Origin of the sequence: Micromonospora rifamycinica (genome assembly GCF_900090265.1) — a bacterium.
Classification (GTDB): domain Bacteria; phylum Actinomycetota; class Actinomycetes; order Mycobacteriales; family Micromonosporaceae; genus Micromonospora; species Micromonospora rifamycinica.
Window position 1 is genome coordinate 2,765,093 of record NZ_LT607752.1, and the last position, 115,099, is coordinate 2,880,191.

General features: G+C 73.0%; 107 protein-coding genes, 3 tRNA genes and 2 pseudogenes (1 of these 112 only partly in view). 47 read left to right on the plus strand and 65 right to left on the minus strand.

Annotation, left to right across the window (positions count from 1 at the left end; genetic code table 11):
* From GA0070623_RS11120 to GA0070623_RS11155, 8 genes are all read right to left on the minus strand, one after another.
* On the minus strand, window positions 1-58 hold the 5' end (the start) of the coding sequence (locus tag GA0070623_RS11120) for a DivIVA domain-containing protein (protein ID WP_067314440.1). 1,172 nt of this gene lie to the left of the window's left edge; the window shows 58 of its 1,230 coding nt (coding positions 1-58); the start codon lies at window positions 56-58; its stop codon lies off the left edge, out of view.
* A 22-nt stretch (window positions 59-80) separates the two neighbouring features.
* The gene (rlmN, locus tag GA0070623_RS11125; RefSeq protein WP_067314443.1) at window positions 81-1,232 is read right to left on the minus strand and encodes a 23S rRNA (adenine(2503)-C(2))-methyltransferase RlmN; all 1,152 of its coding nucleotides are present in this window, start codon (window positions 1,230-1,232) and stop codon (window positions 81-83) included.
* A 104-nt stretch (window positions 1,233-1,336) separates the two neighbouring features.
* Window positions 1,337-2,734, minus strand: coding sequence for a phosphatidate cytidylyltransferase (locus GA0070623_RS11130; RefSeq protein ID WP_084261578.1), 1,398 nt, complete (start codon window positions 2,732-2,734; stop codon window positions 1,337-1,339).
* Between the two features lie 326 nt (window positions 2,735-3,060).
* Complete coding sequence (frr, locus tag GA0070623_RS11135) at window positions 3,061-3,618, minus strand: ribosome recycling factor (protein ID WP_067314448.1); 558 nt, start codon at window positions 3,616-3,618, stop codon at window positions 3,061-3,063.
* 86 nt (window positions 3,619-3,704) lie between these two features.
* Window positions 3,705-4,472 carry a UMP kinase gene (gene pyrH, locus GA0070623_RS11140; RefSeq protein WP_067314453.1) on the minus strand — a complete coding sequence of 256 codons (768 nt, stop codon included), beginning with the start codon at window positions 4,470-4,472 and terminating at the stop codon, window positions 3,705-3,707.
* A 167-nt stretch (window positions 4,473-4,639) separates the two neighbouring features.
* Window positions 4,640-5,467 carry a translation elongation factor Ts gene (tsf, locus tag GA0070623_RS11145; protein ID WP_067314455.1) on the minus strand — a complete coding sequence of 276 codons (828 nt, stop codon included), beginning with the start codon at window positions 5,465-5,467 and terminating at the stop codon, window positions 4,640-4,642.
* A gap of 130 nt (window positions 5,468-5,597) precedes the next feature.
* Window positions 5,598-6,479: a 30S ribosomal protein S2 gene (gene rpsB / locus GA0070623_RS11150; RefSeq protein WP_067314457.1), complete on the minus strand. Its 882-nt coding sequence runs from the start codon at window positions 6,477-6,479 to the stop codon at window positions 5,598-5,600.
* A 521-nt stretch (window positions 6,480-7,000) separates the two neighbouring features.
* Window positions 7,001-8,161 (minus strand): hypothetical protein, encoded by a 1,161-nt coding sequence (locus tag GA0070623_RS11155; protein WP_407937976.1) that lies wholly within the window; start codon window positions 8,159-8,161, stop codon window positions 7,001-7,003.
* A 234-nt stretch (window positions 8,162-8,395) separates the two neighbouring features.
* Between GA0070623_RS11155 and GA0070623_RS11160 the strand changes: the two genes are divergently transcribed.
* The 7 genes from GA0070623_RS11160 (at window position 8,396) to GA0070623_RS11190 (ending at window position 15,635) form a co-directional block, all read left to right on the plus strand.
* The gene (locus GA0070623_RS11160; RefSeq protein ID WP_067307371.1) at window positions 8,396-8,755 is read left to right on the plus strand and encodes a YraN family protein; all 360 of its coding nucleotides are present in this window, start codon (window positions 8,396-8,398) and stop codon (window positions 8,753-8,755) included.
* A complete protein-coding gene (locus GA0070623_RS11165) occupies window positions 8,755-8,937 on the plus strand; it encodes a hypothetical protein (RefSeq protein ID WP_067307368.1) in 183 nt (60 codons plus the stop codon). Before GA0070623_RS11160 ends, GA0070623_RS11165 begins: the two co-directional genes overlap by 1 nt.
* A complete protein-coding gene (locus GA0070623_RS11170; protein WP_067307365.1) occupies window positions 8,934-10,454 on the plus strand; it encodes a YifB family Mg chelatase-like AAA ATPase in 1,521 nt (506 codons plus the stop codon). Before GA0070623_RS11165 ends, GA0070623_RS11170 begins: the two co-directional genes overlap by 4 nt.
* Entirely contained in the window at window positions 10,451-11,635 is a 1,185-nt protein-coding gene (locus GA0070623_RS11175; protein ID WP_231932748.1) for a DNA-processing protein DprA, read from the plus strand. The genes GA0070623_RS11170 and GA0070623_RS11175 overlap by 4 nt, the downstream gene beginning before the upstream one ends.
* Window positions 11,636-11,688: 53 nt before the next feature.
* Window positions 11,689-13,020 carry a serine hydrolase domain-containing protein gene (locus tag GA0070623_RS11180; protein WP_231932749.1) on the plus strand — a complete coding sequence of 444 codons (1,332 nt, stop codon included), beginning with the start codon at window positions 11,689-11,691 and terminating at the stop codon, window positions 13,018-13,020.
* 202 nt (window positions 13,021-13,222) lie between these two features.
* Window positions 13,223-14,224 carry a tyrosine recombinase XerC gene (locus GA0070623_RS11185; protein ID WP_067307357.1) on the plus strand — a complete coding sequence of 334 codons (1,002 nt, stop codon included), beginning with the start codon at window positions 13,223-13,225 and terminating at the stop codon, window positions 14,222-14,224.
* A gap of 229 nt (window positions 14,225-14,453) precedes the next feature.
* A complete protein-coding gene (locus GA0070623_RS11190) occupies window positions 14,454-15,635 on the plus strand; it encodes an aminotransferase class V-fold PLP-dependent enzyme (RefSeq protein WP_067307354.1) in 1,182 nt (393 codons plus the stop codon).
* A gap of 114 nt (window positions 15,636-15,749) precedes the next feature.
* Here the strand turns inward: GA0070623_RS11190 and GA0070623_RS11195 are convergent.
* Window positions 15,750-16,346 (minus strand): annotated as a pseudogene (locus tag GA0070623_RS11195) (murein hydrolase activator EnvC family protein); the annotation flags it as partial.
* 375 nt (window positions 16,347-16,721) lie between these two features.
* Here GA0070623_RS11195 and GA0070623_RS11200 point away from each other — a divergent pair.
* A complete protein-coding gene (locus tag GA0070623_RS11200) occupies window positions 16,722-17,828 on the plus strand; it encodes a sulfite oxidase (RefSeq protein WP_084261275.1) in 1,107 nt (368 codons plus the stop codon).
* A gap of 54 nt (window positions 17,829-17,882) precedes the next feature.
* Here GA0070623_RS11200 and GA0070623_RS11205 read toward each other — a convergent pair whose 3' ends face one another.
* From GA0070623_RS11205 to ftsY, 20 genes and pseudogenes are all read right to left on the minus strand, one after another.
* Window positions 17,883-18,206 (minus strand): DUF2469 domain-containing protein, encoded by a 324-nt coding sequence (locus tag GA0070623_RS11205; protein ID WP_011905215.1) that lies wholly within the window; start codon window positions 18,204-18,206, stop codon window positions 17,883-17,885.
* A complete protein-coding gene (locus GA0070623_RS11210; protein ID WP_067307344.1) occupies window positions 18,203-19,015 on the minus strand; it encodes a ribonuclease HII in 813 nt (270 codons plus the stop codon). Before GA0070623_RS11210 ends, GA0070623_RS11205 begins: the two co-directional genes overlap by 4 nt.
* Window positions 19,009-19,491, minus strand: coding sequence for an NUDIX hydrolase (locus GA0070623_RS11215; protein ID WP_067307341.1), 483 nt, complete (start codon window positions 19,489-19,491; stop codon window positions 19,009-19,011). Before GA0070623_RS11215 ends, GA0070623_RS11210 begins: the two co-directional genes overlap by 7 nt.
* Before the next feature lie 58 nt (window positions 19,492-19,549).
* Window positions 19,550-20,185, minus strand: coding sequence for a signal peptidase I (gene lepB / locus GA0070623_RS11220; protein WP_067307338.1), 636 nt, complete (start codon window positions 20,183-20,185; stop codon window positions 19,550-19,552).
* Between the two features lie 119 nt (window positions 20,186-20,304).
* Window positions 20,305-21,168 (minus strand): annotated as a pseudogene (gene lepB / locus GA0070623_RS11225) (signal peptidase I); the annotation flags it as partial.
* 192 nt (window positions 21,169-21,360) lie between these two features.
* Entirely contained in the window at window positions 21,361-21,717 is a 357-nt protein-coding gene (rplS, locus tag GA0070623_RS11230) for a 50S ribosomal protein L19 (RefSeq protein ID WP_030335223.1), read from the minus strand.
* 144 nt (window positions 21,718-21,861) lie between these two features.
* A complete protein-coding gene (gene trmD, locus GA0070623_RS11235; RefSeq protein ID WP_067307335.1) occupies window positions 21,862-22,650 on the minus strand; it encodes a tRNA (guanosine(37)-N1)-methyltransferase TrmD in 789 nt (262 codons plus the stop codon).
* A 16-nt stretch (window positions 22,651-22,666) separates the two neighbouring features.
* A complete protein-coding gene (gene rimM / locus GA0070623_RS11240) occupies window positions 22,667-23,248 on the minus strand; it encodes a ribosome maturation factor RimM (RefSeq protein ID WP_172898509.1) in 582 nt (193 codons plus the stop codon).
* A gap of 2 nt (window positions 23,249-23,250) precedes the next feature.
* The gene (locus GA0070623_RS11245) at window positions 23,251-23,511 is read right to left on the minus strand and encodes an RNA-binding protein (protein ID WP_172862164.1); all 261 of its coding nucleotides are present in this window, start codon (window positions 23,509-23,511) and stop codon (window positions 23,251-23,253) included.
* Entirely contained in the window at window positions 23,486-23,956 is a 471-nt protein-coding gene (rpsP, locus tag GA0070623_RS11250; protein ID WP_067307329.1) for a 30S ribosomal protein S16, read from the minus strand. The genes GA0070623_RS11245 and rpsP overlap by 26 nt, the downstream gene beginning before the upstream one ends.
* Window positions 23,957-24,197: 241 nt before the next feature.
* On the minus strand, window positions 24,198-24,845 hold the full coding sequence (locus tag GA0070623_RS11255) for a DUF402 domain-containing protein (protein WP_067307386.1): 648 nt from the start codon (window positions 24,843-24,845) through the stop codon (window positions 24,198-24,200).
* A 305-nt stretch (window positions 24,846-25,150) separates the two neighbouring features.
* Entirely contained in the window at window positions 25,151-26,557 is a 1,407-nt protein-coding gene (proS, locus tag GA0070623_RS11260) for a proline--tRNA ligase (RefSeq protein WP_067307326.1), read from the minus strand.
* Window positions 26,558-26,813: 256 nt separating this feature from the next.
* Complete coding sequence (locus tag GA0070623_RS11265; RefSeq protein WP_067307323.1) at window positions 26,814-27,893, minus strand: amidohydrolase family protein; 1,080 nt, start codon at window positions 27,891-27,893, stop codon at window positions 26,814-26,816.
* Window positions 27,894-27,911: 18 nt separating this feature from the next.
* Window positions 27,912-28,493, minus strand: coding sequence for a Uma2 family endonuclease (locus GA0070623_RS11270; protein ID WP_067307320.1), 582 nt, complete (start codon window positions 28,491-28,493; stop codon window positions 27,912-27,914).
* Window positions 28,494-28,561: 68 nt separating this feature from the next.
* Window positions 28,562-30,112, minus strand: coding sequence for a signal recognition particle protein (ffh, locus tag GA0070623_RS11275; protein ID WP_067307317.1), 1,551 nt, complete (start codon window positions 30,110-30,112; stop codon window positions 28,562-28,564).
* Window positions 30,113-30,613: 501 nt separating this feature from the next.
* Window positions 30,614-32,938 (minus strand): [protein-PII] uridylyltransferase, encoded by a 2,325-nt coding sequence (locus GA0070623_RS11280; RefSeq protein WP_067307314.1) that lies wholly within the window; start codon window positions 32,936-32,938, stop codon window positions 30,614-30,616.
* A 14-nt stretch (window positions 32,939-32,952) separates the two neighbouring features.
* Window positions 32,953-33,291, minus strand: coding sequence for a P-II family nitrogen regulator (locus GA0070623_RS11285; protein WP_067307311.1), 339 nt, complete (start codon window positions 33,289-33,291; stop codon window positions 32,953-32,955).
* Between the two features lie 25 nt (window positions 33,292-33,316).
* The gene (locus GA0070623_RS11290) at window positions 33,317-34,729 is read right to left on the minus strand and encodes an ammonium transporter (protein WP_067307307.1); all 1,413 of its coding nucleotides are present in this window, start codon (window positions 34,727-34,729) and stop codon (window positions 33,317-33,319) included.
* Between the two features lie 284 nt (window positions 34,730-35,013).
* Window positions 35,014-35,877 (minus strand): phosphotransferase, encoded by an 864-nt coding sequence (locus GA0070623_RS11295; RefSeq protein ID WP_172898393.1) that lies wholly within the window; start codon window positions 35,875-35,877, stop codon window positions 35,014-35,016.
* A gap of 7 nt (window positions 35,878-35,884) precedes the next feature.
* Window positions 35,885-37,066, minus strand: a complete 1,182-nt coding sequence (gene ftsY, locus GA0070623_RS11300; protein WP_067307301.1) for a signal recognition particle-docking protein FtsY — start codon at window positions 37,064-37,066, stop codon at window positions 35,885-35,887.
* Between the two features lie 147 nt (window positions 37,067-37,213).
* Here ftsY and GA0070623_RS11305 point away from each other — a divergent pair, with 147 nt between their 5' ends.
* From GA0070623_RS11305 to GA0070623_RS11325, 5 genes are all read left to right on the plus strand, one after another.
* Window positions 37,214-38,926, plus strand: a complete 1,713-nt coding sequence (locus GA0070623_RS11305) for a DUF7800 domain-containing protein (protein ID WP_067307298.1) — start codon at window positions 37,214-37,216, stop codon at window positions 38,924-38,926.
* Window positions 38,927-38,950: 24 nt separating this feature from the next.
* On the plus strand, window positions 38,951-39,388 hold the full coding sequence (locus GA0070623_RS11310) for a MarR family winged helix-turn-helix transcriptional regulator (protein ID WP_231932750.1): 438 nt from the start codon (window positions 38,951-38,953) through the stop codon (window positions 39,386-39,388).
* Window positions 39,389-39,558: 170 nt separating this feature from the next.
* A complete protein-coding gene (locus GA0070623_RS11315; protein ID WP_067307294.1) occupies window positions 39,559-41,178 on the plus strand; it encodes an MDR family MFS transporter in 1,620 nt (539 codons plus the stop codon).
* Window positions 41,175-41,666, plus strand: coding sequence for a universal stress protein (locus tag GA0070623_RS11320; protein ID WP_231932751.1), 492 nt, complete (start codon window positions 41,175-41,177; stop codon window positions 41,664-41,666). The genes GA0070623_RS11315 and GA0070623_RS11320 overlap by 4 nt, the downstream gene beginning before the upstream one ends.
* A 155-nt stretch (window positions 41,667-41,821) precedes the next feature.
* Entirely contained in the window at window positions 41,822-42,343 is a 522-nt protein-coding gene (locus tag GA0070623_RS11325; RefSeq protein WP_067307378.1) for a DinB family protein, read from the plus strand.
* A gap of 52 nt (window positions 42,344-42,395) precedes the next feature.
* Here GA0070623_RS11325 and GA0070623_RS11330 read toward each other — a convergent pair whose 3' ends face one another.
* The 3 genes from GA0070623_RS11330 to GA0070623_RS11340 all read right to left on the minus strand — a co-directional run bounded on the left by GA0070623_RS11330 (window position 42,396) and on the right by GA0070623_RS11340 (window position 47,107).
* Window positions 42,396-43,013 (minus strand): HAD family hydrolase, encoded by a 618-nt coding sequence (locus GA0070623_RS11330; protein WP_067307291.1) that lies wholly within the window; start codon window positions 43,011-43,013, stop codon window positions 42,396-42,398.
* Complete coding sequence (gene smc, locus GA0070623_RS11335) at window positions 43,013-46,621, minus strand: chromosome segregation protein SMC (RefSeq protein WP_089004007.1); 3,609 nt, start codon at window positions 46,619-46,621, stop codon at window positions 43,013-43,015. Before smc ends, GA0070623_RS11330 begins: the two co-directional genes overlap by 1 nt.
* Before the next feature lie 291 nt (window positions 46,622-46,912).
* Window positions 46,913-47,107: a hypothetical protein gene (locus GA0070623_RS11340; protein ID WP_067305353.1), complete on the minus strand. Its 195-nt coding sequence runs from the start codon at window positions 47,105-47,107 to the stop codon at window positions 46,913-46,915.
* Between the two features lie 374 nt (window positions 47,108-47,481).
* Between GA0070623_RS11340 and GA0070623_RS30965 the strand changes: the two genes are divergently transcribed.
* Both GA0070623_RS30965 and GA0070623_RS11350 read left to right on the plus strand, forming a co-directional pair.
* Window positions 47,482-49,179, plus strand: a complete 1,698-nt coding sequence (locus GA0070623_RS30965; RefSeq protein WP_067305355.1) for a CAP domain-containing protein — start codon at window positions 47,482-47,484, stop codon at window positions 49,177-49,179.
* Between the two features lie 111 nt (window positions 49,180-49,290).
* Complete coding sequence (locus tag GA0070623_RS11350; RefSeq protein WP_067305441.1) at window positions 49,291-50,208, plus strand: endo alpha-1,4 polygalactosaminidase; 918 nt, start codon at window positions 49,291-49,293, stop codon at window positions 50,206-50,208.
* A gap of 122 nt (window positions 50,209-50,330) precedes the next feature.
* On the opposite strand, the gene GA0070623_RS11355 is transcribed toward GA0070623_RS11350, so the two are convergent.
* The 9 genes from GA0070623_RS11355 to rsmD form a co-directional block, all read right to left on the minus strand.
* On the minus strand, window positions 50,331-52,547 hold the full coding sequence (locus GA0070623_RS11355; protein WP_067305358.1) for an MMPL family transporter: 2,217 nt from the start codon (window positions 52,545-52,547) through the stop codon (window positions 50,331-50,333).
* 219 nt (window positions 52,548-52,766) lie between these two features.
* Window positions 52,767-53,624 carry a bifunctional DNA-formamidopyrimidine glycosylase/DNA-(apurinic or apyrimidinic site) lyase gene (gene mutM, locus GA0070623_RS11360; RefSeq protein ID WP_067305444.1) on the minus strand — a complete coding sequence of 286 codons (858 nt, stop codon included), beginning with the start codon at window positions 53,622-53,624 and terminating at the stop codon, window positions 52,767-52,769.
* Window positions 53,617-54,495, minus strand: coding sequence for a ribonuclease III (rnc, locus tag GA0070623_RS11365; RefSeq protein WP_067305362.1), 879 nt, complete (start codon window positions 54,493-54,495; stop codon window positions 53,617-53,619). The genes mutM and rnc overlap by 8 nt, the downstream gene beginning before the upstream one ends.
* Window positions 54,496-54,604: 109 nt before the next feature.
* Window positions 54,605-55,645, minus strand: coding sequence for a phosphate acyltransferase PlsX (locus GA0070623_RS11370; protein WP_231932824.1), 1,041 nt, complete (start codon window positions 55,643-55,645; stop codon window positions 54,605-54,607).
* Window positions 55,646-55,780: 135 nt separating this feature from the next.
* A complete protein-coding gene (rpmF, locus tag GA0070623_RS11375; RefSeq protein ID WP_067305365.1) occupies window positions 55,781-55,954 on the minus strand; it encodes a 50S ribosomal protein L32 in 174 nt (57 codons plus the stop codon).
* 5 nt (window positions 55,955-55,959) lie between these two features.
* A complete protein-coding gene (locus GA0070623_RS11380) occupies window positions 55,960-56,523 on the minus strand; it encodes a YceD family protein (RefSeq protein ID WP_067305368.1) in 564 nt (187 codons plus the stop codon).
* A 110-nt stretch (window positions 56,524-56,633) separates the two neighbouring features.
* Window positions 56,634-57,131, minus strand: coding sequence for an SPFH domain-containing protein (locus tag GA0070623_RS11385; RefSeq protein WP_067305370.1), 498 nt, complete (start codon window positions 57,129-57,131; stop codon window positions 56,634-56,636).
* A gap of 154 nt (window positions 57,132-57,285) precedes the next feature.
* Window positions 57,286-57,771, minus strand: coding sequence for a pantetheine-phosphate adenylyltransferase (coaD, locus tag GA0070623_RS11390; RefSeq protein WP_089004008.1), 486 nt, complete (start codon window positions 57,769-57,771; stop codon window positions 57,286-57,288).
* Complete coding sequence (rsmD, locus tag GA0070623_RS11395) at window positions 57,768-58,331, minus strand: 16S rRNA (guanine(966)-N(2))-methyltransferase RsmD (protein ID WP_067305376.1); 564 nt, start codon at window positions 58,329-58,331, stop codon at window positions 57,768-57,770. The genes coaD and rsmD overlap by 4 nt, the downstream gene beginning before the upstream one ends.
* Window positions 58,332-58,638: 307 nt before the next feature.
* On the opposite strand from rsmD, the gene GA0070623_RS11400 reads away from it, so the two are divergent.
* The 4 genes from GA0070623_RS11400 to GA0070623_RS11415 all read left to right on the plus strand — a co-directional run bounded on the left by GA0070623_RS11400 (window position 58,639) and on the right by GA0070623_RS11415 (window position 62,419).
* Window positions 58,639-59,910, plus strand: coding sequence for a hypothetical protein (locus GA0070623_RS11400; protein ID WP_067305379.1), 1,272 nt, complete (start codon window positions 58,639-58,641; stop codon window positions 59,908-59,910).
* 101 nt (window positions 59,911-60,011) lie between these two features.
* Window positions 60,012-60,860, plus strand: coding sequence for an ABC transporter ATP-binding protein (locus tag GA0070623_RS11405; protein WP_067305383.1), 849 nt, complete (start codon window positions 60,012-60,014; stop codon window positions 60,858-60,860).
* Window positions 60,857-61,618, plus strand: coding sequence for an ABC transporter permease (locus GA0070623_RS11410; RefSeq protein ID WP_067305386.1), 762 nt, complete (start codon window positions 60,857-60,859; stop codon window positions 61,616-61,618). Before GA0070623_RS11405 ends, GA0070623_RS11410 begins: the two co-directional genes overlap by 4 nt.
* A gap of 30 nt (window positions 61,619-61,648) precedes the next feature.
* The gene (locus GA0070623_RS11415; protein WP_067305389.1) at window positions 61,649-62,419 is read left to right on the plus strand and encodes a MerR family transcriptional regulator; all 771 of its coding nucleotides are present in this window, start codon (window positions 61,649-61,651) and stop codon (window positions 62,417-62,419) included.
* A 93-nt stretch (window positions 62,420-62,512) separates the two neighbouring features.
* Here GA0070623_RS11415 and recG read toward each other — a convergent pair whose 3' ends face one another.
* On the minus strand, window positions 62,513-64,717 hold the full coding sequence (recG, locus tag GA0070623_RS11420; protein ID WP_067305393.1) for an ATP-dependent DNA helicase RecG: 2,205 nt from the start codon (window positions 64,715-64,717) through the stop codon (window positions 62,513-62,515).
* Window positions 64,714-66,399, minus strand: a complete 1,686-nt coding sequence (locus GA0070623_RS11425; RefSeq protein ID WP_067305396.1) for a DAK2 domain-containing protein — start codon at window positions 66,397-66,399, stop codon at window positions 64,714-64,716. Before GA0070623_RS11425 ends, recG begins: the two co-directional genes overlap by 4 nt.
* Before the next feature lie 165 nt (window positions 66,400-66,564).
* Between GA0070623_RS11425 and rpmB the strand changes: the two genes are divergently transcribed.
* Window positions 66,565-66,756: a 50S ribosomal protein L28 gene (rpmB, locus tag GA0070623_RS11430; protein ID WP_011905179.1), complete on the plus strand. Its 192-nt coding sequence runs from the start codon at window positions 66,565-66,567 to the stop codon at window positions 66,754-66,756.
* 90 nt (window positions 66,757-66,846) lie between these two features.
* Here the strand turns inward: rpmB and GA0070623_RS11435 are convergent, their stop codons facing one another.
* Window positions 66,847-67,308 (minus strand): GNAT family N-acetyltransferase, encoded by a 462-nt coding sequence (locus GA0070623_RS11435; protein WP_067305399.1) that lies wholly within the window; start codon window positions 67,306-67,308, stop codon window positions 66,847-66,849.
* A 23-nt stretch (window positions 67,309-67,331) separates the two neighbouring features.
* Window positions 67,332-68,270 carry a thiamine-phosphate kinase gene (locus tag GA0070623_RS11440; protein WP_067305401.1) on the minus strand — a complete coding sequence of 313 codons (939 nt, stop codon included), beginning with the start codon at window positions 68,268-68,270 and terminating at the stop codon, window positions 67,332-67,334.
* A gap of 121 nt (window positions 68,271-68,391) precedes the next feature.
* Between GA0070623_RS11440 and GA0070623_RS11445 the strand changes: the two genes are divergently transcribed.
* The 13 genes from GA0070623_RS11445 to GA0070623_RS11500 all read left to right on the plus strand — a co-directional run bounded on the left by GA0070623_RS11445 (window position 68,392) and on the right by GA0070623_RS11500 (window position 82,663).
* A complete protein-coding gene (locus GA0070623_RS11445; RefSeq protein WP_067305404.1) occupies window positions 68,392-68,625 on the plus strand; it encodes an Lrp/AsnC ligand binding domain-containing protein in 234 nt (77 codons plus the stop codon).
* Window positions 68,626-69,363, plus strand: a complete 738-nt coding sequence (locus GA0070623_RS11450; protein WP_407937977.1) for a DUF3515 family protein — start codon at window positions 68,626-68,628, stop codon at window positions 69,361-69,363.
* A gap of 128 nt (window positions 69,364-69,491) precedes the next feature.
* Entirely contained in the window at window positions 69,492-70,685 is a 1,194-nt protein-coding gene (locus GA0070623_RS11455; RefSeq protein WP_089004009.1) for an MFS transporter, read from the plus strand.
* A 159-nt stretch (window positions 70,686-70,844) separates the two neighbouring features.
* Window positions 70,845-71,330, plus strand: coding sequence for a hypothetical protein (locus tag GA0070623_RS29915; protein WP_157517494.1), 486 nt, complete (start codon window positions 70,845-70,847; stop codon window positions 71,328-71,330).
* Window positions 71,331-71,719: 389 nt separating this feature from the next.
* On the plus strand, window positions 71,720-73,852 hold the full coding sequence (locus tag GA0070623_RS11460; protein WP_067305411.1) for an Agd3-related carbohydrate-binding protein: 2,133 nt from the start codon (window positions 71,720-71,722) through the stop codon (window positions 73,850-73,852).
* A gap of 41 nt (window positions 73,853-73,893) precedes the next feature.
* On the plus strand, window positions 73,894-75,810 hold the full coding sequence (pelF, locus tag GA0070623_RS11465) for a GT4 family glycosyltransferase PelF (RefSeq protein WP_197700067.1): 1,917 nt from the start codon (window positions 73,894-73,896) through the stop codon (window positions 75,808-75,810).
* The gene (locus tag GA0070623_RS11470; RefSeq protein WP_067305414.1) at window positions 75,810-77,336 is read left to right on the plus strand and encodes a hypothetical protein; all 1,527 of its coding nucleotides are present in this window, start codon (window positions 75,810-75,812) and stop codon (window positions 77,334-77,336) included. The genes pelF and GA0070623_RS11470 overlap by 1 nt, the downstream gene beginning before the upstream one ends.
* A gap of 37 nt (window positions 77,337-77,373) precedes the next feature.
* Window positions 77,374-78,201, plus strand: a complete 828-nt coding sequence (locus tag GA0070623_RS11475) for a nucleotidyltransferase family protein (RefSeq protein ID WP_231932825.1) — start codon at window positions 77,374-77,376, stop codon at window positions 78,199-78,201.
* Entirely contained in the window at window positions 78,198-79,094 is an 897-nt protein-coding gene (locus tag GA0070623_RS11480) for an NAD-dependent epimerase/dehydratase family protein (protein ID WP_067305418.1), read from the plus strand. Before GA0070623_RS11475 ends, GA0070623_RS11480 begins: the two co-directional genes overlap by 4 nt.
* 55 nt (window positions 79,095-79,149) lie before the next feature.
* On the plus strand, window positions 79,150-80,520 hold the full coding sequence (locus GA0070623_RS11485; RefSeq protein WP_231932752.1) for a nucleotide sugar dehydrogenase: 1,371 nt from the start codon (window positions 79,150-79,152) through the stop codon (window positions 80,518-80,520).
* Window positions 80,517-81,482, plus strand: coding sequence for an NAD-dependent epimerase/dehydratase family protein (locus GA0070623_RS11490; protein WP_067305421.1), 966 nt, complete (start codon window positions 80,517-80,519; stop codon window positions 81,480-81,482). Before GA0070623_RS11485 ends, GA0070623_RS11490 begins: the two co-directional genes overlap by 4 nt.
* Window positions 81,473-82,174: a hypothetical protein gene (locus GA0070623_RS11495; RefSeq protein WP_231932753.1), complete on the plus strand. Its 702-nt coding sequence runs from the start codon at window positions 81,473-81,475 to the stop codon at window positions 82,172-82,174. The genes GA0070623_RS11490 and GA0070623_RS11495 overlap by 10 nt, the downstream gene beginning before the upstream one ends.
* Before the next feature lie 183 nt (window positions 82,175-82,357).
* Window positions 82,358-82,663, plus strand: coding sequence for a helix-turn-helix domain-containing protein (locus tag GA0070623_RS11500; protein WP_067305424.1), 306 nt, complete (start codon window positions 82,358-82,360; stop codon window positions 82,661-82,663).
* A 43-nt stretch (window positions 82,664-82,706) separates the two neighbouring features.
* Here the strand turns inward: GA0070623_RS11500 and GA0070623_RS11505 are convergent, their stop codons facing one another.
* The gene (locus GA0070623_RS11505; RefSeq protein WP_067305427.1) at window positions 82,707-83,294 is read right to left on the minus strand and encodes a TetR/AcrR family transcriptional regulator; all 588 of its coding nucleotides are present in this window, start codon (window positions 83,292-83,294) and stop codon (window positions 82,707-82,709) included.
* Window positions 83,295-83,430: 136 nt separating this feature from the next.
* Between GA0070623_RS11505 and GA0070623_RS11510 the strand changes: the two genes are divergently transcribed.
* Window positions 83,431-84,450, plus strand: a complete 1,020-nt coding sequence (locus GA0070623_RS11510) for an aldo/keto reductase (protein WP_067305430.1) — start codon at window positions 83,431-83,433, stop codon at window positions 84,448-84,450.
* A 50-nt stretch (window positions 84,451-84,500) separates the two neighbouring features.
* Here GA0070623_RS11510 and GA0070623_RS11515 read toward each other — a convergent pair whose 3' ends face one another.
* Window positions 84,501-85,403, minus strand: coding sequence for an oxidoreductase (locus tag GA0070623_RS11515; protein WP_067305434.1), 903 nt, complete (start codon window positions 85,401-85,403; stop codon window positions 84,501-84,503).
* Window positions 85,404-85,461: 58 nt separating this feature from the next.
* Here GA0070623_RS11515 and GA0070623_RS11520 point away from each other — a divergent pair, with 58 nt between their 5' ends.
* Both GA0070623_RS11520 and GA0070623_RS11525 read left to right on the plus strand, forming a co-directional pair.
* Window positions 85,462-86,055 carry a TetR/AcrR family transcriptional regulator gene (locus tag GA0070623_RS11520; protein ID WP_067305438.1) on the plus strand — a complete coding sequence of 198 codons (594 nt, stop codon included), beginning with the start codon at window positions 85,462-85,464 and terminating at the stop codon, window positions 86,053-86,055.
* A gap of 248 nt (window positions 86,056-86,303) precedes the next feature.
* A complete protein-coding gene (locus GA0070623_RS11525) occupies window positions 86,304-90,008 on the plus strand; it encodes a tetratricopeptide repeat protein (protein WP_089004010.1) in 3,705 nt (1,234 codons plus the stop codon).
* A 184-nt stretch (window positions 90,009-90,192) separates the two neighbouring features.
* On the opposite strand, the gene GA0070623_RS11530 is transcribed toward GA0070623_RS11525, so the two are convergent.
* From GA0070623_RS11530 to GA0070623_RS11540, 3 genes are read right to left on the minus strand one after another with little or no spacing between them, the layout of a single operon-like run.
* Entirely contained in the window at window positions 90,193-90,384 is a 192-nt protein-coding gene (locus GA0070623_RS11530) for a DUF397 domain-containing protein (protein WP_084261448.1), read from the minus strand.
* Window positions 90,377-90,571, minus strand: coding sequence for a DUF397 domain-containing protein (locus GA0070623_RS11535; RefSeq protein ID WP_067311671.1), 195 nt, complete (start codon window positions 90,569-90,571; stop codon window positions 90,377-90,379). Before GA0070623_RS11535 ends, GA0070623_RS11530 begins: the two co-directional genes overlap by 8 nt.
* On the minus strand, window positions 90,564-91,439 hold the full coding sequence (locus GA0070623_RS11540) for a helix-turn-helix domain-containing protein (RefSeq protein ID WP_067311614.1): 876 nt from the start codon (window positions 91,437-91,439) through the stop codon (window positions 90,564-90,566). Before GA0070623_RS11540 ends, GA0070623_RS11535 begins: the two co-directional genes overlap by 8 nt.
* A gap of 446 nt (window positions 91,440-91,885) precedes the next feature.
* Here GA0070623_RS11540 and GA0070623_RS11545 point away from each other — a divergent pair, with 446 nt between their 5' ends.
* The gene (locus GA0070623_RS11545) at window positions 91,886-92,164 is read left to right on the plus strand and encodes a hypothetical protein (protein WP_067311617.1); all 279 of its coding nucleotides are present in this window, start codon (window positions 91,886-91,888) and stop codon (window positions 92,162-92,164) included.
* On the plus strand, window positions 92,161-92,448 hold the full coding sequence (locus GA0070623_RS11550) for a hypothetical protein (protein ID WP_067311619.1): 288 nt from the start codon (window positions 92,161-92,163) through the stop codon (window positions 92,446-92,448). Before GA0070623_RS11545 ends, GA0070623_RS11550 begins: the two co-directional genes overlap by 4 nt.
* A 77-nt stretch (window positions 92,449-92,525) precedes the next feature.
* On the opposite strand, the gene GA0070623_RS11555 is transcribed toward GA0070623_RS11550, so the two are convergent.
* From GA0070623_RS11555 to GA0070623_RS11565, 3 genes are all read right to left on the minus strand, one after another.
* Window positions 92,526-93,503, minus strand: a complete 978-nt coding sequence (locus tag GA0070623_RS11555) for a trypsin-like serine peptidase (RefSeq protein WP_231932755.1) — start codon at window positions 93,501-93,503, stop codon at window positions 92,526-92,528.
* A gap of 344 nt (window positions 93,504-93,847) precedes the next feature.
* Window positions 93,848-94,948 (minus strand): D-alanine--D-alanine ligase family protein, encoded by a 1,101-nt coding sequence (locus GA0070623_RS11560; protein WP_067311624.1) that lies wholly within the window; start codon window positions 94,946-94,948, stop codon window positions 93,848-93,850.
* 150 nt (window positions 94,949-95,098) lie between these two features.
* Window positions 95,099-95,332, minus strand: coding sequence for a hypothetical protein (locus GA0070623_RS11565; RefSeq protein ID WP_172898511.1), 234 nt, complete (start codon window positions 95,330-95,332; stop codon window positions 95,099-95,101).
* A 256-nt stretch (window positions 95,333-95,588) separates the two neighbouring features.
* Here GA0070623_RS11565 and GA0070623_RS11570 point away from each other — a divergent pair, with 256 nt between their 5' ends.
* Complete coding sequence (locus tag GA0070623_RS11570) at window positions 95,589-96,434, plus strand: helix-turn-helix domain-containing protein (protein ID WP_067311632.1); 846 nt, start codon at window positions 95,589-95,591, stop codon at window positions 96,432-96,434.
* 7 nt (window positions 96,435-96,441) lie between these two features.
* Window positions 96,442-96,642, plus strand: a complete 201-nt coding sequence (locus GA0070623_RS11575) for a DUF397 domain-containing protein (protein WP_067311634.1) — start codon at window positions 96,442-96,444, stop codon at window positions 96,640-96,642.
* Window positions 96,643-96,720: 78 nt separating this feature from the next.
* Here the strand turns inward: GA0070623_RS11575 and GA0070623_RS11580 are convergent, their stop codons facing one another.
* The 5 genes from GA0070623_RS11580 to GA0070623_RS11600 form a co-directional block, all read right to left on the minus strand.
* The gene (locus GA0070623_RS11580; protein ID WP_067311636.1) at window positions 96,721-97,749 is read right to left on the minus strand and encodes an ROK family protein; all 1,029 of its coding nucleotides are present in this window, start codon (window positions 97,747-97,749) and stop codon (window positions 96,721-96,723) included.
* A gap of 94 nt (window positions 97,750-97,843) precedes the next feature.
* Window positions 97,844-98,632, minus strand: a complete 789-nt coding sequence (locus tag GA0070623_RS11585; protein WP_067311638.1) for a putative protein N(5)-glutamine methyltransferase — start codon at window positions 98,630-98,632, stop codon at window positions 97,844-97,846.
* A 163-nt stretch (window positions 98,633-98,795) separates the two neighbouring features.
* The gene (locus GA0070623_RS11590; protein ID WP_067311641.1) at window positions 98,796-99,947 is read right to left on the minus strand and encodes a cystathionine gamma-lyase; all 1,152 of its coding nucleotides are present in this window, start codon (window positions 99,945-99,947) and stop codon (window positions 98,796-98,798) included.
* Window positions 99,944-100,951, minus strand: coding sequence for an NAD(P)H-dependent glycerol-3-phosphate dehydrogenase (locus GA0070623_RS11595; protein ID WP_067311644.1), 1,008 nt, complete (start codon window positions 100,949-100,951; stop codon window positions 99,944-99,946). Before GA0070623_RS11595 ends, GA0070623_RS11590 begins: the two co-directional genes overlap by 4 nt.
* A gap of 105 nt (window positions 100,952-101,056) precedes the next feature.
* On the minus strand, window positions 101,057-101,782 hold the full coding sequence (locus GA0070623_RS11600) for a lysophospholipid acyltransferase family protein (RefSeq protein ID WP_067311646.1): 726 nt from the start codon (window positions 101,780-101,782) through the stop codon (window positions 101,057-101,059).
* A gap of 128 nt (window positions 101,783-101,910) precedes the next feature.
* Here GA0070623_RS11600 and cofC point away from each other — a divergent pair, with 128 nt between their 5' ends.
* The 4 genes from cofC to GA0070623_RS11620 all read left to right on the plus strand — a co-directional run bounded on the left by cofC (window position 101,911) and on the right by GA0070623_RS11620 (window position 106,177).
* Window positions 101,911-102,585, plus strand: a complete 675-nt coding sequence (gene cofC / locus GA0070623_RS11605; RefSeq protein WP_089004011.1) for a 2-phospho-L-lactate guanylyltransferase — start codon at window positions 101,911-101,913, stop codon at window positions 102,583-102,585.
* Between the two features lie 22 nt (window positions 102,586-102,607).
* Entirely contained in the window at window positions 102,608-102,805 is a 198-nt protein-coding gene (locus GA0070623_RS11610) for a cold-shock protein (RefSeq protein ID WP_067311649.1), read from the plus strand.
* Window positions 102,806-103,030: 225 nt separating this feature from the next.
* Window positions 103,031-105,190 carry an RNA degradosome polyphosphate kinase gene (locus GA0070623_RS11615; RefSeq protein ID WP_331715221.1) on the plus strand — a complete coding sequence of 720 codons (2,160 nt, stop codon included), beginning with the start codon at window positions 103,031-103,033 and terminating at the stop codon, window positions 105,188-105,190.
* Window positions 105,191-105,292: 102 nt separating this feature from the next.
* Complete coding sequence (locus GA0070623_RS11620) at window positions 105,293-106,177, plus strand: NUDIX hydrolase (protein WP_067311655.1); 885 nt, start codon at window positions 105,293-105,295, stop codon at window positions 106,175-106,177.
* A 58-nt stretch (window positions 106,178-106,235) separates the two neighbouring features.
* Here the strand turns inward: GA0070623_RS11620 and GA0070623_RS11625 are convergent, their stop codons facing one another.
* From GA0070623_RS11625 to leuC, 3 genes are all read right to left on the minus strand, one after another.
* Entirely contained in the window at window positions 106,236-106,988 is a 753-nt protein-coding gene (locus tag GA0070623_RS11625; RefSeq protein ID WP_067311658.1) for an HU family DNA-binding protein, read from the minus strand.
* Between the two features lie 172 nt (window positions 106,989-107,160).
* Window positions 107,161-107,748, minus strand: a complete 588-nt coding sequence (gene leuD, locus GA0070623_RS11630) for a 3-isopropylmalate dehydratase small subunit (protein ID WP_067311662.1) — start codon at window positions 107,746-107,748, stop codon at window positions 107,161-107,163.
* A gap of 15 nt (window positions 107,749-107,763) precedes the next feature.
* Window positions 107,764-109,206: a 3-isopropylmalate dehydratase large subunit gene (gene leuC / locus GA0070623_RS11635; protein ID WP_067311665.1), complete on the minus strand. Its 1,443-nt coding sequence runs from the start codon at window positions 109,204-109,206 to the stop codon at window positions 107,764-107,766.
* 49 nt (window positions 109,207-109,255) lie between these two features.
* Between leuC and GA0070623_RS11640 the strand changes: the two genes are divergently transcribed.
* Window positions 109,256-109,942 carry an IclR family transcriptional regulator gene (locus tag GA0070623_RS11640; RefSeq protein WP_067311668.1) on the plus strand — a complete coding sequence of 229 codons (687 nt, stop codon included), beginning with the start codon at window positions 109,256-109,258 and terminating at the stop codon, window positions 109,940-109,942.
* Between the two features lie 612 nt (window positions 109,943-110,554).
* Here the strand turns inward: GA0070623_RS11640 and GA0070623_RS11645 are convergent.
* The 4 genes from GA0070623_RS11645 to GA0070623_RS11660 form a co-directional block, all read right to left on the minus strand.
* Window positions 110,555-110,630: transfer RNA gene (locus GA0070623_RS11645), tRNA-Glu, on the minus strand.
* A 521-nt stretch (window positions 110,631-111,151) separates the two neighbouring features.
* A tRNA-Glu gene (locus tag GA0070623_RS11650) sits at window positions 111,152-111,224 on the minus strand.
* Between the two features lie 139 nt (window positions 111,225-111,363).
* Window positions 111,364-111,435, minus strand: a tRNA-Gln gene (locus tag GA0070623_RS11655).
* Window positions 111,436-111,541: 106 nt separating this feature from the next.
* The gene (locus GA0070623_RS11660; protein WP_084261425.1) at window positions 111,542-112,345 is read right to left on the minus strand and encodes a fumarylacetoacetate hydrolase family protein; all 804 of its coding nucleotides are present in this window, start codon (window positions 112,343-112,345) and stop codon (window positions 111,542-111,544) included.
* Between the two features lie 155 nt (window positions 112,346-112,500).
* Between GA0070623_RS11660 and GA0070623_RS11665 the strand changes: the two genes are divergently transcribed.
* Window positions 112,501-114,000: a hypothetical protein gene (locus GA0070623_RS11665; RefSeq protein ID WP_067311034.1), complete on the plus strand. Its 1,500-nt coding sequence runs from the start codon at window positions 112,501-112,503 to the stop codon at window positions 113,998-114,000.
* A 63-nt stretch (window positions 114,001-114,063) separates the two neighbouring features.
* Window positions 114,064-114,948, plus strand: a complete 885-nt coding sequence (locus GA0070623_RS11670) for a 3-methyladenine DNA glycosylase (RefSeq protein WP_067311048.1) — start codon at window positions 114,064-114,066, stop codon at window positions 114,946-114,948.
* Window positions 114,949-115,099: the final 151 nt, after the last annotated feature.

Here is a 115,099-nt window from a genome sequence, read left to right on the forward strand (position 1 = left end):
CGACCTTGTAGCCCCGGCGGAGCGCCTTACGCCGGAAACGCTGACCCTGACTCGCCACTATGTCTCCTGGTCTCGTACCGCTACGCCCGGTCGCGCCCGCGCGGCGCTTCGATGTCACTGTCCACCGCGGCAGCCAACTGACCGCACGCACCGTCGATCTCGCGACCCCGGGTGTCACGCACCGTGGTGGAGACGCCGGACTCCCGCAATCGTCTGACGAACTCCCGCTCCACCGGCTTGGCGCTGGCGTCCCAGCGGCTACCCGGCGTCGGATTGAGCGGGATGAGGTTGACGTGCGCCGACCTCCCGGCCAGCAGGCGTCCGAGCAGGTCGGCCCGCCACGGCTGATCGTTCACGTCTTTGATCATCGCGTACTCGATCGACACCCGGCGCCCCGTCGTCGCCGCGTAGTCCCACGCTGCGTCCAGCACCTCGGCTACCTTCCAGCGCTGGTTGACCGGCACGAGTTCGTCGCGCAGCTCATCATCGGGCGCGTGCAGCGACAACGCAAGGGTCACCGACAGGTCTTCGCTGGCCAGTCGGCGGATGGCCGGCACCAGACCCACCGTGGAGACGGTGACGTGACGCTGCGACAACCCCAGGCCCTCGGGGGCCGGCGCGACCAGGCGGCGGATCGCCGCGACGACCCGGGAGTAGTTGGCCAACGGCTCGCCCATGCCCATGAACACGACGTGCGACAGTCGGGGCGGCGACCCGGCCACCACCCCCGAGGCGGCGACCCCGGCGAGGTAGACCGCCTGGTCGACGATCTCGGCGGTGGAGAGGTTACGGGTCAGCCCGGCCTGGCCGGTGGCGCAGAACGGGCAGGCCATACCGCAGCCCGCCTGACTGGAGATACAGACGGTGACCCGGTCCGGGTAACCCATCAGCACGCTCTCCACCAGCGAACCGTCGTGCAACCGCCAGAGCGCCTTGCGGGTGGCGCCGTCGTCGCAGGCCAGCTCGCGTACCGGAGTGAGCAGCCGGGGCAGCAGCGCACCCGCCAGCCGGTCCCGGGTGGCGGCCGGCAGGTCGGTCATCCCGGCCGGATCCCGGACCAACCGGCCGAAGTAGTGGTGGGAAACCTGCTTGGCCCGGAAGGCCGGCTCGCCCAGCTCGGTGACGAGCGCCTGCCGACCCGGCAGATCCAGGTCGGCGAGGTGCCGGGGCGGCATCGCCGGGCGGCGACCGGGGGCGTCAGGGTCAACGGGGATCACAGGTAGGCTCGTCATGGCTGGTCCAGTCTGTCACGCCGCCCGCCGAACCTGCCCGTCCGGAGGTGCCGAATCGGCTCACACCAGGGAAGACACCCGGGTGGCACGGCGTGGGCCATCCGTCAGCCCACCACCGGCACGAGGACCGCCAACAGCAGGTAGGCGGTGGGTACGGCGAACAGGATCGAGTCCAGCCGGTCCATCAGACCGCCGTGGCCGGGCAGCAGGCTGCTCATGTCCTTCACCCCGAGATCCCGCTTGATCATCGACTCGGCGAGGTCGCCCAGCACCGCCGCGCCGGAGACCGCCACCCCGAACAGCGCGCCCCACCAGGGGGCCACGTCAAAGAGCAGCCAGATCAGCAGGGCGCTGCCCAGGGCCGCGGCGGCGACCGAGCCGGCGAACCCCTCCCAGGACTTCTTCGGGCTGATCCGGGGGGCCATCGGGTGCTTGCCGAACGTCACCCCGGCGGCGTACCCACCGGTGTCGGAGAGCACCACGCCGACCACGGTGACCAGCACGCGTAGGTGACCGTCGCCCGGGGCCGCCGCGAGCATCGCCGCGAAACCGCCCAGGAACGGCACGTAGACCGCGATCAGGGTGGCCGCGGTGAGGTCCCGCTGGAAACCGGCCGGGCCGTCACCCAGCCGCCAGACCATCGTGCCCAGCACGGTGACCAGCAGACCCAGGCTGAGCGCGTCCGGCCCGGCGAACCAGGCCAACCCGATGGTGAGGACGCCCCCGGCGAGCAGCGGCACCAGCGGCGGATGGGCGCCACTGCGCCGGACCGCGCGGGCCATCTCCCAGATGCCCACCCCGATCGCGCCGGCCAGCACGGCCAGGAACCCGGGGAGGAAGAAGAAGAGCGGCACCAGGACCAACGCCCCGAGCCCGAGCCCGACCCCGATGGCGGCCGGGAGGTTACGCCCGGCCCGGCCGGTCGACGGCAGTTGGGTCGCCGGCCGGTCGGGGCCGGCCCGTCGGCGGCCGGGCGTGCGCCGGCCGGGTGCCGGCGGTGCCGCCGGGTCGACGTCGGCGGCCCCGGGGACCATCCGGTCCTCGTCCCGCACCGGGGCGAGCTGCGCGGTCGGCGCGTCGTCGTCGCGCACCGGAGCGAGGTGCCCGGCCGTAGCCTCGTCGTCGCGGACCGCAGTGCGGTGCCCGGTCGGCGCGTCGTCGGCGCGTACCGGGGTCAGCTGCGCGGTCGGCGCGTCGTCGTCGCGTACCGGGGGCGGCGAGTGCGGGGCGGCCCGGCCGGACAGCGGCGGGGCCAGGCCCGCGAGCCGATCACCGCCGAGCCGGTCACCGGCCGGTACGTCGTACGGCCCGCCGTTCGGCTCGTCGTGCCGGCGCACGGGCGGGCGGGGCGGGGCCTGCGGTGCGGCGGACATCTCGGGGCCGGCCGGCCGGGGGGACCACGGCTCGACCTCCCCGCGTTCCGGCCAGGGCAGTGCTGGTGGACGGTCGGGCCGGTCCCAGCCGCGGGGCTCGGCGCTGCCGTAGGGGTCGGGGTGGGACATCACGCACCGGACGACGGTACGAGTTCCACCACATGACGCAAGACCACAACCATCCCCTACCCGCGTGACTACTCCGGTACCCGCGTGACTACTCCGGTTGACCGACCCGACGGCCGGTCGATCCCCGCCGTTCACCGGGCGGTGGCCGGGAATCGTGCCGAGCCTACTGCACCGGCCCTCCGGGCACGGCGTACGTCGGCCGTGCCGGCCACGCCGGCTGCCCCGGCCCGTCGGCTGCGGTGCCGTCCGGGCCCCCGGCCGACCGGCGACGGCAACGGCGTCGCGCCGCCCGGGGGCGGCGGCACGCCGGTGCCGTGGCAGCCGGGTCAGACCTCGAGCAGCTCCGACTCCTTGTGCTTGAGCAGCTCGTCCACGGTGGCGACGTAACGCTGGGTCAGGTCGTCCAGTTCCTTCTCGGCGCGACGGCCGTCGTCCTCACCGACCTCGCCGTCCTTGACCAGCCGGTCCAGCTCTTCCTTGCCCTTGCGGCGGATGTTGCGGACCGCCACCTTGGCCTCTTCGCCCTTGTTCCGGGCCACCTTGATCATCTCGCGGCGACGCTCCTCGGTCATCTGCGGGAGCAGGATGCGGAGCTGGTTGCCCTCGTTGTTCGGGTTCACCCCGAGGTCGGAGTCGCGGATCGCCCGCTCCATGGCGTTGATCTGCGAGTTGTCGTACGGCTTGATGATGACCATGCGCGGCTCGGGCACCCCGATGGAAGCCATCTGGGGCAGCGGGGTGGGCGTGCCGTAGTAGTCGATGATGACCTTGGAGAACATGGTGGCGTTGGCGCGGCCGGTACGGATCGCGCCAAACTCCTCCTTGGCGTGCTCGACCGCACGCTCCATCTTTTCCTCGGCCTCGAGGAGGGTGTCGTCGATCACCGGTCTCCTCGCCTCCTTCTGTTGCTCGTCGTGGCTGAAGCTGCTGCTCTGGTACGGAGGACCGCAGTGGTGGCCGGCGGAAACGGTCAGGCGGTGATCAGCGTACCGATCTTGTCGCCGCCGACGGCACGGATGATCGTGTCCTCGCCCTGCGCGCCGAAGACCAGCATCGGCAACCCGTTCTCCATGCACAGGCTGAACGCCGCCGCATCGGCCACCCGCAGATTGCGTTGCAGCACCTCGGAGAAGGTGATCGACTCGAACTTGCTGGCGGCCGGGTCGATCCGCGGATCGGCGGTGTAGACGCCGTCCACGCCGTTCTTGCTCATCAGCACCACGTCGGCGCGGATCTCCAGTGCCCGCTGGGCGGCCACCGTGTCGGTGGAGAAGTACGGCATCCCGGCACCCGCGCCGAAGATGACCACGCGTCCCTTCTCCAGGTGCCGGATCGCCCGCAGCGGAATGTACGGCTCGGCGACCTGGGCCATCGTGATCGCGCTCTGCACCCGCGTCTCGATGCCCTCCTTCTCCAGGAAGTCCTGCAGCGCCAGGCAGTTCATCACGGTGCCCAGCATGCCCATGTAGTCGGCGCGGGCCCGGTCCATGCCACGCTTCTGCAACTCCGCGCCGCGGAAGAAGTTGCCGCCGCCGACCACCACGGAGACCTGCACGCCGCGACGTACCACGGTGGCGATCTGCCGGGCGATGGCCTGCACGACGTCCGGGTCGACACCGATCGCCCCACCGCCGAAGACCTCGCCGGAGAGCTTCAGCACCACCCGACGGGCCCGGCCGGGCGGCGGTGCCGTCGGGTCGTCCGCCTCCAGGCTCCGGTCGTTCACAACCTGCGTCATCCGCCCCGCCCCTCCCGCGTGCACGTCGACCGCGCCGCGTCACCGCGTACCTGCCCGTTGCCGACCCTATGTGACGAGGAGGCCGCGGTGCCTGTCGCGTACACCGGCGGCCTCCTCGTCGACGTTGCGTGCCGCCCGGCGCGGGTCACGCGCCGGGCGGTGGCGGCTCAGGCCTGGCCGACCTCGAACCGGACGAAGCGGGTCACCTCGATGCCGGCCTCGGCCAGCGCCTGCTTGACGGTCTTCTTGTTGTCGGAGACCGACGCCTGCTCGATCAGGACGTAGTCCTTGAAGAAGGCGTTCACCCGGCCCTCGACGATCTTCGGCAGCGCCGCCTCGGGCTTGTTCTCCTCGCGGGCGGTCTGCTCGGCGATCCGCCGCTCGGACTCGACGACCTCGGCCGGCACCTCGTCGCGGGTGACGTACTTCGGCCGCATCGCGGCGATCTGCATGGCGGTGCCCCGGGCGTCGGCGTCGGCGGCCTCGTCGGACTTGCCGGTGTACTCCACCAGCACGCCGACGGCCGGCGGCAGGTCCTGGCTCTTGCGGTGCAGGTAGACCGCGACGGTGCCGTCGAGCTTGGCGAACCGGTTGAGCACCAGCTTCTCGCCGATCTTGGCGGACTGCTCCTGGACCACGTCGGCGACGGTCTTGCCGTCCAGCTCGGTGGCGAGCAGCTCCTCGGCGGTGCCGACGCCGCTGCGCTCACCGTGCTCGACGAGCTGCTGGGCCAGCGCGATGAACGCGTCGGTCTTGGCCACGAAGTCGGTCTCGCAGTTGAGTTCCAGCAGCGCCTTGCCGGAGTGCGCGACGAGGCCGTTGGCGGCGGTCCGGCCGGCCCGCTTGCCGACGTCCTTGGCGCCCTTGACGCGCAGGATCTCGACGGCCTTGTCGAAGTCGCCCTCAGCCTCGGTGAGCGCCTTCTTGCAGTCCATCATGCCGGCGCCGGTGAGGTCGCGGAGCTTCTTGACGTCCGCGGCGGTGAAGTTGGACATGACTCTCTCTTCGGTGTTGAGACTGCGGTGGGTGGTCTGAGGTGCCGGACCCCCGGCCCGGGGCCGGAGCTGCCCGGCAGTGACCGCCGCATCCCGCCGCCCGAACCGGCGGCGGGATGCGGCGGCGCGGTCACTCGGCGGCGGCGGTGGCCGGCTGCTCGGTGGTGGTGGCGGCGGGCTGCTCGGCGGCGGCGGCCGGCGTCTCGGCGGCAGCCGGCTCCTCGGCCTTCTTCGGCTCGAGCAGCTCGCGCTCCCACTCGGTCAGCGGCTCGTCGGTGCCGACCTGGCCCTCCGGCTTCTCGTCGCCACCACGACGCCGGCCGGACCGGGCGATCAGACCGTCGGCCACGGCGGCGGCCACGACCTTGGTCAGCAGCTCGGCGGAGCGGATCGCGTCGTCGTTGCCCGGGATCGGGAAGTCGACCTCGTCGGGGTCGCAGTTGGTGTCCAGCACCGCGATCACCGGGATGCCCAGCTTGCGGGCCTCGTCGACGGCGATGTGCTCCTTCTTGGTGTCGACGATCCAGACCGCGGCCGGGAGCTTCTGCATGTCCCGCAGACCACCGAGGGTCTTGGTGAGCTTGGTCTTCTCGCGGAACAGCTGAAGGGTCTCCTTCTTGGTGTAGCCGGCGGCGGTGCCGGTCAGGTCACCCAGCGCCTCCAGCTCCTTCATCCGCTGCAGCCGCTTGTACACCGTCTGGAAGTTGGTCAGCATGCCACCGAGCCAGCGGTGGTTGACGTACGGCTGACCGACCCGGGTGGCCTGCTCGGAGATGGCCTCCTGAGCCTGCTTCTTGGTGCCGACGAACAGGATGCTGCCGCCCTCGGCCACCGTGTTGCGCACGAAGTCGTACGCCTTCTCGATGTAGTCGAGGGTCTGGCGCAGGTCGATGATGTAGATGCCGTTGCGCTCGGTCATGATGAAGCGCTTCATCTTCGGGTTCCAGCGCCGGGTCTGGTGCCCGAAGTGGACACCGCTCTCCAGCAGCTGACGCATGGTCACGACGGCCATGGTGGGGTACTCCTCAAGATCCCTGGTTGTCACGCCCGGCCGGTGGCCGGGCGTCCTGGCGCCTGGTCGCCGGCCATGGTGGGCCCGAAGGAGATCGGGACCAGGGAGGCCGTCGCCCCACGACGAAACGTGGAGAAGGCACGCGAGGTCGACCGCGCAAGGCGGTCGCCAAGAGAACAGTGTACGCCTCCGCCCCTCCACCCCACCTCGGGGTACACGCCCGCATCCCGCCCCTCCGGTCGACACCGCGCTCTCCCCGTCGGCACGGACGCTCGCTCCCCCGTCGGCGCGGGTGCTCGCTCCCGGGTCCGCGTTCCCCGCCCGGGCAGGTGCCCGCCCGGGCAGGTGCCCGCCCGGGCAGGTGCCCGCCCGGGCAGGTGCCCGCCCGGGCAGGTGCCCGCCCGGGCAGGTGCCCGCCCGGGCAGGTGCCCGCCCGGGCAGGTGCCCGCCCGGGCAGGTGCCCGCCCGGGCAGGTGCCCGCCCGGGCGGGACCGGTGGGCCGGGGTGGACGCGGTGGCGGGTCAGCGGGCTGCGAGGGCGGCGGCGAGGAAGAGCACCAGCCCCACGGTGAGGTAGGCGGTCGGCGGGCGCAGCCAGCCCCGGTCGCCGTCGGTCATCGCCAGACCACCGGCCCGCAGCCCGTACAGGCCGCCGGCGAAGATCGGCAGCCCGACCACCAGCAAGGTCCCCACGACGACGTGCGACACCGGGACCGGGTCGCCGGTGAGGCCGTGCAGCAGCACCCGCAGCGCCGGGATCTCGAAGACCAGGACCAGCAGTCCCAGCAGCACCGCCAGCACCGGCCGCCGGGTCCGGTAGACGCCGTCGGAGGCCGGTCCACCCGTCCGGTACGCACCGTCGGTGCCGGTCGCTGCGTCCCGCCGGGGCGTGACCGGGGCCATCGGGCCGGTCGGCACCTCCAACGGGGAGGGCTCCGCCGGCCGGTGGGGCTCGATGATCGGATAGCCGCCCAACGCCGCCGGCCGGACCGGATCGGCGGGCTCGGAGGCACCCCCGGTCAACGGGCCGACACCGCTGACGCCCAGGACGCCGGAGTCGGCGGTGAACCGACCGGTGCCGCTGTCGCCCCCGGCGAGGCGACCGGTGCCGGTGCTGCCCAGCCGACCCGTGCCGGTGTCACCGACACCCCGTCCCGTGCCGGTGCCGCCCAGCCGACCAGTACCGGTGTCACCGACACCGCGCCCCACGGCACCGCCCAGCGGACCCACCCCGCTGTCACCGACACCGCGCCCCACGGCACCGCCGAGCAGACCCACCCCGCTGTCACCGACACCCCGGCCGGGGGTGCCCGTACCGCCGTCACCCAGGGGGCCGACGCCGCTGGTGGCGGCCTCCCGGGCGGCGCGACGACCCACCCGGTCGGTGGGCAGCTCGCCGGAGACCTCCGGGTCTTCCCGGCGGGAGCGGGTCGGCCGGTATCCGGTGCTGTCGCCGCCACCGTCACCCAACGGGTCGGCTGTGTCGAAACGTCCCGAGTCGAAGCGGTTCGCCTCGGCGTACCGGCCCTCCTCGGCGGCGCGCTGGTCCGGAGTGCGCAGCCCGTCGTCCCGTCGGCGTACGCCGCTCGCCGTCCGCCAGTCCGAGTCGTCGTATGCGCGTTCCCCGCCGGCCGGGTACCAGCGTGACTCCTGATCTTCGGGGTAGCTCCGTCGTGCGTCCACGTCCGGCACCGTATGCGACCGACCCGCCGCGCGCCATTCGCAGGTCGGACCAGCCGACAGCACCGATCGGACGGATCTCGGACGGGTGTTCACCACCCCTGGGACCAGGGGTTTTCCCGATTCCCTTAGCACACCGGCATCGTGATCGTCCGGTCGTCCACAGGGCGTCGCGTCGTCCACAGCCGTGCCGGCGGGTGTCGCGCCGCCCCCTGCCCCGCCGGCAGCCTGACGGGCATGACGAAGCGGAACCAGGCGGTTGGCGCGTACGGCGAACGGTGCGCCGTGCAGCACCTGATCGGGGCCGGGCTGCGCCCGGTGGCCCGCAACTGGCGCTGCCGGGAGGGGGAGATCGACGTCATCGCCTGGGACGGTCCGGTACTCGCCTTCTGCGAGGTGAAGACCCGTCGGGGTGACGCCTACGGCAGCCCCGCCGAGGCGGTCGTCCCGGCCAAGGCCCGACGGTTGCGCGGGCTCGCCGCCCGCTGGCTGGCCGAGACCGGGACCACCGCCGACGAGGTGCGCTTCGACGTCCTGTCGGTCCGGTTGCCGCAGGCCGGGCCGGCCCGGGTCGAGCACGTCAAGGGAGCCTTCTGATGACCGCCGACCTGTCGCCCGGCGACCCGGCGATCCACACCCTCACGACCACCGGCACCCTGCCGGCCACCGATACCCTGCCGGCCACCGTCCCGGCCACCGACGCCCTGCCGGTGGCCGACAGCCTGCCGACCACCGACGCCCGGCCGGTCCGGGGCCTGCCGGAGGGGGCGTCGCGGTGAGCTACGCCAAGGTGCTCGCGGTCGGTCTGGTCGGGGTCACCGGCCACCTGGTCGAGGTCGAGGCGGACCTCTCCCCCGGGTTGCCGGCGGTGATCATCTCGGGCCTGCCGGACACCGCGCTGCACGAGGCGCGGGACCGGGTCCGCGCCGCCGTGGTCAACTCCGGCCAGCGCTGGCCGAACCGCCGGATCACCCTCAACCTGCTGCCGGCCACGCTTCCCAAGCGCGGTTCGGCGTTCGACCTGGCCATTGCGGTCGCCCTGCTCGGGGCCGCCGGTGAGTTGCCGTTGCTACCGGTGGAGGGGGTGGTGGTACTGGGCGAGTTGGGGCTCGACGGCACGGTCCGGCCGATCCGGGGGGTGCTGCCGATGGTGGCCGCCGCCGCCCGCGCCGGCCTGGGCCGGGTGGTGGTGCCGGCGGGCAACGCCGCGGAGGCGGCGGTGGTCCCCGGGGTACGGGTTCGCGCCGTGGACACCCTGCACCGGCTCGTCGCCTTCGTCCGGGACGGGACTCCCCTGCTGGAGCCGCCGCCGGCCCTGCCCGTCGAGGCGTCGTCCGGGCCGGATCTCGCCGACATCGCCGGGCAGGCACTGGGCCGGCGGGCGTTGGAGGTGGCGGCAGCCGGAGGGCACCACCTCTCGCTGCTGGGGCCGCCCGGGGCCGGCAAGACCATGCTCGCCGAACGGTTGCCGTCGATCCTGCCGGAACTCGACGACGAGGACGCGTTGGAGGTCACCGCGCTGCACTCGATCGCCGGCACGCTGCCGCCGGACGGTCGGCTGCTGCGCCGGCCGCCGTTCCAGGCCCCGCACCACTCGGCCACCGTGCCGGCACTGGTCGGTGGCGGCTCAGGGCTGGCCCGACCGGGCGCGTTGTCGCTGGCCCATCGGGGGGTGCTCTTTCTCGACGAGGCCGCCGAGTTCAGCAAGGGCGCCCTGGAGGCGCTACGGCAGCCGCTGGAGAGCGGTTACGTCCACCTGGCCAGAGCCAGGGGCGGCACCCGCTACCCCGCCCGCGTGCAGCTGGTGCTGGCCGCCAACCCCTGCCCCTGTGCCCGGCCCGGCGGCGACACGCTCTGCGAGTGCAGTCCGTTGGCGCGGCGACGCTATCTCGGCCGGCTCTCCGGTCCGCTGCTGGACCGGATCGACGTGCAGATCAGGGTGCTGCCGGTACGGGCGGCCGAGTTGATGGGCACCGACCCGGACGGCGAGCCGTCGGCGACGGTCGCCGCCCGGGTGGCGCTGGCCCGCCGGGCCGCCGCCGAGCGGTGGGCACCGGTCGGTTACCGGCTCAACGCGGAGGTGTCCGGCCCGCTGCTCCGCCGGCCACCGTGGCGGCTCGCCGCCCAGACCACCGCCGAACTGCGGGGACGGCTCGACCGGGGTTCGCTGTCGGCCCGGGGCTTCGATCGGATCATTCGGCTCGCCTGGACGATCGCCGATCTCGACGGCCGGACCAGGCCCGATCGGGAGGACGTCCGGGAGGCCACCGGACTCAGGACAGGGGAGGAAGCGTGACCGGCACCGAGGACCTGCACGCCCGGGTGGCGCTGACCTGGCTCGCCGAGCCGGGCACCCGGTCGGTGCACCGACTGGTGGACCGGCTGGGGCCGGTCGCCACACTGCAGCTCCTGCTCGACGGCGGTGCCCCGGACGAGACGCTGCGGGCGGCGGTGGCGGCCCGGTTACCCGCGGGTGACCCGCGGGCGGTGGCCGCCGAGGCGGTGGCGCTCACCGACCGGCTCGGCGCGCGGATCGTCTCCCCGGCGGACGACGAGTGGCCCGTCGCGCTGGGCGACCTGGCCCGGCTGGTGTTGCCCGGAGCGAGCCGGAAGGTCGACCGGGAGACCGCCCCACCGCTCTGCCTCTGGGTCCGCGGCGGGTGGCCGTTGGCCGAGGTGCTGGACCGTTCGGTCGCCGTGGTCGGGGCACGGGCCGCCACCGGGTACGGCGTGCACGTCGCCACCGAACTCGGGTACGGCCTGGCCGACCGCGAGTGGACGGTGGTCTCCGGGGGTGCGTTCGGCATCGACGCCGCCGCCCACCGGGGCGCGTTGAACGCCGGTGGCGTGACGGTGGCGGTGCTCGCCTGTGGCGTGGACCGCCCCTACCCGATGGGCAACTCCGCCCTCTTCGACCGGATCGCCGAGACGGGGTTGCTGATCAGCGAGTGGCTGCCGGGGGCCGAGCCGCTACGTCCCCGCTTCCTGATCCGTAACCGGGTGATCGCCGCCGGCACCCGGGGCAGCGTGCTGGTGGAGGCGGCGGCGCGCAGCGGCGCGGCCCAGACCATGCACCGGGCGGTAGCCCTGCGCCGACCGGCGATGGTGGTGCCCGGTCCGGTCACCTCGGCGCTGTCCGTCGGCGCACACGAGTTGCTCCGGGAATACCGTGACGCCCGGCTCGTCACCGGGCTCGCGCACGTCCTCGAGGAGGTGGGTCGGATCGGGTCCGATCTGGCCCCGCCCGCCCGGGGCGAGGAGCGCCCGACGGACGTCCTCGACGACGACGCGGCCCTGCTGCGCGAGTCGATGCCCCGCCGGGGCGTGATCAGCGCGGACGCGCTGGCCGCTCGGGCCGGGGTGCCGGTCCGGACGGCGTTGCGCAAACTCGCCCTGCTGGAGGAGTTGGGCCTGGTGACCCGCCGGGACGACGGCTACGCCCTCACCCGTCCGCAGCCGTCCCACGGTCACGCCTGAGCGCGGGCGGGCCGACGACCTCCAGGGCAGATCCGGATGCGATGATCACTGCCGTGTCGATTCCCCGGCGTTCCGTTCTCGGTCTCGGGCTCGCAACCGCCCTCGGGGTGGCCGGCTGCGCCGCGAGCCCGCCCACCGGGTCGGCCGGCTCCTGGGCCACCGCCGCAGCGGGCGACGGTGCACCGGGCGGCCAGGGCGCCGCCGCGGCGGGTCGGCCGGGGGCGGCGGTCCGGGGCACCGCCCCCACCGCTGCCGCGAAGCCGCGCACTCTCACCATGGCGCTCCAGCGCTACCTCCAGCCGACCTCCGAGAACCCGAAGCACCCGACGTACGCCGGGGCGGTGGTGCTGGCGACGACCGACGGCGAGCCGACCGACCACCTGGCGGTCGGTGAGGCGCTGCGCTACGACGCCGGTCCGGTCCTGCTGCCCGCCGCGAAGCGGGTCGCCATGCGCCCCGACTCGATCTTCGACCTGGCCTCGCTCACCAAGGTCTACACCGCGATCCTCACCCTGCAACAGGTCGACGCCGGCCGGATCGACCTGGACGCGCCGGTGGTCCGCTACCTTCCCGAGTTCACCGGCACCGGCAAGTCCGCCGTCACCGTCGCGATGCTGCTGGCCCACACCAGCGGCCTGCCGGTCGGGGCCAAGGTGACCGGCTACCCGACGATGGCGGAGCGCTGGCGTGCGGTGCTGACCACACCGCTGGTCAACGGCGCCATCCCGGGCACCGTGTTCCGCTACTCCAGCGTCGGCCTGATGGTGGCCGGGAAGATCGTCGAGAAGGTTACCGGGCTCGGCCTCGACCGGGCGCTGAAGACCCACCTGACCGCCCCGCTGGGGCTGCGCTACACCGGGTTCAACCCCAACACCTGGCTCGGTGCGACCGACCGGGCCAACCGGCTGGTCGCCACCGACGCCCGCTCCTCCCGGGGTCTGCTCCGGGGTGTGGTGCACGACGACGTCGCCAACCACCTGGGCGGCGTCGCCGGCCACGCCGGGATCTTCGCCCCCGCCGAGGAGGTGGCGGTGATCGGGCAACTGCTGCTCGACGGTGGCAGCTACGGCGGGAAGCGGATCCTCGCCCAGAGCACCGTCGCCCGGATGCTGCGCAATGCCAACACCGGCCTACCCGCGGTCGACCCGGACCGGCCGGGGCGCACCTCCGACCACGGCCTCGGAGTGGTGCTCCACCAGCCCTGGTTCATGGGCCGGCACTCCCGGCCCACCACGTTCGGGCACACCGGGTTCACCGGCACCTCGTTCCTGGTCCAACCCGACCGACGCCGGGTGCTGGTCCTGCTCACCAACCGCGCGCATCCGAACTGGAGCTGGGCCGACCCCGATCCGGCCCGGGTAGCCGTGGCCGACACCTTCGCCTGACCCGCCCGACGGCGGGTGGCGACCGGATTCCTTGCCGACGCTGCGGCCGGCACGCGACGGTGCCGCCGACGCGGCAGACAACACCTGCCCGTCGGCGTCCGTAAACTGGGCCGGTGCCCCCGGACGACCGCTCGAGCCCCCTGCGGCTACCGCCGACCCGCCGAGGATGCCGTCGCCGGTCGACCAAGGCGGGGGCGGGACGATGAGTCGACGCGGTACGGGCACCCGGGTCACCCACCAGGCGTTGCCGCCGGCCATGCGGGACGCGGTGGACGAGTTCGCCAGCCACCTCGCCCAGCTACGCAACCGGTCCGCGCACACCGTCCGGGCGTACGTCGCCGACCTGGTCTCGCTGCTCGACCACGCCGTGCGGATGGGCTGCACGGAGCCCGCCGACCTGGAGCTGGGCATCCTGCGCAGCTGGCTGGCGAAGCAACGGACGACCGGCGCGGCGCACAGCTCGTCGGCACGTCGGGCCGCCGCGGCGCGGACGTTCAGCGGATGGGCACACCGGTCCGGTCTGCTGGCCACCGACGTCGCCGCCCCGCTGGCCACCCCGAAGACGCGTCGGGAGCTGCCGGTGGTGCTCCGCGCCGACCAGGCCGCCGCCCTCGTCGAGGCACCCGGCGGCGGCGGAACTCCCGCACCAGACGATGCCGGACTCCCGGTGCCACGGCCGGAGGCGGACGCGGTGACCGGGGCGGTCCTGTTACGGGACCGGGCGTTGCTCGAAATCCTCTACGCGACCGGCACGCGGATCAGTGAGGTCTGTGGACTGGACGTCCCGGACGTCGACCACGAACGCCGGGTGATCCGGGTCCTCGGTAAGGGCAACCGGGAGCGGACGGTCCCGTACGGGCTGCCGGCCCAGCGGGCGATCGACCGGTGGCTGGCGGTGGGTCGGCCCGACTTGGCCGGGTCGGCCTCCGACCGGGCGCTGTTCCTCGGTGCCCGGGGTGGCCGGCTGCATCCCACGATGGCCCGGCGGATCGTCGCCGGTTACGCCCGGACCGCCGGGCTGCCCCCGACCAGCCCGCACGGGCTGCGTCACTCGGCAGCCACCCACCTGCTCGACGGCGGTGCGGACCTGCGGGCGGTGCAGGAGCTGCTGGGGCACGCGTCTCTGGCGAGCACCCAGATCTACACCCACGTGTCGATGGAGCGGCTGCGCGCCGCCTACCGTCAGGCCCACCCCCGCGCCTGACCTGCCGGGACGGGCCGGGCCTCCACCGGCCACTCCACCAACCGGCCACCCCACCGACCGACCGCCACCGCCGACCGGCCGTCACGCCGACCGGCCACCACACCCACCGACCGCCACCGCCGACCGAGCTTGGTCGTGCGACACAGCCGTGCAACACGGCCGCCGACCGGCCACGGCCGCCTACGGACGACCGGGTGGGCCGGCGATCATTGCCGGCTACCATCACCGCATGAGCGTCCCGCCGCCACCCGAGCCGATTCCCGGGGCACGACTGCTCTTCACCCTCGACCCCTCGGTCAGCTATCTCAACCACGGGGCGTTCGGCGCGGTGCCGCTCGGGGTGCAGCGGACCCAGCAACGGCTGCGCGACGAGATGGAGGCGAACCCGCAGCGCTTCTTCGGCCAGGCGCTGATCGACCGGCTCGCCCACACCCGGCGGCACCTGGCCGCCTTCCTCGGCGCCGACCCGGAGGGCACCGCCCTGGTCGGGAACACCACCACGGGGGTGGCCGTGGCCCTCCAGTCACTCGGTCTGCGCCCCGACGACGAGGTGCTCGGCACCGACCACGGGTATGGCGCGGTGAACCTCTCGGTGGCACGGGAGTGCCGGCGGACCGGCGCCACGACCCGTTCCCTGCACCTGCCCCGGGCAGCCAGCGACGCACAGATCGTGGAGATCGTCCGGGCCGGGATCCGCCCGGGGCGGACCCGACTGCTCCTGGTCGACCAGCTCACCTCGGCCACCGCCCGGGTGCTGCCGGTCGCCGCGCTGGTGGCCGTGGCCCGGGAGCACGGTGTTCCCGTCCTGGTGGACGCCGCACACGTGCCCGGGATGCTGCCGGTCCAGGTGGACGCGATCGGGGCCGACTTCTGGGTGGGCAACCTGCACAAGTGGGGGTTCGCCCCACGCGGCACCGCAGTGCTGGTGGTCGCCCCGCCGTGGCGGGAGCGGATCGAGCCGTTGGTGGTGTCCTGGCAGCAGGCGAGCGGTTTCCCGGGCAACGTCGAGTGGCAGGCCACCCTCGACTACACCGGCTGGCTGAGCGCCCCGGCCGGCCTCTACACGCTCCGCAGCCTCGGCGTAGAGCGGGTCCGCGCGCACAATGCCGCGCTCGCGGCGTACGGGCAGCGGGTGGTCGGGGCGGCCCTCGGGGTGCCGCCGGCCGACCTGCCCGACCCGGGCGGGCCGGGGGTGGCGATGCGGATCGTGCCGCTGCCACCGGGGATCGCCGGCACCCTGGAGGAGGCGGGTGCCCTACGCACCCGGATCGCCGATCGGCTCGCCACCGAGGTGTCGGTGATGGCCTGGCACGGCCTGGGGTGGCTACGGCTCTGCGGCCAGGTATACAACACCGCCGACGAGTACGAACGGCTGGCCGCCCGACTGCCGGCGCTGCTGGCTGAGCGCTGACCGGGTCCGGCCGAAGGCCAGCCAGGGCTGGCCGGATGCTGGACGCAGACCGGCCAAGGCTGGCCGAGGCCGACCGGGGCTGACCGAAGGCTGATCGGGGCTGACCGGCCACCCCACCGGGAGCAGGCGGACCGGGCCGAGGCCGAGCAGGGCCAGTGGATCCAGGTAGTCCGGACCCCGCCGCACCCCCCAGTGCAGGCAGCTTCCGGTCGGGACGGGGGTTCCCAGCGGGGGGCAGCCCGGATGCCCGGTCAACAGGGCTCCCAGCGGTGCGCCGGCCACCACCACGTCACCCGGACGCGCCACGGGGCGGACCGGCTCGTAGGTGGTCCGCAGGCCGCCGGGGTGGCCGACGGTGACCACCGGTCGGCCGGCGACCATACCGGCGAAGAGCACCGTGCCGGCACCGGCCGACCGGACGGTGGCACCGGACGCGGCGGCGAGGTCCACGCCCCGGTGACCGGCGAGCCACGGTCGCGGTGGCGGGTCGAACCGGCGCACCGGCCGAGGTGGACCGTCGAGCGGCCACCGGAACACCGGTGCCCGGGCGGACGGGGGTGGGGTGACCCGCCCGGCAGGCGGGGGCGGGGCAGACACGATCCCGGCGGGCCAGGGCGAACCGAACACGATCCCGGCGGCCCCGAGCGCCACCACCCGCCGCAGTCCTGTACGCATCACCGCAGCATGGCGGGACCGCCGGGCCGACGCCACGGACCGGTCGTCCGCTGTGGACGACGGGGCCGGTTGGGGAAAACCCCCGCCCGGCCCGTCGATCTGCTATGCCGCCCCGGTCCTGACCCGGCGCTGGACGGCCACGAAAACCCGGACGGAGCGGCCGGCAGGCGGACGGCCACGAAAACCCGGCCGGAGCGGCCGGCAGGCGGACGGCCACGAACCCCGGCCGGAGCGGCCGGCAGGCGGACGGCCACGAACCCCGGCCGGAGCGACCGGCAGGTCGAGGGCCACGAATCCCCGGCCCGGGCGTCCGACGGAGGGGCGGCCACGGCCCGGCGGACGACCGGCGGGTCACCCGGCAGCGGTCTAGGCTGGCGGCAGCGCAGCCGGGCGCGGAGCGGGAGGGCACCGATGACCACCATGGACGAGGTGAGCCGACCGTCGCGGGTCGCCGGGGCGGACGAGGCGATCAGTCCCGAGGAGCTCCAGCTGGCCGCCCGTAACCACGGCATCCCGCTCGAAGCGCTGCGCTACGACGTCACCCCGGCCGGTCTGCACTACCTGCTCATCCACTACGACATCCCGGATCTCGACCCGGCCGCCCACACACTGGCCGTGGACGGCGCGGTGGGTCGGCCGCTCCGGCTCGACCTGGCCGAGCTGCGCGAGCGCCCCCGGGTGACCCACCGGGTCACGATGGAGTGCGCCGGCAACGGGCGGGCGTTGCTGCACCCGCGCCCGGTCAGCCAGCCGTGGCTGGTGGAGGCGGTGGGCAACGCCGAGTGGGCCGGCACCCCGTTGGCGCCGTTGCTGCGCGAGGCGGGGATCGCGCCCGACGCGGTGGACGTGGTGTTCACCGGTGCCGACCATGGCGTGGAACGCGGGGTGGAGCAGGACTACCAGCGGGCCCTGCCGGTCGCCGACGCGCTGCGCGACGAGGTGTTGCTGGCGTACGAGATGAACGGCGCTCCCTTGCTGCCGCAGCACGGCGCACCGCTGCGGTTGATCGTCCCCGGCTGGTACGGCATGGCGCACGTCAAGTGGCTGCGCACGATCAGCGTGCTGACCGGGGAGTTCGACGGCTACCAGAACGCGGTGGCCTACCGGCTGCGGCGCGTCGCCGACGACCCGGGTGTGCCGGTGACCCGGATCGAGCCCCGGGCGCTGGTCCGGCCGCCGGGTTTCCCGGATTTCATGTCCCGCAGCAGGGTGCTGCGGCCGGGACCGTGCACGGTGGACGGACGGGCCTGGTCGGGGCACGCCCCGGTGGTGTCCGTGGAGGTGACCACGGACGGCGGGGCGAGCTGGGAGCCGGCCACCCTGGACCGGCCGGGCGGCGGCGAGTGGTCCTGGCGGCGCTGGCGGTACGACTGGACCCCGCGGCCCGGCCGCTATTCGCTGGGGGCGCGGGCGACCGACGCGTCGGGGCGCACCCAGCCGGTGGAGCAGCCGTGGAACCGGGGTGGTTTCGCCAACAACCTCGTCCAGCGGGTGGACGTGCTCGTCGTCGCGGAGTGAGACGGCCCGGTCCCGGCCCGGCGTCGACGGTGGGCGGCCGACGCGGGGCGGGGATCAGCTACCGAAGCCCGAGTCGGCGGGCAGCGAGATGTCGGGCTTCTCCAGCTCCTCGACGTTGACGTCCTTGAACGTCATCACCCGGACGTTCTTGACGAAGCGCGCCGGACGGTACATGTCCCAGACCCAGGCGTCGTGCATCTCGACCTCGAAGTAGACCTCGCCGTCGGAGTTGCGCACGTGCAGGTCCACCTGGTTGGCGAGGTAGAAGCGGCGTTCCGTCTCCACCACGTAGGAGAACTGACGGACGATGTCGCGGTACTCCCGGTAGAGCTGCAGCTCCATCTCGGTCTCGTACTTCTCGAGATCTTCCGCGCTCATCGCACTCCGCCTTCCATGACCACATCTTCCCCCACCGGTGCCGGAGGCCGAGGCTGCTCGCCCAACGCCACGCCGACGGTACCCCCTGGCGGGCCTGAGCGCTCCATCGGCTCCGGAGCGGCCGTGCCGAGCGGCCGGCGGGCCCGGGGCGGGGCGCCCTCCCGACCGGATACGGCAGCCACATTGACGTACGAGAACCGGTGCTCCACGCAGGGGCCACGGTCCCGCAGCGCCTCGGTGTGCTCGGCGGTGACGTACCCCTTGTGCTCGGCGAAGCCGTAGCCCGGGTGCCGGCCGTCCAGCTCCACCATGATCCGGTCCCGGGTGACCTTGGCCAGTACGCTGGCCGCCGCCACGCAGGCCGCCACCCGGTCACCCTTCCAGACCGCCAGCCCCGGCACGCCCAGCCCGTCGACCCCGAAGCCGTCGGTGAGCACGTACTCGGGTCTGGTGGTCAGCGAGGCCAGGGCGCGGCGCATCGCGGCCAGGTTGCACACGTGCAGCCCCCGGGCGTCGACCTCCTCGGCCGGGATGACCACCACCGCGTACGCCAGGGCACGGGCGACTACCTCGGCGTACACCCGCTCCCGGCTGGCCGGGGTGAGCAGCTTGGAGTCGGCCAGTCCCTCGATCTCGCCGCGTCGTCCCTCGGGGAGCACCGCGGCGGCGGCCACCAGCGGGCCGGCGCAGGCTCCCCGGCCGGCCTCGTCCGCGCCCGCGACGTGCCGGAAACCGCGACGTTGCAGGGCCCGCTCCAGCGCGTAGAGCCCACCGTCGCGGCGGACCACGGTGCGCGGCGGGGTCAGCACGACGCCTCCGACGTGGGGGTCGTCGCCAGCACCCGGGCGAGCAGGGCCGCCAGGTCGACCGGGTAGCACCGCTCGTCGGTGTCGGCCAGCTCGGCCACCGACCACCAGTGGTGCCCGGTGACGCTGGCCCGTTCGATGTCGTCGAACCCGGCCGTGTCCACCTGCCAGGTGGGCACCCGGACCACGAAGAACTCCTGTTCCTGGCGGTACCACACGCCGTTGAAGGGGAACTCGATCGTCTCGGAGTGCACCGGTGCGCCCAGTTCGGCCGGGGTCAGTCGCAGGCCGGTCTCCTCGGCCAGCTCGCGGGCCGCCCCGGCGGCCGGGGACTCACCGCCCGGTTCCAGCCCGCCGCCGGGGGTGAACCAGTACCGGTGGCCCGGCCGGGCCGGGTCGAAGCCCGCGAAGAGGAGCACCCGACCGGACGCGTCGACGAGCAGCACACGGGCCGCGCGGCGGGGGTGGAAGTCGGTCACCGTACCAGCCTGCCAGACGGTGCCGGCGGTCGGCCACGCCCCGGCGGCCAGAACCGGTTCAGGGGTTGGGGATGCCGTCGAACGACTTGGGCACGGTCAGCCAGGTGGCCCGGTCGAACGGCCAGAAGACGGTGAAGGCCCGACCCACCACCTCACCCTCGGGGATGGTGGCGCTGTCGATGTTGCGACCGGACTGCTGCCAGTGCTCCAGGGAGTCGCCGGAGGCCGACCGGTGGTCGCCCATCACCCAGAGCCGCCCCGCCGGGACGGTGATGTCGAACTCCTGGTCGGCGGGCTTGTCCTGCTGCCCGTTGGCGGAGTAGATGTACGGCTCGTCGAGGGACTTGCCGTTGATCGTCAGCCGTTCCTGCGCGTCACAGCAGACCACGTGGTCGCCGCCGACCCCGATCACCCGCTTGATGAAGTCCTCGCCGTCGGGGTTGCCGCTCCACTCGGTCGGCGCCTTGAAGACCACCACCTCGCCGCGGTGCGGTGAGCGGAAGTCGTAGACCAGTTTGTTGACCAGCACCCGATCGTCGATCTTGAGAGTGTTCTCCATGGACGGCGACGGGATGAAGAAGGTCTGCAGCACGAATGCGCGGACCAGCACCGCCACCAGGATCGCGACGCCCAGGAGGATGGGCAGCTCCTTCCAGAAGGAGCTGCGCGGCTTTTCGGTCTGCTCGTCAATCACGGGTGGAGCCTACGTCGCCGGAGCCGAACGGGCCGCCCGGAACGCCGGAGGTGTTCCGGCCACCGGGAACGTCGTGGCCGGCCCGGGTGCCGCCGTGGTCGCCCGCCGGCACCGCCCGGCCGGGCCGCCCGCCCGGACCGTCCGGACCGGGCCACCATGGCCAGCACGGCGGTGATCGGGAGGAGCAGGGCCACGTCCCCGGACGGGGTCGGCCGGACCGGCGACGGCGCGGTGGGCGCGGCGGCGGAGTCGGACAGCCGGGCGAAGGTGTCCGGGACCGGCAGTGACGTCCATCGGGAGGACGGCCACACCACCATGAACGCCCGGCCCACCACGTTGTCGATCGGCACCGGACCCTGGCAGCGGGCGTCCTGGGAGACCAGCCGGTGGTCGCCCATCACGAAGATCTGACCCGGGGGTACGACCACCTCGTCGAACCGGCGGGACCGGCACTCCTTCGGGTTCGGCGGTACGTCCAGGGGCGAGTCGCGCACCACGTACGGCTCGTCCAGCGGGATGCCGTTGACCAGCACCCGCCCCTGGTCGTCGCAGCACTTGACCCGGTCACCGGGCACCCCGATGACCCGCTTGATGAAGTCCTTCTCGCCGGGACGGCCCACCCCGACCAGGTCACCGAGGGTGCGACCGATCTTGCCGACGGCCCCGGTCGGCGGGACCGGGCTCTCCAGGGCGACCCACTTGTCAGTGCCCCGGAAGACCACCACCTCGCCGCGCAGCGGGTCACGGACGTCGTAGACGACCTTGTTGACCAGGACCCGGTCGCCGATGAGGAGGGTGTCCTCCATCGAGCTGGAGGGGATGAAGAAGGCCTGGAGCAGGAAGGTGCGGATCAGCACCGCGAGACAGAAGGCCACGATCAGCAGCAGCGGCAGCTCCTGCCAGAGGGGCATCTGCCGACGGGTGGGTCGGCTCCGCCGACGCCACGGGTCGGCCGTGTCGTTCGAGTCAAGCACCTGCACCACGCCACTCCCCGGTCCGCAGAAACGACACTACCGCCCGGGAGCCTCGTCGAGGCCCCACGGGCGGCAGTGGACGATCGGAGCGCCGCGACCCGCGTCGCGGCGCCACCTGCCGGTCTGCGCCCGTACCGATCAGCGTAGTGCGCTCTGCTCGATACGACATCCGCGCAGGTCAGGCGGCGTGGCGGAGGGAAGTCAGCTGGGCTGCTTCTCCCGCTTCTCCTTGATCTTGGCCTTCTTGCCGCGCAGCTCACGCAGGTAGTAGAGCTTGGCCCGGCGGACGTCACCGCGGGTCACGACCTCGATCCGGTCGATGCCCGGGCCGTTGAGCGGGTACGTCCGCTCCACGCCCACACCGAAGCTGACCTTGCGGACCGAGAAGGTCTCGCGCAGACCGTCACCCTGGCGGCGGATGACGACGCCCTGGAAGATCTGGACCCGGGACCGGTTGCCCTCGACGACCCGCGCGTGCACCTTGACGGTGTCACCGGCACGGAAGTCGGGGAGGTCGGTGCGCTTCGACTGGGCGTCAAGGGCGTCCAGGATGTTCATCGCTGCGTCCTCGTGATGCTCACGGCGCACCGTCACTCGGTGCGCGGATGGGTGATTCTGATCCCCGGGTGGCGGCCGGACGCGCCGGTGCCGGTCGGGGATCCTCGCAGCCACCCACGGGCGTGGGCGGATGCGGCAACCCCCCTACTTTGCCACATCTCCCGGGGGCAGCGGAAACCCACCCCGCTCCAGGGTGGCCACGTCCCGTTTGTCCAGGCTCTCCGGGGGCAGCGCGGTGATCAGGTCGGCCCGTCGGGTGGCCGTCCGGGTCAGCGCCTCGTCCCGTCGCCAGCGGGCGATCCGGCCGTGGTCGCCCGAGCGGAGCACCTCGGGCACCTCGTGGCCCCGCCAGCTCGCCGGCTTGGTGTACATCGGGGCTTCCAGCAGGCCGTGGGCGTGCGACTCGTCGTCCAGCGAACCGGCGTTGCCGAGCACCCCGGGCAGCAGCCGGGTGACCGCCTCCAGGATCACCAGCACCGCGACCTCGCCCCCGAAGAGCACGTAGTCGCCGAGCGAGACCTCGGTGACCCGCAGCCGGGTCGCCGCGTGGTCGAGCACCCGCTGGTCGATGCCCTCGTACCGGCCGCAGGCGAAGAGCAGGTGCGACTCGGCCGCCAGCTCGTGCGCCATCGCCTGACTGAACGGCACCCCGGCCGGGGAGGGGACCAGCAGCCGGGGCAGGGTCAGGCCGTCCGGGGCCAGCTCGTCGGGGGCCAGCGCGTCCAGCGCCGCACCCCACGGCTCCGGCCGCATCACCATGCCCGGCCCGCCGCCGTACGGCGTGTCGTCGACCGTGCGGTGCACGTCGTGGGTCCAGCTCCGCAGGTCGTGTACGGCCAGCCGGAGCAGGCCCTGCTCCCGGGCCCGCCCGATCAGCGACAGGTCCAGCGGGGCGAAGTACTCCGGGAAGATCGACACGATGTCGACGCGCATGTGGGTGGCTTCCGGTCTAGAGGTCGAGCAGACCGGCCGGCGGGTCGACGACGACGCGTCCGCCGGCGAGATCGACCTCCGGGACGATCGCCTTGACGAACGGGATCAGCGCACTGCCCCCCTGCGGGCGGCGCAGGACGAGCAGGTCGGACGCGGGCGCGTGGTCGATCTTGGCCACCTCGCCGAGATGCTCACCGGCCGGGGTCACCACGGCCAGACCGACCAACTGGTGGTCGTGGAACTCCTCCGGGTCCTCCGGCGGGGCGACGGTGGAGCTGTCCACCCCGACCAGGGTGCCGCGCAACGCCTCGGCGGTCTCCCGGTCGAGGACCCCCTCGAAGGCCACCAGCATCCGGCCCTGGTGCATCCGGGCCGACTCGATGGTCAGTTCACCGGGGACCTGGTACGCCACCCCCGGCTCGCCGCCGGTCGGGGCCGGCTCGGCGGCCCGCCCCCCGGCGCCCCGGTGCGTCGCCCCCGGCTCGGTGCGCAGCACCGCGCCGGGGGCGAAACGCGCTTCGGGCTCGTCGGTCCGCACCTCCACGGTGACCTCACCGCGGATCCCGTGCGGCTTGCCGATCCTGCCGACGATGAGCAGCATCAGTACGAGTCGACGATGTCGACGCGTACCCCGCGTCCACCGATGGAGCCGATCACCTGACGCAGTGCCTTCGCGGTCCGGCCGGACCGTCCGATCACCGTGCCGAGATCCTCCGGGTGCACGCGGACTTCCAGCCGCTTGCCCCGACGGGAGTCGACCATCCGGACGCGCACGTCGTCCGGGTGGTCGACAATTCCCTTGACCAGGTGCTCCAGGGCGGGACGCAGCGGCATGTCAGGCCTGCTCACCGGCGTCGGCAGCAGCAGCCGGGGCCTCGGCCGGAGCCTCGGTCTTCGGCGCCTCGGCCGGAGCCTCCGCCTTGGCGGCCTTGCGGGCCGGCTTGGCCGGGGTCTCCGGGGCCAGGCCGGCAGCGGCCTTCGCCTCGGCCTCGTACGCCGCCTTGCGGTCGGCCCGCTCGGCGGCGACCTTCAGCGGCGGCGGGGCCGGCAGGCCCTTGTACTTCTGCCAGTCGCCGGTCAGCTCCAGCAGACGCTGGACGGCCTCGCTCGGCTGCGCGCCGACCGAGAGCCAGTACTGGACCCGCTCCGACTTGACCTCGATGATCGAAGGATCTTCCTTCGGCTGGTACACGCCCACGAACTCGATCGCGCGACCGTCACGCTTGGTGCGCGAGTCGGCGACGACGATGCGGTACTGCGGGTTGCGGATCTTGCCCATCCGCAGGAGCCGGATCTTTACGGCCACAGTTGTTTCGCTCCTGTTGCGATTTCACCGGCCCGGCTACGGGCGGTGCACGGGTGAGCGTCGACCGGCGCAGTGGGGTTGCGCCGGAGGCTGCTCGGTGGACTGGCGACACGCCCGGGTTAGAGGGCGCCGAACGCGCGCCGGATACCAGCGGCCTATTGTGCCAGATCGCCCGCCGGACGCTCACATCGGCCCGACCGGCGAAGGGGTCGACGCGGGGCCGGTGTGAGCGACGACACACTCAGCGTACGGGCGGGCGGTCCCAGCCGGGCGGCAGCTCCGTCGGAGCCGTCCAGTCGGCCGGCGGGACGAAGTCGCACCAGGTGCCGTCGAACGGGAACTCCCCCGCCTCGGCGAGGGCGATCACCCGCTGACCCTCGGCGCGGACCGCCTTCTCGTCGGCCACCCAGTAGTGGTCGGGGAAGGCCAGCCGCTCGGTGAACTCGTCCTCGTCCTTCCACCGCCAACTGCGGTCGGGGCTGACCACCACGTCCAGGTCCTGGTCGACCACGTCCACCCCGGCCACCGACCCGTCGTCCCACCGGACTCCGGGCTCCTCCAGGTTGACGTACCAGGTGGCGAAGCGGTCCTGCTGGTCGCGGAAGAACCACACCGAGTGGGCCGCCCCGGCGGGCAGGAACTCCAGCAGCGGCGGGCCGTTCCACCGCCCCCGGGCCAGCCGGTACGACGAGGCGATCCACTCGGTGAACGGCATCGCCCGCATGCCCAGGCCCGCCTCGGACACCTCGTGCGCCACCGGCGTGTCCCGGGCCACCCAGAGCAGCAGCCCCCGGTCGTCGTCGAGAACCACCCGGGCCGCCCGGACCCAACCGATGCGGCCGTTCCGCACGTTCCGGTGCATGATCAGCTGACCTGGCGCGAAACGCACCACACCTCCACAGGTCTAGACGGGCTGGCGGCGCACCGGCCCCGGCGGCGCGTCCGGCTCGCGCCGCGCCCCCGGCACCCGCCGCACGGCGGCGGCCCCGGACGGATGCGGCACCGGACGGATGCGGCACCGGACGGATGCGGCACCGCACGGCGGCGGCACCGGACGACGGTAGCCCCGGACGACGGTGGCCCCGGGCGGATGCGGCACCGCACGGCGGCGATCCCGGGCGGGATGCGGGACCACGGGGCCGGGTCCGCGGAGCCGACCCCGTGGTCCGCCGCAGGTGCCCGGGTGGGCGGGGCTCAGTAGGCGCGGGCCAGGATGGCGGTGAGGTCCGGCTCGTCCTCGTGGTCCGGGACGGAGCCGTCGGCCCGCAGCAGGCAGCGGACGGTGACGCCCTGGCCGTTCGCCTCGGCCTCACCCGCGAGGCCGACGGCCGACCACGGCACCATCGCCCAGCCGGTGGCCGCCGCCTCGATCGCCTCGGCGAGGGTGGACACCTCGACGGTGCGGGACCGCCGGTGGGCGAGCGCCTCGTCGTGCAGCGCCTGCTGGTCGGCCTCCAGGGCCGCCAGGACAGCGCCGACCACGTCCGCGACCGGGGTGGGCGCCTTCGAGCCGTTCGTCCGCCGGACCACGACCGCGTTACCGGCGGCCAGGTCGCGGGGGCCGACCTCGACGCGTACCGGATAGCCCCGCAGCTCGGCGTCGACGGCCCGGCGGCCGAACGCGGTGTCGACGCGGTCGTCGAGCGCTACCCGGACCCCGGCGTCGCGCAGCGCGTCGCGCAGCTTGGCCGCCGCCTCGCCGACCCCCTCGCCGTCCTTGACGATCATGACGTACGCCTGCACCGGAGCCAGCCGCGGCGGCACCCGCAGGCCGTTGTCGTCACCGTGCGCCATGATCAACCCGCCGAGCATCCGGGTCGAGGTACCCCAGGAGGTCGTCCAGGCGTGCTCCCGGCCCCCCTCGGCCGAGGAGTAGCTGATGTCGAACGCCTTGGCGAAGTTCTGCCCCAGCTCGTGACTGGTGCCGAGCTGGAGCGCCTTGCCGTCGCCCATCATGCCTTCGCAGGTGTAGGTGGCGGTCGCCCCGGCGAAGCGCTCCCGGGCGGTCTTCAGCCCGACCACCACCGGGATGCCCAGCACGTTGACCATCAGGTCCTCGTACGCCTCGTGCAGAATCCGGCGCGCGTAGGCGCGGGCGTCGGAACGCGTGGCGTGCGCGGTGTGCCCCTCCTGCCAGAGGAACTCGCTGGTGCGCAGGAAGACCCGGGGGCGCAGCTCCCAGCGGACCACGTTCGCCCACTGGTTGAGCAGCAGCGGCAGGTCCCGGTACGAGTCGATCCACTTGGCCATGAACTCGCCGATCACCGTCTCGCTGGTGGGGCGCACCACCACCGGCTCGGCGAGCTGCTTGCCGCCACCGTGGGTGACCACCGCCAGCTCCGGCGAGAAGCCCTCGACGTGCTCGGCCTCGCGCTTGAGATAGCTCTCCGGGATGAACAGCGGGAAGTAGGCGTTCTCCGCGCCGGCCGCCTTGATCCGGGCGTCCATCTCGGCCTGCATCCGCTCCCAGATGGCGTAGCCGGCCGGGCGGATGACCATGGTCCCCCGGACCGGGCCGTTGTCGGCCAGCTTCGCCTTGGCGATCAGGTCCTGGTACCAGCGGGGAAAATCCTCCGCACGGGGAGTGAGCACGCGAGCCATGACCGCACATCCTATGCGCCCGTCTCCGGGCCGGCGCGATCGGGCGCGGCATCACCCAGATCCCACCACCAAACACGCCCCACGCCCCACGCCCCACGCCCCACGCCCCACGCCCCACGCCAAGATCGTGCTACTTCCGGGATGTAGTGGCATCCCCGTGCCGCGAGGCCACTACATCCCGGATCGAGCACGATCTTGCCAGCGGACGGCACGGGGAGGGGGGCCGGGGAGGCGGGGAGGCGGGGACCGGGGAGGGTCAGCGGACCAGCCGGCCGCGCAGGACGATCCGGGAGGGGGTGCGTACCACGGTCAGGTCGCGGCGCGGATCCTCGGGGTAGACGACCAGGTCGGCCAGACCACCCTCGACGAGACCGGGGAAGCCGAGCCACTCCCGGGACCGCCAGGAGGCGGCGGCGAGCACGTCCACCGCCGACATGCCGGCCTGCTCGTGCAGCAGCAGCATCTCCTCGGCGGCCAGTCCGTGGTCGATACCGCCACCCGCGTCGGTGCCCACGTAGATCGGCACTCCCGCCTCGTACGCCGCGCGCACCACCTCGGGGAACCGGTCGCGCAGCGCGAGCATGTGATCGGCGTACCCGGGGAACTTGGCCCGGGCCGCGTCGGCGATGCCGCCGAAGGTCCGAATGTTGATCATCGTGGGGACCAGCGCGGTGCCCTGTCGGGCCATCAGGTCGATCAGGTCGAGGCTCAGTCCGGTGCCGTGCTCCACCGAGTCCACCCCGGCCCGCACCATGATCTCCACGGCCGACTCGCTGAAGGTGTGCACCGCGGCGCGGACCCCGGCGGCGTGCGCGGCGGCCACCGCGGCGGTCATCGTGTCGGCGTCCCAGGCCGGCGCGAGGTCGCCGATCCCCCGGTCGATCCAGTCGCCGACCAGCTTGACCCAGCCGTTGCCGGCGGCGGCCTGCGCCGCCACGGCCGCGGTCACCCCGGCCGCGTCGACCTCCAGGCCGATGTCGCGCAGGTAGCGCTTCGGCGGAGCGACGTGCCGGCCCGCGCGGGCCAGCCGGGGCAGCTCCGGCTCGTCGTCGAGTTCGGGGTACGGGAACGGCGAGCCGGCGTCGCGCAGCGCGAGCACCCCGGCGTCCCGGTCGGTACGGGCCAGCGCACGGGCCTGGTTGAGGGAGGTGACCGGCGTACCGCCCCGGGCGATGCCGAGGTGACAGTGGGCGTCGACCAGGCCGGGCAGCACGAATCCCCCGTCGGCGACGGTCTGCGCACCGGGCACCGGGTCGAAGGTGACCCGGTCGCCGTCGAGCCAGAGATCCCGTACCTCGTCGTCGGGCAGGAGTACACCGCGCACATGCAGAGCCATGTGCACAGTCCTACCCGATCACTGCCCGTCGGGGGCGACCAGGTCGTTCCTCCGGGCGGTCAGTGCCGGCAGGTCGACCGAGACCTTCCACGGCGACTCGGTGACGAACAGGTCCTCGGTGTGGGTGATCTGCTCGTAGTCGCGGCCACCGGGGCCGAGCGCGTACTCGGTCAGCGTGATCCGCTCCTGGAGCGGGTCGACCACCCAGTACGAGCGGACTCCGGCGTGCGCGTAGACCTTCGCCTTGTCGTACATGTCGCGGAAGGTGGAGGTCGGTGACACCACCTCCACGGCGAGCAGGGCGTCCTCGACGGGGACGGGCGACCGGCCGGCGTGCCGGCGGTGGATCGCCACCACGTCGGGCCGTGGCTCGTTGCGGCGGTCGACCCGCATCGACAGGTCGAAGCTCACCAGGTGATCCGACGGGCAGTTGACGCGGAGCGTGAGCAGTAGCTCGACGCACAGCTCTTGATGCAGGGCAGTGGGGGACGGCACGATCAACCTTCCGTTGATCAGTTCGTACGGAAGGTCCTTCGGCAGGTCGCCGAGGTCGTCGACCGTCCACTCGTGCCGTTCGGGCAGGATCGGGGCCGCGGTCATGACATCTCCTTCCAGGGGGTGGAACCACCCTAAGCGCCCACCTCGTCGCCCACCGTAACCGACACGCGTCAGCGCGGGCGGTTGTCGCCCTTGCCGAGCTTGTTGAAGTCGATCTTCGGCAGCTTGAAGCCCGGCGGCAGGCCCTGACCACCGGCCAGGTCGCCGGGGTCCATCCCCGGCGGGAGCTGCGGCATGCCGCCCGGGAAGCCGCCCGGCAGCCCGGCGCCGCTACGCGGCCGGTTGCCGCCCTTGGTGCCCTTGCGCTTGTTCTTCGGCGACTTGGTGGCCTTGCGCCGCCCACCGCCGGGCAGGCCCATCATGCCGCCCATCTGCTTCATCATCTTCTGCGCGTCGGCGAAGCGGTTGAGCAGCTGGTTGACGTCCATCACGGTGACCCCGGAGCCACCGGCGATGCGGGCCCGCCGGGAGCCGTTGATGATCTTCGGGTTGGTCCGCTCGGCCGGGGTCATCGACCGGATGATCGCGGTGACCCGGTCGAAGTGCTTGTCGTCCAGCTCGGCGAGCTGGTCCTTCATCTGCCCCATGCCGGGCATCATGGCCAGCACGTTGGCGATCGGACCCATCCGCCGCACCGCGATGAGCTGGTCGAGGAAGTCCTCCAGGGTGAACTGCTCACCGCCCATCAGCTTGGCGGTCATCTTCTCCTTCTGATCGGTGTCGAAGGCCTGCTCGGCCTGCTCGATCAGAGTGAGGACGTCGCCCATGCCGAGGATCCGGCTGGCCATCCGGTCGGGGTGGAAGACGTCGAAGTCCTCCAGCTTCTCGCCGGTCGAGGCGAACAGGATCGGCTGGCCGGTGACCTGCCGGACCGACAGCGCGGCACCACCCCGGGCGTCGCCGTCCAGCTTGGACAGCACCACGCCGGTGATGCCGACGCCGTCGCGGAACGCCTCGGCGGTGCGGACCGCGTCCTGGCCCACCATCGCGTCGATGACGAAGATGACCTCGTCCGGGTCGACCGCGTCACGGATGTCGGCGGCCTGCCGCATCATGTCGGCGTCGATGCCGAGCCGGCCGGCGGTGTCGACGATGACGATGTCCCGGGCGGCCCGCTTCGCGTGCTCGATCGAGGCGCGGGCGACCTGCACCGGATCGCCGGTGCCGTTGCCGGGCTCCGGGGCGTACACCTCGACGCCGGCGCGGCCACCGAGCACCTGGAGCTGCCCGACGGCGTTGGGACGCTGGAGGTCTGCGGCGACCAGCAGCGGCTGGTGCCCCTGGGCCTTGAGCCAGCGGGCCAGCTTGCCGGCGAGGGTGGTCTTGCCGGAGCCCTGGAGACCGGCCAGCATGATCACCGTGGGCGGCTGCTTGGCGAACTGGAGCCGTCGCCCCTCGCCGCCGAGCACGTTGACCAGCTCTTCGTTGACGATCTTGACGATCTGCTGGGCCGGGTTGAGCGCCTGGGAGACCTCCGCGCCGCGGGCCCGCTCCTTGACGTTCGCGATGAAGCCCTTGACCACCGGCAGCGCGACGTCCGCCTCCAGCAGCGCCAGACGGATCTCGCGCGCGGTGGCGTCGATGTCGGCGTCGGTGAGCCGACCCTTGCCACGGAGCTTGGTGAAGATTCCGGACAGGCGGTCACTCAAGGTGTCAAACACGCGAACATCCCGTTTGTCGTTTTCCGGCGGGCACAACGCGGCCGGGCAGGAGTCCAGCCACCGTTAGGGTAGCCCGCCGGCCGTGCTCCCGCTCCGGCCCCACTCGCCCCGTCCCGTCCCGCGCCGAAGACGACGGACGCGCCCCGGTCACCCCACCAACACCACCCGGGCCAACCGCCGACCCAACCAGCCACCCCCCACCCAGCGAACCGGGGCTCGGTGATCAAGAGGTTCAGGCGACCAACCGGCGCAAAGCTGACGCAAACCTCTTGATCACCAGCGTCCGACACACCACCTCACCCCACCCAGGCACGCCAGGTCGGTGATCAAGAGGTTCAGGTCACCAACCGGCGCGAAGCTGACCCAAACCTCTTGATCACCGGGGGATGCGGTGAATCTCGGCCCGGCGGCGGATGACCCGGCGTACGTCGACGGGCGTCGCCCGCGACCCGGAGGCCGCCCGGGAAGTGTCGGCGCGGTTGGGGAGAGGGCGGCGCGGTCCTACACGGCGGCGAGGACGGCCGCCTCGATGTGTGCCCGCTGCTCGTCCGACGGCCAGCCACCGACCAGGTAGAACGCGTCAACCACGTCACCGCCGAGGGTGGAGATGCGGGCGGCGCGCACCTGCGCCCCGGCCTCGTCCAACGCGCAGGTGACCCGGTAGAGCAGACCCGCCGCGTCGGCGGCGCGCAGCTCCAGCAGGACCGCGTCGGTGGCCGCCTCCCGGTGCCAGACCACCCTCGGCGCGGCACCCTGGCTGCGCGCGGCGAGCGCCCGGCCACGCAGCCGCTGGGTGACCGAGACGTCGCCGGTGACCGCGCGACGCAGGTCGGCGCTGAGCGCGATCGGGTCCGGGGCCAGCCCGTAGCGCGGCTGCACCCGGCACTCGACCAGTGCCCGGTCGTCGACAGTGGCGGCGTCCGCCGAGATCACGTCCAACCGGTGCAGGGCCAGGCAGCCGGCCACCGTGGCGAGCAGTCCCCGCCGGTCGGCCGCGGCCACCGACACCCGGTCGTCGGTCAGGTGGACCACCGGCAGCGGCCCGGCGACCAGTGCCGGGTCGGGGTCCGGTGGGGCTGGTACCACGCCGGTGTCCAGGGTGGTCCGCACCCGGGCGACCAGCTCGGCGATCAGCCGACCCTTCCAGCCGGACCAGGCGGCCGGGCCGGTGGCGGCCGCGTCCGCCAGCACCAGGGCGTGCAGCAGCTCCAGGGTGGTGGTGTCGCCGACCCGCTCGGCCACCCCGGCGACCGTCTTGGGGTCGGACAGGTCACGGCGGGTGGCCACGTCGGGTAGGAGCAGGTGCAGCCGGACCAGCGTGCCGATCAGCGCCGCCTCCTCGACGGGCAGGCCGATCCGGGTGGCCACCGCCTCGGCCAGTGGCGCGCCGACGGTCGAGTGGTCGCCGTCCAGCCCCTTGCCGATGTCGTGCAGGAACGCACCGATCAGCAGCAGGTCCGGGCGTTCGACGTCGCGGGTGTGCCGGCTCGCCTCGTACGCGGCCTGCACGAGGTGGCGGTCGAGGGTGAACCGGTGCACCGGGTTGTGCTGGGGCAGGCTGCGCAGCCGGGTCCACTCGGGCAGCCAGCCGTCGACCAGGCCGTACCGGTCGCAGGTCTCCCAGGCGGGCACCAGACCGGGACCGGCCCCCAGCAGGGTGACGAACGCGGACCGGGCGGCCGGCGGCCAGGGCGCGGGCAGCGGCGGGCAGTACGCGGCCAGCCACTCGCAGGTGGCGCGGGCGATCGGCAGCCGGGTGGTGGCCGCCGCGGCGGCGATCCGCAACGACAGGCTCGGGTCGGGGCGGGCACCGATGGCGGTCCGGGCGAGCACCAGCTCCCCGTCGTGCTCGACCACGTCCCGGGCCACCGGGCGGCGCAGCGGCCGGCCGTCGGCGCCCCGGCGGCGGCCGGAGCGGAGCCGGTCGGCGGCCCGCCAGGCGTCGTCGAGGGCGTGGCTGACGGTGCGCGCGTCGCCGGCCACCCGGCGCAGCAGGGCGTCACCGTCGCCGGCCTCCGCCCGCGCCCCGGTCTCGGTGGCCTCGGCCACCGACTGGCGCAGGCCGAGCAGCGCGGCCACCCCGGCGCGTTCCTGGGCGACCAGCCGGTCGACCCGGCGGCCCACCTGTTGGTGCAGGGCGTCGCGGGTGTCCAGCAGCCGCAGGTGGGCGGCGCGGACGGCGGGGCGCAGCGCGTCGGTGATCCCGGCGGTGGCGATGGCCCGCAGGATGCCCACGTCCCGCAGCCCGCCGGCGGCCTCCTTGAGGTCGCCTTCGAGCAGGAAGGCCAGCTCGCCGTGGGTGCGCCAGCGCACCTCGGTGATCTCCCGCAGGGCGGGTAGCTGACGGACGGCGGTCCGCCGCCAGTGGTCGGTGGCGGTGCGGGTGAGGGTGTCGGCGAGGGCCCGGTCACCGGCGACGAAGCGGGCGTCGAGCAGGGCGAGGGCGACCTTGACGTCGTCCTGGGCCACCGACAGCGCCTCGGCGAGGGTACGCACGGAGTGGTCGAGCCGGACCCCGGCGTCCCAGATCGGGTACCACAGCGAAGCGGCCAGCTCGTCCACCCCGGCCACCCCGGCGTGCAGCAGCACCAGGTCGAGGTCGCCGCACGGGGAGCACTGCCGACGGCCGAGTCCACCGACGGCGACCAGGGCGATGCCCTCCCGCTCCGGCAGCAACCCGCGCAGCCACGCGTCGAAGGCCCCGGCCCGTCGCACCCGGGCCGGATCCCCGATCCCGCCGGGAATCCGGACGACCCCGTCGACCAAGAGGTTTCCGTCTCCGTCGCCGGTGTCGCCCGACGCATTCCTCTTGGTCGACGAGGTCATCTGGTGTGGTCCTCCTACAGGGCGTCGAGGCCGCGTTCGCCGGTACGGACCCGGACGACCTCTTCCACGCCGGTCACCCAGACCTTGCCGTCACCGATCTTGCCGGTCCGGGCGGCGGCCACGATCGCGTCGACCACCTTGTCGACGTCCATCTCGTCGGTGAGCACCTCGACCCGGATCTTGGGCAGGAACTCGACCGTGTACTCGGCACCCCGGTAGACCTCGGTGTGCCCCTTCTGACGCCCGTACCCCTGGACCTCGCTGACGGTCAGGCCGGCGACGCCGAGGGCGTGCAGGGCCTCCTTCACCGCGTCCAGTTGGTACGGCTTGATGACCGCGGTCACCAGCTTCATGTCCAAGCCCTCCATTCTCCGAACGTTATCCGGCGACCTTCTCGTCCACCGGCGCGGCGGCCGGCTCGGGGGCCTCCGGGGAGGCCGGCTTCGCGCCGCCCGGGGTGATCCCGGCCATCGCGAACGCCCCACCACCGGCGCCGCCGGTGCTCGGGGACAGGTCGTAGCCGCTCTCCGCGTGCTCGCTGATGTCGATGCCCTCGACCTCGTCGTCAGCCTTGACCCGGAAGCCGAGGGTCTTGTCGATGACGAACGCGAGCACCCAGGCGACCCCGAACGACCAGGCGGTGACGATCAGACCGGCGAGGGCCTGGCGACCGAACTGGGTGACGCCGCCGCCGTAGAACAGGCCGTCGGAGGCCCCGACCACGTCGCTGATCGCGGCGTTGACCGAGTTGGTGGCGAACAGGCCGAGCCAGAGCGACCCGATCCAGCCGCCGACGAAGTGCACGCCGACCACGTCGAGCGAGTCGTCGTAGCCGAGCTTGTACTTCAGGCTGATGGCCAGCGCGCAGACCACACCGGCGACGATGCCGAGCAGGACCGCGGCCCAGGGGGCGATGAAACCACAGGCGGGGGTGATGGCGACCAGACCCGCGACGGCACCGGACGAGGCACCGACCATGGTCGGCTTCTTGTCCTTGATCCACTCCACCGCGATCCAGCCGAGCACCGCCGCGGCGGTGGCGAGCTGGGTGTTGATGAAGGCCAACCCGGCGACCGAGTCGACGGTCAGCTCCGACCCGGCGTTGAAGCCGAACCAGCCGAACCACAGCAGGCCGGCGCCGAGCGCGACCAGCGGGATGTTGTGCGGCTTCATGCCCTCACGCGGCCAGCCCAGCCGCTTGCCGAGCACCAGGGCGACGGCGAGCGCCGCCGCACCGGCGTTGATGTGCACCGCGGTACCACCGGCGAAGTCGAGCGCGTGGATCTTGGCACCGATGATGCCGCCACCCCACACCCAGTGGGCCACCGGGAAGTAGACCAGGGTGGCCCAGCCGAAGGCGAACAGCAGCCAGCCGCCGAACTTGGCCCGGTCGGAGATCGCGCCGCTGATCAGCGCGACGGTGATCACCGCGAAGACCATCTGGAACGCCATGAACACGTACAGCGGGACGCCGATGCCGCTGGGGTTCTCCGCCGTGGCGCCCCACAGGTCGGTCTCGGCGAGGAAGGTCTTGGTGCCCAGGTACGCACCGGGGTCGCCCCAGAAACCGTTGACGTCGGTCCCGAAGGCGATGCTGAAACCGTAGAACCACCACAGAACAGAGATGAGCCCGATGGCGGAGAAGCTCATCATCATCATGTTGAGCACGCCCTTGGCCCGGTTGAGGCCGCCGTAGAACAGCGCCAGTCCCGGGGTCATGAGCAGCACGAGAGCGGTCGAAACCAGCAGCCAAACGGTGTTGCCGCCGTCGATCGTCGGTGCTTCAGGCACGCTGGCCTCCTAAAGGTGAAGTTCCCTCCTTCGCGGCTTCCGGGGCAGCGTCGCCCGTACGCCGGTTGCGCGGAAGCTTGGTCGGCCGCTGTTTCCGGACCGACACCCCTCGATTTCCGACACGTGACGGGTTGTTTCCGGCGTGTGAAGAAGCGCGATCATGAAATTCGGGAAACGAAAGAGTGGCCGTTCCGGTGACGAACGGCCACTCTTTCCCCGATGACGACCCGTCGCCGGGGCATTCCTGGGCGGTCGACGCGCGGGGACCGGTGTGGGGCCTACGCTCAGCGCAGGGCGTGCTCCAGGGCGTGCCGCTCGTAGTCGAGCAGGCGCAGGTCGCGCATCGGACGACGAAGGTGACCCTTGTGCACGATCCGGACGAACGCCGGCTCACCGGCGGCGGCCATCCGCCGGATGCCCTCCACGTGGTCCACGATCCGCTTACGGATGGTCCGGATCAGCCGGTGCCGGTCCCGGGGGATCAACCCGTACGCGTCGGCGAAGAGGCGTAGCCGGCGGGGCCGGTCCGGGTGCTTCCAGCCGAGCGTGATCGAGTCCCGGTCGGCGAAGATCGGCACCCAGGTCCAGGCCGCGTACGCCACGTCGTAGATCCGGGCGCCGGGCGAGGCGAGGTCGAAGTCGATCAGGCCCAGGGTGCCGTCGGGTCGCCAGATCACGTTGTGCGGGGCGGCGTCGTGGTGACAGATCACCTCGGTGTCCGGCGGCGGCGGGCCGAACGAGCGCCAGACCGCACCGGGCGGCGGGGCGAAACCGTACTGGGCGTCGTGGAACATCCGCAGCATGGTGGCCACCGTCACCAGCGCCTCGTCGGTGACCCAGTGCGGGGCCAGCGGGTACTCCCCGCACTCCCCTTCGAGGTAGGACAGCACCTCCCGGTTGCGCTCGTCCATCCCCAGCGCCCGGGGTGCGCCGGTGAACCCGACGTACTCCAGGTGGCGCAGGAGGGCGTGCACCGAGGGCGTCCACGGGCCGGCGTTGCGCCGGACGGTGTCGCCGACCCGGACCACGGTGCTCACGTTCCCGCCGTGCAGCGGGATCTCCTGCGAGGTCACGTACGGTCTCCCCAGGCCCGGCGCCGCATGGCGGGGGTCACGCCACCCGGCGTACGCGCGATCGTCGTTGCTCACCGCGAGGTTACGCGTCCCGGGCGAGCGGCTCGACGCCGAGCAGCGCGTCGACGAACTGCGCCGGATCGAACGGGGCCAGGTCGTCCGCGCCCTCGCCGAGACCGACCAGCTTGACCGGGATGCCCAGCTTGCGCTGCACGGCGATCACGATGCCGCCCTTGGCCGTGCCGTCCAGCTTGGTCAGCACCACCCCTGTCACGTTCACCACCTCGGTGAAGACCCGGGCCTGCTCCAGCCCGTTCTGCCCGGTGGTGGCGTCCAGGATCAGCAGCGTCTCGTCGATCGGGCCGTGCTTCTCCACCACCCGCTTGACCTTGCCCAGCTCGTCCATCAGGCCGATCTTGTTCTGCAGCCGGCCGGCGGTGTCGATGAGCACGGTGTCGGTGCCGGCGTCGATGCCCCGCCGCACCGCGTCGAAGGCCACGCTGGCCGGGTCGGCCCCCTCGGCCCCGCGGACCGTCTCGGCGCCCACCCGGCCGCCCCAGGTCTCCAGCTGGTCGGCGGCGGCGGCCCGGAAGGTGTCGGCCGCCCCGAGGGTGACCGAACGCCCGTCGGCGACCAGCACCCGGGCGATCTTGCCGCAGGTGGTGGTCTTGCCGGCCCCGTTGACCCCGACCACCAGCAGCACCGCCGGTACCCCGTCGTGGCCGGTGGTGTGCAGCGACCGGTCCAGGGTCGGGTCGAGGGCGTTGACCAGCTCGGCGGCGAGCAGGTCGCGCAGCTCACCGGCGGAGCGGGTACCGAGCACCCGGGTCCGCTCGCGGAGCCGGTCGACGATGTCCCGGGTGGCGTCGATGCCGACGTCGGCGGTGATCAGGCTGTCCTCGATCTCCTCCCAGGCGTCCTCGTCCAGGTGGTCCCGGGCGAGCAGGCCGAGCAGGCCCTTGCCGAAGGCGTTCTGCGAGCGGGCCAGCCGGGACCGCAGCCGGACCAGCCGGCCGGCGGTCGGCTCGGGGACCTCCAGCGGCGGGGCCACCACCACCGGCGGCTCGACCAGGACCCCGGTGGACAGGTCGGACTCGGCCGCCTCGACGGGGGGGCCGGCCAGGTCCTCCTCCGCCCGGGTGTCGACCTCGGTCTGCGGCAACGGGGGTTGCGCCCGCCGCCGCAGCCGGGGCACGACCAGGCCGAGGCCGCCGAGGATCAGCACGCCGAGCAGGGCCAGTGCGACGAGGAGGTAGTCCGTCATGCCGAAATCCTGTCAGATGCCGGCGACGGCGTCCCACTCACCGCCTCCGGAGCTGAGCGAGCTGCGGGTACGCTCGCCGCTGCCGGGGGTGACCCACCGCCCACGGGGTAGAAAAGATGAACCGTCTTCTCCTCGGAGGTGCCACCCATGCCCGAGCCGCGCCTGCTCATCGGCCCGCTGCTGCGCCGGGTCGTCGGCACCCGGGCGACGGTCTGGGTGGAGACCAGCGGGTCCGCGGTGGTCACCGTCCGCACGGCCGACGGCGCCACCGGCTCCGCGCCGACCTTCTCCGCGTACGACCACCACTACGCGCTGGTGGTGGTGGAGGGGCTCACCCCGGACCACGCCACCAGCTACGAGGTGCTGGTCGACGACGAGCTGGTCTGGCCGGTGGCCCGCGACGGCTTCCCGCCCAGCGTGATCCGGACCAGGGCGGCCGACGACCGGGACCAGCCGGTCAGCCTGATCTTCGGGTCGTGCCGGGAGACCACCCAGCACAACACCACCCGCAAGCTGCCCCCGGACGCGCTGGACGCGTACGCCCGGCGGCTGATGGCCGCGCCCGACCCGGACGACCTGCCCGACCTGCTGGTGCTGCTCGGCGACCAGGTCTACGCCGACGTCACCTCGCCCACCGTCAGGCGGCTGCTCAAGCGGCGTCGGCGGCGGCCGAAGGACGCCCCGGCCGACCAGGTGGTGAGCTTCGACGAGTACACCAAGCTCTATCTGGAGTCGTGGCGTGACCCGGAGATCCGCTGGCTGCTCTCCACCGTGCCGAACGTGATGATCTTCGACGACCACGAGGTGATCGACGACTGGAACACCTCGAAGTCGTGGCGGGCCGACATGCGCCAGCAGGCCTGGTGGGCCGAGCGGATCCGCAGCGGGCTGGCCTCCTACTGGGTCTACCAGCACCTGGGCAACCTGGCCCCGGACGAGATCGCCGCCGACCCGCTCTACGCCAAGGTGGTCGCCGCCGGGGACGCCACCGACGTGCTGCGGGAGTTCGGTGAGCGGGTCGACCGGGAGGCCGACGAGGCGCACGACACCGAGCGCTGGCGGGCCGTGCAGTACCAGTGGAGCTACGCGCTGGACCTGGGCCGGACCCGGCTGGTCATGCTGGACAACCGGTGCAGCCGGGTGCTCGAGCCGGGCGGCCGGTCGATGCTGCCGGCCGGCGAGTGGTCCTGGTTCCTGGACCGGGCGCACGGGGTCTACGACCACCTGGTGATCGGGGCGTCGCTGCCGTGGCTGCTGCCGCCGGGCATCCACCACGTGGAGGCGTGGAACGAGAAGCTGGCCGACTCCGGCCGGCCGTGGGTGGCCGGGCTGGCCGAGAAGCTGCGCCGGGCGCTGGACCTGGAGCACTGGGCCGCGTTCCGCCGTTCGTTCGACGCCCTCGGCGCGCTGTTCGTCAGGCTGGGCAGCGGCGTCCCGGCCACGGCCGGCGACCGGGTCGGCGCCGGCCCCGCGTACCCGGCGCCGGCGTCGATCAGCGTGCTCTCCGGCGACGTGCACCACTCGTACGTGGCCCGCGCCCGGTTCGACGACCCGGCGGTGCGTACCCCGGTGCACCAGCTCACCTGCTCGCCGATCCACAACCAGGTGCCGGCGGCGATGCGCCCGCTGATGAAGCTGGGGTGGAGCGCCGGGCCGGCGGCGGCCACCCGGGCGCTGGCCCGCTCGGCGGGGGTGCGCCGCCCGACGGTGCGCTGGAAGAAGCTCGCCGGCCCGTACTTCGGCAACGCGGTGAGCACGCTGCGCCACCGGGGGCGGGAGGCCGAGGTGTTGATCGAGGGAACCACCAGCGACGGGCACCTCCGAGAAGTTGCCAGGCAGCAACTTTCCTCGGCGAAGTGACTTCTGACACGTACCCTCGGTGCCGTGGACGATCATCTGCCCGAGACCCTGCGCGTGCTGGAACACGAACTGACGGCACTGCTGCGCCGCGGTCGGGCGTTGTCCTGGGAGATCGCCGGAGAGGTGCACCCCAACCTGGAGCCGAACGCGTACGGGCTGCTGCTCTGGCTGCGGCGCTCCGGCCCGACCCGGCTCACCGACCTGGCCGCCCTGCTGGGCATCGGTAAGGGCACGCTGAGCCGGCAGATCCAGGGGTTGGAGACGTTGGGCCTGGTGCGCCGCGATCCCGACCCGGACGACCGGCGCGCGGCGCAGCTCCGGCTGACCGGGGAGGGCACCCGGCGGTTCGACACCGCGCGGGCGGCCCGGATGGAGCAGATCAACCGGTCCCTGGAGACCTGGCCGAAGCGGGACGTCGAGGAGTTCGCCCGGCTCATGCACCGGTTCAACGAGACCTTCTGACGCCCGGTCCCGGGGCGTCAGGTGGCGGTGGCGACCCGCCCACGTCGCCACCCTGCCGCAACGGCCACCACCCTGCCGGAATAGCGGTCGGTCACGTCCGGTTGTTGCTTGAGGCAACAAAAGATTACGGTTGCCTGAGGCACCCTTTTTCACCACCGGAGGCAGCGACGATGACCCAGCCGACAGCGCCCGCCAGGGCGACCGGCGTCGAGATGACCCACCGGCAGATCCTGGAGGCCCTCTCCGGACTGCTGCTGGGCATGTTCGTCGCGATCCTCTCCTCCACGGTCGTCTCCAACGCGCTGCCGCGGATCATCACCGAGCTGAAGGGCGGCCAGTCCGCCTACACCTGGGTGGTCACCTCGACCCTGCTGGCGACCACCGCGACCACCCCGATCTGGGGCAAGCTCGCCGACCTGACCAGCAAGAAGATCCTGGTCCAGCTCTCCCTGGCGATCTTCGTGCTGGGTTCCGTGCTGGCCGGGCTGTCCCAGTCGACCGAGCAGCTCATCGCCTGCCGGGTGCTCCAGGGCGTCGGCGCGGGCGGCCTCACCGCCCTGGCCCAGGTGATCATGGCGACGATGATCGCCCCCCGCGAGCGCGGCCGGTACAGCGGCTACCTCGGCGCGGTGATGGCCGCCGGCACCATCGGCGGCCCGCTGATCGGCGGCGTCATCGTGGACACCTCCTGGCTCGGCTGGCGCTGGTGCTTCTACGTCGGCGTGCCGTTCGCCATCGCCGCCCTGGTGGTCCTCCAGAAGACCCTGCACCTGCCGGTGGTCAGGCGGCAGGTGAAGATCGACTGGTGGGGTGCCACGCTGATCACCGCCGCCGTGTCGCTGCTGCTGATCTGGGTCACCCTGGCCGGCGACAGGTACGACTGGCTCTCCTGGCAGAGCGCCGTCATGGTGACCGGCGCGGTCGGGCTCGGCGTGCTCGCCGTCCGGGTGGAGAACCGGGCCAGCGAGCCGATGATCCCGCCCCGGCTGTTCCGCAACCGCACCATCACCCTCGCCGTCGTGGCCAGCATCGCGGTCGGCGTCGGCATGTTCGGCGCGTCGGTCTTCCTCGGCCAGTACTTCCAGATCAGCCGGGGCGAGAGCCCGACCATGTCCGGTCTGATGACCATGCCGATGATCCTCGGCCTGCTGGTCTCCTCCGTCGTCGTCGGCCGGATCATCACCCGGACCGGCCGCTGGAAGCGCTACCTGGTCGCCGGCTCGGCGCTGCTCACCGCCGGGTTCGCGCTGATGGGCACGATCCGCTACGACACCCCGTACTGGCACCTCGCCGGGTTCATGGCGCTGATCGGGCTCGGGCTCGGCATGACCATGCAGAACCTCGTGCTCGCCGTGCAGAACACCGTCGCCGCCCACGAACTCGGCGCGGCCAGCTCGGTGGTGGCGTTCTTCCGCAGCCTCGGCGGCGCGGTCGGCGTCTCCGTGCTCGGCGCGGTCCTCGGCCACCGGGTCAAGGACTACATCGCCGACGGCCTGGCCGGGCTCGGCCTGCCGGGCGCCGGCTCGGGCAGCGGCGGCGTGCTGCCCGACGTGCACACCCTGCCCGGGCCGGTCCGGATCGTGGTGGAGAGCGCCTACGGTCACGGCGCGGGCGACATCTTCCTGGTCGCCGCCCCGTTCGGGCTGATCGCCCTGATCGCGGTGATCTTCATCAAGGAGATCCCGCTGCGCCAGCACACCGGGGACGCCCCCACCGGCACCGTCGCGCAGGAGTCCACCGTCGCGGCGGGTGCCGGGGCGGCGGTGGTCCGGACCGGGACCGACCGGTGAGCATCCCCGTCGAGCGTGAGCAGTACGGCCCGCAGGCCCGCGCGCTGGAGTTCGAGCGGGGCACCGACGGCCCCCGGGTGGTCCTGGTCGGGGTCGACGGCAGCCGGACCTCGCTGCGGGCCGCCTCGTACGCCGCGGGGCTGGCCCGTCGACAGGGTGCCGGGCTGGTGGTGGTCTTCGTCAGCGCCACGGCCGGCTACGCCGGCATGCTGCCCGGGGTGGTGGCCGGGGCGGTCCAGCGGACCCACGACGAGCTGGCCGACGAGCTGCGCCAGGAGTGCCGCCGGGGCGCCGAGGAGCTGGGCCTGCCGGTGACGTTCCTGTGCCGGCGCGGCGACGCGTACGCCGAGCTGCGGACGGCGGCCGACGAGTCCCGGGCGGACCTGGTGGTGGTCGGCTCCTCCGAGCAGGCCGGGCACCGGCTGGTGGGTTCCGTCGCCACCCGCCTGGTCCGCACCGGCCGCTGGCCGGTCCTCGTCGTCCCCTGACCGGGGACCGGGTCGGCGACCGTACCGCGGGGCAGCCCGGCCGGGTGGGGCAGCCGGCCGCCCGCCACTGCACCGCGCCGAGCGCGCCGGGGCAGCGCAGCGGCGCGCGGAATCTCGGTCGCGGAATGTCGGACCGGGCGACAAGGATGCCGGACATGACCTGGAGAGCGCCGGAGATCACCCGGACCCCTGAACTCCCCGTCGGCGACGAGCGGGCCATGCTGGAGAGCTGGCTCGACTACCACCGGCAGACCCTGCTGCTCAAGTGTGCCGGGCTGACCGGCGAGCAGTTACGCACCCCGAGCGTGCAGCCGTCGACACTGACCCTGCTCGGCCTGGTCCGGCACCTGGGCGAGGTGGAGTCCTGGTGGTTCCGGGAGAACTTCGCCGGGCAGCAGGTCGACTATCCGTACGGTTCCGTGGACGACCCGGACGCCGACCTCGACGTGACCCACGCCGACGCCGAGGCCGACTTCGCCACCTACCACGAGCAGGTCACCCTGGCCCGGGCGGTCACCGTCGGCCGCTCGCTCGACGAGACGTTCACCGAGGTCGGCGCCAAGAAACGGACCTTCAGCCTGCGCTGGGTCTACCTGCACCTGATCGAGGAGTACGCCCGGCACAACGGTCACGCGGACCTGCTCCGGGAACGCCTCGACGGGGTCACCGGCGAGTGACCCCGTCGCCGGGTCGGCACGGCCCACCCGGCCGCCGCCGATCCGCCCGGGGTCAGCACCCCAGCGCCGCCCGCAGGTAACGCAGCCCCTCCGGCCCGCTCCACCGGTACGCCGACAGCCCGGCCGCCCGCGCCCCCCGCACCGCCCAGTCCTCGTCGTCGACGAAGAGCACCCGGGCGGGCGGGGTCGCCAGGGCGGCGCAGGCGGCCTGGAAGTACTCCTTCGCCGGCTTGTGCACCCCGACGACCGAGGAGTTGACCACCACGTCCAGCTCGTCGGCCAGACCCAGCTCGGCGAGGTCGGTGTCGAGCAGGTCGGTGGCGTTGGTGCCCAGCCCGACCCGGATCCCGGCGGCCCGCGCCGCGCGGACGAGGGCCAGCACGTCGGGGTCGACCTCACCCCGGTAGCGCTGCCACTGCTCGACCGCCGCCCGCGCCCGCTCCGGGCCGACCGACTCGGTCAGCGCGTCGGCCACGCTGGCCGCCCAGTCGGCGTGACTGATCTGGCCGGTCAGCACCGGCTGGAGCCGCCCCCAGTGCATGGCGATCTCGCCGAGCACCCCGGCGGAGAGGCCGTACTCCCGCTCGATGCCGGCGGCCACCGCCGGATCCCGGTGCCGCAGCACGCCGTCGAAGTCGAGCAGGAGTGCCGTCGGCCGTTCCCGTGCCACTACTGGTTCTCCTCAGTTCGGTCGGACCGCTCGTCGTCGGTCCGGTTGAGCCGTTGGCTGATCACCTGGGTGACGCCGCTGCGCATGGTCACGCCGTAGAGCGCATCGGCGATCTCCATGGTCCGCTTCTGGTGGGTGATGACGATCAACTGGCTCTTCTCCCGCAACTGGGCCAGCAGGGTGATCAACCGGCCCAGGTTCACGTCGTCGAGGGCCGCCTCCACCTCGTCCATGATGTAGAACGGGCTGGGCCGGGCCCGGAAGATCGCCACCAGCATCGCCACGGCGGTCAGCGACCGCTCGCCGCCGGAGAGCAGCGACAGCCGTTTGATCTTCTTGCCGGGCGGCCGGGCCTCCACCTCCACGCCGGTGGTGAGCAGGTCGTCCGGCTCGGTGAGGATCAGCCGGCCCTCGCCGCCGGGGAAGAGCACCGTGAAGACCTGCTCGAACTCGCGGGCGGTGTCGGCGAACGCGCTGGCGAAGACCTCCAGGATCCGCTCGTCCACGTCCTTGACCACGGTGAGCAGGTCACGCCGGGTCGCTTTGAGGTCCTCCAGCTGCTCGGAGAGGAACTTGAAGCGCTCCTCCAGGGCGGCGAACTCCTCCAGGGCCAGCGGGTTGACCTTGCCGAGCAGGGCCAGCTCCCGTTCCGCCTTGGCGGCCCGCTTCTCCTGCACCGGCCGCTCGTAGCGGACCGGCTCGGGCACCGGCAGTCCGTCGCGTTCAGCCGCCGCGACGTCCACCGGGGTCGGCGGGACGGGCTGCGTCGGGCCGTACTCGGCGACCAGGGTCTCCACGTCCAGGCCGAAGTCCTCGGCGGCCTTGGCCTCCAGCTGCTCGATGCGCAGCCGTTGCTCGGCACGGGCCACCTCGTCCCGGTGCACCTGGCTGGTCAACCGCTCCAGCTCCGCGCCGAGCCGCTTGGCCGCGCCGCGTACCTCCTGGAGCTCGGCCTCCCGGGCGGCGCGTTCCCGGGCGACCGCGTCGCGGTGCTCCTCGGCCCGCGCGATGGAGGTGCCGAGCCGGGTCAGCGCCTCGCCGGCGCCGCCGACCACGGCGCGGGCGATCGCCGCCCCCCGGGTCCGCGCCGCCCGGCGGGCCGCCGCCCGCTCCCGGGCCGCGCGCTCGGCGGTGGCCTGCCGGGCCAGCGAGTCGGCCCGACCGGCGATCGAGGCGACCCGCTCCTCGGCGGTACGCACCGCGAGCCGGACCTCCATCTCGTTCTGCCGGGCCCGGGGCACCAGCGCGGCGAGCTGGTCCCGCTCCTCGGTGGAGGGTTCGGCGTCGATCGGGGTGTCCTCGGCGAGCCGCAGCCGTTCCGCCAGCTCGGCGAGGGCGGTCAGGTCCCGTTCCCGGGCCGCCTCGGCACGGGACCGGCTCTCGCCGAGCCGGTCGGTCTCCGCCTTCGCCGACCGGGCCGCCGCGCCCAGCTCGGCCAGCCGGCGGGCGGCGGCGTTGCGGTGGCTCTCCGCCTCCCGTTTCGCGGCGGCGGCGTGCTGCACCGCCTCCTTCGCGGCGGCCACCTCGGCCCGCGCGCCGACGAGCTGTTCCCGCAGCTCGGCACCGGTCCGCTCGGCGGTGAGCCGGTTGGTGCGGGCCTCCTCCACGGCGGCCTGCACCTCGATGAAGCTGGCCGCCTTGGCCGACCCGCCGGCCGCCGCGTACGCCCCGACCACGTCGCCGTCCGGGGTGACCGCGCGCAGCTCCGGATTGCCGGCGACCAGCTCGGCGGCGGCGGCGAGGTCGTCGACGAGCGCCACGTCCCGCAGCGCCCGGTGTACGGCGGCACGCAGCTCGGCAGCGCACTCCACCAGGTCCGGTGCCCACCGGGCGGACTCCGGCAGCCGGGGGCGCAGGGCGTCGGCGGAGCCGGTCATACCCGACCCGGCGGGGCTGCCGACCAGCAGACCGGCCCGCCCGGCGTCGGTGATCTTCAGCAGTCGCATCGCCTCGACGGCCTCGTCGACCCCGCTGACCGCTACCGCGTCGGCGAGCCCACCGAGCGCGGCGGCGAGCGCCGCCTCGTGGCCGGGGGCGACGGTGAGCAGCCCGGCCAGGCTGCCCAGCAGGCCGGGCACCTCGTCGGCGCGGGCGAGCAGCGCCCCGGCGCCGTCCTTGCGACGCAGGCCGAGGGCGAGCGCCTCCTCGCGGGCCTTCCAGGTCGCGGCGTCCTTCTCGGCGGCCCGTTCGGTGTCGGTCAACGCCCGCACGACGGCCTGCGCCCGCTCGTGGGCGGCCACCGCCTCGGCGTGCCGGTCGTCGAGTTCGGCGTTGTCCCGGTCGGCCTCGGTGGACTGTTCGGCGACCGCGTCCAGCTCGGCCTGGGCCTGGTCGGCGCGGGCCAGGGCGTCGGCGTGCGCGGCGGCGAGCCGGTCGATCTCCTCACCGGCGCTGGTGGTCCGGGCCTGCGCGGAGTTCACCTGCCCGGTCAGCCGGGCCAGCCCCTCCCGCCGGTCGGCGATCGCCTTGGCGGCGGCGACCAGTTCCCGCTCGGCGGCGGCGAGCTGGCGTTCCAGCTCCTGCCGGTGCTCGACCGCCTCGGCGAGCCGGATCTGGTCGTCGGTGAGCGCCGCGCGCAGCTCCTCCTCCTGCTCGCGGACCCGCTGCGACTCGGCCTCCAGCTGGTCGGGATCCCGGCCGGGCCGTTCGTCGTCACCGGTGGTGCTGAGGTGGCGCAGTCGCTCCCGGGCCAGCTGCTCCACCGAGCGGAACCGTTCGGAGAGCGCGGAGAGCCTGTACCAGGTGTCCTGGGCGGCGGCGAGCAGCGGCGCGTCCTCGGCGAGCGCCGCCTCCAGCTCGCCGAGGCGGCCCTGGACCTCGGCGTGTTCGCCCTCGATCTGCTCGCGCCGGCCCCGCAGCGCCGTCTCGTCGGCGATCTCCTTGTCCAGGGTGGCCCGCAGGGTGTGGAGGTCGTCGGCGAGCAGCCGGAGCCGGGCGTCCCGCAGGTTGGCCTGGATGGCGGCGGCCCGGCGGGCCACCTCGGCCTGCCGGCCCAGCGGCTTGAGCTGACGGCGCAGCTCGGCGGTGAGGTCGGTCAGCCGGTTGAGGTTCACCTGCATCGCGTCGAGCTTCCGCAGCGCCTTCTCCTTGCGCTTGCGGTGCTTGAGGACGCCGGCCGCCTCCTCGATGAACGAGCGGCGGTCCTCCGGTTTGGCGTGCAGCATGCCGTCGAGCCGACCCTGGCCGACGATGATGTGCATCTCCCGCCCGATCCCGGAGTCGCTGAGCAGCTCCTGGATGTCGAGCAGGCGGCACGAGTCGCCGTTGATCTCGTACTCGCTCTCGCCGGAGCGGAACATCCGGCGGGTGATGGAGACCTCGGTGTACTCGATCGGCAGCGCGCCGTCGGTGTTGTCGATGGTGAGGGTGACCTCGGCCCGGCCCAGCGGTGCCCGCCCGGCGGTGCCGGCGAAGATGACGTCCTCCATCTTGCCGCCGCGCAGCGCCTTGGCGCCCTGCTCGCCCAACACCCAGGCGATGGCGTCGACGACGTTGGACTTGCCGGAGCCGTTCGGGCCGACCACACAGGTGATCCCGGGCTCCAGCTTCAACGTCGTGGCGGAGGCGAAGGATTTGAACCCCTTCACCGTCAGGCTCTTGAGATGCACCTTCTCGATCCTCGTCCGGTGGCCGCCGCAGGCGTCGCGGGCTGCGCGGACCTGGTGAACCCGCAGACTAACCCGTCGGTGCGGGGTGACCGGCACGCGACCCGCCCCGGCCCGGGACGCCGACGCCCCGCCCGGTCGGCAGGAATGGTCGAGTGTGTTACGCCACATCGGGCGTCAAGATCGCGAATTGGTGATCGGCGAAATGCGCCGGAGACAGCACTGCGCGCCGGCACAATAGTGTCGGCGCGCTTTTTCGCGGTGGTGCTGTTCAGTTTTCTGCGGACCCGAAGATCAGGTGAGCGCCGGCTCGGCCAGCCGGAGGAGATCGTCGACCTCCGCCGCAGCCGCCGCGAGCCGATCGTTGTCGGCACGCAGGCGCGTGATCTCGAACTCCAGGGCCTGCACCCTGGAACGCAGTCGGGTGACCTCGTCGAGCAGACGCCGGTCGGGCGCTGCACCTACGTGGCCGTAGAGGGCCTTCGCCATGCTGACTCCTTGATATGCGCTGCCGGAAAAGCCGGCCAACGCGCGCCCATTTCGTGTTCGCGACTACTACCAGGCCACCGAAATCCGGGCGTGGCTGGGCGCGACTGGCGACACCTATATATTGAGCGACAACCCGCCGTTCGTCAAGTTCTCGCAGGCCGTAGATCATCTACACGCCTACCCTGACCACTGCGCCGGGGGCCGCAAGGCTCGGACACTCTCTGTCCGGACTTCTTGACTCTACGCCTTCACGGCCCGGTACGGTCACCCTGTGCGGCTGTCCCGCCTTAACTCTTCCTTAGCCGCATTGCTGCTGTCCTCGCCGCCGCCGTAGCGTCACCCCGGCCCGCAACCGACCCGTGGAGGCGACAGGCGTGTACGGCTGGACCGACCCGAACGACCCGGACGCCGCATACCGACGGCCGCAGCCGTCGGCGGACGACCCGGCCTGGCTGACCGACCGCCCCGAGCCCCGCTCGGCGTACCTCTTCGGTGACGACCCGGCACCCGACACCCCGGGACACCACACCCCGACGCACGGGGCACCGGGACACGGGGCACCGGGACACGACAGGCCGGCGCACCCCCACTCGGGCGGGCACACCGGGGGCGCACCGGACCGGTGGGCCGACCACGGCGGGCCGGCACACTCCGCGCCCTCCGCAGACGCCTGGGCCGACTCCGCACCCGGCCGTCAGCCGACGGAGCCGACCGCACAATGGCGGGACCAGCAGGTCGGCCAGGGGCCGGCCGGTCCGACCGACCAGTGGCGGGACGAACAGACCGGGCAGTGGCCGGGCGAGCAGGCCGAGCGGTGGCGGAGCGAGCAGACCGGACGGTGGCACGGAGAACAGAGCGGGCCGTGGCCGGCCGGACAGGCCGAGCCCTGGCGGGACGAACAGACCGGGCAGTGGCACGGAGAACAGGACGGCGGGCAGGCCGGGCGGTGGCACGGCGAACAGACCGGACAGTGGGCCGACGAACAGGCCGGGCGGTGGCACGGAGAACAGGACGGCGGGCAGGCCGGGCGATGGGTCGGCGAGCACGCCGGACCGGGGCAGGCTGAGTGGGCCGGCGAACAGGCCGGGCAGTGGCAGGGTGAGCCGGCCGGGCAGTGGGACGGAGAACCGGCCGGGCAGTGGGACGACGGGACGGTCGGGGTCGCCGGGCGGCCCGGTCCCTGGGGGAACGAGGCGGACGGGCGGTCGGCAGACCGGGCCGGGGCCGCGCCGTGGTCCGCCGATACCGAGCGGGACGCCGCGCCCACCCCGGCGGTCGTAGCGCTCGGTGGGCGTCCGTCGACGGCCGAACCCGCCCGGCCGCGCCGCCGGGTGAAGCGCCCGCTGCTCATCGGCGGGGCCGCCGCCGCGGCCACCCTGGCGGTGAGCCTCGGAGTCGGCGCGCTGATGCTGCCCGACGACGAGCCCACCGACCGCACCGCCCTCGACGGGCCGGTGGCCACCGCGCCGGTCATCCCGGACGCCGGCCCGGGCGACACCGCCCCGGCCTCCCCCTCCCCCAGCGCGTCGCCGAGCCCGTCCACCGCGTCGCCGAGCCCGTCGCCGAGCCGGACCGCCAAGCCGACCCCCGCCCCGAGCCGCACCGAGCCGGCTTCCCGGCGGACCACCCGGGGCGGTGACATTCCCACCGCCGCCCCCACCACCCGGGCCGCGGTCAGCGGTGGCGGCGGGGGCAGCCAGACCCAGCAGGTCGTCGACCTGGTCAACGCCGAGCGGGCCAAGGCCGGCTGCGCCGCCGTCACCGTCGACGAGAAGCTGACCCTCGCCGCCCAGCGGCACAGCCAGGACCAGGCCGACCACAAGACCATGACGCACACCGGCAGCGACGGCAGCGACGCCGGGCAGCGGCTGGACCGGGCCGGCTACTCCTGGCGCACCTACGGCGAGAACGTCGCCTGGAACCAGCCGACCCCGGCGGCGGTGATGGACGCCTGGATGAACAGCTCCGGCCACCGGGCCAACATCCTCAACTGCGCGTTCACCGAGATCGGCGTCGGCGTGGCCAACAGCAACGGGCCGTACTGGACGCAGGACTTCGCCGCCCCGCGCTGACCGGTGGCGACCGCGCCCCCCGGTGACGACGTGCCCGCGTCGTCACCGGGGGGCGTTCGTTTCACCGGGTGAGGGGTGCGGCGGGCACCGCACCGGACCCGGGAGCTGCCGATGCGCGTCCGGCTGCCAGCGTCCGCGACGCGCGGCGGGAGGTCCGCCGCGTCCGCCCGGCCCCGGGGCCGCCGGGCGCTACCGGCCGCCGTGGCGCTGGCCCTGCTGACCCCGGTGTACGCCTGCCGGCCCGACCTCGGGCCTCCCGGCGCACCGACCCCCTGGCCGCCCGCCGCCGCCCGGCAGTGGCGGTGGCAGTGGCAGCTCACCGGACCGCTCGACACCACCGTCGAGGCCGACGTGTTCCTCCTCGACCCGGTGAGGGTGAGCACCGCCGAGACCGGGGAGCTGCGTCGGCGGGACCGGCGGCTGATCTGTCACGTGCCGGTCGGAACGTACGCCGGGACCGACCCGGACGCCTCGCGCTACCCGGCGGCGGTCCGCGGTGCTGCGGCCGGACGGCCCGGGAGCCGCTGGGTGGACGTCCGGCGTTGGGAGCTGCTGCGTCCCGTGCTGGCCGACCGGTTCCGGCTCTGCCGGGGCAAGGGGTTCGGCGCGGTGGCCCTCGTCGACGCGGACGGGTACGCCCACCGGTCGGGCTTCCCGCTCGACTTCGACGACCAGTTGGCGTTCAACCGGCGGTCCGCCGGGCTGGCCCGGACCCTGGGCCTCTCCCCTGGCCTGGTCGGCGACGTCGCGCAGGTGGCCGCGCTGGCGCCGGACTTCGACTTCGCGGTCGACGAGGAGTGCGTCCGGCTGCGCCGCTGCGCCAGGCTGCTCCCGTTCGCCGACGCGGCCAAGCCGGTGTTCCAGGTCGAGTACGTCGGTGACCCGGCGCGGTTCTGCGTGACGACCGTCGGCTACGGCTTCGCCTCGATCCGCAAGAACCGCGCCCTGGACGCCTGGCGCGCACCCTGCCCCACCCCGCCGGGCACCGGCCCCGGCGGGGTGGGGCCGGTGCCCGGCGCACCCGGCTGACCCGGACCGCAGGTCGCGGTCCGGGTCACCCGTCGCCGCCGGCCACGGCGCTGCACCACCCGGGCGGGCGGCCACGGCGCTGCACCATCCGGGGCGGGCGGCCGGCGGCGGGTGGGCGCCGGTCAGTACGCCCCGACCAGCTCCGGCGTCGGCTCGGCCGGCGGGGTGGCGGGCCGGCCGCGCCCGCGCAGGAAGCGGGGCGCCCACCAGTTGGCCTCGCCGAGCAGGGTCATCACCGACGGCAGCACCACCGCCCGGATGATCGTGGCGTCCAGCAGGATCGCCGCGGCCAGCCCGATGCCGAGCTGCTTCATGTCGATCGTGCTGAGCGAGGCGAAGATCGCGAACACCCCGACCATCACGATCGCCGCGCTGGTCACCACCCCCGCCGAGGAGGTGATGCCGTACGCCACCGCGTCGGCGTTGGACCGGCCGGCGCGGACCGCCTCCCGGATCCGGCTGACCACGAAGACGTGGTAGTCCATGGAGAGCCCGAACAGCACCACGAAGAGGAACAGCGGCAGCCAGGAGACGATCGCCCCCATCGAGGTGAAGCCGAGCAGGTCCTGCGCCCAGCTGCCCTGGAAGACCAGCACCAGCAGGCCGTAGGCGGCCCCGGCGGAGAGCAGGTTGAGCAGGATCGAGGTGAGGGCCACCACGACCGACCGGAACGTCCAGGTCATCACCAGGAAGGTCAGCGCCAGCACGAAGGCCATCACCAGCGGCAGCTTCTCCCGGATGTGCCGGGCGTAGTCCTCGCTGGCGGCCACCCCGCCGCCGACGGCGTACTCGACGCCCGGGACGCCGCGCAGCGCGGCCGGCAGCAGGTCGTCGCGGAGTTCGTGCAGTGAGCGCACCGACCGGTCGTCCCGACTGGCGTACGGGGTGGCCACCTGCAGCACCGACACCCGGCGGTCCGCCGACACCTCGATCTTCGGGCCGTCCGCCTCGACCGGGGCGAACAGCGGGTCGGCGGCGGCGCTGCGGGCCAGCCCGGTCAGCGCGGCGTGCACCTGGTCGGCCTGGTCGGCCGGGGCCCGGACGGCGACCGTGTGGCTGGTGCCGGCGCTCGGGAAGGCGGCGGTCAACCGGTCGTACGCCTGCATCGCCGGGGTGGTCCGGGGCAGATCCTCCATGCCGGGGAACTTCAGCTTCATGCCGAGCGCCGGGGCGGCCAGGGCGAGCAGCAGCCCCACCGAGACGATCAGGGTGGCCCGGGGAGCGCGCAGCGCGGGCCGCAGCACCGCCGGCCAGAACCGGGGTCGGGCGGGCTGCCCGTGCCGGCCGGTGCGGGGCGCGGTGAGCCGCCACAGCAGCGGCACCCTCGGCCGGTCCACCCAGCGGCCCAGCTTGGCCAGCAGCGCCGGCAGCACGGTCAGCGAGCCGGTCACCGCGACGGCGACCACCAGGATCGAGCCGACGGCGAGGGAGGAGAAGACCACGTCGTCGGCGAGCAGCAGCCCGGCCATCGAGATGATCACCGCGAAGCCGGAGACGACCACGGCGTGCCCGGACGTCTCGGCGGCGATCTCCACCGCGTCCAGCCCGGACCGGCCCTTGGCCCGTTCCTCCCGTTCCCGCCGGACGTAGAACAGCGAGTAGTCCACCCCGACGGCCATCCCGATCAGCAGGATCACACTGGCCGTGGTGTCCGTGGCGGGCACCAGGTGGGAGGCGAGGGTGGACAGCCCCATCGCGGCGGCCACCGAGGAGAGCGCCAGCAGCACCGGCACCCCGGCGGCGATCAGCGCGCCGAAGGCGACGATCAGGATGGCCAGGGTGACCGGCAGGCTGAGCAGCTCGGCCCGCTTGAAGTCCCGGCCCAGGGTGTCGTCCAGCGCCTGGTTGATCGACGGGCCGCCGACCTGCTCGATCCGCAGCTGCGGGTGGGCGGCCTGGGCGGCGGCGGTGGCGTCACGCAACGGCTGCACCCGGTCGGCGGCGGTCTCCGGATCGCCGGCCATGGTGATCGGCACCAGCAGCGCGGCCCCGTCGCGCGACGGCACCGGCTCGCCCACCGACGCCACCCCGGTGACCTGCCGCAGCCGCTCGGTCGCGTCGGTCGCCGCCGCCTGCGCCGCGGCCCGGTCGAGGGTGCCGGTACGCGGGGTGATGAGGACGTTCTCCACCGCCGGGTCGGTGAACCTGCCCTCCGTGACGATCACGTCGGCCCGGCCGGACTCACCGATCGCCTGGTCGGCGCCGGTGGCCTCGTTGAGGCCGGCGGCGTTGCCGCCGACGAAGCACACCGCCACGAAGACCACCCAGAGTGCGATCGCGCGCCACGGGTGCTCGGCGCTCCACCGCGCCAACCGCACCGTCACCGGTCTGCCGCCCATCGTCGTCCCCCTCCCGTCGACACCCTGCCGACCGTGCTGACGCTAGGGACCACGGCGGTGGGGCACATCGGGGAACGTCCCCGGCCCACCCCCGACGGCGCGGGAACGGTCGGGGACGGGCCGCCCGGGGGACAGATCGGCGGGATCGGGGGAAAAACCGGCGGCGGTACGCCGTGGCCTCGGCGCGACACACCGGCGCAACCCCGAACCGGCTCGGGGTCACCCCCTGAGGACACCCCGGGGGCGGGGCTGACAGCGGGGGCAGCTGTACGACGACCGGTTCATGAACGCCTCCCGGCGGATCGGCGCACCGCAGCGCCGGCAGGGCTCGCCCTCCCGCCCGTAGACGTTCAGCGACCGGTCGAAGTAGCCGCTCTCCCCGTTGACGTCGACGTACAGGTCGTCGAAGCTGGTGCCGCCCTGCTTGATCGCCTCGCCGAGGACGTCCCGCACGTGCCCGAGCAGCCGACCGGCGGCGGGGGCGGTCAGCGCGTCGGTCGGGCGGGCGCCGTGCAGCCCGGCCCGCCACAGCGCCTCGTCGGCGTAGATGTTGCCCACCCCGGAGAGCAGGGTCTGGTCCAGCAGGGCACGCTTGACCTCGGTACGCCGGCGGCGCAGCGCGGCGACGAACCCGGTGTCGGAGAACTCCGGGTCCATCGGGTCGCGGGCGATGTGCGCGATCTCGGCGGGCAGCTCGGCACCACCCTCGCTGACCGCGAGCCCGCCGAAGGTGCGCTGGTCGACGAAGCGGAGCTGCGGCCCGTCGTCGGCGAACCGGAACCGGACCCGCAGGTGCAGCTCGTCGGCCGCCTCGGCCGGTTGGAGCAGCAGCTGCCCCGACATGCCCAGGTGGCCGACGAGCGCGTCACCGCTGTCCAGTGGCAGCCAGAGGTACTTGCCGCGCCGCCGCACGTCGGTCACCGTCCGGCCGGCCAGCACGTCGGCGAAGTGCGCCGCGCCGGGGACGTGCCGCCGGACGGCCCGGGGGTGGCGCACCTCCACCGCGGCGATCCGCCGGCCGGTGACCCATTGGGCCAGTCCCTGCCGGACCGTCTCGACCTCGGGCAGTTCAGGCACGACCCAGCCCCGCCTCGGCGGGCTGCTCGGCGGCGACGGCCGCGTCGGCGGCAGCCGGGTCGCCGACGGCCGGGTCGCCGACGGCAGCTGGGGCACCCGGGTCGGTCGCGGCAGCCGGGTCGGCCGGGTCGGGCTGTTCGGCGGCGGCCCGGTCCCGCTCGGCCTGTTCGGTGAGTTCCCGCCAGGCCGCCTCGGCCGCCCGCTGCTCGGCCTCCTTCTTGCTGCGCCCCTCGGACCCGCCGTAGCGGTTGCCGGCCACCACCACCCAGGCGGTGAAGGTCTTCAGGTGGTCCGGCCCGGTGCCCTCGATCCGGTACTCGGGCACGCCCAGGCCCAGCGCGGCGGTCAACTCCTGGAGGCTGGTCTTCCAGTCCAGCGCGGCGCCCCGGCCCGCCGACTCGGCCATCAACGGGTCGAACAGCCGGTGGATGACGATCGCCGCGGTGTCCAGCCCGTACTGAAGGTAGATCGCGCCGAGCAGCGCCTCCAGGGTGTCGGCGAGGATGCTCGCCTTGTCCCGCCCGCCGGTGCTCTCCTCCCCCTTGCCGAGCAGCAGGTAGGCGCCGAGACCGTCCGGGCCGAGGCCCCGGGCCACGTCGGCCAGGGCGCGCATGTTGACCACGCTGGCCCGGAGCTTCGCCAGTTGCCCCTCGGGCAGGTCCGGGTGGTTGCGGAACAGCGCCGTGGTGATCACCACGCCGAGCACCGAGTCGCCGAGGAACTCCAGCCGCTCATTGGTCGGCAGCCCGCCGTTCTCGTACGCGTACGACCGGTGGGTCAGCGCCCGCTCCAGCAGTTCGGCGTCGAGTGTCAGCCCGAACGCCGCCTCCAGGTGGCCGACGGGCGCGCGCCGCCGCTTGTCGTTGGTCATGTCCCTACCTCTGCTTCGTTCCCGACTCCGGGGCACGCGGACTCACCGGCCGCGCGCCGGGCAACCTGTTCGATCACGACCGCGGCACCGACCGCCGCACGGCCGCGGCTCATGGCCGCCGCTCCGGCTCGCGGTGCTCCGCCGCGGGATGGGCGGCGGACCGGGCCGGTGGGTCCACGGCGGGAAGGCCGGCGGAGCGGGCCGGCGGGTCCACGGCGTCCTGGTCGGTGTTGTCGCCGCCGGGTAGCAGCGGGATCTGTTCCCGGACCCGGTCGGTGGCCCGGCGACGCCAGAGGTGGGCGGCCAGGGCGATCCCGGAGGCGACGTCGTCCGGGGTCGCCGCGCCGTGGCAGACCACCACGGTGCCGGCCACCCCGAGCAGGGCCGCCGCCCGTGGTGCGCCACCGCTGGCGGGCGGCCCCCCGGCCATGGCGTACGCCCCCTCGATGGCCTTGAGCAGCACGTTGCCGGTGAAGCCGTCGGTGACCACCACGTCGGCCCGGACGCCGAGCGCCACGTCGTACCCCTCGACCAGGCCGACGTAGCGGGCCCCGCAGGGCAGCGGCGCGGCGGCGAGCAACGGATCGGCGGTCCGGCGCGGGCGGTCCCCCTTGCCGGCCTCGGTGCCCACCGACAGCAGGCCGACCCGGGGCGCGGCGACGGCGTGCGCGACGGCGGCGTAGGCCGCGCCGAGCACGGCGTGCCCGACCAGGGTGGCCGGCCGGGGTTCCAGCGAACCGCCGACGTCGAGCAGGACCACCGGGCCGGAGACGGCGGGCAGGGTGGCCACCAGGGCGGGGCGGCGCACGTCGGCCCAGCGGCCGAAGCCGAGGGCGGCGGCGGAGACGGTGGCGCCGGTGGAGCCGGCGGAGACGAGCGCGTCGGCGGCCCCGTCGCGGACGGCGGAGACCGCCGCGCGGACGGTGCTGTCGGCGCGCGGGGCGTGGTCGGCCGGACCGGCGGCGGTGCGGGTCGCCCGGACCGTGATCCTGGTCCGCTGGGCCGGGGTCAGGGCGTCGATCACCCCGGCCGCGGCCTCGACCGGGCCGACGAGCAGCAGGTGCAGGTCCGGGTCGGCACGCACGGCCCGCAGAGCGCCGTCAACCACGACGGCGGGAGCATCGTCCCCGCCGAGGAGGTCAACGGCGATCCGCGCGGTGCCCGGCTCCGCCGGGACGCCGGCCGGGGCGGGCCGGCCGGCGTGGGACGGAGCCGGGGCACCGGGCGATCGCCTGGGTGCGCGCACCACCCGACCCGTAGTCGGGGGCGTCACTCGGCGTCCAGGTCAGACCTCGAGAACCTGGCGGCCGTTGTACGTGCCGCAGACGGAGCACGCCGCGTGCGGCAGCTTGGGGGACTTGCACTGCGGGCAGGCCACGGTCGCGACCGCGGCCACCTTCCAGTTCGCCCGGCGGGACCGGGTGTTGCTGCGCGACATCTTGCGCTTCGGGACGGCCACGGTTCCTACTCCTCTGTACGGTTCAGTTGCGACAGGCTCGCCCAACGCGGGTCGATCTGCTGGTGGCTGTGATCGGCCGGCAGATCGTCCCAGTGCACCCCACACTCGGGGCACAGCCCTGGGCAGTCCTCCCGGCAGAGCGGGTTGGTCGGCAGCGTGAGCACCACCGCGTCCCGCAGCGCCGGCTCCAGGTCGATCAGATCGTCCTGCATCCGGCCCACCTCGTCCTCGTCGGTCGTGATGTCCGTGGTGCTGTTCTCGTACGCGTACAGCTCCTGGACGTTCACGGTCAACGAGTAGTCGATCGTACGCAGGCAACGGCCGCACTCACCCTGGACGGGACCGGTGACGGTCCCGGAGACGAGTACGCCCTCGGACACCGACTCCAACCTCAGATCGAGGTCGAGGTCCGCGCCCGCCGGCACGCCGATCAACTCCACGCCGAGGTCCACCGGTGCCGGCACGACCCGCCGAAGCGTACGCAACGCACCAGGGCGACGCGGCAGGTCCCTCGTGTCGAGGACCAGCGGCGCCCTGGGGTTGAGTGATGAAGGCGAGTGTTTGGGCATAGTCAGACTCCGGCCGGTGAGAGGCCGACAAAAAAGGTTACCTGGGCGACCACCGGGTCGTCGAACCGGGGGCGGCGCCCGACCCGTCCGTCGGTGGAATGAGGTGCCGCTCAGAAGGGTAACGGGCGTTCCGCCTCGTCCCCACCGAAGGTGCCGATCTCCCGCAGGGCGTGCATCTTGTCCCGCCCGCGCTCGATCGACGCCAGCGCCCGGGTGAGGAACTGCTCGAAGTTGGCCAGCGCGGTGTCGACGTAGTCGTCGACCTCCTCCCGCAGCCGCTGCGCCTCGGCACGGGCCTCGGCGATGATCCGCGCCCCCTCGTGCTCGGCGGAGACGGTGATCTCGTTCACCGACACCAGTCGGGCGTGTTCCGCCTCACCCTCGCTGATGATCCGGTCGGCCTCCCGCTTGCCGGCCTCCATGATCTTGTCCCGCTCCTCCAGCAGGGCGGCGGCGCGGCGCAGGTCGGCGGGGAGGTCGGCCCGCATCTCGTCGAGGGCGGCGATCATCTCTCCCCGGTCGACCATGCAGTTGTTGCGCGACATCGGGACGGAGCGCGCCTGCTCCACCATGGTGATCAGTTCGTCGATGCGGTCGAGCGGGTCCACCGGTACCTCACTCCTGTCGTTCGTCGGCCGACCTACATCATGCGGCCTGCGCCCGGCTTCGGCGCTGCACCACATGATGTCGTGCCCCGGCCACCACCGCCGTCACCACCCCGACCCGACGCGCCGCCGGACCCGACGGCACCCGGGCGGACGGTCAGGGGCGGGGGGCGTGGAGCCGGGCCGCGAGCGCCCGGCGGACCGTGTCGGGGACGTGCGAGGAGATGTCGCCACCCCACTTGGCCACGTCCTTGACCAGGCTGGACGAGAGGAACGAGTAGAGCGGGTTGGTCGGCATGAACAGGGTCTCCACGCCGGCCAGCCCGATGTTCATCTGGGCCATCTGCAGCTCGTAGTCGAAGTCACTGACCGCCCGCAGCCCCTTGATCAGCACACTCGCCTCCTGCGCCCGGCAGAAGTCGACCAGCAGGCCCCGGAAGGACTCGACCCGCACGTTGCCGTACGAGGAGGTCACCTCGCGGAGCATGTCGATCCGCTCCTCGACGGTGAACAGGCCGCTCTTGGACTGGTTCACCAGCACACCGACGATCACCTCGTCGAAGAGCCGGCTGGCCCGTCCGACGATGTCCAGGTGTCCGTTGGTGACCGGGTCGAAGGAGCCGGGGCACACCGCACGTCTCATGATCGGCGACCGTACCAAAGAGTGGTCTCGCCGTAACGCCGGCTGCGCCCGGCGGTGATGCCCCGCACCCAGTCGACCGGGCCGCTGCGGGTGGACCGTTCGACCACCACCAGCGCGTCGGGGGCCAGCCAGCCGTGCTCCACCAGCGCGGCCAGCAGGGCGGTGACCTCGGCGTCCGGCACCGCGTAGGGCGGATCGGCGAAGATCACGTCGTACGGCCCGCCGTCGGGGCCGGCCGCGAGCACGCCGGCCACCCTGCCGGTGACCAGCCGGGCCGTCGGGGCGGCCCGGAGCACGGCGACGTTCTCCCGGATCACCCGGGCGGCCCGGGGGTCGGATTCGACCAGCAGCACGTGCCCGGCCCCCCGGGACAGCGCCTCCAGCCCGACCGCGCCGGAGCCGGCGTACAGGTCGGCGAACCGGCTGCCCACCAGGTCCACCTCGGCGGCGACGGCGCTGAACAGCGCCTCCCGCACCCGGTCGGAGGTGGGTCGGGTGCCGGCCCCGGCGGGTGCGGCGATCCGCCGACCGCCGAGCGTGCCGGCCACGATCCGGGTCACCGTCTCCCCCTGTCCATGCCTGCGACGCTACGCGAAGCCCGGAACGGGCGTACGGCACGGTGGACACCCCGGCCGTGTCCGCCCGGTCACCGACCGTACATCAATGATCTCAAATGCATAACAACGTCTACGGGTCATCCTGTGCGCTGTGCCCGCCTCCACCGGCCCACTAAGGTCTGCCCGGTGCCGGTGCCGCTCCGCCGGCCGGGGCGCCGGAAGGCGCCGTCGCGGCGCTCCGCACGCGCACCGCGACCAGGCGACGCCACCCCCGCCGCGCCCCTGACGCATCCTCACCCCGGGAGTACGCGTGATCCGTCCCCAGCTGTCGCTCCGGCGACCGCTCGCCGTGACCGCCGCCGCCCTGGCCGGCCTGGCCACGGTCCTCGCCTGCACCGCTGCGGCGAACGCCGCTCCGGCCTCGCCGACGCCGACGGCCACCCCCACGGCAACCGCCACACCGAGCCCGACGGCCACCGTCGGGTCGGACGACCCGTCCTGCGTCGCCGCCGCCGACGCGCGCTACACGCACACCTTCGACGGCCCGGCGGGCAAGGCCTCGATCACCCTGACCAACGGCCCGCTCTGCCGCGGCCAGGAGCAGGAGCTGGCCCTGGTGTCGTACGTGACGCCGTCGGCGAAGTTCGCCGTCCCGCAGTACGTGCTCGACAAGTCGATCAAGAAGTTCACCGGGGTCGCCCCGGGCGAGCTGGGGGTGGCCACCCTCGACTTCGCCGTCGAGGTGCCGAACTGCTACACCCAGGTCGACTTCGTCTTCGGCAGCAAGCTGATCGACCCGCTGACCGACACCAGCGACCGGTACGGCGACCGCAAGGTCGGCAGCCCCACCGGCATCGGCGCCCGCTCCACCGGCCCGCGCGCCTGGTTCAACGGCGGCTCGGGCACCTGCTCGGCCGCGCCCGAGGTGATCGCCGAGTCCGACTGCGACGGCAACGTCGAGCTGACCCTGGTCAACCGCAGCGGCAACGCCGACGCGACGTTCACCATCACCGGCAGCGGCGGCTTCACCGACAAGGTGACCGTCCCGCTGCGCAAGATCGAGAAGCGGAAGCTCAGCGCCGGGGAGGCGCAGGAGATCACCGTGGCCGCCACCGGCATGAAGGACTTCACCGGCGGCTGGCAGAAGCCCGAGGACTGCCAGCAGCCCGAGGTCGGCACGCCGGACGCCAGCTACGAGTCCAGCTGCGACAAGATGGTCTTCCGGATCAGCAACCCGGAGGACGGCACCTCGCTGACCTCGGTCTTCACCCCCAACAAGGGTGAGCCCAAGAAGCTGACCGTCGAGCCCGGCCGGACCGGTACGGTCAGCTTCCCGGCCAGCAAGGGCCTCACCGTCACCGTCACCGGCGACCTCGACTCCGGCGGCCCGCTCACGTGGGAGCAGCCGAAGGACTGCCCGTCCACCGGTGGTGGTGGTGCCGGCGGCGGCGACCAGGACGGCGGCCTCCCGGTGACCGGCGCGGCGGCCGGCGCCATCGCGGCCGGCGCCGCCGCGCTCCTGACGGCCGGCGCGGTGCTCTTCGTCATCGCCCGACGCCGCCGGATCCGCTTCACCGTCTGACCCTCGGCAACACCGCACAGGGCGCGTCGACCGACCGGTCGGCGCGCCCTGTGCGTCGGGGACTTGACCCTGACGCAGCGTCAACCTCGCATGCTGACGCGGTGTCCACGACAGAGACGATCGAACCGCCGGCCTCCGGGCCCGCCATCCGGATCCGGGGCCTCCAGAAGTCCTACCGCGAGCTGCACGTGCTGCGCGGGGTGGACCTCGACGTGGCCCGGGGAAGCATCTTCGCCCTGCTCGGCTCCAACGGGGCCGGCAAGACCACCATGATCCGCATCCTGGCCACCCTGCTCACACCGGACGCCGGGACGGCCCACGTGCACGGCCTCGACGTCACCACCCGGGCGGCCCGGGTGCGGGAGGCCATCAGCCTCACCGGGCAGTTCGCCGCCGTCGACGAGATCCTCACCGGCCGGGAGAACCTGGTGCTGGTCGCCCGGCTCCGCCACCTGAGGAACCCCGGGCGGATCGCCGACGACCTGCTCGACCGCTTCGCGCTGACCGACGCCGCCGGCCGCCGGGTGTCGACGTACTCCGGGGGCATGCGCCGTCGCCTCGACATCGCGATGAGCCTGGTCGGCGAACCACCGGTGGTCTTCCTCGACGAGCCGACCACCGGGCTCGACCCGCAGGGCCGGCTGGAGGTCTGGCAGGCCGTCCGGGAACTCGCCCGGCAGGGCACCACCGTGCTGCTCACCACGCAGTACCTCGACGAGGCCGAGCAGCTCGCCGACCGGATCGCCGTCCTGCACGACGGGCGCATCATCGCCGACGGCACCCTGGCCGAGCTGCGCCGACTGCTCCCGCCCGCCACCGTCGAGTACGTCGAGAAGCAACCGACGCTCGAGGACGTCTTCCTCGCCATCGTCGGCGGGAACGGCACCGGCACCGGCACCACCGTGGACACCGCCGCCCCGACGGCACGAGCGACTGAGGACCCCCGATGACCAGACACTTCCTCGGTGACACCGCCGCCCTGCTGGGGCGGTCGCTGCGGCACATCAGCCGCAGCCCGGACACCATCATCACCACCTCGATCATGCCGATCGCGTTCCTGCTGCTCTTCGTCTACGTGTTCGGCGGCGCGATCGAGACCGGCTCCGACCGCTACGTCGACTACCTGCTGCCCGGCATCCTGCTGATCACGGTCGTCTCCGGCATCTCCTACACCGCGTACCGGCTGTTCCTGGACCTCAAGAGCGGCATCTTCGAGCGGTTCCTGTCCATGCCGGTCGCCCGCTCGGCCGTACTCTGGGCGCACGTGCTGACCTCGCTGGTCGCCAACCTGATCTCGCTGGTGCTGGTGGTGCTGGTGGCCCTCGCCATGGGCTTCCGCTCCGGGGCCGGCGTGCTGGCCTGGCTGGCGGTCGCCGGCATCATGCTGCTGTTCACCCTGGCGCTGACCTGGCTCGCGGTCATCCCGGGCCTGACCGCCACGTCCGTCGACGGCGCGAGCGCGTTCTCCTACCCGCTCATCCTGCTGCCGTTCGTCAGCTCGGCCTTCGTGCCCACCGAGAGCATGCCCGGCCCGGTGCGGGCCTTCGCCGAGCACCAGCCGGTGACGTCCATCGTGAACACGATCCGCGCCCTCTTCGCCGGGCAGCACGTCGGTGGCGAGGTGTGGACCGCGCTCGCCTGGTGCGCCGGCATCCTCGTCGTCGCGTGGAGCGGCGCGATGGCCGTCCACCGCCGCAAGGTCGGTTGACAGTGACCCGGCTTCAGGCAGGCTGAGACCATGCTGACGATCGGACGGCTGGCTTCCTACGCCGGGGTGACCATCCGCGCCGTCCGGCACTACCACCAGATCGGGCTGCTGCCGGAGCCGGAACGCGACGCCTCCGGCTACCGCACCTACGACGCGACCGCGGTGGTACGGCTGATCCGGATCCGGACCCTCGCCGAGGCCGGCGTCCCGCTGAGCCGGGTCCGCGAGCTGCTCGACGCCGACCCGGCGACGTTCGCCGCCGCCACCACCGAGATCGACCACCAGTTACGTGCCCAGATCCGGGCACTCCAGGAGCACCGACGGCGGATCGCCAGGCTCCGTGACGGTGACACCCTCGCCGTCCCCGCCGAGGTGGTCGACTATCTGGACCGGCTCCGCGCCGCCGGGGTGCCACCGGTCGCCGTCGAGGGCGAACGCGACGGGTGGATCCTGATGGCGGCGCGGTGGCCGGAAGCGATCCCGATGATGATGGCCGACAAGGTGGCCCAGCTCGACAACCCCCAGCTCGTCCAGTTCTACCGACTGATCGGACGGATCGCCGAGAACTGGCAGGACGACGAGTTGCTGCACGAGACGGCGGACCTGATGGCCGAGATGTTCGCGCAGGCGGAAGCCGCCGGGGAGCTGCAGATGCAGAAGGAGGTCACCCCGGACCCCGCGTTCGTCAGGTTGATGGACTCGTTCGCCGACGCCGCCCATCCCGTCGTCGGGCGGCTGCGCAGGCTCGTCGCCGACCGGGGGTGGACCGGCTGGACCGTCATCGAGAAGCGCCGGCCCTGAGCCGCCCGTCGGGCGGTGACCCACAGGTCACGGGGGACGTCGCCCGACAGCCGACCGCCTGACCGCAGCCCCCCGCCGCCCGGGGGGCTGCGGTCAGCCCTTCTCCAGGTATTCCGCGCGCTCCTCGTCGACCAGGGCGGCGACCGAGGCGGCCAGCGCCGGATGCCGGGCCAGCTCCGGGTCCTCCTCGGCCAGGGCGAGCGCCTCGACCCGGGCGTCCCGGATCAGGTCGGCGTCGCGCAGCAGGGACAGCAGCCGCAGGTGCGAGCGGTGACCGGACTGGCTCGCCCCGAGCACGTCACCCTCCCGGCGCTGCTCCAGATCCAGCTCGGCCAGCTTGAAGCCGTCGGTGGTGGAGGCAACCGCGTCCAGCCGTTCCCGCGCCGACGAGCCCTCGGCCGCCTCGCTGACCAGCAGGCAGAGCCCGGGGGCCGAACCCCGGCCGACCCGACCCCGGAGCTGGTGCAGCTGCGAGACCCCGAACCGGTCGGCGTCCAGCACGATCATCACGGTGGCGTTGGGCACGTTCACCCCGACCTCGACCACCGTGGTGGCGACCAGCACGTCGAGGTCACCGTCGGCGAAGGAGCGCATCACCGCGTCCTTCTCGTCGGCGGGCAGCCGGCCGTGCAGGACACCGATCCGCAGCCCGTGCAGCGGCCCGTCGGCGAGCAGCGGCGCCACCTCGGTCACCGCCAGCGGTGGGCGTCGCCCGTTGTCGTCCTCCGGGGGCGGCTCGTCCTCGGCCGCCGGCCCCTCACCGATCCGCGGGCACACCACGTACGCCTGGTGGCCGGCGGTGACCTCCTCGCGGACCCTCCGCCAGGCGCGGTCCAGGAAGGCCGGTTTCTCCGCCGCCGGCACCACGTGCGAGGCGATCGGGGACCGGCCCTGCGGCAGCTGGGACAGGGTGGAGGTCTCCAGGTCGCCGTAGACGGTCATCGCCACCGTGCGCGGGATCGGGGTGGCCGTCATCACCAGCACGTGCGGCGGCTGGTCGGCCTTGGAACGCAGCGCGTCGCGCTGCTCCACGCCGAAGCGGTGCTGTTCGTCGACCACCACCAGGCCGAGGTCGGCGAAGTCGACCCCCTCGTAGAGCAGGGCGTGGGTGCCGAGCACGATGCCGGCCCGCCCCCCGGCGACCTCCGCGAGCGCCCGGCGGCGGGCCGCCGCGCCCAGCGAACCGGTGACCAGCTCGACCCGGGTCGCGTCGTCGGCCGCACCCAGCTCACCGGCCTGCGCCAGCGGGCCGAGCAGGTCGAGCATGCCCCGGTGGTGCTGGGCGGCGAGCACCTCGGTCGGGGCGAGCAGGGCCGCCTGCCCGCCCGCGTCGACCACCTGGAGCATCGCCCGCAACGCCACCACCGTCTTGCCGGACCCGACCTCGCCCTGCAACAGCCGGTGCATCGGGTGCGGGGTGGCCAGGTCGGCGGCGATCTCGACGCCGACGTCCCGCTGCCCGGGGGTCAGCTCGTAGGGCAGCCGGGCGTCGAACGCGTCGAGCAGGCCGCCCGCCTTCGCCGGGCGCGGGGTGGCCGGCGAGGACGCCGCCCGCAGCTTGCGCCGCACCAGGGTCAGCTGCACGGCGAACGCCTCGTCCCACTTGAGCCGGCGGCGGGCCCGGTACAGCTCCTCCTTGCTGGACGGCCGGTGGATCTCGCGCAGGGCGGTGCCGATGCCGACCAGCTTCCGGCCGGCCCGCATCGACGCCGGCAGCGGGTCGTCCGGCGGGGTGACGGTGTCCAGCACCACCCGGACGCAGCGGGCGATCACCCAGGTCGGCACGGCGGCGGCGGCCGGGTAGACCGGGATCAGCGCCCCGGCGAACTCCTCGACCTCCTCGGAGGCCGCCACCTCACCCTCACCCCCCTCGCCGAGCAGGACGTACTCGGGGCCGTTGAGCTGCCGCTTGCCCCGGAACTCGGTGACCTTGCCGGCGAACAGCCCCCACCGGCCGGGGCGCAGCTCCCGCTCCCGCCAGGCCTGGTTGCCGAAGAAGGTGAGGGTCAGCGTCCCGCCGGAGTTGTCGCCGACGGTCACCTCCAGCAGGTTGCCCCGGCGCTGCCGCATCGGGCGGACCGCCGTGCGCTGCACCTGGGCCAGCACGGTGACCTGCTCGCCGACGTCCAGCGAGCGGATGTCGGTGTGCTCGCCGCGCTCGTCGTAGCGGCGCGGGAAGTGGTACATCAGGTCACCGGCGGTGTGCAGGTCGAGGTGACCGGCGAGCGCCTTGGCGGTCTTCTCCCCCACCAGCTTCGACAGCGCGGTGTCCACCGTCGCCGGCTCCGTCGTCGTCATTCGACCCCCACCAGGAGCGGATAGTGCGGTTGCCCGCCCGGGTACGCCTGGACCTCGACGAACGGCCAGCGCTGGCTGATGTGCGCCCGGACCGCCTCGGCGAGACCGGTCGGGGCGTCCGCGCCGGTGAGCAGGGTGACCAGCTCCCCGCCGCCGCCGAGCATCCGGTCGACCACGGCGGCGCAGGTGTCGACCAGGTCGCTGCCGATCAGGTGCACCTCCCCCTCGACCAGGGCCAGCACGTCACCGGGGCGGCACGGGCCGGCGACGGTCAGCGCCTCCCGGCTGGCGTGGCACACCTCGGCGTACCGGCAGGCGCCGGCCGCCTCGGCCATCGCGATGACGTCGTCGGCGAACCGGCGCTGCGGATCCCGGACGGCGAGCGCGGCCAGCGCCTGCACCGGCGAGCGGGTCGGCACCACGCTCACCCGCACCCCGAGCCGGTGCGCCTCCCGGGCCGCGGCGCTCGCCACCGCCTGGGTGTCCGGGTCGTTGGGGAGCACCACCACCCGGGCGGCGGCGGTGGCCCGGATCGCGTCCAGCAGCTCGCCGGTGGACGGGTTGCCCGGCACCACCGTCGCCCCCTCCGCGCCGAACAGCTCGGCGATGCCGGCCCCGGCCGCGACGACCACGGCGGCCCGGCTCCCGGGGGCGGGCACGGACCGGAGGTCGGCGGCGGGCACGACCCCGGCGGCGGTCCGCTCGGCACCGGGGGCGGGCACGGCACCGGGGGCGGCGGTCTGGTCGGCGAAGCGGGTCACCGAGATGCGGTACGGCCTCCCGGCGGCCACCCCGGCCTCGACGGCCGCCCCGACGTCGTTGACGTGGACGTGCACGTTCCAGGTGGTGGACTCCGCGGGTGAGCCCGCGTCGCCGACCACCACCAGCGAGTCGCCCAGCGTGGCCAGGGTGGCGCGGAGCCGGGTCACCGCCTCGTGCGGGGCGTCGAGCAGGAACTGCACCTCGTAGGCGTACTCGGGGGAGCCGGTCTCCCGGACGCCGGTCAGCGGCGGGCGGGCCGGGCGGACCACCGGCGTCGGCTCGGGCGGGGACTCCCCCGTGACCACCTCGACCAGCGCGTCGAGCAGCAGGCAGAGGCCCCGGCCTCCGGCGTCGACCACGCCGGCGTGGGCCAGCGCGGGGAGCTGCTCCGGGGTGCGGGCCAGCGCGCGGGTGGCCGCCCCGGCGGCGGCCCGGGTCACCGCGCGCAGGTCGTCGCTGTCGGCCCGCTCGGCGGCGGTCGCGGCGGCGGCGACCACGCTGAGCACGGTGCCCTCGACCGGCCGGGCCACCGCGGCGTAGGCGGCGGTGGTGGCGGCGCGCAGCGCGGCGGCGAGCGCGCGGCCGGCGACGGTGGGCACGCCGCCGAGCGTGTCGGCGAGGCCGCGCAGGATCTGCGAGAGGATCACCCCGGAGTTGCCCCGGGCACCGAGCAGCGCGCCCCGGGCCAGCAGCCGCAGCGCGTGCCCGTGGCCGGTCGTGCCGTCCTCGGGCAGGGTGCCGAGATCCATCGCCAGCGCCTGCTGGGCCGAGGTGAGGGTGAGCACGAGATTGGTGCCGGTGTCCCCGTCGGGGACCGGGTAGACGTTGAGCTCGTCGATCTCACCCTGGTGCCGGCGCAGTGCGGTGAGGCCGCTCGCGCACCAGCGGCCCACCGCGGCGGCGTCGAGGGTGTCCAGCACGGCCAGAAGCCTACTGGCGGTGACCGACACCCGCCGGGGTCGGCCGGCGTGTCCCCCCGCTCCGGGCCGGTTGGTCCGGCCCGGGGTCCATCGGGTAACCTGACCAGGTTGTCCGGGCAGCGCCTGCCGGCGACCTCATGAACGTATCAATCTCAGGAGTATCCCGTGGCTAGCGTGTGCGACGTCTGTGGCAAGGGGCCGGGCTTCGGCCACAACGTGTCCCACTCGCACCGGCGGACCAACCGCCGCTGGAACCCGAACATCCAGTCGGTGCGTACCCCGGCCGGTGGCGGCAACACCAAGAAGCTCAAGGTCTGCACCTCGTGCATCAAGGCCGGCAAGGTCACCCGCGCCTGACCCGGTAGCACCTCCGCCGCTCCAGCTCCGACCGGTACCGGCGGGCCACCACGGCCCGCCGGTATTGTCGTGCGCCCGTTCCGGTAGCGGTCAGAGCACCCGGCCGAACGACAGGCAGCCGGGTGCGTCGGCGTAGTAGCCGAAGTTGGGAATCCGCTCGTACCCCGCGGCGGTGTAGAGGGCGATCGCCTCGGGCTGCCGGTCACCGCACTCCAGGATGATCCGCTTGCGTCCGTGCCGGCGGGCCGACTCCTCGACGGCGGCCAGCACCGCACGGGCCACCCCGCGCCCCCGGACGGTCGGCGCGGTGTACATCCGCTTCAGCTCGGCGCTGTCCTCGCCGTGGCTGCGCCATCCCGCGCAGCCGACCGGCTCGCCGTCGAGGCGGGCGACGAGGAAGTCGCCGTCCGGCGGCGCGAACTCGGCCGCGTCGACGGGGGTCTCGTCGCCGGTGCCGCCGTACCGGGCGCTCAGGTCGGCCATGGTCGCCCGGATCAGCGTCTGCGCCTCCGCCGAGGCGAAGCCGGACGGGCGGATCTCGATCTCACTCACGGGGTGAAGGGTACGACCGCCCCTTACCGGAAGTGGTCCCAACCGGCCGGTCCGTCGTGCGCGTCACCGTCGACGGTCACCCTTGCGCCCTCGGCCACCCGGCCCACCGCCCGCCACGACGGGGGCAGGGCCACCGCCGGGGGGAAGGTGGCGACCAGGGCGTGGTCGTCGCCCCCGGTCAGGATCCAGGTGTACGGGTCGACACCGAGCGCCCGCGCGGCGTCGGCGAGCTGCCGGGGCACCTCGAAGGCGTCCCGGCGCAGGTCGACACCGACCCCGCTGGCCTTCGCCAGGTGCCCGAGATCGGCCAGCAACCCGTCCGAGACGTCGATCATGGCGGTCGCCCCGAGCCGGGCGGCCTCCGGTCCGGCCGGGTAGGGCACCTCCGGCCGCCGGTACGCCTCGACCAGCAGGCGCGGGGTCCGGAAGCCCCGGGAGAGCACGGTCAGCCCGGCGGCGGCCCACCCGGTCCGGCCGGCCAGCGCCACCACGTCGCCCGGTCGGGCCCCCGAGCGGACCACCGGTGCGCGTCCGTCCAGGTCGCCGAGGGCGGTCACCGCGATGGTCAGGGTCGGGCTGGCCGACATGTCCCCGCCGACCACCCCCGCGTCGACCAGCGCCGCCTCGGCGGCCAGCCCGTCGGCCAGCTCCTCCGCCCAGGCGGTGTCCAGGTCGGTGGGGGCGCAGAGGGCCACCAGCAGGGCGGTGGGGGTGGCGCCCATCGCGGCGATGTCGGCGAGGTTGGCCGCCGCCGCCCGGTGTCCGACGTCCCGGGCGCTCGACCAGTCCCGCCGGAAGTGCCGCCCCTCGACCAGCACGTCGGTGGAGGCGACCACCCGCCGGTCGGGGGTGGCCACCACGGCGGCGTCGTCACCCGGCCCGAGCAGGCACGACGATCCGTACGTCAGCCGGGCGGTGACCCGGTCGATGAGGCCGAACTCGCCGACGTCCGCGACACCCATGTCTTCCTTCCGACACCCTCGCTAGCTGCTTGTCCGTGACCACCGATAGGGATCACGCCTGCTCCGTAGGGTATTTTCACCCTTCGGGCCGCCCCCGGCGGCGACGGACGGAGGTCGAGTCGTGGTACAGGCGTACATCCTCATCCAGACCGAGGTGGGCCGGGCGCGGGACGTGGCCGGTCTGATCGCGGACCTTACCGGCGTGGTACGCGTCGACGCCGTCACCGGGCCGTACGACGTGGTCGTCCTCACCGAGGCGAACACGGTCGACGAACTCGGCAAACTGATCGTCAGCAACGTGCAGATGGTGCCCGGCATCACCCGCACCCTCACGTGTTCGGTGGTGCGCCTGTAAGTGGACGAGAAGACCTCCTTCCCGCAGACCCCGACCGACGCCGCACCCGCAGCCGGGCCGGCCAGACAGGTGCCCGCCTCAGCCGAGCCGACGACCGGGCTGGCCGACCGGTCCGGGCCGACGACCCGGCGGGTGGCCGACCGGTCCGCCGCCACCGACGGCAAGCGGGCCGGCTGGGACCGGTCGACCCGGCGGGCCGCGCTGCTCGCCACCCTGGTCGCCGTCCCGGTGACGGTGGCCGTGGCGGGCTTCACCGTCGCCAGGCTGTCCCCGGAGCCGCCGACCGCCGCGCCGGGCCCGTCGCCGACGAGCCTGCGCCCCCAGTCCGGCGCTCCGGTCGAGATGGCCGCCCCGGCGCTGGCCGAACGGCCCGGTGTGGTGTGCCGGGCGTTGGTGTCGCAGTTGCCGGCCACCGTCCGGGAGCTGGCCCAGCGTCCGGTGACCGCCGGGCCCGAGCAGAACGCCGCGTACGGCGACCCGGCGTTGACGGTGGCCTGCGGCGGTCCCGAGCCGACCATCGAGCCCACCGCCGACGTGTGGACCGTCAACCGGGTGTGCTGGTACGCCGCCGAACGGCCGGACGCCACGGTGCTCACCACCCTCGACCGGGAGACCGCGGTCACGGTGACGGTGCCCCGGGCGTACGAGGGGCCGTTGCAGTGGCTCAGCCCGATCTCCGACGCGGTGGTCGCCTCCGTGCCGTCCGGCGGCGAGAGCCCGGCCGGCTGCCGCGGCTGAGGTCGTCCGCCCCGGTCCGGCCACCGACGGCGAAAACTGTTTGACGGCACCGATAATCTGATCCTCCGTACCTACGGCTGACCGTGGGTGTCGAGGGGGCCTCGCCCCCTCACCACCCAGGAGCCGCAGTGCGCCGGACGCCCGCCCTCTCGTTCCTTCTCGTCACCGTCTTCCTGGACATGCTCGGGCTCGGCCTGATCGTGCCCATCGTGCCGGCCCTGCTGACCGCCGTCACCGAGGACGCCGCCGCCGCCGTCCGCTGGTCCGGCGTGCTCGGTTCGAGCTACGGCCTGCTGCAGTTCGTCGTCTCGCCGCTGCTCGGGCGGCTCTCCGACCGCTACGGCCGGCGGCCGGTCCTGCTCGTCTCACTGAGCTGCCTCGGCGTGGACTGGCTGGCTCACGCGGCCTCGCCCAGCCCGTGGACGCTGCTGCTGTTCCACGCCCTCGCCGGCGCGTGCGCGGGCACCAACACCGTGGTCAACGCCTACCTCGCGGACGTCACGGCGCCCGAGGCCCGCGCCCGCGCGTACGGCCTGGTCGGTGCCGCGTTCGGGCTCGGCTTCGTCGCCGGCCCGACCGTCGGTGGCCTGCTCGGCACCGTCGACGTACGCCTTCCGTTCCTCGCCGCCGCGGCGTTGTCCTTCGCCAACGTCGGGTACGGCTGGTTCGTGCTGCCCGAGTCGCGGCCCGGCGACCGGACGACCCCGCTGACCCTGCGGACGGCGAACCCGGTCAGCGCCGTCGCCGTCGTCCTGCGCCGGCCGGTGCTCGGACGCCTCGCGTACGCCCGGTGCTGCGCCGACGTCGCCCGGATGACCCACCAGTCCACCTGGACGTTCTTTCTCACGCACCAGTTCGCCTGGAGCACCGCGCGGGTCGGTGCCGTGCTCGCGGCGGGGGCGCTCGCCGGGGCACTGTTCCAGGTCAGGGCGGTCGGCCCGATCGTGCGTCGGCTCGGGGACAGGCGGGCCGCGGTGGTCGGCGGCCTGCTCGGCGTCGCCGCGCTGGCGGGTACGGCGTTCGTGACGACGCCCTGGCTGCTCCACCTGCTCCAGGCGGTCGGCGTGCTCGCCTCGGTGGGTGGTGCCGCCGCGCAGTCGTGGCTCTCCCGGCTGGTCCGGCCCGACGAGCAGGGCACCGTGCAGGGGGCGCTGACCGGGATCGGGGCCGCCACCGAGACGGTGGTGCCGGTCGTGGCCGGGACGGTGTTCGCCTGGTCGCTGACGTACGCGGCACCGGGCCTGGTCCTCCTCGGTGCGGCCGTCTTCGCGGCCGGGTCGACGTTCCTGCTGGCCACCACGCCCGACCAGCAGCGACCGTGACCGGCACGACGGGAACGGGGTGACGGGAACCGGGGTGACGGGAACGGGGTGACGGGAACGGCACGACGGGAGCGGCCGGGAAATGCGACGGTCGGGTGGCGGTGCCCCCCTTCCGTCGACCCGCCGGCCCACCGGTCCGGGCGCTATTCGGGCCGTTCGATGTCCACGCTTTCCGGCCGGCCGTGCTGCCGGGTCACCGCCATGCACGTCCCCTTAGGCATTTGCGCCCCGTGGAAGTTCCACCAACAGCGATCCGGCATCTCCCGGAGCGATTCGGCCGTGCATCCTGATCGACGAATCAGCGAAACCCTTCCGGTGGATGGAAATCGGCAAGTCATCGCACCGGGAACGACGCCCGCCGGCACCGGTCGACCCGACGGCCATCGCTGCGACATTCGTCATTCACGTAGCGGTCCACCCGATGACCCGTCGAAGAAACTCGGCATTCCCCACGGTCTGCGGTCGATCATGCGGTTTGCCGGACAAAAGGCAGGTGCGAACGCCAGTCACGGCAATCAATATGGCTTTCACCTGCGAAAACGCCCGGAAGTCCGCTGGATGGGCTTCCCGAAGCAACCAAAACCCATCCGGTCGACCAAAGGGACGGTTTGGCAATCGGCTGATCGGCGGGCCAGCATGGACTGATCGGTCACACTTGCCGCACGCCAATTGCCGCGGCCAGGGCGAACGGACGATGCGATCGGACGTTCACCCCCACCCGACGACCACATTCTGGACGCTGCGAGCTACGCCGCTATGAAGCGAACGTGAATACCGTGTTTCAGCGCCTACGGAAAAGAGCACGTCAGCCTGCCTGACACCACATGACTACCCTTCACGGCCACCGCAAAGCGCCTTACCGGAAGTTGTCTTCGCCGGTATGGCGCTAACATCCGAGCACGCTTGCGTCAATGCTCCACATGCGACAGGATCTAGCGCGGAATCCGGACGCGTAATTGCTAGCCTTCGATGGCAACCCCGTCGTCCATACAGGATCGGCGGCATTGTTCGTCTCCTCATCGGAGGTCACCCACATGGTCCACACCGGACCTGCGCGTCCGCGCGCGAAACGACTCGCCCTCGCCGGGCTGACCGCACTCACGGTCCTGCTCGGCACCCAGACTCCGGGCCTCGCCCAGCCGGCCGCGCCGAACGCAGCGGCCCAGCCGCCGAGCGCACCCGGTCTCGGTCAGGTCGCGAGCAAGAAGGAGGCCCGGCCCGGCCCGCTGCCCACCCGGTCCGGCAGCGTCAAGGTCGCCCCGTCCCGGTCCGCCGCCCGCAGCGGCGGCGTGGGCACCCAGGCGATCAACGACAAGGTCGCGCTGAAGGCGCTGATCCTGGCCACCGACCCGGCCGACTTCGGCGTGGCCACGCTCACCACCACCCTCAACCGGGTCGGTGCCGGCTACGACATCCTGTACACCACCACCCAGACGCTCTCGCCGAGCACGCTCGTCGACGGCAACGGGGTGGGCAAGTACAACGCGGTCCTGCTCACCAACAGCATGCAGCTCTACGAGTCGGGCGGTAACTACCTCAGCGGCCTGACCAGCACCGAGTGGAACACCCTCTGGGCCTACGAGCGCAACTTCGCGGTACGCCAGGTCGCCCTCTACACCAGCTACGGCACCTGGCCGGAGGACTACTGCCTCAACTCCGCCGGGGAGGGCGCGGTCGGCGAGACCCCGCTGCCCGTCTCGCTGACCACCAGCGGCGCGGCGGTCTTCGACTACCTCAAGAGCACCGCGCAGATCCCGATCACCCAGTCGTACGTCTACCGCACCTCGATCCGGGCCGGCTGCAACGCCCAGGCCCTGATGACCAACGGCTCCGACGTGCTGGCCGTGAGCACCACCTCGACCGACGGCCGGGAGCGGATCGCGCTGACCTTCACCGCCAACCAGTACCTCCTCCACGCCGACCTGCTGGTCTACGGCCTGTTCCGGTGGGCGACCAAGGGCCTGTTCCTCGGTGAGCAGAAGCACCACCTCAACGTGGACATCGACGACTGGTTCGCCGCCTCGGCCCACTACATGGCCGACGGCACCGTCGACTACGGCCCCGCCATCCACGTCACCGGGCACGACGCGGTCAACCTCGACGCCAAGCAGACCGCGCTGCGCACCGCGCACCCGCTGGCCTCGGGCTTCACCTTCAACATCCCCTACAACGGCGCGCAGATCGACCCGTTCGCCGGCAGCGCGTGCAGCCCGAACGGCGACGCCAACACCCTCACCGCCACCACGAAGTGCCTCAAGAACAACTTCCGGTGGATCAACCACACGTTCAGCCACCCGGCGCTGAACACCACGGACTACGCCACCAACCACGAAGAGATCTCCGAGAACCAGACCGCGGGCAACGCCATCGGGCTGAACCCGCCGGCCACCGTGCTGAAGACCCCCGAGTACTCCGGTCTCGGTGTCTACAACAACGCCAGCGGCGTGCTCACCGACCACGGCCTCGCCGCGTCCAACCCGGACCTGATCGAGGCGGCGGCGGATCTCGGCATCAACACGGTGGCCGGCAACATGTCGTTCGCCAGTCACGTGCCGGCGAACTTCAACGGCTCGACCGCGCACCCGCTGGACCCGAGCATCGCGGTGGTGCCGTGCTGGCCGACCAACATCGCCTACCACACCACCAACCAGGCGGAGGAGGCGCACTTCTACAACTCCTTCTACGGCCCGAACGGCGCCTTCCCGTACTGGCCGACCGACCGCACCTACGCCCAGGTCCTGGACTACGAGTCCACCGTGGGCCTGCAGCACGTGTCGTCCGGCTCGATCTACTCGCACACGTTCCACATCGCCAACGTGCGTGACTACGGCTCGGGCGACACCCTGCTCACCGACTGGGTCGACGCCGTGCTGACCAAGTACGAGTCGTACTACTCGGTGCCGCTGCTGAACTCGGCGTGGACCGACATCGCCGCCTACACCAGGACCCGGACGGCGCACTTCGCGGCGCTGGGCGCCGGGGCCTCGGCGGTCTACGACCGGACCACCGGGGAGATCACGGTGACCTCGCCGGCCGCCGGTTCGCTGCAACTCGGTGGCGTGACCGCGACCACCACCGGTGCCGGCACCTACGGCACCGACGTCACCGTGCCGGTGACGCTGGCGGCCAACACCGCCGTGACGTTCACCGCCGCTCCCCGCGCATAGCGCGGGACGGCTCGACCAAGCACAGAGAAACGGGGGAACCGGTGCGGATCGCGCTGGTCTCGGAGGGCACCTACCCGTACGCGATGGGTGGGGTGAGCATCTGGTGCGAACAGCTCATCCGAGGAATGCCGGACTACCGGTGGGAGGTCGTGGCGCTCACCGTGGACGGCACCGAGGAGCCGGTCTTCGACCGGCCGGCGAACCTCGACCGCGTGCACTCGATCCCGTTGTGGGGCGGCCGGCCGACCGGCCGCCCCCGGCGGGGCCGGGGCGTGCTGGTCCCGTCCGGTCGGCCGGGTGCGGAGTTCGTCGAGTCCTACGAGGTGTTCCTGCGGGCGCTGGTCACCCCGCTGGAGTCGACCCGCTCCCAGGCCGGCGCGGTCAACCGGAGCACCTTCCTGCTCGCGCTGCGCGGCATGTTCGAGTACGCGGCCGGCGGCGGCGACCTGAGCGCGGCCCTGCTCTCCAACGAGGCGCTACGGATGATGCTGGAGGCCTGGCACACCCTGCGCGTCGAGGAGACCGGTCCCGCGCCCACCGTCGCCGACGCGCTGGAGGCGGCCTGGCTCATCTCGCACATGCTCCGGCCGTTGAGCGCGCCGCCGGTGCGCGCCGACATCGTGCACTCGTCGATGAACGGGCTCGCCACCCTCGTCGGGATGGCGGCCACCTGGACGTACGGCACCCCGCTGGTGCTCTCCGAACACGGCATCTACCTGCGCGAGCGCTACATCTCCTACCTGCACGACGACGCGCCGCACCCGGTCCGGGTGCTGGTGCTGAGCTTCTTCCGCTCGCTGGCCGGCGCGGCCTACCTGATCACCGGCGCGCTCGCCCCGCACTCGCAGTACAACCGGCGCTGGCAGCTGCACAACGGCGCGGACCCGGACCGGATGTGGACGATGTACAACGGCGTCGACCCGGACGAGTTCCCGCCGGCCGCCGGCGAGCCGGAGGTGCCGACCATCTCGTTCATGGGCCGGATCGACCCGCTCAAGGACCTGCACACGCTGATCCGGGCGTTCGCGCTGGTCCGGGCGGAGATCCCGAACGCCCGACTGCGCATCTTCGGCGGGACGCCGGCGGCCAACAAGGTCTACCACGAGAGCTGCGAGGCGCTGATCCACGAACTCGGGCTGACCGGGCACGCCGTCCTGGAGGGTCGGGTCGGCAACGCCGTCGAGGCGTACCACGCGGGCAGTCTGGTGGCGCTGACCAGCATCTCCGAGGGGTTCCCCTACACCGTGGTGGAGGCGATGGCGTGCGGGCGGCCGACCGTGTGCACCAACGTGGGCGGGGTCGCCGAGGCGGTCGGCGACACCGGGTTCGTGGTCGCGCCGCGTGACGTCGCCGCGATCGCCGACGCCTGCGTACGGATGCTGAACGACCGGGAGATGCGGCTCCGGCTCGGGGCGGACGCCCGCGCCCGGGTGTTGGAGAAGTTCACCCTGCAACGCTCGTTGCAGGCGTACCGCGACATCTACGAGCGGCTCGCCGAGCCCCGCTCGGCGTCCCCCGCCCCGAAGCACCTGCGCGGTCAGGCCCAGGGCTGGGTCAGGGTGCCGAACCGGACGACCCGACCCGGGGTGGCGGCGGTCACCGCCCGGCCGGTGGCGACCCCCGTCACCGCCCGGCCGGAGGTCGCACCCGCCGCCCGGTCCGAGGCCACCCCCGCCCGGCCCCAGGCCACCCCGGCCACCGCCCGGCCGGAGGTGGTACCCGCCACCCGACCGGAGATGGCACCCGCCGCCCGCGCGGAGGCGGCACCCGCTGTCTGGCCGGGGGCCGCCCCGGTCGCCGCCCGGGTACCCCGGCAACGGGGGCCGGAGCAGTACTCGTCCGCCGCGTACCGGTCCCGCCACGACCCGAACTCGTCCGGCCCCGAGCTGCCGCACGCCCCCGGCCCGGGCCCGGACGACGAGCCCACCATCATGATGCACACCACCGGTGGCCGCTGATGACCGACGCCCACGACCCGGACGTCACCGATCCGTTGTTCCGCCCCGTCGCCACCATGACCACCGACGCGGGAGCCGACACCGACCGGACGGACAGCCCCGAACGCACCATCCTGCTGCCCCGGATCTCCACCGACCCGGTCGACGACCTGGTCGAACGGGTCCGTCCCCAGCTCGCCCGCGCGGTGGACGCGCTCCAGGTCGCCGCCGCCCTGGAGGCCGACGGGCACACCGACCGGGCGGCCCAGGTCGAGTACGGCTACCGCGACGTCTTCGTCCTCGCCTCGGAGGTGTTCCGGCGGTTGGGGCCGGCCCCGGCGGTCGACGACCGGCCCGTCGGCGCACGACCCGCCACCGACCGCCGGGGTGACCTGCGGACGATCTCGCACGGCCTGCTGTACGTGCTGCCGAGCGCCGCCTTCCCGGCGGTGCTGGCGGTCGTGGGTCGACCGGGCCTGGTGCTCGGCATGATCCTCGCCGGCACGGTGGGGTGGATCTGGTCGGGGGTGGCCGCCCACGCGGCGTTCCGCCTGCTCGGTCTGGGTCGGGTCCGGTCGGCCAGCCGGGTGCTGCGGCTCGCCGCGCTGACCGCGCCCCTGCTCGGCGCGGTGGCCGGCGCTGCGCTGCTGCCGTACGGCGGGCTGCCGCTCGCCGCGATGATGGTCTGCCAACTGACCTACCAGCTGGCGAGCACGCTGCTGATGTTCCACCGTCGTGAGTGGTGGCTGGCGGTGGCGATGCTCCCGGCGGTGCTGTCCGGCGCGGTCTTCCTGCTCGACGGGGGCGCGACGGCCCGGCTCTGGGCGGTCGGCGGGGCGGTCCTCGGCGTGCTGGCCAGCTTCGCCGCCGGGCTCTGGGCCAACCGGGAGGCCGCCCGGGCCGGGGAGCCGCCGTCCCGGGAGCCGCTGTGGCCGCCCGCGTCCCGGCTGCTCGGTGTCGCCGGCTACGGGCTCTGCTCGGCGGTGCTGCTCTTCCACGCCCAGGCGCCCTACCTGCTGGGCCGGCTGGACATCGCGGCGGCGGCGGTGCCGCTGATCCTGTCCATGGGGTTCGTCGAGTGGCGGACCGGCCGGTTCTGGGCGAGCGGGGTCGCGCTGTCCCGGCGGGCCCGGCTTCCGCGCGGCTTCGTCGCCGGGATCTGGCGCACCATCGGCCGGGAGGTCGCCGCCTGTCTGGCGGTGCCGGCGGTGCTCGGCCTGGTGCTGGTCGTCGTGCTCGCCCAGGTGGGTCAGCTCTCGGCCGCCGGGGTGGTGATGACCACCGCGCACGTGGCGCTCGCCGGGGCGTACTACCTGGCTTTCCTGCTGGTCGGCCGGGGCCGGTACGGCTGGTTGTGCCTGTCCGTGGCGGTCGTGGTCGTGCTGCACGTCGGTCTCGGCGCGCTGCTCGGCGTGGCCCCGCTGGTCGGGCAGGGCGACGACCCGCTCGCCGACACCTCGCTGTACCTGGGCGGCGTACTGCTGCTCCAGGTGTTGTTCGCGCTCGGTCTCGTTCCGGTGATCGGGCAGGTTCGGCACTACCGATAGTCCACTCGAGACCTATGGGGAGGTCCGGTTGCACGCGGTGATTCTTGCCGGCGGCAAGGGGGTGCGGCTGAAGCCGTACACCACGACGCTGCCGAAGCCCCTGATGCCGATCGGGGACAGTCATTCGATCCTGCAGATCGTGCTCGACCAGCTCGCCTCGCGCGGGTTCACCTCGGTGACCCTGGCGATCAACCATCTCGGCCCGCTGATCAGGGCGTTCGTCGGGGACGGCAACCGGTGGGGCCTCGACATCGACTACATCGAGGAGGACCGGCCGCTGTCGACGGTCGGCCCGCTGTTCGCCCTGAAGGACCGGCTGCCCGACGAGTTCCTGGTGATGAACGGCGACATCCTCACCGACCTCGACTACGGCGACCTGCTGCGTGACCACCAGCTCTCCGGGGCCGGGCTGACCCTGGCGACCTCCGAGCGGGTGCACCGGATCGACTTCGGCGTGCTCGACGTGGACGCCGGGCGGGTCGTCGGGTTCCGGGAGAAGCCGGCGCTGCGCTACCCGGTGAGCATGGGTGTCTACGGGATGTCCCGCCGGACGCTCGACCCCTACCAGGCCGGGTTGGCCCTCGGCTTCGACCAGCTCGTGCTGGACCTGCTGGCGGGCGGCGACCCACCCCGGACGTACCCGTTCGACGGTTTCTGGCTGGACATCGGCCGGCCGGAGGACTACGACGAGGCGAACCGCTCGTTCCCCCAGCTCAAGCCGATCCTGCTGCCCGCCCTCCCGCGGCCGGTGGAGGTCCCCGTCGGCGAGCCGGTGCTGGCCGTCGGCGAGCCGGTGGCGGCCGGTGACGGGCCGCTGGTCGTCCCGGACCTGTCGGGTGCCGTGCGGGCCGGTGAGCTGACGTGACGCGGGTACTGCTGTTCGGGGCGTCCGGGTTCATCGGCGGGCACGCCCGCGACGCCCTGGCGGCGGATCCCCGGGTGACCGAGGTGGTCTGTCCGGGCCGGGCGACCTACGACCTGCTCGGTGGTGACGTGGCGGGGCTCGCGGCGCTGCTGCGCGAGGTCGCCCCGGACGCGGTGGTCAGTTGCGTGGGCGCGCTGACCGGTTCCGCCGGGGAACTGGTCACCGCCAACACGCTGGTCGCGGCGAAACTGCTGGAGGCGACCGCCGAGGCGGCGCCGCAGGCCCGGCTGGTCCGGCTCGGCTCGGCCGGCGAGTACGGGCCGCTGCCGCAGCGCGTGCCGGTCACCGAGGAGCTGCCGGCCCGGCCGGTCAGCGCGTACGGCGTGAGTCACCTGGCCGGGACCAGGCTGTTCCAGCTCGCCGGGGAGGCCGGGCAGGTCGACGCCGTGTCGCTGCGGGTCTTCAACCCGATCGGCCCCGGCATGTCGCAGGAGAACCTGCTCGGTCGGGCGGCGGCCCGGATCCGGGCCGCGCTGGCCGAGGGGGCCGGCGAGATCACCCTGGGTCCGCTGTCGGCGTACCGGGACTTCGTCGACGTGCGGGACCTCGCCGCGCTGATCGCGGCGGCGACGCTGGCGTCCACCCTGCGGCACCGGGTCGTCAACGCGGGCAGCGGCCGGGCGGTCACCGCCCGGCAGGCGGTCGCGCTGCTGGCCGACGCGGCGGGCTACGACGGCGCGATCCACGAGGTCGGCGTCGGGCCGCAGCGGTCGCAGGCGGTCGACTGGATCCAGGCCGACATCGGCCGGGCCCGCGACGAGCTGGGCTGGTCGCCGGTGCGCGACCTGGCGACGTCGATCAAGGACATCTGGGCCGCCGGCGACGCACGGTGAGCCGGGCGGCCCACTTCCCATCACGACACACCCGCAACACGAGAGGACACCGCAGATGAGTATGAAGATCGGAGTCGTGGGCCTGGGCTACGTGGGGCTCACCCTCACCGCCGCCCTCGCCGACAAGGGCTTCACGGTGTACGGCGCGGACGTGTCGCCGGCGGTGCTGGACGCGCTCTCGCACGGCCGCCCGCACATCTTCGAGCCCGGCATCGAGGACGTCTTCGCCGCCCACCTCGGCACCAGCATCCACGTCGCCGCCGACCTGCCGAAGGACACCGTCGACGTGGCGGTGATCAGCGTGTCGACGCCGGTGGACAACATGACCCACCGGCCCAACCTGGCGAACCTGGCCGCCGCCGCCCGGGTGGTGGCCGCGAGTTGCCGCCCGGACACCCTGGTGGTGGTGCGCAGTACGGTGCCGGTCGGCACCAGCCGCCGGGTGGTGCTGCCGGAGCTCCAGGCCGCCTGGGGCGAGCGGGTGAAGCTGGTGATGGCCCCGGAGCGCACCATCCAGGGCCAGGCGCTGCGGGAACTCGTCGAGCTGCCGCAGGTGGTCGGCGGCCTGGACGACGAGAGCCTGGCCGCCGCGACCGAGTTCTTCGACGGGCTGGTCCGCACCATCGTCCCGGTCTCCAGCCTGGAGGCCGCCGAGCTGGTGAAGCTGTCGAACAACTGCCACACCGACCTGATCTACGCGTTCGGCAACGAGATCGCGCTGATCGCCGAGCGGCACGGCCTCGACCCGCTGGAGGTGATCCGGGCGACGAACGTCGACTACCCGCGTCCGGATCTCGCCAAGCCCGGGTACGTGGGCGGCGGCTGCCTCTCCAAGGACCCGTACATCATGATCGACAGCGCGGGTGACCGGCGGCCGTTCCTCGTCGGCAAGGCCCGTCAGCTCAACGAGTACCTGCCGATCCACGTCGGGGAGACCGTGGTCCGGATGCTGGTCGAGGCGCGCGGGCGCAGCCTCGGCGCCCGCCTGGCGGTGCTCGGCTGGGCCTACAAGGGCTGGCCGGCCACCGACGACATGCGGGGCACCCCGATCGAGCCGATGATGCGGGTCTTCTCGGCCGCCGGTGTCACCGTGCTCGGGCACGACCCGATGGTCACCGACGACGTGATCCGCCAGTACGGCGGCGAGCCGGTCAGCCTGGACAAGGCGTTCACCGAGGCGGACGCCGTACTGATCATCAACGACCACCCGGACTACCGGGCGCTGCGGGTGCCGGAGGTGCTCGGCGCGACGCCCCCGGCGTTCGTCTACGACTCGTGGCGGGTGCTCGACGGCGACGCGGTGATGGCCGCCGGGGTGCGGTACGCCGGGCTCGGTTACCTGCCGCCCGCGCCGACCGGTCCGGGTGACGACGGCGCCGTGGCGGCCGGTGCGGGCGCGTCGACCAGCGGGGCGGTGTCGGCATGAGGGCGTTGCTGCTCGGCGGGGCCGGGTTCATCGGCCTGCACCTCGCCCGCCGGCTCGTCGCCGACGGGCACCAGGTGACGATCGTGGACGACTTCTCCCGGGGCCGCGACGACGCCGACCTCGACCGGCTGCGCGCCGACCCGGCGGTGCGGGTGGTCTCCGGCGACCTGACCAGCCCGGACACCTGGGCCGCCCTGCCCACCGGCTGGGACCAGATCTACCTGCTCGCCGCCGTCGTCGGGGTGCGCAACGTGGAGCAGGACCCGGCCCGGGTGATCCGGGTCAACACCCTCTCCGCGCTGCACCTGCTCGACTGGGTGGCCCCGGGCGAGCGGGTCTTCTTCGCCTCCACCAGCGAGGTCTACGCCGGGGGCGTGACCGCCGGGGTGGTGCCGGTGCCGACGTCCGAGGCGGTGCCGGCGATGATCTCCGACGTGGCGGCCCCCCGCTTCGCGTACGCCGCCAGCAAGCTGCTCGGTGAGGCCGCCTTCCTGCACACGGCCCGCGCCAAGGGTTTCGAGACCGTGGTGGGCCGGTTCCACAACGTGTACGGCCCCCGGATGGGCGCCGACCACGTCATCCCGGAGATGTCGCTGCGCGCCCTGCGCGGGGCGGATCCGTTCCCGGTCCCCGGCGCCGACCAGTACCGGGCGTTCTGCCACGTCGACGACGCGGTCGAGGCGATGCTGCGGCTGATGGCCACCCCGGCCGCCACCGGTCAGCTCGTGCACATCGGCAACGACCGGGAGGAGACCAACATCGGTGACCTGGCCAAGCTGGTCCTGCGGGTGGCCGGGGTGAGCCCCGCCATCGCCCCCGGCAGCGCGCCGCCGGGGTCGGTCGCCCGCCGCTGCCCGGACCTGTCCCGGCTGCGGGAGCTGACCGGCTACGAGCCGGGCGTCAGCCTGGAGGAGGGGGTACGCAGCACGTTCGCCTGGTACCGGGAGCACGGGTGGACGTGACGAGCCGGCGTCCCATCTGCTTCTACTACGGTGACGGTCGGCTGCCCGAACTCACCAGGTACGTGCGGGTGGTCCTGCAACCGGCGTTCTACCGGACGGCCGAGCTGCGCTACCTCGCCGAGCAGGACGTGCAGACGCTCGGCTACCTGTCGCTGTCGGAGGACCAGGGGCCACCCGCGCCCTGGCAGCGGCAGGAACGCAACCCGGACTGGGGCGGCGCGTTCGTCCACGTCGACCATCCGCTCTGGGTGGCGCACGTGGTCGAGCAGGCGAAGCAGGCCATCGCGCAGGGCTTCGCGGGGCTCTTCCTGGACACGCTCAACGTCGAGCTGACCTTCCCGGAGGACGTGCCGCACCTGCTGACCCTGGTCGCCGCGATCCGGGAGGAGGCCGCGCCGGCGTACCTGCTGGCGAACCGGGGGTTCGGCATGCTGCCCCGGCTGGCCGAGATCGTCGACGGGATCGTCTTCGAGTCGTTCTCGGCCCGGTGGACCGACCAGGGGTACGCCCCGTGGCCGCCCGACGTGCTGGAGTTCCACGCCCAGATCGCCGAGCAGCTGCTCCAGTTGGAGCTGGACCTCTACAGCCTCGACTACGCCGACAGTCAGGGGCTGGCCGATTTCGCCGAGCGCCGGGCCCGCCAGTTCGGGCTCCAGTCCTCGGTCAGCGACCGCGCCCTGTCCCGCACCTGACCGGGCGGCCCCGGGCGGGGGCCGGACGCGGGTACGCGTCCGGCTCCCGCCCGGCCGGGTAGCCCCCGTGGAACAGCCAGCTTCCACCGCTCGCCGGCAACTGGAAGGGTTGGTACGAAACCAGCATTCTCGAAGCCGACCGGAGATTCACCCAACACCTGCGCGAGTTGAAGGAGCAGCCTGATGGCAACTAGTTGGCGTGATGTCCGGTCCCGGATGAATCTCGACGAGAGCAGGGTCGCCGCGCACCAGGAGCAGATGCGTACCGAGGTGCGCGCCTATCGGCTCAGGGAGATGCGTGAGCGCCGCGGGCTGACCCAGCAGGAGGTCGCGGCCCTCATGGACGTATCGCAGCCGCGGGTGGCCGCGATCGAAAAGGGCGAGCTGCCCGCTACCGAGGTATCCACCATCGAGCGGTACGTCTCCGCGCTCGGCGGCAAGCTGGAGATCGTCGCGGAGTTCGACGGAGAGCGGCTCGCCCTGAGCTAGCCGCCACCGGCACTGCGGGCCGGGGCAACCGGATTCCGCCAGGTCACCGACTCCGGAGGCCGGCGACGAGGAGGGCGACCATGCGACGGGCGTCGTAGCCGGGCATCCGGCCCGCTCCGGCACAGAGGTTGCCGACGGCGAAGAGCAGCTCCTGCGGGCCGGGGCCGGGCGGGATCTCGCCGGCCTCGGCGGCGGCGTCGAGCAGCTGGGCGCAGGCGGGGACGAGCCGGTCGAGGAAGTACCCGTGCAGGGTCTCGAAGGTGGCGGCGTCGGACTGGAGCGCCCCGGCCAGGCCGTGCTTGGTGACCAGGAAGTCGACGAACAGGTCGATCCAGGCGGCCAGGGCGGCGTGCGGCGTACCGCTGGTGGCGAGCAGGGCCGGCGCGGCCTCGACGCACGCCTGCACCTGGTGCCGGTAGACGGCGACGACGAGGTCGGCCCGGGTCGGGAAGTGACGGTAGATCGTCCCCACGCCGACGCCGGCCCGCGCGGCGATGTCGCGGACGGGGGCGTCGACGCCGACGGTGCGGAACGCCTCGGCGGCGGCCTCCAGCAGGGTGGCCTCGTTGCGTCGGGCGTCGGCCCGCTTGCGTGGGGACGGCGACGCCGCCGCCTCCTCGGGTCCGCCCATCGCGTCCGCACCTCCGACCAACCTTGGCAAACGGAACAGCGTTCCGTATAGTTCAGAGCGGAACAGCGTTCCGCTTGGCTCATGATGCCAGAGCCGGAGGGCGACCACCAGCCAGCCACCCCGTGGAGGAACAGTCATGCAGTACCGCACCCTCGGCCGCACCGGTGTGCAGGTCAGCACCCTCGTGCTCGGCGCGATGAACTTCGGCGCCCTCGGCCGGACCGGCCCGGACGAGGCCACCGCGATCGTGCACGCCGCCCTGGACGCCGGCATCAACCTGATCGACACCGCCGACCGCTACAGCCAGGGCGAGTCGGAGGAACTGGTCGGCCGGGCCATCGTCGGCCGCCGCGACGACGTCGTGCTGGCCACCAAGGCGAGCATGCCGATGGGCGACGAGCGCAACCACCGGGGCGGCTCCCGCCGCTGGCTGTACACCGCGCTGGACGACAGCCTGCGCCGGCTCGGCGTCGACCACGTCGACCTCTACCAGATCCACCGGTGGGATCCGACCACCAGCGACGAGGAGACCCTCTCCGCGCTGACCGACCTCCAGCGGGCCGGCAAGATCCGCTACTTCGGCTCCTCGACCTTCCCGGCGTACCGGATCGTGCAGGCCGAGTGGACCGCCCGGGAGCGCCACCTGAGCCGGTACGTCACCGAGCAGCCCAGCTACTCGATCCTGCAACGCGGCATCGAGACGCACGTGCTGCCGGTCACCGAGCAGTACGGGCTCGGTGTGCTCGCCTGGAGCCCGCTCGCCTCGGGCTGGCTGTCGGGCGCGGTCCGCGCGGGCCGGGAGATCACCACCCACCGCGCCGACGTGCTGCCGCAGCGCTTCGACCTCACGGTGGACGCCAATCGGACCCGGCTCGACGCCGTGGAGCAGTTGACCAAGGTCGCCGACGCGGCCGGGCTGACCCTGATCCAGCTCGCGCTCGGGTTCGTCACCGCGCACCCCGCCGTGACCAGCGCGATCATCGGCCCCCGCACGATGGACCACCTGCACAGCCAGCTCGCCGCCGCCGACACCGTGCTCACCGCCGACGTGCTCGACGCCATCGACGCGATCGTCGCCCCCGGTGTCGACCTCGCCCCGGACGAGAAGCACGACACCCCGCCGGCCCTGCTCGACCCGGCACTACGCCGCCGCTGAGCGCCCACCCGCCCGACCCACCCGCGGCGAGGGCTCCGACCCGGGGCCGGCTACCGGGCGGGCTGGGCGGCCAGCGGGAAGGTGACCCCGGTCAGCTCCTCGGAGACCGTCCACAGCCGACGGGCGACGGCCTCGTCGCGGGCGGCCTTCGACCGGCCGACGAGCTTCGGCGCACCACGCCCTTCGAGGAAGCCGCCCGGCCCGGCGTAGCTGCCGCCGGGGACGTCGGCCACCGCGGCGTAGAGGGTGGGCAGCGCGCCGTCCGCCTCGCTCTGCGCGAAGCGGTGGACGAGGGTCATCTGGAGCCGGTTCCACAGGGAGCGCTGCTGGTCGAGGTGCCCGAGCAGGTTGGTGGAGGCCAGGCCGGGGTGGGCGGCGGTCGCCCGCACCGGCGAGCCGACCTCGGTGAGGCGGCGCTGCAACTCGGCGGTGAACAGCAGGTTCGCCAGCTTGGACTGGGCGTACGCGGGGAACGCCCGGTAGGGCCGGCGCTCCCAGTTGGGGTCGGCGAAGTCGATCTTCCCGCCCCGGTGCGCGCCGGAGGCGACGGTCACCACCCTTCCCCGTACCTGCGGCAGCAGCAGGTTGGTGAGCGCGAAGTGGCCGAGGTGGTTGGTGCCGAACTGGAGTTCGAACCCGTCGGCGGTGCGGCCGAGCGGCGGGATCATCAGCCCGGCGTTGTTGATCAGCAGGTCGATCGGCCCGGTGCAGTCCTGCGCGAACGCGCGCACCGAGGCGAGGTCGGCCAGGTCGAGCCGCCGCACCTCGACGTCGCCGGTCATGGTCGCGGCGGCGGCAGCGCCCTTGGCGAGGTCACGGACGGCGAGCACGACGTGGGCGCCCCGGGCGGCGAGCACCTGGGCGGCGATCCGGCCGATGCCGCTGTTCGCGCCGGTGACGACGACGGTACGGCCGGTCATGTCGGGAACCTGGGCGGTCGTGAATGTTGTCATGGCCAACAATGTATACGGCGACAACAATGTTGGCAACGGCGACATTTTTTCGACTACGATGACCGGTGTGCCCACGTACCACCACGGAAACCTGCGCTCGACGCTGCTCGCGGCGGCCGAGAACAGCCTGCGCCAGCACGGCGTGGGCCAGCTCTCGCTGCGCGAACTGGCCCGGGAGGTCGGCGTCAGCCACGCCGCGCCACGCCGGCACTTCGCCGACCGGCAGGCGCTGCTGGACGCCCTCGCCGAGGCCGGGTTCGCCCGGCTGCACGCCGAGCTGCACGCGGCGCTCGCCGCCGCCGGCCCGGACTTCGGGCCGCGCCTGCACGCCATGGCCACGGCCTACCTACGGTTCGCCACCGAGGACGCCGCGCTGCTGGAGCTGATGTTCGCCGGCAAGCACCGCGAGGGGGCCGACCATCTCGTCGCCGCCGCTGCCGCGCCGCTCGGCCTGATGCACGACCTGATCGTCGAGGGGCAGGAGCAGGGGGTGCTGGAGGCCGGCCCACCGGACCGCCCCGGGATCGTGCTGTTCGCCACGTTGCAGGGCATCGCCACCCTGGTCAACGGCAACCTGGTCGCGCCGGAACTGCTCGACGGGATCACCCGGGACGCCGTCGACCAGTTCCTCCGGGGAGCCCGCCCCCGCTGACCGCACGGCCCCGTCGTCCCCCGGTCGCACGCTCCACAAACGACGGACGGTCCGCGCCGCCGACTGTCGGCTTCTCGACTTTCGTTGTGCCTGCTCGCCCGCTGGGTAATGTGGCGATCAATCCCCTCCCCCGACGTCGGTCGACGCGTCGACGGCACGGCTCTCCCGGTCGGTGCCACCACCCGCATTGCGGGCCGGATCACCCGACGGCGGCGGGACGGAGCGGATGCCGGCAGGGGGAGGTTCGCGTGACAACTGGTCTGGTGCTCGACGACAGCGGCTTCGAGATCCTGGTCGCCGGGGAGCGGATCGAGCCGCGCCGGCCGCTGACCGCAGAGGACGCCACCCTGCTGGGCGACCTGGGCAGCCGGTACGCGCAGGCCGTCCAGGCCGGCGCCGACGACGACGTGCTGACCGGGCTGGGCCGCGCGTTGTACGGCTGGCTGGACGGCGAGCAGGGGCAGCTGACCGACCTGCTGCGCCGGGCGTCGACCCCGCTGACCTTCGAGGTGCAGGGTCCGCGCACGCCGTCCGATCGACAGTGGACGGTGCTGCGGGCACCGTTCGAGCTGCTGGCCCGCCCCGACGGCGGGTTCCTCGCGGCCGACACCCTGCTGCGCTTCGGCGTCGTCCGCCGGCTGGGCGCACCCGGGGTCCGGCCGGCTCTCGACGCGTACCGGCTGGGGTTGGGGTTCATGGCGGCGGCCCCACGCGGGCAGCACGAACTCGACTTCGAGGCCGAGGAGGCGGCGATCCTGCGCGCGGTGGGCGAGGCCCGGCTCGACCTGATGGTCGAGGACACCGGCGACCCGGCGCAGTTGGCGCACCGGCTGGCCGACCTGGGCGGCCTGCCGGTGCTGCACCTGTCCTGCCACGGGCTGAACACCTGGCGTCCCCGGCCGGACCGGCCGGGCGTGCCGGCGCTGATGCTGGAGGACGAGCTGGGCGACGTACGCCCCACCACCGCCACCGAGCTGGTCGGGCTGCTGACCACGATGCCCCGACTGGTGTTCGTCTCGGCCTGCCTCACCGCGACCGCCGCCGACGCCACCGGCCAGCTACCCCCCGGACCGGGCCGGCGTGGCGAGTCGGACACGCCGGCAGCCGGCACGGAGCTGGTGGCGCACTCGCTGGCCACCGCCCTGGTGTCGGCGGGGGTGCCGGCGGTGCTCGGCTGGGACGGCTCGGTCGGCGACCGGTCGGCCACCGTCTTCGCCGAGACACTCTACGGGCGGCTGGGCGACCGGGCCGATCTCGCGGTGGCCGTCGCCGACGCCCGCCGGGCGCTGCTGGAGTCGACGAAGCCGCTGCTGCGGGCCGACTGGCACCTGGCCCGGTTGTGGCTGGGGCCGACCGGGGGCGGGCCGCTGGTGGCGGGCACCCGGCGGCGGTCGCTGGTGTCCCCCGTACGCGGGACCAAGAAGTTCCTGGACCGCAAGCAGCACGTGCCGGTGGCGCGGGCGGACATGTTCGTCGGCCGGCGGCCGGAGTTGCAGCAGTCGTTGCGGGCGTTGCGGTCCGGCGACCGGGCCGGCGTGCTGCTGCACGGGCAGGGCCGGTTGGGCAAGTCGAGCCTGGCCGCCCGGATCGTCGACCGCTTCCCGGACCGGGCCGTCGGGGTGGTCTTCGGCGACTACGGCGCGCTGGCGGTGCTGGACGCGGTCGCCGACGCGGTACGCGCCAACCCGCAGGCCCGGGACCTGATCGCCAGGCGACTGCCGGAGGTACGCGCCCGGCCCGAGGCGCTGGAGACGGTGCTGATCGACCTGCTGACCGGCCCGTGTGCCCAGACCGGCGAGGGTCAGAGCCCACTGCTGCTGATCATCGACGACCTGGAGCAGATCCTCCACCCCGATCCGGCCGGACCACACCGGGTGGTCGCCGAGTCCGCGCCGGTGCTGGCGGCGGTGCTGCGGGCGTTCGACCCCGCCGAGACCGACAGCCGCCTGGTACTCACCAGCCGCTTCCTGTTCACCCTCGGCGGGCTGGAATCCCGGCTCGCCCCGGTGCAGTTGCGCCCGCTGTCCGAGGTGGCCCAGGGCAAGCTGCACTGGCGTCAGCAGGCGCTCGTCCCACCCGACCGGCAGGCCGAGCGGGCCACCCTGGCCCGCCGGGCGATCCGGGTCAGCCGGGGCAACCCCGGGCTCCAGGATCTGGTCGTGCTGCGGCTGGTCTACAGCGGGCAGGTGCCGCCGGAGCGGTCCGAGGCGGCGGTCGCCGGGATGGAGGAATACCTCCGGCAGGGTGACCTGCCCCCGGACGCCGACGTACGGGCGTTCCTGGAGAACCTGGCCCTGGACGAACTGCTGGCGCAGGCCGGGCCGCCCCACGTCGCCCTGCTGCGGGCAGTCACCCTCTTCGACCTGCCGGTACCGGTGCCGGTGGTCGACACGCTGGCGGCCGAGGTCGGCGGGTCGACGGACCGGTTGCGCGGGCTCGGCCTGCTGGACACCTTCCCCGACCGGTACGACCCGCAACGTCAGGCGGTCGCCGTCAACGCGCTGGCCGCCGGCCGGCTCACCCCGCTCGCCGACGAGGAACGCACCAAGCTGGCGGCACTGGCGGTGGAGCCGCTCTTCACCGCCTGGGGCGGCCCCACACCTAGCCCACGACAAGATTTGGCCCTGGACCTGCAACTTACCCGCCTAGCCCTGACCGCCGGAACATCTCCCGCCGTCGTCGTGGCGTGCGGGACCGGAGCAGTAGTCGAGCTACATGGCGGCCATGCCGATAATGCCTTCAGGCTCGGAAAAGAAGCGATAGCCCTCCTCGATCGGCATCGCGCCGCCATCCCTACCTATCTGCTTCGTAAGGTTGCCGGTGCTGCGGCGATCAGCGGTGACGGCGACACCGCGGCGGAACTGTTCGACCGGGCTCTACGGCAGACGCAGGGCAACAATCAGCCCGAATCCCACCCACTCGAACAAGCCCGGGTCATCGCCGAACAGGCAACCTTCCTGATTAACCGCGGTGAACTCGACAGGGCTGAACAACTGTTGCGACATGCGCAACGGCTCTTCAGTGAGGCAGGATCAGAGCAGGAAGCCGCCGTTTGCCACGGGAAAATCGCCCTCCTCCTCTATCGACGCGGCCATTTCGACGAAGCACTCCACATCCGACGCAACATCGAACTACCCGTCTACCAACGCCTCGGGGAAGCCAGAGAAACCGCCATCTGCTACAGCAGCATCGCCGACATCCTTCAAGAGCGCGGCAATTACGACGAAGCACTTCATATACGACGCAACATCGAACTACCTGTCTACCAACGCCTCGGGGAAGCCAGAGAAACCGCCATGTGCCATGGCGACATCGCCGAAATCCTCTACCGACGCGGCCATTTCGACGAAGCACTCCACATCCGACGCAACATCGAACTACCCGTCTACCAACGCCTCGGCGAAGCCAGAGAAACCGCCATTTGCCAAGGCAACATCGCCGATATCCTCCAAACACTTGGCGACTATGACGAAGCACTCCATATTCGACGCGACATCGAACTACCTGTCTACCAACGCCTTGGAGACGCCCGAATGACCGCAGTCACTCATGGCAAAATCGCCGACATTCTTCATCAGCGCGGCGACTACGACGGGGCAAGAAAGCTACACCTCAAGCGGCTGGAAATACATGAACACCAGGGCGATATCGACGCCATCGCCTCGGCGAGGTGGGGCCTGGCACAGATCGACCTGGCTCGACAGAACTATCGATCTGCCGAAGAACATCTAGCCGAGTCTTTTCGAATCCTGTGCCACCTTCAGCGCCCTGACGGAACGGCGGTAGTGGGGCTGAGATTTGGCCAACTACTGGCAGCGTCAGGAAAGCAGGAAGAGGCTCGACAAGTGTTCGAGACCAGCCTTCTCGCCGCGAAGAAGATTAGCGCAACGGGACTCTACAAGAGGATCAGCGAAGCGCTGACGATCCTCTCCCCCAAGAGCGACCCGAGGTAGCTCGCAGCGTCGAGATGCCGCGTTCGCCAGCTACGGCATTCCCGAGTGGGGGAAGATTTATCTCTGTCTTTCAAAACGACATCATCCCCGAAAGAAAATACCCATTCTGACAGGTAGCTTCCATCAGGTACCCCCTCTGCCAAGGAGAGGAGGCTGAGGGGTACCTGATCTTCTGGCCGGCTGGTCAGTCAGGCTGACGGACGGCCGATAGGAAGTTCCGCCAGGATTGCGGAGAGAACACCAGCACAGGACCGGCTGAATCCATGCTGTCCCGAACTCCTACGCCGCCGGGCAGACTGTCGGCAACCTCCACGCAGTTGCCCTCGGCACTGCTGCGACTGCTCTTGCGCCAGACGGCCTCGTCGAAATCAGCCATGATCCTTCTCCTTGAACTCCCGAAGAAAATTCCGCCAGGACTGCGCGGAGAACACCAGCACCGGACCGGCGACGTCCTTACTGTCCCGCACCTGCACCACGGCGGATAGCCCATCAGCGACCTCCACACAGGCCCCCTCGGCGCTGTGCGTGCTCTTGCGCCAGCAAGCACCAACTGGATCATTCATCATAGGTCTCCTTGATCACGCGCCCGATGAGATCCTCGGACTCACGCTCGTCGAGGGCAAGCGCCGAGAGCGCCTGCCAGGCTTCGGAGTATGTTTCCAACTCGTTCGGACGGTCCAGGTAGAGGCTGCCGGTAAGGGACTCGCTGTAGACGGTGGAGGGTTCGGCAGGGCGGGTGCCGAGGGCCGGGAAATCCAGAATGATGAAGGCGTTCGCGACGAAGACCATGTGCGGACCAGCCGACTGCGGGACGATGCGAACCGACACGTTGGGCGCTTGGGCAGCGTTCACGAGATGCGCGAGCTGCTTGCGCCACTCCTCCACGTCGGCGATGGGTCGACGGATGACCGCCTCGTCGATGATGGCCTCGAAGGTCGGAGCGACCGGGCGGCGTCGAGACAGCAGACGCTGCCGCTCCAGCCGGAGGGACACCTTCCGCGCCACCTCCTGGGGGGCACGCCCTGGCTTGCTCTCGAACACCGCCGCCATGTACTCCGGAGATTGCAGCAGGCCGGGGATCAGCATCGTCTCGTAGTGGCGGATCCGGCGTGCTGCTGCTTCCAGCCCCACGTACAGCTCGAACCATGCAGGGATGACCTCCCCGTAGGCGTGCCACCATCCCTTGCTCTTACTCTCCCGTGCGAGACTGACCAGCACCTCAGTCAGCTCGGTCGATGTGCCGTAGTGCTGGCACATGAGGGTGACATCGTGGGTGCGCAGCGAGGTCTGGCCGCCTTCCAACCGGTACATCTTGGCGCGCGACCACTCGAGGGCTTCGGCTGCGGCCTCAAGGTTGATGCCGGCCTCCTCCCGTGCCTGCCGCAGTAGCCGACCGAGCTGCCTGCGAGGAACCGACGATCCGTCGCTCACGTACCGGTCTCCGTCTCAACACTGTGCGTCATCTGTCTCATCTGGAACAGACTGGCGGGCCAGACGAGCCATCGTCAATATCTTTCGTCGAATTTCTCGATGAGACGTTGCACTTCGATCCGCATCCAGCACATCGTGGCTGGCAGAGCGGCCTGTCGACGAGTAATGGAGGGTGGCAGATGGCCCGATGGAAATGGTTCCAGCGTAAGGATCATCCGGTCGACATGGTGGGTCGGTCGAGTGTCGCGCAGAAGGCCGACACCGCCGGCCCGCCGGATGGGAATTGCGCGACGGCCCGACCGGCGTGGAACAGCCCGACGGTGATCTTCGCGCGGGATCTGCCGTTGCTGACCCCGGCCGCGCAGTGGCGGGCGCGCAATGCCGTCCGGGGGCACCGGCGATGAGGCCGACCCCGCCAGAATGCGCCGTCGATCGGGGCACCGGCCGTGGTTGAGGGGCGGCCCGAACCGCCGTTCCGCGTGCTGATGGCCGGTTACGTGGTCGACTTCCACCACCGCGACGCCTGCCCCCGCTGCCTGCCCGACGGCTCCTGCCGCCGCCTCGCCGCAGCCGCCGAGACGCTCCGCGTCTGGCGCGACCGCCCCGACCGGCAACCCCGCGAACCCGCCACCCGCGAACAGGACGGAACGACCGACCGACCCGCACGGACCAACCAGCACGCCCGGACCGACCGACCCGCACAGATCGAGCGGGGTACGCCGTGAAGCCCGGCGACCTGCTGCTGATCACCCGGGCGGCCAGCGTGCAGTTCATCCGTCCGATCCGGTGCCGGCTGATCCGGATCGACGACCGGCCTACGTACGACGGGTGGGTCTGGCTCGATGTCTACCAGCTCGACGCCCGGGACCGGGCGGTGGCCCGGCGGAGCATCTTCGTGCAGCGCGCCGGGATCCGGCAGGGCGAGCCGGCACGTCAACCCGCGCAGCGCGGCACCGTCCGCCCGCGCGCCTGCACGACGGGACGCAACCGCAGGCCGCCCGGCTCCTGACCATTACCCCCGGAGCACCCGTCAACGGCACGACAGTGCCCTGGCCGGCGGCCAGGGCACTGTCGGAGGGAGGGGAATTACGCGGGAGAGCCGGCTTCCGCGTAGTCGTACAGACTCTTGATGTCGTTGTCGTAGTACGGGCCGTCGAATTGCCCGTTGCCCGGGTTGTCGCCGTGGCTGACGGTGCTGTTGATGTATCCGGCACCGATCGTGTCGTTGTATTCCTGCAACCAGGGACCGCCGCTGGATCCGTAGGTCATGTTGCAGTACATCCGGATCTGCTGGCCGCCCGCGTCCCAGGTCGTGCCCTGGCAGTACTGCTGGCTCTCGCCGCCGCCGAGGTTGGACGGGTAGCCGAGGGCGGTGACCGCGACGGAGTAGCCCCAGTTCCAGCGCAGCCCGTTGCCGCCGACGGTGTCGACGACCTTGGCGTTGTAGATGCCGCCGTTGGACATCACGGCGATGCCCATGTCCTCGGCGTAGCTCGACGAGCTGGCCCACGCGCCCCGGGTGGAGAGGCTGTAGGCCACGAAGGTGCCGAACGGCCGGACGCCGTTGCGGTACCGGGGGACGAACTGCCAGTTGCTGTACCAGCCACCGCCGGCACCCTGGTGGACGCAGTGGCCGGCGGTCACCACCAGCCGCCGCTTGGTGCTGGCGACGGTGCTGGCCGAGCAGGAGGCGGTGCCGCCGCCGGGCACGGTGAAGTAGACCTTGCCCACGGTCACCGCCTCGTTCAGCATCGTCCGGGGGCCGCTGGCGACGCTCGGGGCCACCGGAGCGACAGTGCCGGCCGGGCCGGTGGGCCTCGGCGCGCGGCTCGACGACGTGGTGGCGCGGGCCGACTTCGGGAAGTCCAGGTCGACGGCGGACGCCATGCGTTCCGGCGTCCAGAAGTCCATGACCTCCTTGGCGATCTTCTCGTTGGTGATCGCCCGGCCGTCCAGGGTACGGGCTACCGCGGTGATGTTTCCTTTCTGGTCGACCGAAGTGGAATTCGCCTCGGCTGCCGGCGCACCGGTCAGAATGAGAGTGAATGCGGCTCCGGCACTCACCGACCAACGCAGAGCGGATTTCAAGAGGACCTCCCTATGCCCCTTGCGCCTATCTGGACTCGGGAAGCATATTGAGGGTCAACTATTGATCACAATGCTGGTCATTGAGTGCCAGGAATCTGTGTCACTCCGTAACATTCGGCATGTCCACTGCCAATTTTATTGGCCCTGGGATATGCGATGGATTGTTTCCTCCCCCGGCGGGCCGGGCCGACGTCACGGCGACGGCACCGGGGGGCGGCGGACCCGGACCGGAGGTCGGCAACGGCGTTCGACCGGCATCGTGAGCACATCCCGACACCGGTCGACGCACGCAGCGGAGCCGGCGACCGCCGGCGCGGAGGTCAGCGCGAACCGGAGCCGAGGGCCGTCCGGATCAGCCGGTTGACCAGCTTGGGGTACTCCAGGCCGCTGGCCGCCCACATCCGGGGGAACATCGACGTCGGGGTGAACCCGGGCATCGTGTTGATCTCGTTGAGATAGACGTCCAGGTCGGGGGTGACGAAGAAGTCGACCCGGGCCAGGCCGGCACAGTCCAGCGCGGTGAACGCGCGGGTGGCGTACTCCTGGACCTGGCGGGTGACCCGCTCGGGCAGGCCGGCGGGGACGTCGTACTCGCAGACCTCGTCGGCGAAGAGGTACTTGGCCTCGAAGTCGTACCACTCGCGGTCGCCGACCATCCGCACCTCGGCCAGCACGGACGCCTCGGGCGCCCCGCCGGCCTCGCCCTCCAGCACGCCGCACTCGATCTCCCGGCCGACGATCGCGGCCTCGACCAGGACCTTGGTGTCGATCTCGCGGGCGGTGGCGACGGCGGCGTCGAGCTGCGCCCAGTCGTCTACCCGGGTGATGCCGAACGACGAGCCGGCCCGGGACGGCTTGACGAAGACCGGCAGCCCCAGCCGCTGCTTGTCGGCCTCGCTCAGGGTCATCCCGTTGCGCAGCACCGCGTACGGGCCGACCGGGATGCCCTCGACGGCACAGAGCTTCTTGGTGAACTCCTTGTCCATCGCGGCGGCGGAGGCGAAGACGTTCGCCCCGACGTACGGGATGTCGGCCATCTCCAGCATGCCCTGGATGGTGCCGTCCTCGCCGTACGCGCCGTGCAGCACCGGGAAGACCACGTCGACGTCGGCGAGCGCCCGGGGCCCCTCGGCCGGGTCGAGCACCAGCAGACCACCGGCGGTCGGGTCGGCGTGGAGCACCACCTCGACACCGGCCCCGGCGGTGACCTCCGGGAGCGTGCGCGCCCGGATCGCCAACTCGCCCGGTTCCCCGCTGGTGAGCACCCACTGGCCCTGTCGGGTGATGCCGACCGGCACCACGTCGTACTCGTCGGGGTCGAGCGCGGCGAGCACGCTGCCGGCGCTGACGCAGGAGATGCCGTGCTCGGGGCTGCGTCCGCCGAAGACGATCGCCACGCGGGTCTTGCCTGGGGTGGTCACTCGGGTCACCTCTCGGTACGCGACTGCGGAGCCGTCAGTTGCGCTCTCCCGACTGACCTTACTGTGGGTGGCGACGCGCCGATGGTGATACCCGGGAGGACGTGATCGCCCCTCGCAAACGGTCATCCACCCCGATACGGTACGTGACCGTCAGCCGTGTCCGGGCGGGATGACGCGGCGTCGCCGACCGACGGCGATCACCTTGACCCGCTGCCGTCCGGCCCGGACCATGCCGAGCGCCATGAACGCCCCGGCGATCCGGTCGGCGGCCTCCCTGCTGTTCGCGCCGACCACCTGGCGACGCCGTTCGGGACGGGACCGCTCGTCGCGTTGCGCGGTCTCCGCCGGCCGTACGTCGCTGAGCACCACCAGGAACCGTGTCATCGCCGTCATCAGGCCCCTCACAGTCCACAGTCCTTTCCCGACGATGGATGGCGGCGGCGGCACGTGACGATCGGGAACGGGGGAGTAAACCCGATCGCCACGTGCCTCATCCCCTCCGGTCGCTCACCACCGCCGTCGTCACGACAACCGTTGGTGAGGACGCCATCACAGAGTGACATGTGGACAGGCGTGAATGCAACTCTCATCGACGTTTCTCTCATGCGCGCGTTCCCAAGACGTGTGTCACCATCGATGTATGGCACCGAAGACCGCCCGGGCTCGCCGCCTGGGCATCGCCCTGCGTACCCACCGGGAAGCCGCCGGCCTCACCCTGGAGGCCGCCGCCGACGAGATCAACAGCACCCGCAGCACCCTCAGCCGCTACGAGAACGCGCAGACCCTGGTCAGCCCGGCCACCGTCCGCGCGCTGCTCAGCCTCTACGGGGTCCGGCCGGAGGACATCGCCGCGGCGGTCCAGCTCGCCAAGGACACCCGCAAGCCCGGCTGGTGGGTGCCCTACTCGCACCTGCTGGACAAACGCACCATCGACTTCATCGCCCTGGAGGCCGAGGCCACCGGGATCGCCAACTTCGAACCCTCGATCGTGCCGGGTCTGCTCCAGACCGCCGACTACATCCGGGGCGTGATGCGGGGCGGCCCGCACACCCTCACCGACGACCAGGTCGAGCAGCGGGTCAAGCTCCGCCTGGACCGGCAGCAGCGGATCACCGCCGCCGAGCCACCGATCTTCGACGCGATCATCGACGAGGGCGCGCTGCTGCGCCCGGTCGGCGACCGGACGGTGATGGCCGCGCAGCTCAGCCACCTGCTCAAGACGTCGGAGCTGCCGAACGTCACCGTCCAGGTGATCCCACTCTCCGCCGGCTACCACCGGGGCACCCGGGGCTCGCTGCACATCCTGGAGTTCGCCGACCCCGAGGACCCGCAGATCGCCTCGGTGGAGACGGTCGCCGGCCAGATGGTCCTGGACCGACCGGGCGACCTGCGAACCTGCACCAAGATCATGGAGCATCTGCGCACCGTGGCGCTGAGCCCCGCGGACAGCCGCGACCGGCTGCTGCAACTGATGAAGGGACGGTAGGAGACCGATGACACCGACGATCAGCGCGGCCCTGTCCAGGGCCGCCTGGCGCAAGAGCAGCCGCAGCGGGGACGAGGGTGCCTGCGTCGAGCTGGCCCCGCTGCCCGGACAGGTCGCGATCCGCGACTCCAAGGACCCGACCGGCCCGGTACTGCTCTTCCCACCCGCCGCCTGGGCCGCCTTCGCCGCTGACCCGCCGAGTCGCTGACCCGCCCCGCGCCCGCCCCCGCACCGCGTCGATGCGCTGCGGGGGCGGGCGCGTGCGGTCAACCCGTGGGGCGGGCGGTCAGCCGGTGGGGCGTACCGTCTCGGCCGCGGCGATGGCCACCCCGCGCGCCCCGGCCATGTCCCGGTCCGGGACCAGGGCGAACACGGCCGACGCGGCCTGCTCCGCCCGGAGCACGGTGTGCGCGCGGACGGTGTCGACGAACCAGTCCCGGAACTCCGCCGTCGCCTCCACCACCCCGCCACCGACGAAGTACGCGTGCGGGTCGGTGAAGTTCGCCGCGACGGTGAACAACCGGCCGAGCGCCACCGCCTGCTGGGTGAAGACCTCCCGGGCCAGCGGATCACCGCGCTCGGCGTACCCCCGGAGCAGCTTCGCGGCCCGCGCCGACGGCTCCCGGGTCAGCGGGTGCCCCGGATACCGCGACAGCCAGTACGGCAGCAGGTTGCGCCCGATCGCGGTCAGCGAGGCGACGCTCTCCGCGTCCCCGACGAACCCGCAGGCGCACCGCGGTTCCGGCTGGTCGGGGGCGAGCAGCCCGGCCAGCGGGAGGTGCACGTGGCCGAGTTCGCCGGCCATCCCGGCCGCCCCGGTGACCACCCGGCCGTCGACCACCACCCCGCCGCCGAGACCGGTGCCGACGATGGCCGACACCGACGACCGGGTGGCCGCGTCGGCTCCGAAGTGGACGTGGTGGGCGTAGAGCGCGGCGGCGTTGCCGTCGTTGTGGTAGACCACCGGCAGGCCGAGCCGCCGCTCCAGCGCACCCCGCACGTCGAAGCCGTGCCAGTCCGGCTGCGCGAAGTTCGTCGACCCCCGGGACGAGATGACCCCGGTGGCGCTGGCCGGGCCGGGGGTGTCCAACCCGACCGCCCGCACCAGCTCGCGGCGCACCCCGGCGTGCGCCAGCACCCCGTCGAACGCGCGGGCCAGCGCCTCCACCGCCGCCTGCGGGCCGGCGGTCACCTCGCTGGGGATCTCCACCAACCCGTCCACCAGGAACCGGCCATCCAGGCTGAGCACGGTCGCGTTGTTGCTGGTGCCACCGTTGTCCAGCCCGACCACCACCGGTGCGTCCGCGTCACCCATCGCCACCTCCGCCGCGCCTGCTGCGAGGTTAGTTCCCGTTTCCGCCGCCCGTCACGCCCCGACACAGGCGGTGGAGCGGTCGGCCCGGGTCCGCTCACTCCGGGCGGCGGGCCAGCACGCCGGTGGCGTCCCACTCCTCGGCGTGCAGCACGGTCGGCAGCAGGCCCAGCCCGGTCATCGCCGTACACAGCGCTTCGGCCTGCCTGTCGCTGACCTCCACCACCAGGTGCCCCCCGGGCCGCAGCCAGTCGACCGCCCCGGCGGCCACCCGCCGCAGCACGGCCAGCCCGTCGGCACCGCCGTCCAACGCCACCGCCGCCTCGTGCAACCGGGCCTCCGCCGGCATCAGCGCCACCGCCGGGGTCGGCACGTACGGGGCGTTGGCCACCACCACGTCCAGCCGGCCCCGCCGGTCGGGCGGCAGCGGGTCGAACAGGTCACCCTGCACCACGGTGGCGTCCCGGCCCGCCAGGTTACGGCGGGCGCAGGCGACGGCGGCCGGGTCCACGTCGACGGCGGCGAGCCAGCGCGGGGCGAGTCGGTCGGCCAGCGCGACACTGATCGCCCCCGACCCGCAGCACAGGTCGACCACCGCCGGTGCCGGGCCGGCGACCGACACCGCGGCCTCCACCAGCAGCCCGGTCCGCGCCCGGGGGACGAACACCCCCGGGTCGACGGCGATCCGTCGACCGCAGAACTCGGCCCAGCCGAGCAGGTGTTCCAGGGGTTCGCCGGCCACCCGCCGGTCGGTGAGGGCGGCCAGTTCGCGCGGCGAGCCGGCGGCGGCGGTGAGCAGTTCGGCCTCGTCCTCGGCGTAGACACAGCCGGCGGCGCGCAGCCGGGCGACGAGAGCGGTGTGGTCGTGGGGGTACGGAGCTGCCATGGTGCTGCCTCTTTCGGGAACGTACCTCGACGCTCCCACCGTCGCTACCGCGGCGACGGGTGTCCCGCTTCCGCGGCGACGGGGACTCGACGGGGAGCGCCGGTCCTGTCGTGTGGGGGATCGGACTCACCTCCTCGGGTCGGGGCCGCCCGTGCGGCCGGCATCACGATAGCGGATCGGAAACCCCCGCGGCGTCCAGTGCGGCGGCCACGTCGGCGACCAGGTCGGCGCTATCCTCCACCCCGCAGGAGAGCCGGACGAAACCCGGGGCGGTGTCGTCGCCCCACTGCGCCCGCCGGTCGGCGCTGGTGTGCAGGCCACCGAACGAGGTCGCGGCGGTGACCAGTCGGGACGCGGCGACGAACCGGGCCACCCGGTCGGCGTCCCCCAGGTCGAACGAGAGCACCCCGGGCATCCGCCGGAGCTGCCGCGACGCCACCGGGTACGCCGGATCCTCCGGCCGCCCCGGCCAGCGCAGCCCGGTCACCCCGGCCCGGCCGGCGAGCAGCTCGGCCAGCGCCGCCGCGTTGGCGGACTGCCGGGCCAGCCGAAGGTCCAGGGTGGCCAGCGAGCGGTGGGCCAGCCAGGCGTCGAACGCCCCGGGCACCGCGCCGGTGGTGGTCCGCCACCCCGTCACCGTCTCCAGCAGCTCCGCCGACCGGGACGCCACGTAGCCGAGCAGCAGGTCGGAGTGGCCGGTCAGCGCCTTGGTGCCGGAGGCGACCACCAGGTCCGCGCCGAGGTCCAGCGGGCGCTGCCCGAGCGGGGTGGCGGTGGTGTTGTCCACCGCCACCAGCGCGCCGGCCGCGTGCGCCGCGTCGGCCAGCACGGCGATGTCGACCACGTCCAGGCCCGGGTTCGCCGGGGTCTCCAGCAGCACCAGGCGTACGCCGTCGAACGACGGGTACGGCCCGGCGGTGGGCGCGAAGACCACCTTGACCCCGATCCCGGCGAGGGTGGCGGTGGCGAACGCCCGGACCGGGAAGTAGCCGTCGGCGGGGAGCAGCACGGTGTCGCCGGGCCGCAGCACGGCCAGCAGCAGCCCGGTGATGGCCGCCTGGCCGGAGGCGAAGACCCGGCAGTCGCCCCCTTCCAGCTCACCGATGGCGGCCTCCAGCAGCCGCCGGGTCGGATTGTCCGGGCGGCCGTAGCCGTTCGGCGTCGCGCCCGGCCCCTGCCACGGGTCGAGGTGGTAGGGCGCGGCGAACACCGGGCCGGGCAGGAACGGCTGTCCGGGCTCGGGCGCGGGCAGCCCGGCGTGCACGCACCGGGTGCCGTCGTGCCAGTGCCCGGTGGGCGGGACGGGGCGGCTCATTCGTACGACTCCGGCTTGGCGGTCCGGCTCATCAGGGTGTCCACCGCGAGCCTCGGGTCCATTCCCTCGTGGCAGATCCGTTCGATCTGCTCGGTGATCGGCATCTCCACCCCGTGCGCGCGGGCCAGGTCCCGGATGGCCAGGCAGCTCTTGACGCCCTCGGCGGTCTGCCGGGTGGCCGCCTGCGCCTGTTCGAGGGTCTCCCCCCGGCCCAGGTGCTCGCCGAAGGTGCGGTTGCGGGCCAGCGGCGACGAGCAGGAGGCCACCAGGTCCCCCATGCCGGCCAGCCCGGCGAAGGTGATCGGGTCGGCGCCGAGCGCCACCCCCAGCCGGGCGGTCTCGGCCAGCCCCCGGGTCATCAGCATGGCCCGGGTGTTGTCGCCGAAGCCCATCGCGGTGGCGATCCCGTACGACAGGGCGATCACGTTCTTGACGGCCCCGCCCAGCTCGCAGCCGATCACGTCGTCGTTGGTGTACGGCCGGAAGTACGGGGTGCGGATCGACTGCTGCACCAGTTCGGTACGGCGGGCGTCGGTGCCGGCGACCACCGTCGCCGCCGGCTGCTCGACGGCGATCTCGGGGGCCAGGTTGGGGCCGGAGACCACCACCACCCGATCCGGGGTGACCCGGGCGGTCTCCACGATCACCTCGCTCATCCGTCGGGTGGTGCCCAGCTCGATCCCCTTCATCAGGGAGACGAGGGTGGCGTCCGGGGCGAGGTGCCCGGCCCACTCGGCGAGGTTGCCGCGCAGCGTCTGCGACGGCACCGACAGCACCACCAGCTCCGCGCCGGAGATCGCCTTGGCCGGGTCGCCGGTCGCGGTGACCCGCTCGGGCAGGCGGAGCTCCGGCAGGTAGTCGGGGTTGCGCCGGTGGTCGCGGATCGCCTCGGCGACCTGCTCCCGCCGGGCCAGGATGGTCACCTCCCGACCGGCGTCGGCGAGGATCTTGGCGAACGCCGTCCCCCAGGATCCGGCCCCCAGCACCGCCACGTGCCCACTCACGCCGTCGCCTCCCCACCGTCGGCGACGCGACCCGGCGTCGCGGGCCGACCGATCCGACCGTTCATGCCCCTGCCGTCCCTGCGTCGCACCGGTCGATCCACTCGCTCATTCGGTCACCTCGGGTTTGTGCGGACGGGCGGGACGTTCCCACAGCGGCGGGGGTGTGCCGCCCCGGATGCCGGCAAGCAGGTCACGCAGAGTCAACATGATCTGGTCGGTCATCTCCTCCAGCACCACCCGGCTGGGGGCCTCCCCGGCCCACCGGCTCAGGTCGACCGGCGGACCGGCCACCACCGTCACCGGGGTCCGGGGCCGCAGGCCCACCCGGCGGGTACGCGGGTCGAAGAGCCGCTCCGGCCCCCACATCGCCACCGGGACCACCGGTGCGCCGGTGGCCAGCGCCAGCCGGGCCGCCCCGGTCTTGCCCCTCATCGGCCACAACTGCGGCTCCCGGGTGATGGTGCCCTCCGGGTAGATGACCACCGCGCCCCCGGCGTCCAGCGCGGCGACCAGCCGGTCCAACGACCTGACCGCGACGGAGGTCTCGCGTTCCACCGGGATCTGCCGGCAGCGGTGCAGGATCCAGCCGACCACCGGCACCCGGAACACGCTGGCCTTGCCGAGGAACTGCGGCCACCGGCCGGCGTCGTAGATGAAGTGCGCGCAGACCAGCGGATCGGTGTGCGAGAGGTGGTTGGGGACGATGATGACGCCGCCGTCGGTGCGCAACCGCTCGGCCCCGTGCCAGGTGCGCCGGGTCCAGGCCAGCATCACGGGCTTGACCAGCACCACGGCGAACCGTCGCCAGAAACCCAGCCTGCGCCGTGCCACCCGTGCCTCCTCGTCACCCGCCCGCGCGCCGCAGCCCCACCGTTGCGTGCCCGCAGCGGAAATCATGCCTGCTCGTCCCGGGTACGGCCAGTGAGGGTACCGCCGTCGACGCTGGCAGGATTGTCGACGTGGGCCGAGCGAGGTGGGTGGTGGTGGTACCGGTCAAGCGGCTGCGTGCCGCCAAGAGCCGGCTGCGGGGCGCGCTGCCGGCCGTACCGCACGAGGAGCTGGCGCTGGCCCTGGCGGCCGACACGGTCGGCGCGGCGCTGGCCTGCCCGGCGGTGGCCGGGGTGCTGGTGGTCACCGCCGACCCGCGGGTGGCGGCGGCGGCCGGTGCGGCGGGCGCCCGGGTGGTGCCGGACCGGCCGGACGCCGGGCTGAACGCCGCCCTGCGGCACGGCGTCGACGCGGCGGTCACCGACGGTGACCGGCAGACCTGGGTGGCCGCCCTCACCGCCGACCTGCCGGCGCTGCGCCCGGCCGAGCTGGCCGCCGCGCTGCACGCGGTCACCACCGGCCCGCCCGGGGTACGCCGGTTCGTGGCCGACGCCCCCGGCACCGGCACCGCGCTGCTCGCCGCGCCGCCCGGGGTGCCGCTGGACCCCCGGTTCGGGGTCGGCTCCGCCGCCGCGCACCGGGCCTCCGGGGCGGTGCCGCTGACCGGTCCGTGGCCGAGCCTGCGCCGGGACGTGGACACCGCCGCCGACCTGGCCGACGCGGCCCGGCTCGGCCTCGGCCCGGCCACCCGGGCGCTGACCGGCGTCGCGGTCGGCCCGACCGGGCCGACCGCTCCCCCGGGCTGAGACACCGGTGTACGGTGCTGGCATGCAGGGCACCGTGGCGACCTTCGACGCGTCGACCCGCACCGGCGTGCTGCTCCTCGACGACGGCACCGAGCTGCCCTTCCCGGCCCGCGCCTTCGACGCCTCCGGGCTGCGCCTGCTCCGGCTCGGCCAGCGGCTCCGGGTGGAAACGGATCCGGACGGCGGGGTCGTCCGGGTGACGTTGCCGACCATGGCCTGAACAACCCGGCCCAAGTTCATTTTGCGTTAACCAGAATCGGGTGATTATGAGCGGGTGAGCACCCCTCGCGAGCACCCCACCAGCCCGTCCACCGCCACCGACCCGACCGGCTCCCGCAACGGCACCCGCCGCCGGGGCGCCTCCCGCACCCGCCGCGCCGCCGAGGACGTCACCGCCACCGCACCCGACTCCCCCGCCGCCAGCGCCGCCGGGGCCTCCGCCGGCCTGGACGAGGTGCTCGACACCGGCGACCGGCCCACCGCCGAGGACGTGCCCGCCGGGGCGGGGTCGACCGCCGACGACGGCCCACCCGTCGTCGAGCCGCTGCCGGCGGACCGGTTCCTCAACCGGGAGCTGTCCTGGCTCGACTTCAACGGCCGGGTGCTGGCGCTGGCCGAGGACCCCGGCACGCCGCTGCTGGAACGGGCCAAGTTCCTGGCCATCTTCGCCAGCAACCTGGACGAGTTCTACATGGTGCGGGTGGCCGGGCTCAAGCGGCGGCTCTCCGCCGGCCTGCCGGTACGCGGCGGGGACCGGCTGCCGCTGCGCACCCAGCTCGAGCGGATCACCGAGTGCGCCGCCGGGCTGGTCGCCCGCCAGGCCGCCTGCTTCGTCGACGACCTGCTGCCGCAGCTCGCCCGGGAGGACATCCGGATCACCCGCTGGGCGGAGCTGGACGACCCGGAGCGGGAACGGCTGCGCACCTACTTCCGGGAACACATCTTCCCGGTGCTCACCCCGCTCGCGGTGGACCCGGCGCACCCGTTCCCGTACATCTCCGGGCGGTCGCTGAACCTGGCCGTCGCGGTCCGCGACCCGGACGGCGGCTCGGAGCTGTTCGCCCGGGTGAAGGTCCCCAACAACGTGCCCCGCTTCGTCCGGGTCGGCCGCGACCAGCCGGGGCTGCGGATGCTGCCGGTCGAGGACCTCATCTCGGTGCACCTGGGGCAGCTCTTCTCCGGCATGCAGGTGGTCGAGTGCCACCTGTTCCGGGTCACCCGCAACGCCGAGGTGGAGGTCGACGAGGACCGCGACGAGGACCTGCTCCAGGCGTTGGAACGGGAGCTGGCCCGGCGGCGCTTCGGGCCCCCGGTCCGGCTGGAGGTGGCCGCCTCCATCTCCGACCACATGCTGGGGCTGCTCGTCCGCGAGCTGGACATGGACGACCACGACGTGCTGCGGGTGCCCGGCCTGCTGGACCTGTCGGCGCTGTGGCAGCTCTACGGCGAGGCGGACCGCCCCGACCTCAAGGACAAGCCGTTCGTGCCGGCCACCCATCCCCGGCTGACCGAGGGCGAGGTGCCGCGCAGCGTCTTCGCCACCCTGCGCGACGGCGACGTGCTGGTGCACCACCCGTACCACTCGTTCGCCACCAGCGTGCAGCGCTTCGTCGAGCAGGCCGCCGCCGACCCGAACGTGCTGGCCATCAAGCAGACCCTCTACCGCACCAGCGGGGACTCCCCGATCGTCGACGCGCTGGTCGACGCCGCCGCCGCCGGCAAGCAGGTGGTGGTGCTGGTGGAGCTGAAGGCCCGCTTCGACGAGGTGGCCAACATCGGCTGGGCGCGCACCCTGGAACGGGCCGGCTGCCACGTCGTCTACGGCCTGGTCGGGCTCAAGACGCACTGCAAGACCGCCCTGGTGGTGCGCCAGGAGGGCAACCAGATCCGCCGGTACTGCCACATCGGCACCGGCAACTACCACCCCAAGACCGCCCGACTGTACGAGGACTTCGGCGTGCTCACCGCCGACCCGGAGATCGGCGCCGACCTGACCGACCTGTTCAACGTGCTCACCGGGTACAGCCGGCAGACCGCGTACCGACGGTTGCTGGTCGCCCCGCAGGGCATCCGTAGCGGCCTGATCGAGCGGATCGAACGGGAGATCGCCCACGTCCGGCTGGGCATGCCGGGGCTGGTGCAGTTCAAGGTGAACTCGCTGGTCGACGAGGAGATCACCGACGCGCTCTACCGGGCGTCGCGGGCCGGCGTCCACGTGGACCTGCTGATCCGGGGCATGTGCACGCTGCGGCCCGGGGTGCCGGGCCTGTCGGAGAACATCCGGGTCCGCTCGATCCTCGGCCGGTTCCTGGAACACTCCCGGATCTTCCGGTTCGGCAACAACGGCGACGCCGAGTTCTGGATGGGGTCGGCCGACCTGATGCACCGCAACCTCGACCGCCGGGTGGAGGCGCTGGTGCAGGTCAGCGACCCGGTGGCGCGGGCCGAGCTGGACCAGGTGATGGGGTACGCGATGAGCCCCGAGGTGGACGCGTTCGAGCTGGCCGGGGACGGCACCTGGACCCGGCGTACCGGCACCGCCGAGGAACCGCTGCACGACCTCCAGGAGCTGCTGCTGCGCCGGGTGGGCAGCTCCGCCGGCTGACCCCCGGGCGGCGGTCCAGTTCCGCCGGCTGCCCCCGGGCGGCCGTCCGGCGGGCCGGGCGGGCGACCGGTGCCACACGCTTGCCGGACGTAGGGTGACCAGATGACGGAGGAGGACGCGACCGGTATCCGGGCGGCCGGTGGGGTGGCCTGGCGGCCGTCCGGGCACGGCGGGGTCGAGGTCTGCCTGGTGCACCGGCCCCGCTACGGCGACTGGTCGCTGCCCAAGGGCAAGCTGGAGCCCGGCGAGCATCCGTTGCTGGCCGCCGTCCGGGAGGTGGCCGAGGAGTCCGACGTCCGGGCGGTGCCGCAGGTCCGGCTGCCCAGCGTGCGGTACCGCAGCGAGGGGCGGCCCAAGGTGGTCGACTACTGGTCGATGCGGGCGGTGGACACCGGCGGCTTCCAGCCGGACACCGAGGTCGACGACCTGTGCTGGCTCGACGTCGACGCGGCGGTCGCCCGGGTCAGCTACCCGCACGACGCGCAGGTGCTGACCGCGTTCGCCGCGCTGCCCCCGGTGACCGGCACGGTGGCGCTGGTCCGGCACGCGCACGCCGGCCGGCGGGCCACCTGGTCCGGGCCGGACACCGCCCGACCGTTGGACGCCGAGGGTGTCGCCCAGGCCCGGCTGCTGGCCCCGCTGGTCGCCCTCGTCCGGCCGGTCCGGCTGCTGTCGGCCTCGCCCCGCCGCTGCGTGCAGACCCTGGATCCGGCGGCCGCCCTGCTGGACCTGCCGATCGAGGTGTGCGGGGACTTCGACGAGCCGAAGCCGGGTCAGCAGGTCGACGAGTGCGCGCTGGCCGCCGCCGGCCGGCTGACCACGCTGGCCGCCACCGGGGAACCGGTCGCGGTGTGCAGCCAGGGCAAGGTGATCCCGGGGGCGTTGGCCCGACTGACCGGGCGGGAGGACGACTTCGGCACCGCCAAGGGCGGGGGTTGGCTGCTGGCCTTCGCCGCCGACCGGCTGCTCGCCGCCGACCGCCTCTGAGTGCACGGGAACGGGCGCCCACCGGTGTGGTGGACGCCCGTCGGGTCGTACCCGGAATTCACCGCTTGGCGGCGGTCCGCTTCGCCGGCGCCTTCTTGGCGGGCGCCTTCTTCGCGGTGGTGGCCTTGGCCGCCGTGGACTTGGCCGCGGTGGTCGTCTTCTTGGCCGCCGTGCTCCGGGCGGTGGTCGACGTGGCCGCCGCGGTCTTCTTGGCCGGAGCGGCCTTCTTGGTGGCCGCCTTGGTCGCGGGGGCGGCCTTGGTGGCCTTGGCCGCGGCGGTCTTCCGCGCGGCGGTGGCCGTGGTCTTCTTGGCGGCGGTCGCCGTGGTCTTCTTGGCGGCGGTGGCCTTGGCACCCGTCGCCTTCGCCCCCGTCGCCTTCGCCCCCGTCGCCTTGGCACCGGTGGCCTTCGCCCCGGTCGCCTTGGCGGCGGTGGCCTTGGCACCGGTCGCCTTGGCACCCGTCGCCTTCGCCGTGGTGGCCTTGGCCGCCGCCGTGGTGGTGGTCTTCTTCGCCGGAGCGGCGGTCTTCGGCACCTTGCCGGTGGCCACCATCTCCTTGAAACCGGCGCCCGGCTTGAAGGCCGGGACGGATGTCTTCTTGACCTTCACCGCCTCACCGGTACGCGGGTTGCGCGCTGTTCGCGCCGCCCGGACACGCTTCTCGAACGATCCGAATCCGGTGATCGCCACTTTGTCGCCCTTGGTGACCGCCGCCTGGACCTCGGCGAGGACCGCGTCGAGCGCCGCCGTCGCCGACTTCCGGTCCCCCAGGCGAGCGGCGAGCGCCTCGATGAGCTCGGCCTTGTTCACGACTTCCTCCCGATTGTGCAACTGACTCGACGCGAGCCATTCTGCGCGCACCGTATGCCCTGTGCTGCCTGGACACAAACATTCGGCGGAAAAAAGCCCTTGTGTCGTAACGGATTCGCCCCCACCGGATGAACCGGTGGGGGCGAAAACCGTACGGAAATCAGTCGTACGGCTAGCGCACGGCGGGGGTGAACGACGGCCGACCCGCCTCGTACGCCTCGATGTCGGCGAGGTGCCGGAGGGTGAGTCCAATGTCGTCCAGGCCCTCCATCAGCCGCCAACGGCTGTGGTCGTCGAGCGGGAACGACCAGGTGTACCCGCCGACCCGGACCTCGCGGGTGGTCAGGTCGACGGTCACCGGCGTGGTCGGGTCGGCTTCCACCAGTTGCCAGATCTGCTCGACCGCGGCCGGTTCCAACTCGACCGGAAGGAGCCCTTCCTTGAGCGAGTTGCCGCGGAAGATGTCACCGAACCGGGGGGAGACGACCGCCTGGAAACCCCAGTCGCGCAGCGCCCAGACGGCGTGCTCGCGGGACGACCCGGTGCCGAACTCCGGCCCGGCCACGAGGATCGAGGCGCCGGAATAGGCCGGGTTGTTGAGCACGAATGCCGGGTCCTCCCGCCACGCGTTGAACAGACCGTCGGCAAATCCCGTCCGGGTCACCCGCTTGAGGTACACGGCCGGGATGATCTGGTCGGTGTCCACGTTGGAGCGACGCAGCGGCACGGCGGTGCCGGTGTGGGTGGTGAACTTGTCCATCTCTCGGCTGCCCTTCTACAGGTCGGCGGGGGCGGAGAGCCGGCCGGTCACGGCCGTGGCGGCGGCGACCTGCGGCGACACCAGGTGGGTACGCCCACCCCGGCCCTGCCGGCCCTCGAAGTTGCGGTTGGAGGTCGATGCCGAACGCTCGCCGGGCTTGAGCGTGTCCGGGTTCATGCCCAGGCACATCGAGCAGCCGGCGAACCGCCACTCCGCACCGGCGTCGGCGAAGACCTTGTCCAGCCCCTCCGCCTCGGCGGCCTCCCGCACGGCGGCGGAACCGGGCACCACCAGCATCCGCACCCTGTCGGCGACCCGGTGGCCGCGCAGCACGTCGGCGGCGGCCCGCAGGTCCTCCAGCCGGCCGTTGGTGCAGGAGCCGACGAAGACCACGTCGACGGCGACGTCCCGCAGCGGCGTCCCGGGGGCGAGGTCCATGTACTCCAACGCCCGGCGCGCGGCGGTCCGCTCGGCGTCGGTGGCGAACTCCTCCGGATCCGGCACGGCCGCCCCCAGCGGCGCACCCTGACCGGGGTTGGTGCCCCAGGTGACGAACGGGGTGATCCGGCTCGCGTCCAGGGTCACCTCGGCGTCGAAGGTCGCGCCGTCGTCGGTGGGCAGCGTCCGCCAGTAGGCCAGCGCCGCGTCCCACTCCGCCCCGGCCGGCGCGTGCGGCCGACCCTTGAGGTACGCGAAGGTCGTCTCGTCCGGCGCGATCAGCCCCGCCTTGGCGCCCCACTCGATGGACATGTTCGCCACCGTCATCCGGCCCTCCATCGACAGCGCCCGGATCGCCTCGCCCCGGTACTCCACGATGTGGCCGCGCCCACCGCCCGTGCCCACCTGCGCGATCAGCGCGAGGACCAGGTCCTTGGCGGTGACGCCGGGGCCGAGCTGACCGGTGACGTTGACCGCCATCGTCTTCGGCCGGGCCTGCGGCAGGGTCTGCGTGGCCAGGACGTGTTCGACCTCACTGGTGCCGATGCCGAAGGCCAGCGCACCGAACGCGCCATGGGTGGCGGTGTGCGAGTCGCCACAGACGATCGTCATACCGGGCTGGGTGACGCCCAGCTGCGGGCCGATCACGTGCACGATCCCCTGGTTCTCGTCGCCCAGGGGGTGCAGCCGCAGGCCGAACTCGGCGCAGTTGCGGCGCAACGTCTCGATCTGGGTGCGTGACGTCGGGTCGGCGATCGTCAGCAGGTCACCACGGCGCAGCCGGAACGCGGGATCGTCGTACCCGGTCGGGGTGTTGTGATCCTCGGTCGCGAGCGTGAGGTCGGGACGACGGACCTGTCGACCGGCCAACCGCAGCCCGTCGAACGCCTGCGGGCTGGTCACCTCGTGCAGCAGGTGCAGGTCGATGTAGAGCAGGTCCGGCTCGCCCTGCGCGGTCCGTACGACGTGTGCGTCCCAGACCTTCTCGGCCAGGGTCCTCGGTTGAGTGACTCCCACCATCTGGACATCCTAAATTCTGGGAGGTAAATTTCGGCTTGTGGGACACAGTATGAGCGGTGTCGGCGTCCTCGACAAGGCGGTAGTCATCCTGGCCGCCTGTGTCGACGGCGCGAGTCTGGCCGAACTCGTTGAACGCACCAAGCTGCCCCGAGCCACCGCACACCGGCTGGCCCAGGCACTGGAGATCCACCGGATGCTGGTCCGGGACACCCAGGGGCGGTGGCGCCCCGGCCCCCGGCTCGGCGAGTTGGCCAACGCCGCCCCGGACGTCCTGCTGACCGCCGCCGAGCCGCTGCTCGCCGCGCTGCGCGACGCCACCGGGGAGAGCGCCCAGCTCTACCTGCGCCGGGCCGACGAGCGGGTCTGCGTGGCCGCCGCCGAACGGGCCAGCGGCCTGCGGGACACCGTGCCGGTCGGCTCCGTGCTGCCCATGACGGCCGGCTCAGCGGCGCAGATCCTGCTCGCCTGGGAACCCCCCGAGGCCGTCATGCCGCTGCTGCCCCGGTCCAAGTTCACCGGCCGCACCCTCGCCGAGGTACGCCGCCGGGGCTGGGCGCAGAGCGTCGCCGAACGCGAACCCGGTGTGGCGAGCGTCTCCGCCCCCATCCGGGACCGCACCGGCCGGGTGATCGCCTCGATCAGCATCTCCGGCCCGATCGAACGCCTCGGCCGCCGCCCCGGCGAACGCCACGCCATGGCCGTCGTCCGCGCCGGCCAACGCCTCTCCGGCCTCTGAACCCACCCGCACCCCCACCTGCTCCACCCCACCCGTCCGCTCCACCCCGCCCGTCCACTCGATCCCGCCCGTCCGCTCCACCCCACCCGTCCAGCACGCTGTCCAAGCCATCCCGCCCGTCCACCCCCACCACTCCCTCCATCCCGCCCGCCGCTCCTTCCCGCCGCCCTCTCGCACCCCCGCTCGACAAACCCCCACACCCGACCCGGTTGATCAAGAGGTTTGCGTCAAACCCTCAGTTGATCAAGAGGTTTGCGTCAAACTCCCTGGTCGATCAAGAGGTTTGCGTCAAACCCCCACGTTGATCAAGAAGTTAGGGTCAGGCTTGAAGATCAACCTGACGTAAACCTCTTGATCAACGGGGCTGACGGCGGGAACGGCGGGAACGGCAGGGGTGACGGTGGGAACGGGGGGGTGACGGTGGGAACGGGGGGGTGGGGTGCGGGGGCGGCGGGCGGATCGGGGTGGAGCACGGGAATGGCGGGTGGGGGTGGATTGCGAGCGGGGCACGAGGGGGTGGATGCCGGGGAGGGCGAGAGGAGTGGGGCGCCGGGGCCGGTAGATGGCGGAACGGCGATCGGCCCGTCTCGTGGGCGAGACGGGCCGATCGTGTGGTAGCCCCGACCGGATTCGAACCGGCGCTACCGCCTTGAGAGGGCGGCGTCCTGGGCCACTAGACGACGGGGCCAGGCACTTTTCCTGCTTCACCACCCAACGGGGCGGTGTGGCAGTAGTCTAACGGCACCCGCACCCGGTGCCCGCAACCGGGGTGGGCCGCCCTGAGGTCGGCCCAGGGGCGGCGGCGCACCACCGACGGGAAGCACCGCGCGACGGGGAACGCCGCGAGGGAAGGCCCCCGACCGCACCATCACGGGCAACACCACGAGGGAACGCCCCCGACCGCACCGCAACGGGCAATACCACGAGGGAACGCCCCCGACCGCACCGCAACGGGCAACACCACGTGGAGGCACCCCGACCACACCGCGCCGGGGGCACCGCGAAGAAGCGCCGCGCCGGGGAGCACCACGGGGAAGCACCTTGCCGGCGCACAGTACGACAAGGCGGTACCGCGAGGGAAACATCTCGACGGAGCACCGCAACGGGCGGCACCGGGCGCGCTCCGGGAGGGCAGGGCGTCTCGTGACGGGGAGCACGTCGGACACGAAGAAGCCCGCCCCAACCGAGTGGGACGGGCTGTCAGCGTTGTAGCCCCGACCGGATTCGAACCGGCGCTACCGCCTTGAGAGGGCGGCGTCCTGGGCCACTAGACGACGGGGCCAGAACATAGCTTGTGCTTCCCCACCCGGCAGGGCGGGGAAGCTGCACTCTATCAGAGATCGACTTCTACCCCGTGCGGGGAGGGAGCGGAACTCCGTCAGAATCCAGCGTCCACGGATTCGGGTGAACCCGTGGTTGCGCTGGGGTACCAGGACTCGAACCTAGACTAACTGAACCAGAATCAGTTGGGCTGCCAATTACCCCATACCCCATTGGCCCCTTGCGGCGCCGGGATGGAACTTTACCCTCCCCGCGCCAACAGGCCAAATCCGATCCCCCCAAACCGCCCTTGAGCTGCGGAAACAGGGTTTCGGACGGTCAGCCGACCGGCACCACCGAGTTGGTGAGTTCGCCGATCCCTTCGATCCGTACGGTGACCGTATCCCCATCGGTGAGCGGACTAACCCCGGCCGGGGTGCCGGTCAGCACCACGTCCCCGGGGAGCAGCGTCATCACGTGCGAGATGTACGACACCAGGGCCGGCACGTCGAACACCATGTCCTTGGTCCGGCCGAGCTGGCGTACCTCCATCTCGTCCGGGTTGCGGCCCACCTCGCAGCGGACCTCCAGGTCGGTGACGTCGACGTCGGTGGTGATCCAGGGGCCGAGGGGGCAGAACGAGTCGAAACCCTTGGCTCGGGTCCACTGCCCGTCGGACCGCTGGAGATCCCGGGCGGTCACGTCGTTGGCGCAGGTGTAGCCGAAGATGGCCCGAGCGGCGGTGGCCCGGTCGACCCGGCGTGCCCCGGGTGCCCCGATCACCACGGCCAGCTCGGCCTCGTGCTCGACCTGCTTGCTGAAGACCGGCAGCCGGATCGCGTCCCGGGGGCCGATCACCGAGGTGGACGGCTTGAGGAAGAGCAACGGCTCCGTCGGCACCTCGCTGCCGTGCTCGGCGGCGTGCTCGGCGTAGTTACGCCCGACACAGACCACCTTGCTGGGCAGGATCGGCGAAAGCAGCCGTACGTCGGGCAGTGCCCAGCGGGCACCGGAGAACTGGAGCTGCCCGAACGGGTGGCCCTCGATCTCGGCGATGGTCAGACCCTGTGGCCCGCCCTCCGCCTCCCCCTCGACGACTCCGAACGACATTCCCTTGGCATGAGCGAAACGAGCGATACGCACCCGGCCAATCTATCCCCACGACGGCCCGCCCCGTCGGCCGCCGGGCGATCGTCGGCGCAGCTTAGGGCACCGGTCGCCGCTGCGGGCGGGATTCGGCGCTTCGTACCCGGGCGGAGGGTCCGCGCCCCTAGCGTCGGCGTCGGAGGTTCGTTGGTATGCCTGCATCGAGACGACACCACAGGGTCCTCGCGGTCTTCGTGAACTGCCTGGGCATTCTCGCCGCCGTACCGGCGCTGCCCGGTCCCGGGGCGAACCCGGCGACCGCAACGACGACACCGGCGGCGGCAACGGCGACACCGGCAAGAGCGCCGGACCCGACGACGGCGCCGGCGGCGGCAACACCGGTTGGGCCGACAGCAGCGGCGGAACCGGCGAGGGCAGCGCCGGTCGGGGTCGCGGCCCCGCACCGGGCCGCGACGGCCGCGCCCGGGGTGGCGGCCAGCGGCGCGGTGATCCCGGTCACCCCGTCGGTACCCGCCCCGGGAATGACCACCGCCGGCAACCCGGGTGTGCCCCGGCCGACACCGCAGCTCACCGTCGCCGTGGCACCCGCCGCGACCGCGGTGCCCGGCTACCGGATCCTGGTCCGCAACACCGGCGGCTCGGCGGTGCAGACCATGGTGCGGCAGGAGCTGCCGGCCAACACGTCGACCACCGCGGTCAGCGCGGGCGGTCTCGCCACCCGGCCGCGCGGCTCCTCCGGCGGCGGGGAGGTCACCTGGCGGCTCGTCGTACCGGCCGGGGCGACCCGGACCCTCGACACCGCCCTGGCCGCCACCGCGCCCGGCCAGGAGCTGACCGCGCCGGCCTGCGCCTACACCAGGGACGGCGACCAGCCGTACGACTGCGCGACCGCCACCTGGCGCGGCGCGGCGGCCCCCGAGGCCGCGGTGCCCGCGACGCCGGTCTGGCGGCAGCCCCTGATCCTGCTCGGCGCGGCCCTGGTGGTGCTGGCGCTGCTCGTCGGTGGGCTCTGGTGGCGGCTGCGGGCCCGGCGGCGGGTCAGCGGCATCGCGCCGAGCGGCACCGCCCCGACGGCGGCCGGCACCACGCCGTACGTCGGTGGGCCGGCGGCCCCGGGCGGCGGGACGGTGTATCCGCGACCCGCCACGCCGGGACGACCCGGGCGGCCCCGCAGCCCGTCGGTGTGGCTGGTGGTGGGGGTCGCCGCGACCGTGCTGGCCGGGGTGGTCTCGGTGGCCGCCTGGACGGCCACCCGGCAGGTCGCCGCGATCGACACCAGCAAGCAGCCGACCGCCGGGGCGTGGACGGGTACCACCATGACCGGGTCCGTCGGCACCCCGCTGCGGGAGAAGGCGTTCGAGTTCACCGTCTACCGGGTGGCCTGCGCCACCGCGCAGGCGGCGAGCCAGCGGTGCCAGGCCACCGTGGGGGTGCGCAACGTCACCCCGGAGCAGCAGAGCTGGCACGGCCAGCTCCAGCGGGCGTACCTGCCGGGCGGGACCTGGGTCAGCACCGACGAGGACGCCACCCGGCTGGCGAACCTGGGCCGGGACGTCTTCGCCGAGCCGGTCTCGGCGGGCAGCCGGGTGGTACTGCCGCTGGTCTTCACCGTGCACGGGATGCAGAAGCCGAAGCAGTTGGAGCTGCGCAGCGGGGTGTTCTCCGCCGGGGTCCGGGTGGCCGTGCCCTGATCCGCCGACGGGCGGCGGTCGTGTCCCGACGGGGTGACCGGGCGGCGGTCGTACCCTGAGGGGGTGACCGCCGCCCTCGTTCCCGCCGCCCTCGACGCGGCTGACTGGCAGGCCCGGCGGGCCGCCCACCAGGCGCGGGTGGCCGCCTGGCTGGACCCGCACCTGGCCCGTCGCCGCACCGGCGGCCGGCACCCGGTGGAGGACTTCCTCTTCACCTACTACTCGTACCGGCCGGCGCAGCTGCGCCGTTGGCACCCGGGCGTCGGCGTGCTGCTGCGCGACGCCGACCCGGCCGAGTTCGGCCCCGACTACCGCGCCGACCCCGCCGGGGTCACCCTCGCCACCGACCGGGTACGCGGCCGACGCGCCGAGTCGATCGTCTGGATCCGGGACCTGCTGGCGGCGACGGCCGGGCGACCGGCGCATCTGGGCTGCTTCGGGATGCACGAGTGGGCGATGGTCTACCGGCAGACCCAGGAGGAGGTCCGGCACAACGCCTGGCCGCTGCGGCTCAGCCCGGAACGCACCGCCGAGGTGGTACGGGACCGGGGCGTCCGGTGCAGCCACTTCGACGCGTTCCGGTTCTTCACCGTACCGGCCCGGCCGCTGAACGTGCTCCAGCCGACCCGGGAGACCCAGCACGCGCTGGAGCAGCCGGGTTGCCTGCACGCCAACATGGACCTCTACAAGTGGGCGTACAAGCTCTCCCCGCTGGTCGCCTCGGAGCTGGTCGCGGACTGTTTCGCGCTGGCCCGGCGGATCCGGGCGCTGGACATGCGGGCCAGCCCGTACGATCTGGCCGCCCTCGGCTATCCCCCGGTCCGGGTGGAGACCCCCGAGGGGCGGGCCGAGTACGCGGCGGCGCAACGCGACTTCGCCGGGCAGGCCGCCGTGCTCCGTGCCCGGCTGCTGGCCGCTCTGGACCTCGCCGGGACCGTCCACAGCTGACCGTCCGACGCACGCCTCGACTGCCGGCTGTCCGCCCGTCTCCTGCATGATCACGCTCGAACCACGAAGTAGTGGCCTCCGTCGTCCGGGAGGCCACTACTTCGTGGATTCAGCACGATCTTGCGGGTGTTCTTCGGCGAATGGGTGGACC

Bases quoted from the DNA above. Each gene is read 5' to 3' on its own strand.
- rlmN (WP_067314443.1), bottom strand. From the start codon at position 1,232: ATGACGAGCCTACCTGTGATCCCCGTTGACCCTGACGCCCCCGGTCGC.
- GA0070623_RS11130 (WP_084261578.1), bottom strand. From the start codon at position 2,734: ATGTCCCACCCCGACCCCTACGGCAGCGCCGAGCCCCGCGGCTGGGAC.
- pyrH (WP_067314453.1), bottom strand. From the start codon at position 4,472: ATGACGCAGGTTGTGAACGACCGGAGCCTGGAGGCGGACGACCCGACG.
- tsf (WP_067314455.1), bottom strand. From the start codon at position 5,467: ATGTCCAACTTCACCGCCGCGGACGTCAAGAAGCTCCGCGACCTCACC.
- rpsB (WP_067314457.1), bottom strand. From the start codon at position 6,479: ATGGCCGTCGTGACCATGCGTCAGCTGCTGGAGAGCGGTGTCCACTTC.
- GA0070623_RS11160 (WP_067307371.1), top strand. From the start codon at position 8,396: ATGACGAAGCGGAACCAGGCGGTTGGCGCGTACGGCGAACGGTGCGCC.
- GA0070623_RS11165 (WP_067307368.1), top strand. From the start codon at position 8,755: ATGACCGCCGACCTGTCGCCCGGCGACCCGGCGATCCACACCCTCACG.
- GA0070623_RS11185 (WP_067307357.1), top strand. From the start codon at position 13,223: ATGAGTCGACGCGGTACGGGCACCCGGGTCACCCACCAGGCGTTGCCG.
- GA0070623_RS11190 (WP_067307354.1), top strand. From the start codon at position 14,454: ATGAGCGTCCCGCCGCCACCCGAGCCGATTCCCGGGGCACGACTGCTC.
- GA0070623_RS11200 (WP_084261275.1), top strand. From the start codon at position 16,722: ATGACCACCATGGACGAGGTGAGCCGACCGTCGCGGGTCGCCGGGGCG.
- GA0070623_RS11205 (WP_011905215.1), bottom strand. From the start codon at position 18,206: ATGAGCGCGGAAGATCTCGAGAAGTACGAGACCGAGATGGAGCTGCAG.
- rplS (WP_030335223.1), bottom strand. From the start codon at position 21,717: ATGAACATCCTGGACGCCCTTGACGCCCAGTCGAAGCGCACCGACCTC.
- trmD (WP_067307335.1), bottom strand. From the start codon at position 22,650: ATGCGCGTCGACATCGTGTCGATCTTCCCGGAGTACTTCGCCCCGCTG.
- proS (WP_067307326.1), bottom strand. From the start codon at position 26,557: ATGGCTCGCGTGCTCACTCCCCGTGCGGAGGATTTTCCCCGCTGGTAC.
- GA0070623_RS11265 (WP_067307323.1), bottom strand. From the start codon at position 27,893: ATGGCTCTGCATGTGCGCGGTGTACTCCTGCCCGACGACGAGGTACGG.
- GA0070623_RS11270 (WP_067307320.1), bottom strand. From the start codon at position 28,493: ATGACCGCGGCCCCGATCCTGCCCGAACGGCACGAGTGGACGGTCGAC.
- GA0070623_RS11280 (WP_067307314.1), bottom strand. From the start codon at position 32,938: ATGACCTCGTCGACCAAGAGGAATGCGTCGGGCGACACCGGCGACGGA.
- GA0070623_RS11285 (WP_067307311.1), bottom strand. From the start codon at position 33,291: ATGAAGCTGGTGACCGCGGTCATCAAGCCGTACCAACTGGACGCGGTG.
- ftsY (WP_067307301.1), bottom strand. From the start codon at position 37,066: ATGACGGACTACCTCCTCGTCGCACTGGCCCTGCTCGGCGTGCTGATC.
- GA0070623_RS11305 (WP_067307298.1), top strand. From the start codon at position 37,214: ATGCCCGAGCCGCGCCTGCTCATCGGCCCGCTGCTGCGCCGGGTCGTC.
- GA0070623_RS11315 (WP_067307294.1), top strand. From the start codon at position 39,559: ATGACCCAGCCGACAGCGCCCGCCAGGGCGACCGGCGTCGAGATGACC.
- GA0070623_RS11325 (WP_067307378.1), top strand. From the start codon at position 41,822: ATGACCTGGAGAGCGCCGGAGATCACCCGGACCCCTGAACTCCCCGTC.
- GA0070623_RS11340 (WP_067305353.1), bottom strand. From the start codon at position 47,107: ATGGCGAAGGCCCTCTACGGCCACGTAGGTGCAGCGCCCGACCGGCGT.
- GA0070623_RS11350 (WP_067305441.1), top strand. From the start codon at position 49,291: ATGCGCGTCCGGCTGCCAGCGTCCGCGACGCGCGGCGGGAGGTCCGCC.
- GA0070623_RS11355 (WP_067305358.1), bottom strand. From the start codon at position 52,547: ATGGGCGGCAGACCGGTGACGGTGCGGTTGGCGCGGTGGAGCGCCGAG.
- rnc (WP_067305362.1), bottom strand. From the start codon at position 54,495: ATGACCAACGACAAGCGGCGGCGCGCGCCCGTCGGCCACCTGGAGGCG.
- GA0070623_RS11380 (WP_067305368.1), bottom strand. From the start codon at position 56,523: ATGCCCAAACACTCGCCTTCATCACTCAACCCCAGGGCGCCGCTGGTC.
- coaD (WP_089004008.1), bottom strand. From the start codon at position 57,771: ATGAGACGTGCGGTGTGCCCCGGCTCCTTCGACCCGGTCACCAACGGA.
- GA0070623_RS11410 (WP_067305386.1), top strand. From the start codon at position 60,857: ATGACCAGACACTTCCTCGGTGACACCGCCGCCCTGCTGGGGCGGTCG.
- GA0070623_RS11415 (WP_067305389.1), top strand. From the start codon at position 61,649: ATGCTGACGATCGGACGGCTGGCTTCCTACGCCGGGGTGACCATCCGC.
- recG (WP_067305393.1), bottom strand. From the start codon at position 64,717: ATGACGACGACGGAGCCGGCGACGGTGGACACCGCGCTGTCGAAGCTG.
- GA0070623_RS11440 (WP_067305401.1), bottom strand. From the start codon at position 68,270: ATGGGTGTCGCGGACGTCGGCGAGTTCGGCCTCATCGACCGGGTCACC.
- GA0070623_RS29915 (WP_157517494.1), top strand. From the start codon at position 70,845: ATGTCCACGCTTTCCGGCCGGCCGTGCTGCCGGGTCACCGCCATGCAC.
- GA0070623_RS11460 (WP_067305411.1), top strand. From the start codon at position 71,720: ATGGTCCACACCGGACCTGCGCGTCCGCGCGCGAAACGACTCGCCCTC.
- GA0070623_RS11470 (WP_067305414.1), top strand. From the start codon at position 75,810: ATGACCGACGCCCACGACCCGGACGTCACCGATCCGTTGTTCCGCCCC.
- GA0070623_RS11485 (WP_231932752.1), top strand. From the start codon at position 79,150: ATGAGTATGAAGATCGGAGTCGTGGGCCTGGGCTACGTGGGGCTCACC.
- GA0070623_RS11490 (WP_067305421.1), top strand. From the start codon at position 80,517: ATGAGGGCGTTGCTGCTCGGCGGGGCCGGGTTCATCGGCCTGCACCTC.
- GA0070623_RS11500 (WP_067305424.1), top strand. From the start codon at position 82,358: ATGGCAACTAGTTGGCGTGATGTCCGGTCCCGGATGAATCTCGACGAG.
- GA0070623_RS11505 (WP_067305427.1), bottom strand. From the start codon at position 83,294: ATGGGCGGACCCGAGGAGGCGGCGGCGTCGCCGTCCCCACGCAAGCGG.
- GA0070623_RS11510 (WP_067305430.1), top strand. From the start codon at position 83,431: ATGCAGTACCGCACCCTCGGCCGCACCGGTGTGCAGGTCAGCACCCTC.
- GA0070623_RS11515 (WP_067305434.1), bottom strand. From the start codon at position 85,403: ATGACAACATTCACGACCGCCCAGGTTCCCGACATGACCGGCCGTACC.
- GA0070623_RS11520 (WP_067305438.1), top strand. From the start codon at position 85,462: ATGACCGGTGTGCCCACGTACCACCACGGAAACCTGCGCTCGACGCTG.
- GA0070623_RS11530 (WP_084261448.1), bottom strand. From the start codon at position 90,384: ATGGCTGATTTCGACGAGGCCGTCTGGCGCAAGAGCAGTCGCAGCAGT.
- GA0070623_RS11535 (WP_067311671.1), bottom strand. From the start codon at position 90,571: ATGAATGATCCAGTTGGTGCTTGCTGGCGCAAGAGCACGCACAGCGCC.
- GA0070623_RS11565 (WP_172898511.1), bottom strand. From the start codon at position 95,332: ATGACACGGTTCCTGGTGGTGCTCAGCGACGTACGGCCGGCGGAGACC.
- GA0070623_RS11570 (WP_067311632.1), top strand. From the start codon at position 95,589: ATGGCACCGAAGACCGCCCGGGCTCGCCGCCTGGGCATCGCCCTGCGT.
- GA0070623_RS11575 (WP_067311634.1), top strand. From the start codon at position 96,442: ATGACACCGACGATCAGCGCGGCCCTGTCCAGGGCCGCCTGGCGCAAG.
- GA0070623_RS11580 (WP_067311636.1), bottom strand. From the start codon at position 97,749: ATGGGTGACGCGGACGCACCGGTGGTGGTCGGGCTGGACAACGGTGGC.
- GA0070623_RS11585 (WP_067311638.1), bottom strand. From the start codon at position 98,632: ATGGCAGCTCCGTACCCCCACGACCACACCGCTCTCGTCGCCCGGCTG.
- GA0070623_RS11590 (WP_067311641.1), bottom strand. From the start codon at position 99,947: ATGAGCCGCCCCGTCCCGCCCACCGGGCACTGGCACGACGGCACCCGG.
- GA0070623_RS11610 (WP_067311649.1), top strand. From the start codon at position 102,608: ATGCAGGGCACCGTGGCGACCTTCGACGCGTCGACCCGCACCGGCGTG.
- GA0070623_RS11620 (WP_067311655.1), top strand. From the start codon at position 105,293: ATGACGGAGGAGGACGCGACCGGTATCCGGGCGGCCGGTGGGGTGGCC.
- leuD (WP_067311662.1), bottom strand. From the start codon at position 107,748: ATGGACAAGTTCACCACCCACACCGGCACCGCCGTGCCGCTGCGTCGC.
- leuC (WP_067311665.1), bottom strand. From the start codon at position 109,206: ATGGTGGGAGTCACTCAACCGAGGACCCTGGCCGAGAAGGTCTGGGAC.
- GA0070623_RS11640 (WP_067311668.1), top strand. From the start codon at position 109,256: ATGAGCGGTGTCGGCGTCCTCGACAAGGCGGTAGTCATCCTGGCCGCC.
- GA0070623_RS11665 (WP_067311034.1), top strand. From the start codon at position 112,501: ATGCCTGCATCGAGACGACACCACAGGGTCCTCGCGGTCTTCGTGAAC.